Annotated in this window: 94 protein-coding genes, 3 pseudogenes and 1 riboswitch (2 of these 98 running past the window's edge); of the genes and pseudogenes, 19 read left to right on the forward strand and 78 right to left on the reverse strand. The window is 32.8% G+C overall.

The genetic code is table 11. The features are described from left to right. A protein-coding gene (locus tag ACFVR2_RS17680) for an ATP-binding protein (RefSeq protein WP_387364489.1) crosses the window boundary here: on the reverse strand, positions 1-907 show its 5' portion. Its footprint begins 1,031 nt before the window's first position; 907 of the gene's 1,938 nt are visible here — the first part of the coding sequence; the start codon lies at positions 905-907; the stop codon falls past the left edge of the window. 726 nt (positions 908-1,633) lie between these two features. On the opposite strand from ACFVR2_RS17680, the gene ACFVR2_RS17685 reads away from it, so the two are divergent. After that, positions 1,634-1,966, forward strand: coding sequence for a helix-turn-helix domain-containing protein (locus ACFVR2_RS17685; RefSeq protein ID WP_387364492.1), 333 nt, complete (start codon positions 1,634-1,636; stop codon positions 1,964-1,966). A gap of 210 nt (positions 1,967-2,176) precedes the next feature. On the opposite strand, the gene ACFVR2_RS17690 is transcribed toward ACFVR2_RS17685, so the two are convergent. From ACFVR2_RS17690 to ACFVR2_RS17705, 4 genes and pseudogenes are all read right to left on the reverse strand, one after another. Then, entirely contained in the window at positions 2,177-2,659 is a 483-nt protein-coding gene (locus tag ACFVR2_RS17690) for an SMI1/KNR4 family protein (RefSeq protein WP_387364495.1), read from the reverse strand. Between the two features lie 22 nt (positions 2,660-2,681). Then, positions 2,682-3,710 (reverse strand): annotated as a pseudogene (locus tag ACFVR2_RS17695) (IS1595 family transposase). A 189-nt stretch (positions 3,711-3,899) separates the two neighbouring features. After that, a complete protein-coding gene (locus ACFVR2_RS17700; RefSeq protein ID WP_387364498.1) occupies positions 3,900-4,505 on the reverse strand; it encodes a hypothetical protein in 606 nt (201 codons plus the stop codon). A 19-nt stretch (positions 4,506-4,524) separates the two neighbouring features. Then, on the reverse strand, positions 4,525-11,739 hold the full coding sequence (locus ACFVR2_RS17705; RefSeq protein WP_387364501.1) for a DNRLRE domain-containing protein: 7,215 nt from the start codon (positions 11,737-11,739) through the stop codon (positions 4,525-4,527). Between the two features lie 485 nt (positions 11,740-12,224). On the opposite strand from ACFVR2_RS17705, the gene ACFVR2_RS17710 reads away from it, so the two are divergent. Beyond that, positions 12,225-13,424 carry an efflux RND transporter periplasmic adaptor subunit gene (locus ACFVR2_RS17710; RefSeq protein WP_387364504.1) on the forward strand — a complete coding sequence of 400 codons (1,200 nt, stop codon included), beginning with the start codon at positions 12,225-12,227 and terminating at the stop codon, positions 13,422-13,424. A 231-nt stretch (positions 13,425-13,655) separates the two neighbouring features. Here the strand turns inward: ACFVR2_RS17710 and ACFVR2_RS17715 are convergent, their stop codons facing one another. From ACFVR2_RS17715 to ACFVR2_RS17725, 3 genes are all read right to left on the reverse strand, one after another. Further along, on the reverse strand, positions 13,656-14,012 hold the full coding sequence (locus ACFVR2_RS17715; protein WP_387364507.1) for a DUF4181 domain-containing protein: 357 nt from the start codon (positions 14,010-14,012) through the stop codon (positions 13,656-13,658). 76 nt (positions 14,013-14,088) lie between these two features. Further along, complete coding sequence (locus tag ACFVR2_RS17720) at positions 14,089-19,047, reverse strand: RHS repeat domain-containing protein (RefSeq protein WP_387364510.1); 4,959 nt, start codon at positions 19,045-19,047, stop codon at positions 14,089-14,091. 575 nt (positions 19,048-19,622) lie between these two features. Continuing rightward, positions 19,623-19,898: a hypothetical protein gene (locus ACFVR2_RS17725; RefSeq protein ID WP_387364513.1), complete on the reverse strand. Its 276-nt coding sequence runs from the start codon at positions 19,896-19,898 to the stop codon at positions 19,623-19,625. Positions 19,899-20,035: 137 nt separating this feature from the next. Between ACFVR2_RS17725 and ACFVR2_RS17730 the strand changes: the two genes are divergently transcribed. After that, positions 20,036-20,512: a hypothetical protein gene (locus ACFVR2_RS17730; protein ID WP_387364516.1), complete on the forward strand. Its 477-nt coding sequence runs from the start codon at positions 20,036-20,038 to the stop codon at positions 20,510-20,512. Here the strand turns inward: ACFVR2_RS17730 and ACFVR2_RS17735 are convergent. After that, complete coding sequence (locus ACFVR2_RS17735) at positions 20,464-21,003, reverse strand: hypothetical protein (RefSeq protein ID WP_387364519.1); 540 nt, start codon at positions 21,001-21,003, stop codon at positions 20,464-20,466. The two genes, ACFVR2_RS17730 and ACFVR2_RS17735, sit on opposite strands and share 49 nt — an antisense overlap. Before the next feature lie 243 nt (positions 21,004-21,246). Between ACFVR2_RS17735 and ACFVR2_RS17740 the strand changes: the two genes are divergently transcribed. Continuing rightward, positions 21,247-21,999 carry a hypothetical protein gene (locus ACFVR2_RS17740; protein ID WP_387364522.1) on the forward strand — a complete coding sequence of 251 codons (753 nt, stop codon included), beginning with the start codon at positions 21,247-21,249 and terminating at the stop codon, positions 21,997-21,999. A 237-nt stretch (positions 22,000-22,236) separates the two neighbouring features. Here the strand turns inward: ACFVR2_RS17740 and ACFVR2_RS17745 are convergent, their stop codons facing one another. The 5 genes from ACFVR2_RS17745 to ACFVR2_RS17765 all read right to left on the reverse strand — a co-directional run bounded on the left by ACFVR2_RS17745 (position 22,237) and on the right by ACFVR2_RS17765 (position 27,406). Further along, positions 22,237-22,788: a hypothetical protein gene (locus tag ACFVR2_RS17745; RefSeq protein WP_387365068.1), complete on the reverse strand. Its 552-nt coding sequence runs from the start codon at positions 22,786-22,788 to the stop codon at positions 22,237-22,239. Positions 22,789-23,900: 1,112 nt separating this feature from the next. Beyond that, positions 23,901-25,526 carry a recombinase family protein gene (locus tag ACFVR2_RS17750; RefSeq protein ID WP_387364525.1) on the reverse strand — a complete coding sequence of 542 codons (1,626 nt, stop codon included), beginning with the start codon at positions 25,524-25,526 and terminating at the stop codon, positions 23,901-23,903. Beyond that, complete coding sequence (locus tag ACFVR2_RS17755) at positions 25,523-26,962, reverse strand: recombinase family protein (RefSeq protein WP_387364528.1); 1,440 nt, start codon at positions 26,960-26,962, stop codon at positions 25,523-25,525. The genes ACFVR2_RS17750 and ACFVR2_RS17755 overlap by 4 nt, the downstream gene beginning before the upstream one ends. Next, the gene (locus tag ACFVR2_RS17760) at positions 26,937-27,113 is read right to left on the reverse strand and encodes a hypothetical protein (protein WP_387364531.1); all 177 of its coding nucleotides are present in this window, start codon (positions 27,111-27,113) and stop codon (positions 26,937-26,939) included. The genes ACFVR2_RS17755 and ACFVR2_RS17760 overlap by 26 nt, the downstream gene beginning before the upstream one ends. 86 nt (positions 27,114-27,199) lie before the next feature. After that, the gene (locus ACFVR2_RS17765) at positions 27,200-27,406 is read right to left on the reverse strand and encodes a hypothetical protein (protein ID WP_387364534.1); all 207 of its coding nucleotides are present in this window, start codon (positions 27,404-27,406) and stop codon (positions 27,200-27,202) included. A 117-nt stretch (positions 27,407-27,523) separates the two neighbouring features. Between ACFVR2_RS17765 and ACFVR2_RS17770 the strand changes: the two genes are divergently transcribed. After that, the gene (locus tag ACFVR2_RS17770; protein ID WP_387364537.1) at positions 27,524-28,987 is read left to right on the forward strand and encodes a recombinase family protein; all 1,464 of its coding nucleotides are present in this window, start codon (positions 27,524-27,526) and stop codon (positions 28,985-28,987) included. Positions 28,988-29,038: 51 nt separating this feature from the next. Here ACFVR2_RS17770 and ACFVR2_RS17775 read toward each other — a convergent pair whose 3' ends face one another. Both ACFVR2_RS17775 and ACFVR2_RS17780 read right to left on the reverse strand, forming a co-directional pair. Beyond that, positions 29,039-30,034, reverse strand: a complete 996-nt coding sequence (locus tag ACFVR2_RS17775; RefSeq protein ID WP_387364540.1) for a toll/interleukin-1 receptor domain-containing protein — start codon at positions 30,032-30,034, stop codon at positions 29,039-29,041. A 209-nt stretch (positions 30,035-30,243) separates the two neighbouring features. Continuing rightward, positions 30,244-31,041: pseudogene (locus ACFVR2_RS17780) on the reverse strand (SpoVR family protein); the annotation flags it as partial. Positions 31,042-31,716: 675 nt separating this feature from the next. Here ACFVR2_RS17780 and ACFVR2_RS17785 point away from each other — a divergent pair. Continuing rightward, a complete protein-coding gene (locus ACFVR2_RS17785; protein ID WP_387364543.1) occupies positions 31,717-31,974 on the forward strand; it encodes a YhdB family protein in 258 nt (85 codons plus the stop codon). Between the two features lie 42 nt (positions 31,975-32,016). Here ACFVR2_RS17785 and ACFVR2_RS17790 read toward each other — a convergent pair whose 3' ends face one another. After that, positions 32,017-33,741: a phospho-sugar mutase gene (locus ACFVR2_RS17790; RefSeq protein WP_387364546.1), complete on the reverse strand. Its 1,725-nt coding sequence runs from the start codon at positions 33,739-33,741 to the stop codon at positions 32,017-32,019. A 171-nt stretch (positions 33,742-33,912) separates the two neighbouring features. On the opposite strand from ACFVR2_RS17790, the gene ACFVR2_RS17795 reads away from it, so the two are divergent. Beyond that, the gene (locus tag ACFVR2_RS17795; RefSeq protein WP_056471273.1) at positions 33,913-34,125 is read left to right on the forward strand and encodes a DUF1540 domain-containing protein; all 213 of its coding nucleotides are present in this window, start codon (positions 33,913-33,915) and stop codon (positions 34,123-34,125) included. Positions 34,126-34,174: 49 nt separating this feature from the next. On the opposite strand, the gene ACFVR2_RS17800 is transcribed toward ACFVR2_RS17795, so the two are convergent. After that, positions 34,175-35,041, reverse strand: coding sequence for an SDR family oxidoreductase (locus ACFVR2_RS17800; RefSeq protein ID WP_387364549.1), 867 nt, complete (start codon positions 35,039-35,041; stop codon positions 34,175-34,177). A gap of 187 nt (positions 35,042-35,228) precedes the next feature. On the opposite strand from ACFVR2_RS17800, the gene ACFVR2_RS17805 reads away from it, so the two are divergent. Both ACFVR2_RS17805 and ACFVR2_RS17810 read left to right on the forward strand, forming a co-directional pair. Next, a complete protein-coding gene (locus ACFVR2_RS17805; RefSeq protein WP_387364552.1) occupies positions 35,229-36,530 on the forward strand; it encodes an NCS2 family permease in 1,302 nt (433 codons plus the stop codon). A gap of 136 nt (positions 36,531-36,666) precedes the next feature. Next, positions 36,667-36,975 carry a hypothetical protein gene (locus tag ACFVR2_RS17810; RefSeq protein ID WP_387364555.1) on the forward strand — a complete coding sequence of 103 codons (309 nt, stop codon included), beginning with the start codon at positions 36,667-36,669 and terminating at the stop codon, positions 36,973-36,975. A gap of 174 nt (positions 36,976-37,149) precedes the next feature. Here ACFVR2_RS17810 and ACFVR2_RS17815 read toward each other — a convergent pair whose 3' ends face one another. Further along, on the reverse strand, positions 37,150-38,022 hold the full coding sequence (locus ACFVR2_RS17815) for a patatin-like phospholipase family protein (RefSeq protein ID WP_387364558.1): 873 nt from the start codon (positions 38,020-38,022) through the stop codon (positions 37,150-37,152). 573 nt (positions 38,023-38,595) lie between these two features. Then, positions 38,596-40,992, reverse strand: coding sequence for a penicillin acylase family protein (locus tag ACFVR2_RS17820; RefSeq protein ID WP_387364561.1), 2,397 nt, complete (start codon positions 40,990-40,992; stop codon positions 38,596-38,598). Positions 40,993-41,120: 128 nt separating this feature from the next. On the opposite strand from ACFVR2_RS17820, the gene ACFVR2_RS17825 reads away from it, so the two are divergent. Then, complete coding sequence (locus ACFVR2_RS17825; protein WP_387364564.1) at positions 41,121-41,675, forward strand: thioredoxin family protein; 555 nt, start codon at positions 41,121-41,123, stop codon at positions 41,673-41,675. A gap of 65 nt (positions 41,676-41,740) precedes the next feature. Here the strand turns inward: ACFVR2_RS17825 and ACFVR2_RS17830 are convergent, their stop codons facing one another. The 8 genes and pseudogenes from ACFVR2_RS17830 to ACFVR2_RS17865 all read right to left on the reverse strand — a co-directional run bounded on the left by ACFVR2_RS17830 (position 41,741) and on the right by ACFVR2_RS17865 (position 47,820). After that, a complete protein-coding gene (locus ACFVR2_RS17830; RefSeq protein WP_387365071.1) occupies positions 41,741-42,241 on the reverse strand; it encodes a prepilin peptidase in 501 nt (166 codons plus the stop codon). 36 nt (positions 42,242-42,277) lie between these two features. Beyond that, positions 42,278-42,538: pseudogene (locus ACFVR2_RS17835) on the reverse strand (prepilin peptidase); the annotation flags it as partial. Between the two features lie 180 nt (positions 42,539-42,718). Then, on the reverse strand, positions 42,719-43,177 hold the full coding sequence (locus tag ACFVR2_RS17840) for a C40 family peptidase (RefSeq protein WP_387364567.1): 459 nt from the start codon (positions 43,175-43,177) through the stop codon (positions 42,719-42,721). A gap of 317 nt (positions 43,178-43,494) precedes the next feature. Further along, positions 43,495-43,665, reverse strand: a complete 171-nt coding sequence (locus ACFVR2_RS17845; RefSeq protein WP_387364570.1) for a hypothetical protein — start codon at positions 43,663-43,665, stop codon at positions 43,495-43,497. 75 nt (positions 43,666-43,740) lie between these two features. Continuing rightward, entirely contained in the window at positions 43,741-45,417 is a 1,677-nt protein-coding gene (locus ACFVR2_RS17850) for a glycoside hydrolase family 13 protein (RefSeq protein WP_387364573.1), read from the reverse strand. Between the two features lie 259 nt (positions 45,418-45,676). After that, positions 45,677-46,489, reverse strand: a complete 813-nt coding sequence (locus tag ACFVR2_RS17855) for a polymer-forming cytoskeletal protein (RefSeq protein WP_387364576.1) — start codon at positions 46,487-46,489, stop codon at positions 45,677-45,679. 20 nt (positions 46,490-46,509) lie between these two features. Beyond that, positions 46,510-47,127, reverse strand: coding sequence for a DUF4004 family protein (locus ACFVR2_RS17860; protein WP_387364579.1), 618 nt, complete (start codon positions 47,125-47,127; stop codon positions 46,510-46,512). Between the two features lie 357 nt (positions 47,128-47,484). Continuing rightward, positions 47,485-47,820: an MGMT family protein gene (locus ACFVR2_RS17865; RefSeq protein ID WP_387364582.1), complete on the reverse strand. Its 336-nt coding sequence runs from the start codon at positions 47,818-47,820 to the stop codon at positions 47,485-47,487. 155 nt (positions 47,821-47,975) lie between these two features. Between ACFVR2_RS17865 and ACFVR2_RS17870 the strand changes: the two genes are divergently transcribed. Further along, positions 47,976-48,674, forward strand: coding sequence for an FTR1 family protein (locus ACFVR2_RS17870; protein ID WP_387364585.1), 699 nt, complete (start codon positions 47,976-47,978; stop codon positions 48,672-48,674). A 191-nt stretch (positions 48,675-48,865) separates the two neighbouring features. After that, positions 48,866-49,156: a HesB/YadR/YfhF family protein gene (locus tag ACFVR2_RS17875; protein ID WP_387364588.1), complete on the forward strand. Its 291-nt coding sequence runs from the start codon at positions 48,866-48,868 to the stop codon at positions 49,154-49,156. Positions 49,157-49,562: 406 nt separating this feature from the next. Here the strand turns inward: ACFVR2_RS17875 and ACFVR2_RS17880 are convergent, their stop codons facing one another. The 9 genes from ACFVR2_RS17880 to ACFVR2_RS17920 all read right to left on the reverse strand — a co-directional run bounded on the left by ACFVR2_RS17880 (position 49,563) and on the right by ACFVR2_RS17920 (position 59,584). Further along, positions 49,563-52,655: an efflux RND transporter permease subunit gene (locus tag ACFVR2_RS17880; RefSeq protein ID WP_387364592.1), complete on the reverse strand. Its 3,093-nt coding sequence runs from the start codon at positions 52,653-52,655 to the stop codon at positions 49,563-49,565. A 111-nt stretch (positions 52,656-52,766) separates the two neighbouring features. Then, positions 52,767-54,092 (reverse strand): sensor histidine kinase, encoded by a 1,326-nt coding sequence (locus ACFVR2_RS17885; RefSeq protein ID WP_387364595.1) that lies wholly within the window; start codon positions 54,090-54,092, stop codon positions 52,767-52,769. Beyond that, positions 54,089-54,772 carry a response regulator transcription factor gene (locus ACFVR2_RS17890; RefSeq protein ID WP_387364598.1) on the reverse strand — a complete coding sequence of 228 codons (684 nt, stop codon included), beginning with the start codon at positions 54,770-54,772 and terminating at the stop codon, positions 54,089-54,091. Before ACFVR2_RS17890 ends, ACFVR2_RS17885 begins: the two co-directional genes overlap by 4 nt. Before the next feature lie 182 nt (positions 54,773-54,954). Beyond that, positions 54,955-55,134, reverse strand: coding sequence for a hypothetical protein (locus tag ACFVR2_RS17895; RefSeq protein WP_387364601.1), 180 nt, complete (start codon positions 55,132-55,134; stop codon positions 54,955-54,957). An 88-nt stretch (positions 55,135-55,222) separates the two neighbouring features. Then, a riboswitch (cyclic di-AMP (ydaO/yuaA leader) is annotated at positions 55,223-55,361 on the reverse strand. Positions 55,362-55,992: 631 nt separating this feature from the next. Continuing rightward, positions 55,993-56,340 (reverse strand): VOC family protein, encoded by a 348-nt coding sequence (locus ACFVR2_RS17900; RefSeq protein ID WP_387365074.1) that lies wholly within the window; start codon positions 56,338-56,340, stop codon positions 55,993-55,995. A gap of 42 nt (positions 56,341-56,382) precedes the next feature. Next, positions 56,383-56,961 (reverse strand): TMEM175 family protein, encoded by a 579-nt coding sequence (locus tag ACFVR2_RS17905; protein ID WP_387364604.1) that lies wholly within the window; start codon positions 56,959-56,961, stop codon positions 56,383-56,385. Positions 56,962-57,112: 151 nt separating this feature from the next. Beyond that, positions 57,113-57,598, reverse strand: coding sequence for a DinB family protein (locus tag ACFVR2_RS17910; protein ID WP_387364607.1), 486 nt, complete (start codon positions 57,596-57,598; stop codon positions 57,113-57,115). A 384-nt stretch (positions 57,599-57,982) separates the two neighbouring features. After that, positions 57,983-58,252: a hypothetical protein gene (locus tag ACFVR2_RS17915; protein ID WP_387364610.1), complete on the reverse strand. Its 270-nt coding sequence runs from the start codon at positions 58,250-58,252 to the stop codon at positions 57,983-57,985. A 327-nt stretch (positions 58,253-58,579) separates the two neighbouring features. After that, on the reverse strand, positions 58,580-59,584 hold the full coding sequence (locus ACFVR2_RS17920) for a serine hydrolase domain-containing protein (RefSeq protein WP_387364613.1): 1,005 nt from the start codon (positions 59,582-59,584) through the stop codon (positions 58,580-58,582). Positions 59,585-60,043: 459 nt separating this feature from the next. Here ACFVR2_RS17920 and mprF point away from each other — a divergent pair, with 459 nt between their 5' ends. The 3 genes from mprF to ACFVR2_RS17935 all read left to right on the forward strand — a co-directional run bounded on the left by mprF (position 60,044) and on the right by ACFVR2_RS17935 (position 63,670). After that, the gene (mprF, locus tag ACFVR2_RS17925; RefSeq protein ID WP_387364616.1) at positions 60,044-62,566 is read left to right on the forward strand and encodes a bifunctional lysylphosphatidylglycerol flippase/synthetase MprF; all 2,523 of its coding nucleotides are present in this window, start codon (positions 60,044-60,046) and stop codon (positions 62,564-62,566) included. Positions 62,567-62,771: 205 nt separating this feature from the next. Further along, entirely contained in the window at positions 62,772-63,224 is a 453-nt protein-coding gene (locus ACFVR2_RS17930; RefSeq protein WP_387364619.1) for a MarR family winged helix-turn-helix transcriptional regulator, read from the forward strand. A 26-nt stretch (positions 63,225-63,250) separates the two neighbouring features. After that, the gene (locus ACFVR2_RS17935; RefSeq protein WP_387364622.1) at positions 63,251-63,670 is read left to right on the forward strand and encodes an organic hydroperoxide resistance protein; all 420 of its coding nucleotides are present in this window, start codon (positions 63,251-63,253) and stop codon (positions 63,668-63,670) included. Between the two features lie 56 nt (positions 63,671-63,726). On the opposite strand, the gene ACFVR2_RS17940 is transcribed toward ACFVR2_RS17935, so the two are convergent. From ACFVR2_RS17940 to ACFVR2_RS17960, 5 genes are read right to left on the reverse strand one after another with little or no spacing between them, the layout of a single operon-like run. Next, complete coding sequence (locus tag ACFVR2_RS17940; protein WP_387364625.1) at positions 63,727-64,506, reverse strand: ABC transporter permease; 780 nt, start codon at positions 64,504-64,506, stop codon at positions 63,727-63,729. A gap of 12 nt (positions 64,507-64,518) precedes the next feature. Continuing rightward, complete coding sequence (locus tag ACFVR2_RS17945; protein ID WP_387364628.1) at positions 64,519-65,241, reverse strand: phosphate ABC transporter ATP-binding protein; 723 nt, start codon at positions 65,239-65,241, stop codon at positions 64,519-64,521. A 60-nt stretch (positions 65,242-65,301) separates the two neighbouring features. Then, a complete protein-coding gene (locus tag ACFVR2_RS17950; protein ID WP_387364631.1) occupies positions 65,302-66,102 on the reverse strand; it encodes an ABC transporter ATP-binding protein in 801 nt (266 codons plus the stop codon). Between the two features lie 4 nt (positions 66,103-66,106). Then, positions 66,107-67,159 (reverse strand): FecCD family ABC transporter permease, encoded by a 1,053-nt coding sequence (locus ACFVR2_RS17955; RefSeq protein ID WP_387364634.1) that lies wholly within the window; start codon positions 67,157-67,159, stop codon positions 66,107-66,109. Beyond that, positions 67,156-68,157: a FecCD family ABC transporter permease gene (locus tag ACFVR2_RS17960; RefSeq protein ID WP_387364637.1), complete on the reverse strand. Its 1,002-nt coding sequence runs from the start codon at positions 68,155-68,157 to the stop codon at positions 67,156-67,158. Before ACFVR2_RS17960 ends, ACFVR2_RS17955 begins: the two co-directional genes overlap by 4 nt. Before the next feature lie 169 nt (positions 68,158-68,326). Between ACFVR2_RS17960 and ACFVR2_RS17965 the strand changes: the two genes are divergently transcribed. After that, positions 68,327-69,286: an ABC transporter substrate-binding protein gene (locus tag ACFVR2_RS17965; RefSeq protein ID WP_387364640.1), complete on the forward strand. Its 960-nt coding sequence runs from the start codon at positions 68,327-68,329 to the stop codon at positions 69,284-69,286. 106 nt (positions 69,287-69,392) lie between these two features. Here ACFVR2_RS17965 and ACFVR2_RS17970 read toward each other — a convergent pair whose 3' ends face one another. From ACFVR2_RS17970 to ACFVR2_RS18000, 7 genes are all read right to left on the reverse strand, one after another. Further along, entirely contained in the window at positions 69,393-69,932 is a 540-nt protein-coding gene (locus ACFVR2_RS17970; protein ID WP_387364643.1) for a GNAT family N-acetyltransferase, read from the reverse strand. A 235-nt stretch (positions 69,933-70,167) separates the two neighbouring features. Then, positions 70,168-70,869, reverse strand: a complete 702-nt coding sequence (locus ACFVR2_RS17975; protein ID WP_387364646.1) for a response regulator — start codon at positions 70,867-70,869, stop codon at positions 70,168-70,170. Further along, positions 70,835-72,469, reverse strand: coding sequence for an ATP-binding protein (locus ACFVR2_RS17980; protein WP_387364649.1), 1,635 nt, complete (start codon positions 72,467-72,469; stop codon positions 70,835-70,837). Before ACFVR2_RS17980 ends, ACFVR2_RS17975 begins: the two co-directional genes overlap by 35 nt. Before the next feature lie 69 nt (positions 72,470-72,538). Next, complete coding sequence (locus ACFVR2_RS17985; protein WP_387365077.1) at positions 72,539-74,044, reverse strand: tripartite tricarboxylate transporter permease; 1,506 nt, start codon at positions 74,042-74,044, stop codon at positions 72,539-72,541. Positions 74,045-74,090: 46 nt separating this feature from the next. Then, complete coding sequence (locus ACFVR2_RS17990) at positions 74,091-74,543, reverse strand: tripartite tricarboxylate transporter TctB family protein (RefSeq protein ID WP_387364652.1); 453 nt, start codon at positions 74,541-74,543, stop codon at positions 74,091-74,093. A 64-nt stretch (positions 74,544-74,607) separates the two neighbouring features. Next, a complete protein-coding gene (locus ACFVR2_RS17995) occupies positions 74,608-75,627 on the reverse strand; it encodes a Bug family tripartite tricarboxylate transporter substrate binding protein (protein ID WP_387364655.1) in 1,020 nt (339 codons plus the stop codon). Between the two features lie 310 nt (positions 75,628-75,937). Further along, positions 75,938-78,325: an immune inhibitor A domain-containing protein gene (locus ACFVR2_RS18000; protein WP_387364658.1), complete on the reverse strand. Its 2,388-nt coding sequence runs from the start codon at positions 78,323-78,325 to the stop codon at positions 75,938-75,940. Positions 78,326-78,545: 220 nt separating this feature from the next. Between ACFVR2_RS18000 and ACFVR2_RS18005 the strand changes: the two genes are divergently transcribed. Continuing rightward, entirely contained in the window at positions 78,546-79,130 is a 585-nt protein-coding gene (locus tag ACFVR2_RS18005) for a DNA-3-methyladenine glycosylase (protein ID WP_387364661.1), read from the forward strand. Positions 79,131-79,246: 116 nt separating this feature from the next. Here ACFVR2_RS18005 and ACFVR2_RS18010 read toward each other — a convergent pair whose 3' ends face one another. The 17 genes from ACFVR2_RS18010 to ACFVR2_RS18090 form a co-directional block, all read right to left on the reverse strand. Further along, positions 79,247-80,893 carry a glycerol-3-phosphate dehydrogenase/oxidase gene (locus ACFVR2_RS18010; RefSeq protein WP_387364664.1) on the reverse strand — a complete coding sequence of 549 codons (1,647 nt, stop codon included), beginning with the start codon at positions 80,891-80,893 and terminating at the stop codon, positions 79,247-79,249. 139 nt (positions 80,894-81,032) lie between these two features. Next, positions 81,033-82,523 (reverse strand): glycerol kinase GlpK, encoded by a 1,491-nt coding sequence (glpK, locus tag ACFVR2_RS18015; protein ID WP_387364667.1) that lies wholly within the window; start codon positions 82,521-82,523, stop codon positions 81,033-81,035. Between the two features lie 499 nt (positions 82,524-83,022). Further along, positions 83,023-84,258 carry a sensor histidine kinase gene (locus ACFVR2_RS18020; RefSeq protein ID WP_387364670.1) on the reverse strand — a complete coding sequence of 412 codons (1,236 nt, stop codon included), beginning with the start codon at positions 84,256-84,258 and terminating at the stop codon, positions 83,023-83,025. An 8-nt stretch (positions 84,259-84,266) separates the two neighbouring features. Further along, complete coding sequence (locus ACFVR2_RS18025; RefSeq protein WP_387364673.1) at positions 84,267-84,938, reverse strand: response regulator transcription factor; 672 nt, start codon at positions 84,936-84,938, stop codon at positions 84,267-84,269. A gap of 483 nt (positions 84,939-85,421) precedes the next feature. Beyond that, complete coding sequence (locus ACFVR2_RS18030) at positions 85,422-85,703, reverse strand: hypothetical protein (protein WP_387364676.1); 282 nt, start codon at positions 85,701-85,703, stop codon at positions 85,422-85,424. A 185-nt stretch (positions 85,704-85,888) separates the two neighbouring features. Continuing rightward, on the reverse strand, positions 85,889-87,217 hold the full coding sequence (locus ACFVR2_RS18035; protein ID WP_387364679.1) for an LLM class flavin-dependent oxidoreductase: 1,329 nt from the start codon (positions 87,215-87,217) through the stop codon (positions 85,889-85,891). 14 nt (positions 87,218-87,231) lie between these two features. Further along, positions 87,232-87,765, reverse strand: coding sequence for a GNAT family N-acetyltransferase (locus tag ACFVR2_RS18040; protein WP_387364681.1), 534 nt, complete (start codon positions 87,763-87,765; stop codon positions 87,232-87,234). Between the two features lie 15 nt (positions 87,766-87,780). Then, complete coding sequence (locus ACFVR2_RS18045) at positions 87,781-88,254, reverse strand: DinB family protein (RefSeq protein WP_335473320.1); 474 nt, start codon at positions 88,252-88,254, stop codon at positions 87,781-87,783. Further along, complete coding sequence (locus tag ACFVR2_RS18050) at positions 88,251-89,429, reverse strand: amidohydrolase (protein WP_387364684.1); 1,179 nt, start codon at positions 89,427-89,429, stop codon at positions 88,251-88,253. Before ACFVR2_RS18050 ends, ACFVR2_RS18045 begins: the two co-directional genes overlap by 4 nt. A 25-nt stretch (positions 89,430-89,454) precedes the next feature. Beyond that, the gene (locus ACFVR2_RS18055) at positions 89,455-90,465 is read right to left on the reverse strand and encodes an LLM class flavin-dependent oxidoreductase (RefSeq protein WP_387364687.1); all 1,011 of its coding nucleotides are present in this window, start codon (positions 90,463-90,465) and stop codon (positions 89,455-89,457) included. 18 nt (positions 90,466-90,483) lie between these two features. Further along, complete coding sequence (locus tag ACFVR2_RS18060) at positions 90,484-91,236, reverse strand: amino acid ABC transporter ATP-binding protein (protein WP_387364690.1); 753 nt, start codon at positions 91,234-91,236, stop codon at positions 90,484-90,486. Next, positions 91,233-91,943, reverse strand: a complete 711-nt coding sequence (locus tag ACFVR2_RS18065) for an amino acid ABC transporter permease (RefSeq protein WP_387364693.1) — start codon at positions 91,941-91,943, stop codon at positions 91,233-91,235. The genes ACFVR2_RS18060 and ACFVR2_RS18065 overlap by 4 nt, the downstream gene beginning before the upstream one ends. Further along, complete coding sequence (locus ACFVR2_RS18070; RefSeq protein WP_335473315.1) at positions 91,940-92,722, reverse strand: amino acid ABC transporter permease; 783 nt, start codon at positions 92,720-92,722, stop codon at positions 91,940-91,942. Before ACFVR2_RS18070 ends, ACFVR2_RS18065 begins: the two co-directional genes overlap by 4 nt. A gap of 26 nt (positions 92,723-92,748) precedes the next feature. Next, positions 92,749-93,564 (reverse strand): transporter substrate-binding domain-containing protein, encoded by an 816-nt coding sequence (locus ACFVR2_RS18075; protein ID WP_387364696.1) that lies wholly within the window; start codon positions 93,562-93,564, stop codon positions 92,749-92,751. Positions 93,565-93,593: 29 nt separating this feature from the next. Then, complete coding sequence (gene ssuE / locus ACFVR2_RS18080; protein WP_387364699.1) at positions 93,594-94,139, reverse strand: NADPH-dependent FMN reductase; 546 nt, start codon at positions 94,137-94,139, stop codon at positions 93,594-93,596. A gap of 287 nt (positions 94,140-94,426) precedes the next feature. Further along, positions 94,427-95,305, reverse strand: coding sequence for a LysR family transcriptional regulator (locus tag ACFVR2_RS18085; RefSeq protein ID WP_387365080.1), 879 nt, complete (start codon positions 95,303-95,305; stop codon positions 94,427-94,429). Positions 95,306-95,712: 407 nt separating this feature from the next. Further along, on the reverse strand, positions 95,713-96,087 hold the full coding sequence (locus tag ACFVR2_RS18090; RefSeq protein WP_056471423.1) for a hypothetical protein: 375 nt from the start codon (positions 96,085-96,087) through the stop codon (positions 95,713-95,715). A gap of 549 nt (positions 96,088-96,636) precedes the next feature. On the opposite strand from ACFVR2_RS18090, the gene ACFVR2_RS18095 reads away from it, so the two are divergent. Together ACFVR2_RS18095 and ACFVR2_RS18100 are read left to right on the forward strand one after the other, a co-directional pair. Then, the gene (locus tag ACFVR2_RS18095) at positions 96,637-97,887 is read left to right on the forward strand and encodes an MFS transporter (protein WP_387364703.1); all 1,251 of its coding nucleotides are present in this window, start codon (positions 96,637-96,639) and stop codon (positions 97,885-97,887) included. Positions 97,888-98,390: 503 nt separating this feature from the next. Continuing rightward, complete coding sequence (locus tag ACFVR2_RS18100; RefSeq protein WP_387364706.1) at positions 98,391-99,263, forward strand: hypothetical protein; 873 nt, start codon at positions 98,391-98,393, stop codon at positions 99,261-99,263. A 70-nt stretch (positions 99,264-99,333) separates the two neighbouring features. Here ACFVR2_RS18100 and ACFVR2_RS18105 read toward each other — a convergent pair whose 3' ends face one another. The 12 genes from ACFVR2_RS18105 to ACFVR2_RS18160 all read right to left on the reverse strand — a co-directional run. Further along, positions 99,334-100,422 (reverse strand): DNA alkylation repair protein, encoded by a 1,089-nt coding sequence (locus ACFVR2_RS18105; RefSeq protein ID WP_387364709.1) that lies wholly within the window; start codon positions 100,420-100,422, stop codon positions 99,334-99,336. Between the two features lie 31 nt (positions 100,423-100,453). Then, positions 100,454-101,224, reverse strand: coding sequence for a hypothetical protein (locus ACFVR2_RS18110; protein ID WP_387364712.1), 771 nt, complete (start codon positions 101,222-101,224; stop codon positions 100,454-100,456). Beyond that, a complete protein-coding gene (locus ACFVR2_RS18115) occupies positions 101,205-101,702 on the reverse strand; it encodes an ECF transporter S component (protein WP_387364715.1) in 498 nt (165 codons plus the stop codon). Before ACFVR2_RS18115 ends, ACFVR2_RS18110 begins: the two co-directional genes overlap by 20 nt. Positions 101,703-101,716: 14 nt before the next feature. Beyond that, entirely contained in the window at positions 101,717-102,316 is a 600-nt protein-coding gene (locus tag ACFVR2_RS18120) for a histidine phosphatase family protein (RefSeq protein WP_387364718.1), read from the reverse strand. Further along, positions 102,313-103,053: an adenosylcobinamide-GDP ribazoletransferase gene (gene cobS / locus ACFVR2_RS18125; protein ID WP_387364722.1), complete on the reverse strand. Its 741-nt coding sequence runs from the start codon at positions 103,051-103,053 to the stop codon at positions 102,313-102,315. The genes ACFVR2_RS18120 and cobS overlap by 4 nt, the downstream gene beginning before the upstream one ends. A 10-nt stretch (positions 103,054-103,063) precedes the next feature. Beyond that, positions 103,064-103,633 (reverse strand): bifunctional adenosylcobinamide kinase/adenosylcobinamide-phosphate guanylyltransferase, encoded by a 570-nt coding sequence (gene cobU / locus ACFVR2_RS18130; RefSeq protein WP_387364725.1) that lies wholly within the window; start codon positions 103,631-103,633, stop codon positions 103,064-103,066. Between the two features lie 32 nt (positions 103,634-103,665). Then, positions 103,666-104,385, reverse strand: coding sequence for a hypothetical protein (locus tag ACFVR2_RS18135; RefSeq protein WP_387364728.1), 720 nt, complete (start codon positions 104,383-104,385; stop codon positions 103,666-103,668). A 126-nt stretch (positions 104,386-104,511) separates the two neighbouring features. Beyond that, positions 104,512-105,627, reverse strand: coding sequence for a Ger(x)C family spore germination protein (locus ACFVR2_RS18140; protein ID WP_387364731.1), 1,116 nt, complete (start codon positions 105,625-105,627; stop codon positions 104,512-104,514). An 8-nt stretch (positions 105,628-105,635) separates the two neighbouring features. Continuing rightward, a complete protein-coding gene (locus ACFVR2_RS18145; RefSeq protein WP_387364734.1) occupies positions 105,636-107,102 on the reverse strand; it encodes a spore germination protein in 1,467 nt (488 codons plus the stop codon). Then, positions 107,099-108,169, reverse strand: a complete 1,071-nt coding sequence (locus ACFVR2_RS18150) for a GerAB/ArcD/ProY family transporter (RefSeq protein ID WP_387364737.1) — start codon at positions 108,167-108,169, stop codon at positions 107,099-107,101. The genes ACFVR2_RS18145 and ACFVR2_RS18150 overlap by 4 nt, the downstream gene beginning before the upstream one ends. Before the next feature lie 172 nt (positions 108,170-108,341). After that, positions 108,342-112,514, reverse strand: a complete 4,173-nt coding sequence (locus ACFVR2_RS18155) for a S8 family serine peptidase (protein WP_387364740.1) — start codon at positions 112,512-112,514, stop codon at positions 108,342-108,344. 883 nt (positions 112,515-113,397) lie between these two features. Next, on the reverse strand, positions 113,398-115,343 hold the 3' portion of the coding sequence (locus tag ACFVR2_RS18160) for a S8 family serine peptidase (RefSeq protein WP_387364743.1). The gene runs 2,215 nt beyond the window's last position; 1,946 of the gene's 4,161 nt are visible here — the last part of the coding sequence; its start codon lies beyond the right edge, outside the window; the stop codon is at positions 113,398-113,400.

Below are 115,343 nucleotides of genomic sequence, written 5' to 3' on the forward strand. Positions count from 1 at the left end.
TCGCGTCTTCTGGATACTCCCAAATATCTAAGCGGTTTAAACCTTGAATAATCGTCTTTTGCTTCATATTTCTCAAAATAATTCTTTCTACTTCATCAATCATTTCAGGGATATTACCTTCTATTTTTCGATTATCTAAAAACCGTTCACCATTTTGACCAAGTATCCCCATTTCTTTATGAGGGAGAACTAAGAATGTAATATTTAAAGCAGGAAAGAATTGCTGAGGATAAAGTCCAAAAACGAGTAAGCCAGCTATGGTAGGGAACCAATTTTCTTTTACTTTATCGGCAATATTTAATTTTTTTAATTGCTCCTCATAAGATTCTTTCTCTAATAAACGATATAATTTTGGTTTAAATTTTTTTACATTATCCAATAATTTTTTAATTAACTTATGATCTAAGTCATTTAAAGTAGCTTTTAATACTAACTTTTTATCTTCTTGTGCTTGTCCTCTAGAAACCATTAAATTATAAATTTCATAATCGTTCATTAATTCGTCTGAATCTCCAACTCTTATATAAGAACCACGTTTCATTCCTTTAGTTCTAATATAACAAGGCTTAAGGTCTTTTGAACACTCTGGTACAATTGCAGCAATTATTTTCTTCCCATCAAAATCTTCAACTACTATTTCAAGTCGAACTTCTGGTTCCATCTCTTTTGATTGATTCATCAATTGTTTTTGTAAGTCTTCAACATCATAAACTCCTACTAATTCATAGTTTTTATTTTCATCAATACCGAATAGGATAACACCGCCACCATTTTTATTACTAAAAGAAGAAAGAGAATCAAGAACTTTAGGACAGCCACCTGCCGCTGTTTTTAATTCAACGTAGTCAAACTCACTTTTAAACAGCTGGATATCATTGATAAGCTCCTGTAATTCATTGCGATTCATAATAATTCCTCTCTTCCTTTTTTATTGACTATATAATTTACAAATAGATATCTTTTAATATATCATTACTTCACTTGATTAGTCATATGTAGTCATTTTCTTTACTGTCTCTATATTTCTTTATTACTTGTTGATTTCCCTTTAAGTTCATAACATTAAAATTCAAAACAAAATTCGTTCATATTAAAATTTAAGAAAGAAACTTATTTTTGTTTTAACTTCTATATTAATAGGAATAAAAACCAATAATTTACATGACCTTAACGGCGTCCGATTTGCCATATCTATACCCCATACTTTATTTTAAGTTTTCTTGCTCAAAAAATTTGCTGTAATATTTTTCGAAATCCAGTAATAACTCTTAAGAAATTGCCTTCTGAGCTAATTTTTTCACAATTTCATTAAATCCTTTTCTTGAAAAATTATCTATGTAAAGATCATTCGAATCCTCTCAATGATGTTCATATATCAAAATTTTAATTTTTTTAGAATAGTCGGGTTTTAATATTATTATCCGATTTTAACATTGTTATGATACTGTGTTTCGATGTTCTCAGTGTGGTTTGAAAAAGGAATAGTATACATCAACTTTACTTCTTTACTTTCGACAAATAGTCAGCTTTTCCAACAAAGGAACTATTTCATGTATTAGCGAATTGCTAGGTAATAGGACATTTTTGATCTTTCATATCGTTAATTGACGACAAATTTTGGAGGAAAAATCGGATGATGCAGGAGTTAGGAAAAAAAGTTCGAGAACTACGTATTCGTAAAGGGATTGGATTAAATGAATTTGCGAAGGAACTGAGCGTATCACCTGGTTACCTTAGTAATCTAGAAACAGGAAAATCGGATACGGTTAAACTCGTTCTACTCGAAAAGTTGCAGGAAGAGTTACAACTCATTCCAATTGAAACAAATTCTTGTTTTTCAGAACGATTACAACGGATCCAACTGCAATTAGCACAACTTGAAAAAACAAATCAGGCAGCAGCTGAATTTTTAGTGCAGCAAATCGAAACGGGTTTAGATTATTTTTTAACGCAATATGAAATATGACCTTCTAAAATTGAAGGTCATTTTCATATTGTACTTGTTTAAGTGAATTTGATTAAAAAACGATAAAAATAACACAAGTGCTATTCAACTAACGCACTACGTCAGTTGCATAATTTTTGGTTTTTTATAGAAAGGCTCTGTTAATGAATAGTGTTGATTTTATAAATATTTTTAGGAACCCCTTTAAAATCGGAGGTTCCTTAATGATTTTTAATCGTATGCATCGCCTAAAGTTTCAAAATCATCTTGTAGCCAATACCATCTCTGACCCTCTTTCATAATCAGGTGATTTAATAAATCAGTAAATGACATTGCTATAATTGGACATTCACCTACAACTCCGTGACTATCCCAAAAACTATCATAACACCTTCCTAAACGGTCTTTGTTAAGGTCAATGGTTATATAATCACTATTATCAGATGCTACTATGTACCAATTCGATGAAATATCGTCTTCAACTTTTTCACCTATTATGATTGGATTAGCCAATTGAAATCTATCAGGAGAAACAATGGAAATACTGTATTCGGCATCAAGAAATAAATCTATACCACCGCAAATCTCATAGAATTCAAATATATCATTAGGTATTAAATGACCTTCTTCTATCCGAGGGAGACCACACGGAGGGTGAATTTTACAATTAGAAAATTTTGATACCTTATCAACCAATGACTTTATATTATTCACTTTTTTCATCACCTTCCTTTAATCACAAACTAAATTTGGATAACCGCAAACTATCGTAAGTATCAGTCATTTCGAAAACAAATGATGATAATAGGAACTCTTTAATATTGTGTTTTGTGCTTTCATTACTACGACTATCCACAAATAAGAACCAAGAAAGGTAGTTATCGAGGTACTTTGTAGCCACACCCTTAAAACGGTCTATCTATTGCTTCATACGAGAATGGAGACCATTTACATTTTGGATGTGATACAAACCCTTTATAATGTGCTTACCGCCATTTGATTTAATCCGATAATGTTCTAATCCTTTTTCTTTTGCATAGGTTTTATAGGCTCTCCAAGCATCGGTAACGAGTACATTATCACTTGTCAGTTTAGAACCAATCATACTCTCTACCTTGGTTTTAACGACACGCCCCATACAAGCAACTTTGGATATTGTTGCTTTTGTTCGGTCTCTGGCAACCAGAACACAGACTTGTTCGTGGCTAATGCCTCGAAGTTTGGATTTTCCGCCACGTTTACGAGGTTTGCGTTCGATAATCCCACGTTGCCCTTTTTGAGAGTAAAGGAAATAGGTCTCGTCAACTTCAACGATACCTTCAAATTGTTCAAAATCCATTTGTTTAAGAGCGTTCAATAGTTTATGTCTCCAATAAAAAAGCGTAACCCAAGTAACCCCTATGATTTCGGCAGATTTTCGCAGGGAATAGCCTTTAAACATACAATCAACAAACGTAATCCATTCATCGCCCTTTCGAGTACGATAAAGAACAGTATTCGTTGTATCAGTAAATGTCTTACTACAACACTTACAACGATAGCGTTGGCGACCATTATACTTTCCAAACCTTACAACGTGTTCTGAGGAACAATGAGGACATTCAAATCCTTCTTTAAAACGAGTTTCTCTCATTTCATTGATTAAACGACCACCGACAGAGGAAGAAGGCTCAACATAACGTTTTACCCATTGAAAGACTCGTTCTTTTTCTGTGAGAGACAATTTGCCGATATGTTTCAATAGATTGCTGAACGCTTTGCTCAACCTTGCCACCTCCCGAATGTTTGTTCTTATAGTAATTATACTAAGATTTCAGGTAGGTATCAAATATCAACATTTACCTTTAACAGAGCCTATAGAAAATACCAATTAAAAACAAAAAAGACCGCAAGTAATAATTGCGGTCTTTCAGTTTGTTTTTATTTAGAAATTTTAGTTAAGAATAATAAAATACTATTTTAAATGGTTATTACTGAAAAAATAAACCCATGATTCATATTTTTCTTTAAGTATTGCTTCGTTAGTATTTCCAATTTCCACCATTTGCTCTGTCAGATTGCTAATTTGATTAGTCGGGTTTATGACCACCTTAGACGAATTACTAATTAGAACAGGACGATTTACATTTATAGAATTCTTGGGTTTTCTAATTCTTCCCCATTTTATTTCTGAATTATTTCTTATTAATACCTCAGCAGTATAAATTGCAATATCCATAGCAAGAATTTGTGTTCCAACACTTAATTCTTGAGTCTCTATTTCAATTATGTTTCGAAGTTGTTCAGGAATATTCAATTTCTCGATGATGATCTCTTCTTGTGTCTTTTCCTTAATTTCAATTTGATCTAAGAACCAACGCCACAATGGTATCAATGATAAAGGACTAAAGTCAAGAAATTCATTTGAATCATCGGTCGTATGTTTTATTGCTTTTTGTAATAAATCTAGCCGTATAGGTATTTGACTCTCAAACCAATTTAAAAGTGCTTTCGATTCTTTAGCACTTAATTCACTAAAAGATTTTATTTCAAATGGTGGTTCCATGATTGGATATTCCATAAATTATTTACCTCACTTATTATTTAACTATTTTATATTTAATATGATGAAACTCAAGGTACTCAAGCAAATTTTTTGAAGCTCCAACTTTTCCAGTTATTGAACTTCTAAAGAATACCCACTCAGCTCCTTTTATTTCTCCATTATGAATGAGCCAATAATCCTTTTGAATTTGCTTTTTTACAAATTTTGTTAAAGTACAATAACCTACTTTAGATTCGTAAGCAATCTTATGATAATATACATCAACAATTCTAGCTTTTCCTAACTTAGGGTTATCAATTTTAAAATGTTTATGTCCACCTCCGCCGACCATCTTCTGTAGAAACTTTTCTCCTGCAGTCCCACTTTTAAAAGAAAGTTTAGATGCATCATATAACTTACTAGTATGACCAGCTGCTTTTGCGGCGCGTAACGCTTCTTCGGCAGTGTGAGCTCCTTTTAGTGCATGTATTGCAGAAGAACCTATACCAGTAGGATCAACATATGATCCCATATCAAGTAATACCCAACCAGCTCCACCGATGGTAGGATTTGCAATAAATGCGCCCGCATCAGTAATCAAAAATATAGTATCTAAAACATATTCCCCATCTAAATCGATATGATTTACTGGATTATTTCTTGCATATGCGAACATGTTGTGGGTAAGTAATTCACCATTTTTACCAACATTATCATCAGCATTAATAAATCTTCCCCACTCGGAATTATAATAACGACTTTGTAAATAATATAAATTTGTCTCTGTATCGTAGCGATAACCGCGGTAGCGATAAGGATTTAGCTTTCCAACGGTATCCTTTAAGGATCCACTAATAGAGGTACTATTACCCCAACTGTCATATTGATAAGACACAACTTGATTACCACTTTCATCCAGTAATCCAGTTATATCTCCTTGTATGTTAGTTAGGTAATAATACTCCGTACCATTTAGGTTAAGACTTAAAAGATCTCCTTCACTATCATAAGTATAGTGAATTTTGTTTGTACCATCTGATTCAAATACTACCTGGTCTCCGTCTACTATATAACTTGTAGTTATTGTACTATTATCTTGTTTATTCTTTACAATTTTTTTTGTTCGAATTCCATTTTCATTATAAGAATACGTAACGTCATAATTTGCGTTCGAAAAGCTCTTCAGCTCTTTTCCCCAAGTCCATGTTAAAGTGTTGCCATCGTAAGAAGTTGGATTACCTACTAAGTTAGCATCATATTGGACTTGTGATGTGACAGTCGTTGGCGTTCCTCCATTATAGGTAGTCGTATCAATGCTAGTTAACAAATCATGCCAATCTTTATCATCATAATGATACGTGTATGTTTTTGTCGGATTCGTTGGTGATTGTGCTGGATCCGTGTAATCATACACATTTTTTGTTTTATGATTACCGCCTACATCATACGTGTAAACAACTGTTTGTCCTGCTACGTTATTATCTTCACGCAGTAACTCACTTAATTCATTATACGAATACGTAATTGTTTTTCCATTTTCAGTAATCGTTTTGATATTACCCAGTTTATCATACGAGTATGATATTGGACTATTTGTTCCATTTGTATAACTGTCAACTAAATAAGTCGTTTTCCCTGAAGAGAGCCCTTGTTTATACGTATAAGCAGTCGTATATTCATTAGTCGCCAGTTTCATGACTTTTTGTTGTGGACGACCTAATGAATCATAGTTGAAATCTATCTCACTACCAGAAGTTGAACTCCATGTCGACACATCAATATCAGTAGGAGAGTAGGTCATTAAATCGATGTCACCATTTAATTGTAATGTACCTGTCGCCGAACTTCCAACACTAGTTGTTGCGTCTGTAAAATCCTTCCAATCTGTTACTGCAAAAATATCTTCTTTTCCATTAACACCTAGCTTGAATGTAATCGTAGACCCTGATTTCGTCCAATGTAGGGTTGCTAAATTCCATGTATTAGCTGCTACAACAGGAGCAGTTGACTTATACGTTACACTTGTCCCTGCATTATTTTTTACAGTCAATGCTACTTTATTATCCGTTCCAATACTGATATTCGCTATGCCAGCACCTGATTTTTCATTCGCTAAAATGGTGCGATTTGTATTGGTTGTTTTTGTATTAAACCAGACACCTTGTGTTCCAGCAGCACTTGATAGTCCTAAGTTATATTGTAACTTCGTTCCAGTCGATGTTGTGTCTGTATAAGTTGTTGCAAATGGTTTTTCTTCCAGTTGTACTTGATCAAATCGAACTAAATCGCTTCCTTTTGGCGCGCCTCTAAGGAGAATTTTAAACGATTTTGTATTCGCAGGGACCGTAAAGACTTGAGAAATCTTCGTCCATTCATTACTACTAATTGGTTGGTTAATCGAAACGTAACCACCAGGTATATCCGTACCCGTACTGTCATAACAGCGAATTGATAATGTAGGATTTGTACCACCAATTCGTTTAGCCATTGCGCTGAACGTGACCGTTTTAGCAGCTGTAATTGGGCTTGTATATGTGTATGTTTCATAGGCTACTGCATTCGTTGGGTTGGCTTGTTTATTCTTGTCATAAAATTCAAGTGATTGTGAACCGTCTGTTGAATCTTGACTAATTCTTCCTCCCCCTGATAATGCACTCCAATCAGTAATTGTCCATCCTGTTGTACCTGTTTCAAACGATGGATTTGATGGAATTAAATTTGTTGTTCCTTCATAAGCAGATAAAACGGTTCCTCGATCTGGATCTTGACTAAATGTCGCATTATTCGTGATCGGTCTCGTTTCATTTGAGCTTGTTGTACTTCCATTGTTGAAAAATGTTTCAATCCTTGAATCATTGACATACGGTTGATTATAAACAACCGACGTTTGTTTATTGTCTTTGTCATATGAATACGTTGTCGTATAAAGATTGTTTGCCGTTCCAAATTGATTTTTCGTTACATTATCATTTGGATCATAGGTATATTTAAAGTAATTACCAAAACTATCCTTTACTTTCGTTATCCGATCTAAAATATCATAATAATAACGGTACGAAACATTATTGTCATTATCTGTTAATAAAGAAAGATTACCATTATTATCATAATCATAACTAAAATTCGGCGTAACAGATGAATCAGATTTTGGGGATTTATTTAACGATTTATAAGTAACACGATCGGTATTATCATCATATCCGTAATAAATCTTATCACCTTGATTAAATTGGCTGCTTTGTAGCAAATGCGTACTATTGTCATATGAATTTGAAACGATACTCTTACTACCAACTGTCGTTTCCGTGTTATTTCCAAACACATCATATTTAAAACCAAAACTTGTGCCATTTGCCGTAATTTTACTTAAGTCATCATTTTGATACTCATAAGCGTTTAAAATCGTTTGTTGGTCTACCGTTTTTGAAACACTCTGTACAACATCCGTATTGGAATCATAAGTATAACTAGTTTTACTATTATTCGGGTCTGTAAAATCTTTTAGAGTTCCATTTTTCAGATCGTAATTGTAATTTATCGGATTTCCAGAGGCATCAGTAATTTTCGAAACGTAATTCCCATCAGCTGTATACGCTGTACTATTCTCGACCGATAGCGATTGATCCGCACTTTGATTGGAAGTCCCAGTTGTATTACCGTATGAATCATACGTAAAACTCGACATGATATCTTTTGCTGAAACAGTACTTAATAAATTATGTTTCTGATCATAATTATAACTAGATGTATTGCCCTTTGAATCAACGTATTCTGTTAGGTCATTCGAACTCGAATACGAATACGTAGATTTCTCACTCTTCGTATCTTTAGAACTCGTTATATTCCCATTGCTATCGTAACTAAAATTATCCTCAAATGGCTCTAAATACAGTTGAAACCCATCAAAGTAAGCTTTATTTTCATTTTGGTAATAAAGTCCATAGACTTTCACTTCTGTAAAGTCACTGTCTGCAATCGCAACGCCAGAAGTATACTGCCAATCGGAAGAGTCTTCGTTGAAATAGGCAGTAAACCATTGGTAGGTACCATCAGTTCGTTTAATACCAAGATCAATCGCAAAGTACCTTGGGTAAGTAATTGGAACTGAGTCCCCTTTACCCCATCCACCAATCGTTAAAGCATCACCTTTTTTTCCATTCACTTCAATGACTTGATACAGATTTAAATTTTGTGTTGGATCACCCGTAATCCCCATTACATTACTATTTAAATTGGATGGTTCTCCACTTTGAGTTGTGTAATTAAATAAAGATGCACTACCCGTCGTACTCCAATATGACGGGGTTGTCGTCCCATATGTCAAATCTGGGTTTTCGACTAAATTATATCGACTTGGTACTTTTCCATCTTCTAACTGTAACGCATCAAAATAAGCAGTACCCGTCTCATTTACGATCCCTACACGAATGTTAACATTTTTATAGGTTGTATCACTTGGTAAAGTAAAGTTTAGTTCCTTTCGATCCCAATCATTTGTACCTGTCACATATGATGAGGTTACGGTGTGAGAAGTACCTGCTTTATCTTGATAAGTCAAATAAAGTGCAGCGCCACCCTTATTTGTATTTGTCACATTACTAGTTTTGACATAACCAGAATAGGTGTATGTTTTACCTGGTGTCAACGTAACGGTTTGCGTATAATAATGTGCATTGACATTATTTGTTTTTGTTACTTTTAAGGATTGATTACCGATGTAGGCATCATCAGTCGCAAAACTTTGTGAACCAGTTGATCCCGAATCATTTCCCGTGGTCCAATCCGTTGTTTTTTCAGCATTATGATTCAATAAATAATTGATCGTTGTTTTTTGTGGTTTTGAAGCAGCAGATAATTTATTAACATTTGTTCCGCTACTGTATTTATAATATTCTGCATTCCCATCTGGATCTTTTGTACTAACTGTGTTTCCATTGTTATTAAATTGGTAAATTTCTTTTCTTCCTATATTATCAACAAAAGAAGTCGTATTCTTACCATACGTAAATTGTAAAGACTGACCGTTCGTCACAACCTGATTACTATCAATATTAGATTCAGTCGATTTTGATACACGATATGGTGAATTTGGATAATACGTATAATTGATTCGATATCCATCAAAGTTTTTCGCTTCCGTCAAATTATGATTTGCATCGTACGTATAAGAACTCGATTTTCCATCTGGATACGTAATTTTCGTTAAATCAGTTCCTGTATACGTATAAGAAGTAATCCGACCACTTGGATCAATAATTTGCGTTAAATTATTTGTACCTGGATCACGTTTTAAAGTGGTTGCTCTTCCAGCGCCATCCGTCGCACTGACTAAATAAGTTCCTGAATAACCTAACGTAATCGTATTGTTATTATTATCACGTATAAATGTTAAATACCCCGAAGAGTTAAAACTTAATTGGTCTCCGCCTTTGTCTTTAATTTTATATCGTTCCGTCGTACTCGCAGTATCAATTGTCATCGATAAATCTAAACCAGATTCATCATTATAAATGTTGTTATCACTATCGAAATCAAAGTAATGTTTCGTACCATCTTCATCTGTATAATAATACTGATCTAATTTACTATCTAAATCTACTCGTTGACTAAAATTCAGTCTCCAACCATTGCCATACTTATTATCAACTTGTCGATCATTACTGTTAAAAACGTGACTAATTGAAACAGGCATTCTTGATCCATCCATGTCTAAATCATCGTGTGTAAAAACGAGATTACCAGAATAATCATTTACATAGCCTGTCCCAGCACGACCGACATCTTGAGAGTGATACGTCCAATAGTCTTCTAAACCAGAATTATTGACATAATCGAATGTGGCAATAGGACGAAATGCACTATATGTACTCGATACATCTGATGAAAAAAATTCAGTATAATTAGCCGTTTCATCGTCAGCTTTTAACATTAATCCATAGTTTTGTTGATCTGTGTACCATTGTTTTGCAATACTTGTAATATCCCAAACAAATTCATCACCAGCAGTACCTTTAACATTTTGATAATCTTGTATTTTAGTAGAATCAATGGTTGGTTTCGTGTTCCATGTAACTGTATCCGAACTCCAATCCTTTGTTACCTTATGAATGTTCACTTGGCTTCCAGCTGTATTATCGCTATATAATTTTAAATCTAATGTAGCACTTGTAATCACATTCGCAGAAGAAATCGTTGGTAATTTATTAAACTTAATAAATGTTTGATTGATGCCTGAAGTGGATCCCTTCCCAACCTTTAACATGTCACTCACTTGATAATTCGTAGTTGGATAACTTTGAGATACATTGGCATCCGCTATATCTTTTGGATCAACTGAGGTCTCAACTGTTGGATCAATAACAACAGGATATTGACGATTTGGAGATTGTAACCACTCTTTATTTGGAGACAAGATGACTTTGTATGAATCTCCATCATCTTGAAGCTTTAAATTAATATCAGTAGACTCTTCTCCTTTGGCATCATACATATATGGTGCATTAATGACATAGCGTTCGTCAGAAGGATTATCTTGGTTATAAAAAATGACTTTGTTATCTTCTAATTTAGCTTTTAAATTTTTCACATGATAGTCAAACGTAAATTCTGTCGTTTCTGGTACGTCATTTAAGATTAAATTTTCTTTTATCTCTCCTGAGATCAATTTGTATTGTAAATCCGTTTTAGTAAAAACATTCGGATACGTAACAGAAGTTTCAAGTTTTTTTAATGTTCTTGTTTTTTCATTTTCAGTTAAACTATTATATTGCGACAAATCTTGTTTATCTTTTACCACTTGTGTATCTTGAATATTTTCTAGATTCCATGCTAAAACAAAGTTACCACTTTTAATCTTTACTAAATTATTCTTACTTGTCTTCTTTGCAAAATGAACCTTAAATTGATTATCTTTGTTTTCTAATACTTGATCATTTGTGTCCGTATCAACGGTATCTGCAAGTGTATTATCAATATCTTCCCATTTTCCATTCACCTTATAATGGACAGGATATGGATACACATCTGCTTCATATGTATGGTCCTTTAAAATAAAATGTTTGATATTTTCCTCACGCTTACTAGTGTCTTCTCCAACAATCTCTTTTTGTGTATCTGATGAAGAAGCTGCTTTCTTTTCTGGATTATCAGCATTAATCGCATTGGATTGTACACTCTCTTGCATTTCAGCTGAAGGCTTTAATGGCATAACAGAAAGTGTAACCATTAACATTGTTAATATGATAAGAGTTTTCCTTATTAAAATTTTCATATAGATTCCTTTCCCTTAATAAATAGTCTCTCCCTTATTTAAACCGCTTACCCTCCTCAATATGTAGACTTAAAACAACCGATTATTCAGCTTTTTTACAAAACCTTAACAAGCTTACAAAGTATCAATTAATATTACAATAGGATCACATTAATTACATTAATATACCAATTAAAATATGATTAAACAGAATAAAATAACATTAAAATACTTTAACGCCATTATAATTATTATATTAAAATAGTTTTTTAAACGAAATTATGGTCCAAGAAAAATCTTGACTTTTTATTTTTGCTACAATAAAATTTCTAATTTGGAACAATAACTTTTTTTATCATTTACAGTTTTCAATCAAGACAAGTGTTACAAAAAGTTCAAGATATTTATTAAACGGATTAAAAAAAGAATGACAAATACTATCTAAGCAAATTTTGAAAGCTAGAAATTTAATAGTTTGTTTCTTTTTTTCTAGAAAGGAGGCTATGATGAAAAAAACTGAGTTTTTTAATGAGGAAAAAAATAAATCTGATCGTACTCTGGGAAAGAAGAAATTGATTTTAATAAGTGCTCTTATTCTTGTATTAATTTCTGCAACCGTAAGTGTCGTTTATGTTGAAGTTAGAAAAAGTAAATCTAAGACGTTAGAATTTATTAGTCCAACAGTCAAAAGTTTTCATAAAACAAAAACAATTCTTGGACACGTTGTCCCAGGTCATTCTGAAACCATTTATTTAAATCCAGCCAAAGGATCGGTGAAAGAAATTTATATAAAGGCAGGAGAAACCGTTACAAAAGGGCAAAATCTTTTTTCTTATGATGATCCAACAGTTGAGGCAGAAATAGGACAAGTCGAAGTAAATAAAAAACTCGCGGAAACAAGTGTTGCACAGTGGAATGAACAAATTTTGTCAATCGAGCAAAAAGTTCAGGAAGCTACTTCAGCTACAATAACGAATGAAACAACGAATCAAGCTTTACAAGTTGAATTAAATGCAGCAAAGAAAGAGCTAAATGCAGCAGAGTTAAACGTAGAAAAATTTTCACTTGAGGACGAAAAATTATTAGCACAAAAAGAATCATTAACTATTAGGAGTAATACAGATGGCGTAGTAATTGATATTAACCAAGATATCGGGCAGGGTTTTCAAGCACCAAGCAAACAGCCAATCTTAATTATTCAAATTGCTACAAAAGAACCGCTTCAAATTGAAGGTACACTTACTGAACAAGAAAAAGCAAAAATTTCTTTAGGGCAGCATATTACGGTCACATCAAAAGTAGTTCCAAATAAGAAATGGAAAGGAGAAATAACAGGGGTTTCTGATTATCCAACATATAAAACATCTACCAACAAGGACAAATTTATAAAAGAAACTGCACCATATTATACCTTTAAAGCAAGCCTAGATACTCAAGAATGGCTTTATTCTGGCTTTGATACCACGTTGGAAGTTGTAGTTGATTCAAAAGACATGTTATCAGTTCCTGATACAAGTATAATGGAAGCTGGAAAATCGAAATTTGTATATGTACTAAAAAAGGGCAAGATTCATAAACAAAAGGTTGTAACAGGTCAAAAAAAGGGCAAATGGGTTGCAATACTTAAAGGGTTAAAGGAAAAAGATAAAATAGTAGTAAAACCAAACTGGACTGTTCGAGAAGGGACAAAAATTGATTTAAAGTAAAATTTAGGATTGCTATTGTAAAATCAGTAACGATTAGAATTAAGGCTTGCTAATTTTAGCAAGCCTTAATTCTAACTTATTCAATAACAATTCTTATAGATGTATGTTGCCAATATAACTTATAATCAATAACACTGCCCAGTTTAACTTTCATTATTAAGAAAGTTATTTGGAGCATAAAGAAGGAAGAATACTAAGCTTTCAATAAAACCAAATTATTCATTAGGAACTTTAAAAAAGATAGATGCCTAAAAAAATGAATATAAAATAGACTGAACTTCCTAAATAACTCAAAATGTACTCATTTTTTTCATTTTCAAATTTTTGTTCAAATAAACCTTGACATAAAGATATAATCATTCCATGAAAGAATACCCAAATAAATGGATTGTTAAACGGAAATTTATAAATAGAGTTAATCAATATTACAAGCAAAAATAAAATTGACAAATACTTTTCTATTTTTATAAATCTTGCATTTGAGAACTTAACATAATTAAATAATTTCCTTTTATATTTCAGTTTAAAAACCACTCTAATAACAAAATCAATTAAGAAGTAAATTAATAAGATCCAAATAAAAGCCATTTTTACCCTCTCTTTATCAAACCATATGGTCTAATTACTATTTTCGGATACTAACAATTAAAAATTCCCCCTATATTTAAGTTACTGGTCTAGTGCTTACATTAAATGGTCCTGAATAATTACTGTATTTATACCGTACAACAGTTACGTATATTCTATATCTTTTCTCATAGTTATCATAAGCTTTATATGTCCAAAATCTTACATATGTTGTGGTTGCTTTTTCAGATAACCAAAATGCAGCTACAGCTACTGCTTTCCCTACATAAGGTACTACTTTAGGTATTTTGCTAGTTATATAATCACTCAAGAGAGCAATAATTATTCTAACATCAAGATTTGAGTATGTTTTTTTAAATGGTCCATCAATAATTTGGCTACTCCCTCCACCTGTACTAACTGGAGATTTCCCATTCATATCAATAAACATCACTGGATTATTGTTACTGTATGTGTATCCATTTTGAGAAATAGGAACACCTGAATCACCTGGGTGTGGATCAAGCGCTAATAAATTACCATTCTCTTGATTGTAGTATCTAGCTTGTAAATAATAATGTTGTGTCTCATTATCATAGTAATATCCAGCAAATCGAATTGTGTTTTCACCTGCAAGAATACCTGATTCACTTAATATATTGCCATAAGAATCATAAGTATACGAACCTACTATATTCCCACTATTGTCTACAATTGATAACACATCACCTTTATAATTTGTCACGAAATGATATACATTTTCTTGCCAAAGCCCACTTTGAGCTTTTTCTTTAATATACATTCCAAGTGGTTTTCCATCTGAATCCCATTGGTAATAACGAATTTGCTTTATATCACCACCAATTCGAATGATTTCTACAGAAAGATTATTCGATTCATAGTAATATTCATGTGTTTCATTACCAACAGTTTTCTTAGTTCGTAAGTTATTCTCGTCATATTCGTATCGAGCAACTTCAACGCCTTGCAGTGTTGTAACTCTAGTTTGTTGCCCGAGAACGTTGTACTCATATTTGAAGTTTTCATCCTGAGTTAAATTTCCATCTACATCATAAATATACGGTACACCATTTTTTGTAACAATTTGGTTAGCATCGTTGTACGTATATGTATTCGTAATTCCATTAATTGAATCAGACGTACGATTTCCAACCGCATTATAGGTATAACTATTTGAAGTCCCATCTGGCAATGTTTCATTAATTAACTGATTATTTGCATCGTATTGATACACCGTTTCTCCATTTGATGTCGTTTCGCTCGTAATATTACCAGCTGCGTCATATAAATAAGTAAAGTTTAGATTCACAGCCCCTGTGTATTTAATGTTGTCAAGTTCATTTGCAGAATTTAGTGCGGTTGATTTTGAAAATAATTCACCATTCGATGTTGGATTAACATGAATAATCCTCTCATCATCACCTGTACCGTATTGGTAAGTATATGACATCGGCGATTCGATCCCTAACGGCTTAATTGAAGATAATTTCCCATCTGATGTATAGGTATATTCTTGATAAAAATTCCAATATCCACTAAGATAGTCAACTGACTTTTTAGTTACACGATCTTTGTTTAATGAATCATTGTATTCATATCCAAAGTTCAGGTTGTCCCCTTGTGTATTGGATGTGATATTGTTATTACGATCATATCTGAATGTTTTATTGTAAAGAATATTGTCAGATTGGTCTTTTAAGTTAGTCTCTATAACATTATCATTTTCATCATATCTATTAATTTGGGTTAAAGTATTCCCTGAATCATTTTCCGATACAATAGAAGTTACATTTTTATAGTCATCATATGTGAAATTTGATGTAATGCCAGAAAACTTCGTAATCTTGGTTAATTGGCGATCATTATTATAAGCGTATTTCATTGTTCCTTGAATTGGCATAGTAAGCGTTAGAGCTTGATTGTTCACATCGTACGAATAATTTTTCACATGATTAAGTGCATCTTTCGAAGAAAGTAAATTTCCATTGTTGTCATATGTATTGGTTGTTACTTTCCCTTTTGCATCGGTAACACTAAGTAAACTATCATTTAAAGGGTTGTACTCAAAAGAGGTCTTATTTCCATTTCCATCAATAGCATCTGTTAAATTTCCGTACAAATCATTTATCGTTGTCGATACAGAAAAAGGTGTTAGGTTATTTTTATTTTTGAATTTTTTTTGTAAGACTGATAAGCCACTATATTCATACGTTTCCTTTGATAAGTTTGGATGAATGATACTTGTAACTCTACCAATATCATCATATGAATAGCTCGTATTCTGAGATGTTGTTTTTGTATTCCCATTTTCTGTTGTTGTAGTTTCATCCGTTAAAGATGTAATATATCCATTGGGATCATAAATTGTTTTGGTCTTCGATGTATCTCCATTTTTATCCACGTTGTTAACAGTCAAAACAGCATAATCACCCAAGGTGAAAAATCCCCAAGGATCAGCACTTTCCCTGAAAGTGTATTCATAATTTTTCGTATATTCTATTTCTGTTCCGCTCTCTACACCATCTTCAAACGTGATATCTTTCATTTTCTCTTCAGAAAAATAGTAAGGAGATTCATATACTCTTGTTAGAATACTTTGTCCTGTAATATTTCCGATATTATCCTTCGTTGTTGTAGTTTCAGAAATACAATTTAAATCATTGTTATATTGATAATTCGTAATCGCCCCATCTGAACTAATCAAAGTATCAACAGGTTGTCGATAATCCCCCGTATTCAAATAATACGTGTCTGTTTTACCATCAGATGTGACTGTAGTCGTATCATTACTATAATGATACGAAGTACTTTTTCCATCAGGTTCAGTAACTTGAATATTACCATTCTCAAACGTAAACTGCGTCACATTACCATTAGGATCTTTGAAACTTTTTACCGCCCCGTTAGAATAGTATGTATATTCTATTGAGTAAGATATTATTTCGCCTGGTTTACTCTTGTACTCATAACTTACTTTTGTTAATAAATTGTTTACGTACGAATAGTTAACTGTAATATCACCATACGTTACTTTACTCACTGAATTATTTTTATATTCCAAGAGTATTGAAGCGCCAACTTGGGTTCCCAAAGGATTCTTTTCATATATTTTTATTAATTTCGAACTACTGTCATAAGCAAATTGTATTTTATTATGTGCAAGATCTTCATAAGAATCAATATTATACGTATAGTTATATCTCGATCCGATGAAATTCTTTTTCAGCCCTGTCGTATCCACAATTTGAAAATGGACAGTATCGTAATCAGTTGAAACGTTTGATAATTTTAATTTAGATCCATTTAAATTTACATAGTGTTCGTTATCATTTGTATAAAACTCATGAAGTTCACCGTTTTGATCATAATATTTTATGTTTTGCTTGTCCCAGTCTGTTTCAATTCTTTCGTTTCCCGTAATGGACCATCCTCCAAAAGACGAATCTCCATACGAATCTAAACTTGAATTATTAAGTGTTCTTATTAATTGATAACTAATCGAACTTTGAGTAGCCATTTTTAAATCTGGGTATTGAATAACCCCATTTTCCGCTTGAAGATTAATACTTAACGAGCCATTCCCTAGTTTTTGAGTTTTATATTGATAGTGATCCTCGATACCTTGATAATGGGCTTGTTTATAAAAGTCTGCTCCAATTAAGACACGAATAGAATCATAGCTCGTATTCCCCGCCGCATCCGTTACTGTTAAATAGATCGTGTAGAATCCAGATTCCACGTTTGCTCGCCAATCACCCAAAATGCTATCATTTATTTCATTACTTGAATTGCTAATATCAATAAGATCTTTATTTACGCTATTTTCTTGAACATATTGAAGTTGATACGAATCAAAAGTTGCATCTGAAGCAGTTCCTCTTATCTCAACGTGACCTATTTCATTTTGGCTTGCCTTTTTCAATTCGGCTTTTGGCATTGTCTGATCTAACGTAATTGTTTTATACCCCAAATCTTTTACATTTCCTGAACCGTCCGTTAATTTCATATATACTCTTTTTTGACCATCTCCAGCCGTAGTGTGGTAGGAAATAGAGTTAGGGTAGATAGAACCTGTTGAATAATTGATTCCGTCAGATGAAATTGATTGGTAAATCACCCCTCCTGAGTTGTCCGAAGCAGTTGCACGAATCGTTAAGTCTTGCGAATTTGTAAATGGATTACCATTATTAATGGTAAAATCTCCTGTAGGAGGCTGAGTATCAGCGATTGTTGTTGATACAGTAGCATTTGATTCTTCAGACACTTTACTGTCTTGTTTATCGACGCTGTCTTTAATCACTATTTCTTTTTTAACACTAATACTAATTTTTTCATTATTTTTGACCATCTGCCATTTAGTGCTTTCTTTTGCAACTTTTTTTCCAGCGTAAAATGGCAATGTGAATGTTTTTGACTCACCTGTTTTGATATCTTCCTCAGAATCTAATTGAAAATTACTTTTTCCCGTAAAATAATCTGTTTGATCGCTAACTAAGCGATATCCCTTGTCTTTACTCCAAGTTTCAAGCCCGTCGTTTAGTACAGTGATTGAAACAGGCTCTTCACTATCAATTTCCATTGATTCGGGTACAGCGGTTGCAACGAGAGATGCTGAGTGTAAATTCCGAGCAAATGCGCTATCTGTTGCAATCTCTGATGAGACCCCTTGCTTATTGATCCCATAGATTGAAAAGTAATAAGTTAATAGTGAAGGAACGGATTTATAATATTTAAATTCGCTAACGTTTGATACTAAGGTATTTACAATCTCTGCTCCTCCTGGTTTGAGACCAATCTTAATTCGGTAACTCGTATATTCTGAATCTGGCGTCCATGAGACAACTAATTTGTCTGCATTGAAATCATTAGGGTGATCAGAATCGTAACGCTGAATTTTTGCATTTTCAATTTTAGTTGGTGATGCTGCTTTGACGACTCCATTTATTGCTTGAAATGGAATCAAACAAACTATCAGGGCAAAAATGATTGAAACTAATAACCCCTTTTTAATTAATGCTTTCTCAAATAAATACACTGAAACTCCCCTTTTTTCTAATAGATTTTCTTTACAAAATACATAAAACATGAATCCATCTACTTATTTCGAAATAAGTTTTTATATTTTTGTAAAATTATGACATTTAAAATTTTATTGCTAATATTGTATATGGTCAATTGGGGGAATTCGATGATAATAATAAAAAAAGTGGTCAATTTTGAGCTTTATTTTTTATTTTAAAAAGGGGAAGCATTATGTAATTAATATTAATCATTAGTGAAATAGAACTTGGGGGATTTAGTTACTTTTTAAATAAAAATTAAATAGTAGTTAGCTTTTTATTGAATTTTTTCATCAGAATCTAAGAAATATAAAAAAGATGCTAACTCACAAATATAACTAGAGTGTTTCAATGAAAAAAGTTCGAAAAGAGGAAAAAGAATTAAAAAACATTATAAAAAATAAAAAAACCAGCATTATGCTGGGTTCTTTGTTTGAATTCTAATTATTACAGTTGTTAACAGTACGAACCATTTACATTTGTACCTTTTGTTGTATCTCTATCAATTTCAGCGGATCTAGGTAAAATGACCGTGACTTCTACGCGACTTTCACCAACCATTCCTAATCCATTCAAATGGAACACGAATTTGGAAATCATAACAATCAGCCAGTCTAAGATGATTTAATGGAAAAATCTTATATACATATGACAATTCATATGTATTAATCGCTCCAGCCACAGGCGTTAATTGCGTACTCTTTAACAGCGATAATAAGAGTAGTTTTGACGCATTACTCAATGTTTCACTTGGATTGCCGTTTAATGCTTGTGTCTGGATCTCTTCTGTTCCAGCTAATAACGTACTTGCTTTAAAAGAAGTCACTACCAACCCTTCTAATTGAAGGATTTCTAATAGCCTTGGATTTGCTGTGACACCGAGTAGGGTTTTTAAACTGCTGATTTACAAACCGTTTAGTTTCCATTATGATTTTTTTATAACTTTATATAGGGGGATTTGAATTGATAAGAAAAATAGTAAATGCAAATGATTTACCAGTACCTACTTTTGTAACTTCGGATTCAATAAATGCTTGTTCAAAAAGAACAAAAAGAGAAGATTGTTTGCTCATTTCATCCCAACTACAAGATTGTGAATTCTGCTCAAGCTTAAAAAGTGCTTTATTAACCCGAAATTGGTTATTAGAGAATGGGTTTACTGATACTCAATTAGAATCTTTAGTAGACATTGGTTATTTCGAAGAAAATTTCCCGAAAATTCACGCTAAATTCTTACATTATTGTCATCAAAACAACTTCGAAACCCCATTTAAATTAATTGTTAACGCATGGGCATTCGGGTCATATGAAAAAGATAGTGAAAAAGCCAGAGTTGATACAGCAGGTACACCTAAACAAATTATGAACGGTCGACACCGCATTAGAATGGCTCAAATATTAAATTCATCAATTCCAGTTTGGTTTGAACAATCAGTGTAAATAAAAGTATAAAATTGGTTGACAGGGACTAGCGTTCTATCTGAGCTTCTTAGTCCCTTTTCTTCTTTGTGACCGAAAAACAAGTATTTTATCTTTTTCTTTTTCATTATTGAGACTAATTGTTGTACTGTTTCTTGATTAAAAATTGAGAATTTATTAATTAGAAATATATCGATATGTTCATCTAAGGAATCCATGTAATTTAGGAAATCTTCCATTTCATCAGTACAGTTTTCTTTCTCTTTAAAAACAAAACCTGATACATTTATCCCCTTAACCTCCGTAATCTGTTTGTGTACACATGTATATACTCCTTTTCCGACACTTTCTCCATTATCAACCAACATACAAATTGGTGCTTCATAAAATAATTTCATTTCAGTTAATTTTTCATCTGTAAGACAATCCAGTGTAAATATTAATTTAACATTTATAATATATGGATATGTTGACTCCTTAAAGGGAACAGAAAATACTAGGATTGGGAACAATTCAATCGCCTCCTCGTTAAAATTTGATTTCAAAATTTATACTAATCATTAACATCTTTCTGTCAAATAAAAGCCACTTCTATTATTACATACAATCCTATTGAGTACGTTGGATTACACTTCATGTACTCCTTTCTTTGTTTTACTAGAATATTTTTAGTCCTTTGAAGGGAGAGGATGAAATATAGATTGAATAGCATAGGACAATTTTCATAGCTCATACAAATAAATGAGGTGGTGACTATGAATAATGTTCAGATTCTTTATGTAAATAAGAAGAAGATCATTCCCGTTTTTCACGAGCACTTTGAAGAGGCGACAAAAGGAAGATTAAGAAAATTAAAACCATACTTCGATGCGTACGATCTCCTAGTTCCTGTAGAAAAAGATCCCGAAGCAGATTTATACTATGCAACAGGGGCAATACACAAATTAAATTATTTATACAATGATAATGAGAATGTTCTGTGCTTGGTTGAAGAATTTACTAGTACGGATAAGCAGCTATTAAAATATTGTCGTAGACTTTCCATACTCTATCGAACGTCTCCCCAATCTAAAAAAAAATTAATCTCAAAATTAAGTAATCATCCGACAATTAACAAACAAAAATTAATTAATCAAAGTCTAATAACAAGGAAAATGTTAAAAGATTTTCAATATAGTGAGTCGGTACCCCTATCTATTCAAAACGAGAATGAACTAATAAATAATCCGCTTAGTCAGATTAAACTTAATATGATTTATGATTTATCGATTTCAATAGAAGAAAAAAATCACATATTTAAATTAGCTAAAGAACGTAGGATTATTCAATCTGAAATTTTAGCAATTAAACGAATGCTTCTTGAAATTCCAGAATATCACCAATTATCCCTGGACAGTAAATTCAAAGCAATCACATTTATTACATATTCATCTGCAATGGTATTATCTTTTTGGGAGAGTTATATTCGTGATATACTTAACAATGAATTAAATGAAGATGACACTTGAATAATGATTAAATAAAGGGATTGGTTGTTATACCAATCCCTTTATTTATTAGATTCATTTGCAGCTCCGTAAAAAGGATTTTTAACTGATTTTTTATTTAAACGACCATGTAAAAAACATATGGTCCAGTTTTAGATCCTTATATGAGCCAAAAAATTTGATGAACTGAATAGAGCTGCAAACTACAATCGTAATACGTAACAAAATTAAAAACAGAATCTCTCCATAGAAGACCCTTCACTTATCTTCCTCGATAATTTTTCTTAACGATTGTTCACTCAACCCATTTTGACAAAAATCAAATGATTTATGTAATAGTCGTTTGGAGCGATCAACAATCTGACCGAGATGATATCCTGTATGTTCAACCAAATGATACAGATTGTGCATATCAATTTCGTTCGGTAAATTCTCTATTAACTGCTTCATTACTTCGTTTAATTCAGTAAAAGATTCATTGATTTGTTGAATCAATTCTTGAGATGATGCGTCAGATTCTGGAAAATGATCTTCAATTCCTTTCTCAAACCTTTTATGATTCGGATCAGAGAATCGAATCGTATTTCTCTTTACGTGTTCACATATATGAAGAACAATGCCGCCCACTGAATTGACACATGATCCCTCTTTACTCCATAACTGATGTGAATCAAGTTCTTGAACGGCTTGAATTAATTTAGGTAAATAGTGATGGACCATTCGATGTTGTGATATATTGACAAATAAGGTTAAAGGATCTTTATTTTCAATGTTACCTACTATTTCATTTGAAAAATCTTCTAGTGTCATTTGTCCAACAGGTGCATTACTTTTCGCTGTTTTCTTTCCATGAACCACTTGATTTTGTTCTGTTGCTGTAATTTGTTTCTCAGGTACTAGTAAATGGTCGCTTTCTGTTAATTCTCTATCTTGACTGGATAAACTAGCTAAATTTTCTACGCAGTCAATTAATTTATTTAACTGTTCTTCAATTGTATTTAATCGTGACTCTTCTTTCTCAATATTCATTTCATCTTTTTCTTCTTTACGTTTCTCTTTTTTAAATTTTTCTTCAAATTCATCAACATAAGCATCATACACTTCCATGATTCTCACAATACCCTCATTTTGAGAATCGATGAAATCAAATAGATCTTGTTCTTTAATGATATAGCCATACGGCATTTTAGTAGCGAATAGACGGTTTTCTCGAATGAACCTTGTCAATACTTGCTGGCTTCCCGTCACATAGTGTTTTTTCATGAAATAAAGTGCTTCGTGTACATTGTAGTAGCGTTCGCTTTCCATGTACAAACCTCCTAGCAAAATCTGCTTGTACAGTATATGTGGACAACTCCAATTTCATGAGTCATTACTTTTGTAAAATGACTATTGTAACTTTACTTATGTAAAATTTTTTTTGTAAGTTTACTATTGTCATGTTACTCTAGTAAACTTACAAAAGTAACATGACAATAGTAAAATGCACTACCGAGAAAAATGTTGTTAAAAATTATACGACCGAGAAATGTTTTGTAGGTTTTTGAGACCTCATTAACAAATAGTCTCAAATATTGACAAAACCCTTGTAGCCTGTACATTCCAGCTATATCAAGGGTTCATAATCTCGGTGGAAGAGAAGAAAGGGATCCCTTTCTTCTCCTTCACCGAGATTTTATACAAGCCTCAATTTACAACCGAGAAATAAGGGAATCCCCTACCTTCCAACATTCGACTTTGCTATTAAATTACTAATCTCTTTGTTCGTCAATAAAGAGTGGTGTCGAATGTCGCTCAAAAACGATTTTTAAATTTGATTAAATCTGTCCATACCTTAATTGTAGCTGGACTTCATCCCAAAGTGGAAAATTACTGCATTTTGACACAAAAAAAGAGGCAATTCTCGATTTTCGAGAACCACCTCATTTTTTTAAGCCATTTACATCGAATTCTTCTTCTTCCTCTTCCTTTCGCAACGTTAGACTCACTCGGTTTCTCGCAGTCAACCGACACGAAACAACCGCAAATAACAGTAGTTTGCGAATTTCATAATGTAACAGTTTCGTCCAATGCATTTTGTCAATGAACGCTCTAATCTGTTTTTCCAGTTTGTTATGATCGGATACTAGCTTGTTGATTGTCTCCATATCTTTCTGAAGTCTCTTTGTCATCACCCTTCCGTGTTCGATTCGCTCCTCACTTAACCGTTTTGAAATTAAATAAGCAAGCGCCTGTGGACTCGATGACTCATGAAGAAGGATATCTTTTGTTTCAACATTGGTTTGTGAACGGTTTAAAGAAATTAAAAACGCTTCTTCTTCCTCTATTACCTGGCTCAAATTTTGAATACTTTTCCGTTTTTCATGTAGTTCTTGCAGCAAGTTCTCTTTGACGATTTCACCTACATAGGTTGGTGTTAAACAATGATGAAATACTTTTGCCATTACCATGTAATGTAATTCATCTGCCAGGATTTTTTCACGACAAGTCCGATGTTGACAAATGTAATACCGATAACCATAAACCCCACTTTTCCCTTTTTGATTCGTTCGTTGATCTTTTCCAAGCATTTTCTCACCGCAGTGACAAGTAAGTACATGATTGAGGTAAAACGAACTGTTCGTGTGTCGATCATGTTTCTCTCGGCTGGTATATAAATGCCAACAATAGAGCCATTCTTCCATTGATAAAATTGGCTCAGCGATGAATTCGCAAGGATACCAGACCCACTCTTCAATTGGCTTAAACACCACACCTTTTTCCTCACTATAACGGTTGTACACAAGATTCCCCGTATAAATTGGGTTAAGCAAAATGTTTTTGACTTTGTTACTCGTCCAAACTTTCTTCTCTGAGGTTCCCTCCTCACTTTCTAGTTCATTTGCGATACTGGTTAAGGTTTGATGCTGTCGATACCGTTCAAAAATCTGTTTCACATTGACAATTTGTTCGGTAATTGGCTCAAATTCATCCACCATTTCCTCTATTTTCCCTTTTCGTACTTCTTTTATTTTCTTTGTTTGATACCCATATGGTGGTCGCCCACCAATATATGCTTGTTTGTCACGGAGCGTACGAAGGGCTGATTTTGTTCGGTTCGAAATCGTATCTGATTCAAATTTCGTTAAACTATCCTCAATTAAATTCCGAATCAAATCATCGTGCTGATACAACTCATTTCGTGAGGCAATGACTATCGGTACCCCTAATTTTTCGAGTTTATCTCGGAGTTTAAAATGTTCGGATGTTTGACGTGAAATGCGATCGCGGTCTGATACGACGACCGCATCAAACACCCCGTCTTCTAAATCGTTTAATAATCGAGAAAAGTGCTCCCTTTCTTCATAACGTTTTGAATATGCGCTTTTTACATCTTCATAATTCGAATCTGCCCCAAGTACCTGACCATGTTGCGCCAAATATTCGATCACTAGGTCCTTTTGTTGTGAGTCAACCCGTTGTTCGCTTGTCGAGACGCGACCGTAAAAGGCAACTTTATTCGCGGACGCTAGAATCTCTTCTGGTGTACGTTTTTCTGTTTTTTTCACAGTAAGCAGCCCTTTCGCTCATTGTGAATATAGGAAATCGCTTTGATTCCTTTTCTGTACTCCACTCGTTTCACAATCTGTAAAAGATAGTTGATTTCCATTGGTTTCAATCCTTCTTTCTTAACTCGTTCCAGTTCTTTTTCCTTCGTTAGCGACTGTACAAACGATTTAATTGAATAACAGCGCGATTCAATAAAGTCCAATTCACTCATCTTCTCACGATAGGTTTCAACGAATGATTCATTTAGAGCGATCACACCCTTCGTTTTCACATGATACTTCACATTTTCCACGATATTTTGTTCAAGGTTTTTAATTTCAAGTCTTAACGAATTTGCCCTTTTTTCAAATGGTGAGACGATCATTTTTTGGAGTTGATCCCGCACTGTTTCCCATTCTCTCATTCCATTTTCCAGTAACCTATTTCGAACCGTAACGAGTACTTCTTGATCAACTCGTTCAATATGTGGTGAATTTTTACACCCTTTAGTTTTACACTTGTACATTTTCGGGGTAACCGTAAACGGTTCCCTGCACGTTGCACAATGAACTACTCCTGCTAACTTTGCTACAACCACTTCGTCTTCTTCGATCATTTTCTCGACCCCACTTGGTGGTTTCATCAACGCTAACACAGCGTTTACCTCTTCCCAACTGTCCACATTAACAATTCGAAGATGTGATGCAGGTTCATTGAATTCCTGTCCATCAATCGTTTGACTCATAATCCCTTTATGCAATGGTTGGCTTAAGATTTTCCAGACTTGTTTTTCATCTAACTCTTTTAACACTTTATTTTTTTTGACTGACTCAAAAAATGTCTTAAAGTCTGTCTCTTTTTTACAAAGTTCCGTTTTAGCGAAAGCATATAACGCTTTCACAATTTTTACTTTCGATGAATCGATTGCAAGAACTCCTGGTTGGTCTTCGCTTTTCTTGATATAGGCATATGGGTACGAGCCTGCCGCCCATCTTCCTTGACTAGCTGCGGTTTTTTTCGAATTAATGAGCCGTCTGACAATGTTATTTCCTTCATATTCAGCAATCCCAGCCAAAAGTGACTCAATTAAATCGGATACAACACCATCAAAAAGAGGCGGTTCATTATCTGCTGCAAAATGTAATTCAACTTTGCACGAACGAATTTGATGTAAAATATCGAGATACTGTTCGACATTTCTTGCCAATCGGTCTCGTTTAAAAATCAGAATGCGTCCGATTGTTCCATTCTTGCAGTCGTTTAGTAGTCGGTTTAAGTGAAGCCGTTCCTTCATTTCTGTTTTTCGTGCCGAACATTTTCCTTCATTGTATACTTCATCGATGATCCAATCGCGCTGCTTGGCATACTCCAAACAATGCGAGCGTTGCATCTCCAGGGAATTTTTTTGTTTATCGGTATCAAGTGATTGCCTAATGTACACCACCGTTTTTTTCATCTTGTAACTCACGCTCCTCAAACTTTCTATTCAGCTGATGACATAGTATCGACGCAAGCGTTTTTGCCCATTCATTTTCAAATCCGCTCACAAATTGGATTTGTAACGAATCCAATTGGATGCTCTCATTCTCTTTTGGTTTTCTACCCATACTGAACACTCCTTCGTGAATTATATTTATCAGTATGGACAGATGCATAATTTTTATTCACTATGGTAAATACTTTGTTCATGTCACTAAACATTTTTGTTCGATATAATTTGGATGTCATATTGTGGATAAGTTGTGGATAGATAGGATTCGATGACCAATCGTTCAAATTTGGCACGCCACGTGATTAATCGTTCTGACAGTAAAACTCGTTCTTCAGTCGGTAACTCATCCAATGAGGAAAATGAATACTCACCAAGCATAAATGAGGTTTTTTCTTGCTGCTTTTCCATTTCAATCACTCCCTTATTACAAGGTATGTGGGATTGAAAGTAGGACAACCCACTTTTTCATATTGTATTTTTGGCTTTCATATAGTTAGACAAGAAGTAAAAAAGGAGGGGCTTACGATGAACAAAACAGGAAAAGCTGATGATACACGATCGATTGCCATCTACTGTCGTGTCTCCACAGACGAACAAGCACGTGAAGGCTTATCACTTGATGATCAACAAAGTCGATTGTCCTCCTATTGCATAGCCATGGATTGGAAACAAGACGTGACCTATTATATTGATGACGGTTATTCAGCCAAAAATATTGAACGCCCACAATTAACCAAACTACTTGAAGACGTCAAACAACAGAAAATTTCACGAGTCATCGTGACGAAACTGGATCGGATGAGCCGTAAACTCTTGAACTTACTCGAACTCATCGAATTGTTCCAACAGTACGATGTTTCGTTTATTTCAATTAGTGAAAGCTTTGATACACATACCCCTTCTGGACGATTAACGCTTCAAGTGCTTGGAGCTGTTGCCGAGTTTGAACGGGAACGCATTCGTGAACGCGTAATTGATACGATGTTTCATGCTGCCAACCAAGGAAAATGGCTCACTTCTGCACCTTATGGGTATCAACTGGTCGACAAATTGTTAGTCGTAAAAGAACCAGAAGCATCCGTAGTAAAACGTATTTTTAGATTGTACGAAGAAGGAAATGGCTATATTAACATCGCGAAAACATTAAACAATGAGGGGATTCTATCACCTGGAGGCAAAGACTGGTGGAATCGAAGTGTGAAACTCATACTAAGTAACCCCGTTTATAAGGGCACAACAATCTGGAATCGACGGGATCGAACCAATAAGAAAGAGCCACAAAAAGATATGGAAGAGTGGATCATACAAGAAGACACGCATGAAGCCATTATTGAACCTGCTTTATGGGAAGACGTGCAAGTGAAAATGAGTGGGCGAAAAACACCCAACCGTTCAAAGAATAGTCCTTATTTATTAAGTGGTTTATTAAAATGCCCAGAATGCGGATCAGGCATGAGTGTGAGTTCATCTGGTTCCAAGAACAGTCCGTACAAGGCTTACCGTTGTTCTGCGTATAGTAATAAAGGAAGTTGCACGGGCAAACAGTATAAGGTTGAGGTGATGGATGAATTATTTAAAAAAGGGCTAGAGGAATTACTTGAGAAAATTCCATCAATGGATTTCGAAGTGTCAAAAAAAACCGCTACTTCATCAATTAACTCAACATCAAACCAACAAAAAATACATGTCGCACAGAAACGATATGAACGAAAAGTTGAAGCTTATACAGCTGGTTTGATCAGTTTGGAGGATTTAAAAGAAGAAAAAAATCGGTTAGAGATTTTAGAAGAAACTTTAAAAGTAATAGAAGAAGACTATTTGAATTTAGAACAAGTAAAGAAGGAGTTAAAAAATGTTATTAAGTCAGTGATTGTAGCGTTAGAAAGATTACCAACTGAGAGGGTAAAAGAATTATTAGGGGAATTGATTGAAAAAGTAACGCCAAGTGATAACGAGAAAATGAACATAGTACTTAAAGTTCTAAATTAACAAAGCTATTCATGAAGAAATTTTCTTTATGAATAGCTTTGTTAATTCATTTCACTTTAAAACTTGAGAAATGTTATTGTTCCACACTTCTCTTACAATTTCTTCTGGAGTAGATACATCTCTATTCCCGAACATATTCATCGTCATTTTTAAATGCAACTTATTATTCTTATTGATTTCGTGTACGATGATTTCGTTCATTGAATTATCAGTTCTACTCAAATGCCTTCCATATGAAAAATTAATGGTACTTCGTCCGATCGAATCTCCATACCAAATCTTCATTCCGTGGATATGTTCTCCATCAATATACAATTGGAAAGTGCTTTTATATTTCTCAATTTCATCATGATCAAATTCAAAGTTTGGATTCGATGCTTGTACTTTCTTAAACAATCTATTAAACAACTGTATTAATTGATTAAAACTATCCTTCATAAATTTTTCAATGTCACGGTCTGTAATTCGCTTCAAACTTGGTATAGTTATATCAGAAAAATCCCACTCAGTTTGTCTACTTCTCTGTTCATCAACTTGAACAATTCTACTAGGTTTTTTGGGTTCTAATGTTGGTATTTCTCCCACAGGTTCCACGTAATAAAATGGTTTTTGATGTAATCGATAAATCAACTCAGTTAATTTTTCGTCATATTCCCTGTCATTCGAAAAATCAATGGCATGTCTCCCTTTTAAATGGAACGGAAAAACTCTTGAAAACTCACCTTTGTGACGCATAATTAGTACTAATTTTTCTGGATTATCCATTAAGTAAGGTAGAGTTAAAAGTGATTCAAAACCAACTCCCCCTATAAATTGATCAGCTTTTCGTGCATATGATTCTGTTAAGACTATGACAACAAAATCACTATCTCTTACTTTTTCGACCATCATTTGATTTAGGTTTACGGATTTAGTTTGTGTTTCAAAAACATCTACCTCAACGAATAATCCTTTTTTCCTTAATTCGTTTACAAGATATAAAACCCACTCCTGATGTTCTTTCGAGTCCCAACTATAACTTACAAATACACGTTTGTTCGTTTCCAAATTAACTTCCTCCTTATAGGATATTCCATCCTTTCGCATCCAAATTATCTATAATTATTTTAACAGAAATATTATGTTCTTAATAATGAAACAAACACAAAAAAACAGAAAAATCTTTTCCTGTTTTAACACACATTCATCATATTAAAGTAATGATAATAATATAGTAATATTATATGAGGCATTAAAAATCCTTAGGAAACACACCCCCAGCCTTCATTCATAATTTTCGTTTCAAGTTGTGGCCAGAAATAAAGCATTTCTTCTCGTAACATAGTCAGGATGTCACGTTGCCATTCTTCTAGTTCTCTTGAGTATTCTTCAATAAATAATAGGATATCTTTTTCGGGTTGTGGTGGGAATTGTTTGCGTTTAATTGGGATAAGGTTCGAATCACTTTTCTTCTCTTTACTATTGTCCATATTCCATAAATCATCGTATGGTGTAACTCTTTTTTTCTCTTTCATTGGGAAATCACTTTCTAAATCATAAGCCAGTTTTGGTCGCATTAATGATGGATCGATATGCTCTTGAATTGAGAGTACTGCATCTAGGAAATTTTCTACTTCTTGCTTTCCGTATATATGTTCATAGTGTTTAATTCGTTCAGCAGTAGCTGCCATACTTTCAACCATGTCTCTCTTCGTGTTTGAGAAACGAATATTATTTTTAAAGAAGTCACAATGAGCTAAAACGTGTGCAACAATTAATTTATTTTGAACGAGAGAGTTTGTATCTAATAAAAACGCATAACATGGGTCAGAGTTGATTACCAATTCATAAATTTTGCTTAACCCTAAATCGTAATGAAGCTTCATTTTATAAAACTGTTTTCCAAAGCTCCAGTGGGAGAATCTTGTAGGCATACCGTAAGCGCCAAATGTATAAATGATATCTGCAGGACAGATTTCATAGCGCATTGGGTAAAAGTCTAGCCCAAATCCTCTCGCAATTTCGGTAATTTCATCAATAGCATATTCCAACGCTCTATATTCACTCGCCTTCATCACACTCTCCTCCTGTCTCTTCTTATATTATTCTATGAACCGAAAATTGAATTAATGTAAAAATAGTCATATCTCTACTATATTCATATGCCTAATTCGAAATTTTTTGAAAAAATCACAAACACAAAAAAACGTATGAAAAAAATTCATACGGTAGTTAATTTTATTTGTACAATGCGGTTGATATAACTTCTTTTTTTGAATACTTTTATTTTTGAATAAGAACAGTACAAAATGCAGTTGGAGTACATAGTTTCTCCAGTATTATTTATTGATTTTAATCTTATTATTCCTGTACCTTATAAAAGTATACTTAATTTAAATTCCGAAATCGCATCTAAATTTTGGGCATCGCATCAAATTCTGAGAATCGCAATTAAATTTCAGAATCGCAATTAAACTCCTATGCAAGTGCAAAAATATCTGCAATCATTATATTTTTTTGCCGAATTCATCCTATTTTGAATTCCATTTAACTAAGCCGAAGCCATTTCTTTTAATTTGATCAAAACCAATTAGGTATTTCTCACTTTACTTCCTTTTTTCCCTATCGTTCCTGCACTTAACCATCCTTTTTTTACCTAACCTCTACCGTAACCTTTTGTTAAATTCTCTCATGGCTAATTAATTTTTTTCACCATAAACTATGTGTACCCTCTAAAAAGGAGGTTCACAATGCAAGTACAATCCGATTATGATTTAGCATTGTATTACACTTATTGTTGTCAATGGGATAAGCTCCTCGTGTTAATGGTAAATACGAAAGACGACCTTTTTTCAAAGCGTATCGAACATTTTCTACATGCCTTTAAATACGAGAGGGATTTAGCGATCATTGATGAAAAATTAAAAGGGATGTTCCAACATATAGAGCATGCTACTAGGGAAGAAAGCGCCGGGGAACAATCTTTTATCTCATCATTAGAGCTTTAACTAAAATAAATGAAAAGAGCGACTAAATAGTCGCTCTTTTTTTTAGACTAATACTTCAATTTTTCCCATAAATGCTTGTTGTAAACTATCCAATTTTTGGATGCTATCTTCACGAGATTGTCCAACAATTCCAAAGTAGAACTTGATTTTTGGTTCAGTTCCAGATGGACGTAGGCATACCCATGAACCGTCTTCAAGTTGATACTTTAATACATTTGATTTAGGTAGAAGTATTTGTTCTTTTTCCCCTGATTCTAAAGTCGTTTTCTCTTGAAGTTTATAATCTTCAACTGTAACAACTTTTAGACCATTTATATCAACAGGAGGGTTTTGACGGTAATTTGTTAAAATCGATTGAATTTTTTCTGTACCTTCAATCCCTTTTAATGTTAATGATTTTAATCCTTCTAAGTAATAGCCATATTGCTCATATAAGCTATTTAGGCCTTCATATAAAGTCATGCCTTTTGTTTTATAATAAGTAGCAATTTCTGCAGCAAGTACTGTTGCTTGAATTGCGTCTTTATCACGAACAAATGGTTTAACTAAATAGCCATAGCTTTCTTCATAACCGAATAAAAATGAATATTCGTTCGTTTGCTCATATTCCTTAATTTTTTCACCGATAAACTTAAATCCAGTTAATGTATCGATTGTTTTAACACCGAATTTTGATGCGATTACTTGACCAAATTCAGATGTAACGATTGTTTTAAGTAATAGTGCATTTGAAGGTACGTCTTGTTGGGTTAATAAATAATGAAGCATTAATGCTCCTGTTTGGTTTCCAGTTAAGACTACGTATTCGCCGTTTTCATTTTTTGTAGCGATTCCTAAACGGTCAGCATCAGGGTCAGTTGCAATTAATACATCGGCATCAATCTCTTTACCGTAACGAATTGCATATTCAAACGCAGCGTGTTCTTCAGGGTTCGGTGATTTTACAGTTGTGAAATTCGGATCTGCTATTGCTTGTTCTTTAACAATTGTTACATTTTCAAAGCCAACTGCTTTTAATGACATCGTTGCAGGCACTAATGCTGTGCCGTGTAGTGGTGTAAAAACAATTTTTAAATCCTTACCATGTTCATGAACTAAATCGTTGTTAACAACCACAGTTTTTAGTTGCTCTACATATAATTTGTCCATTTCTTCATCTAATCTATGTATTAAGCCTTTTTCAACGGATTCTTGCTCAGAAGATACTTCAATTTCCAACTCATTTTCAAATGAATTAACATATTCAATTACTTGATCAGCAGCAGCTGGAGGTAATTGAGCACCATCATCACCATAAACTTTAAATCCATTATATTCAGGTGGGTTATGGCTAGCCGTAATGACAATTCCACCGATGCAGTTTAACTCACGTACTGCAAATGATAATTCTGGTGTAGGACGTAATTCATTAAATACATATGCTTTAATACCGTGCGTTGCAAGTGTTTTTGCTGCTTCCATTGCAAACTCAGGACTTTTATGACGTGAATCGAAAGCAATTGCAACTCCACGATTTTTTGCTTCTTCTCCAAAGCTTTCAATATATTTTGCAAAACCAGCAGATGCTTTACGAATAGTATAAATGTTCATACGATTCGTTCCAGGTCCAATTTCTCCGCGCATTCCACCAGTTCCAAATTCTAAATTTTGATAGAAGCTTTCCTTAAGTATAAGGTGATTATTCTCAAGATTAATTAATTGTTCTTTTAGTTCTTGATCTAAAGTCGGTGATTTAATCCATTTTTCATAAGTTGTTTCCCAATTCATTTTGTTCTCCTCCTATACTTAATCAGAATTCAGATTCGATAAAAGTCTTACGAACTCCTTCTATATTACAAAAGTTTACAATATTCTCACTAAAATTTCTATAATGCACTATTTTAAATCTGAATGAGATTGCAAAGTATGTAGAAAATAAAACAAAAGGAGGGCGAGTTCATGCCAGAAATTAGATGTAGTGTTGCAAATTGTAATTTTTGGGGGCAAGGAAACTTTTGCCAAGCAGACTCAATTCTTGTTCAAACTGAAGCATATGAATACTCAAATGACTTTGATTTAACGATTCAAAATGCAGTCTTAGACGGTGAAATAACTACTTCTGCTGTCCATAGTGGTGAAACTTGCTGTCACACGTTTCGACCTAAATATTAATGAAATGGTGCCATTTACATTTTATCGTATATGGCACCATTTTATTAGTTTATCCGTTTACGATTACTCCACCATTAACATGAATCATTTGTCCTGTAATGAAGGAAGCTTCATTGCTGGCTAAATAAAGATATGCTGGTGCAAGCTCTACAGGCTGTCCAGCTCGTTTCATTGGAGTTGTGCTACCAAACTTCGCTACTTCTTGTTCGTCAAAACTTGCTGGAATCAATGGTGTCCAAATTGGCCCGGGAGCTACACCATTAACACGAATTCCCTTCTGAGCAAGATTTGTAGAAAGTGAGCGAGTAAATGTTACAATCGCCCCTTTTGTCGCTGAGTAATCCAATAATTGATCATGTCCTTTATATGCAGTTATTGACGCAGTATTAATAATCGAATCACCTTGCTTCATATGTGGAAGGCAAGCTTTTGATAAAAAGAACATTGAAAATATATTCGTTTCAAATGTTCTTTTTAATTGCTCCTCCGTAATGTCTTCCAAATTCTTTTGAGGATATTGAACAGCAGCATTGTTCACTAAAATGTTAATTTTCCCGAAGGTTTGAATTGCATTTTGAACGATTTGTTTACAAACTTCCTCAGTTCGAATGTCACATCTCATTATTTCACAATTTCCACCTAAATCATTTATGTATTTCTTTGTGTCTTGCGCATCAACATCTTCATCTAAATATGGAATATAGACTGATGCCCCTTCTTTTGCATAAAGTATAGCAACTGCTCTTCCAATCCCACTATCTCCTCCAGTAATAATGGCTACTTTTCCCTTTAATTTACCACTTGGTGTGTAACTAGGATCATCCGATATCGGTATTGGTGTCATTTCCTTTTCAATACCTGGTTGCTTATTTTGATGTTGTGGAATAAATTTAGTCGGAAACTGTTTTTGAGTCATTTACTACATCCTCCTTTTATATAATTCAGATTTAGCATACCCAAATCGTACTTTTAGGAATACTAAACATAATTGAATTTGTTAAAAGCTGTAAAATTCTCAAAAAGTATTGCACTTTCGCTAGAAAACGAATAATATTAATAACTGTTGAGTATATCATTCGTATTTTTTAACAAGGAGAACTATTATGTTTAAATTAAAAGAGGCTAACACCACCGTTAAAACAGAAATTATAGCCGGCTTCACCACTTTTTTAACTATGGCTTATATAATTATTGTAAATCCTATTATATTATCCGATGCTGGTGTTCCATTTAACCAAGCATTTACTGCAACAATCATTGCAACTTTAGTCGGAACACTATTTATGGCAATGTTCGGAAACTACCCAATCGCGATTGCTCCCGGAATGGGAATGAATGCATATTTTGCTTATTCGGTTGTTTCAAAAGCACATGGTATTTCATATCAATTAGCTTTCTCAGCTGTATTTATTACAGGTATTTTATTCGTTATTCTATCTTTAACAAAATTTAGAACGCATTTAATAGAAGCAATTCCAAATACATTAAAACATGCAATTAGTGTTGGAATTGGATTATTTATCGCATTTATAGGTTTACGTCTTTCAGGTATAATCGTTGCTAATAAAGATAATCTGGTAGGATTAGGCGATCTTCATTCTACTGGTGTAGTCCTTACTATAGTCGGAATTGCAATTACAGTGATCTTATTTGCCTTAAATGTAAATGGAGCTTTATTCTTCGGAATGGTTTCAACAGCAATCATCGCAGGATTAGCTGGAAAACTACACATTAAAGGAAGTATTTTCTCTTTACCTAAACTACCTGAGCATATCATTATTGCTAATCCAGTAACAGCAGCTTCAGATGTCATTCATTATGGACTTTATTCAGTTGTCTTTTCATTCTTATTAGTTACAATTTTTGATACGACAGGTACATTCTTAGGAGTAGCTTCACAAGCTGGTTTATTAAATAAGAAAGATGAAAAACGTACTGGTCGTGCGATGCTTTCTGATTCATTAGGTACAACAATTGGAGCTATGTTTGGTACTTCACCTACAACAGCTTATATCGAATCTACAGCAGGTGTTGCAGCTGGAGGTAGAACAGGTTTAACAGCACTTGTCGTTGCATTACTATTTGTTTTTGCAGCATTCTTTAGCCCACTTGTTAATTCAATTTCTGGTGTAGCAGCAATTACATCACCATCATTAATCGTAGTAGGTTGCTTAATGATGGGTAGCGTTCGACATATTGAGTGGGATAACTTTGAAGAAGCATTCCCTGCATTTCTAGTTATTATCACAATGCCACTTACATCAAGTATTGCTACAGGTATTGCGCTTGGATTTATTACCTATCCATTATTAAAAGTCGTTAAAGGGAAAGCAAAAGATGTTAAACCAGTTATTTATATTTTTGGAATTTTATTCTTAATCCAAATGGTTTTCTTCCCACATTAATATTGAATAATAAAAAGCACATTGTCCTTAAAAAGATTAATGTGCTTTTTTATTTTTTATTTAGGTACTAGCCTTTCCTTGATGGGACATCTTTGCATACATTGTTCATGTAGATAATTCAAGGAGGTGTTCTACGATGTGGAACAACCAAGATCAAGTCAACATGAACTCAAGTAGATGTAGACGTAATGACTGTGATTGTGACGATTGCAGAAGAAGAGACCGTGATTGTGATGATTGCAGAAGAGACCGTGATTGTGACGATTGCAGAAGAGATCGTTGTGATCACGACTGTCATTGCAGATGCAGAAGTTGTTGCTTTAGAAGAAGTCGCTGTGGCTGTATGAATCCGTGTCTAGGTGTCGATATGGTAATGTTTGAAATGATGATGAAAAACATGATGAACAATAATAACAACAAAAATAATAATAATGATAAGGATTAATTTATTTTCTCCCTCCCTCATAAAAAGCAACTTGAATTTAACATGTTGATCAGACTGTTGACAAACACTCGCTTTCTTAGTTGTTTCGCTTTTAAAACATGCTTCGTACTTTGAAAGACGAGCGTTTTCATTCAGTCTAAATAGTTTAATTTTCAACATATTAAAACGACCTGATTAACAGGTCGTTTTTTCGTATGATATGAATTCTAAAATTTGTTCACGAAGCCGCTTAGCATCCTCATAACCTTCTTTATAAAGCCCTAATAAACGCCCTTTATTTCGTTCGATTCGTCCAACCTTTAACTTTTGTACAGGACGAATGACTAATATATTTCCAGCTTTTTCTTGCTCCTCAATATATTCTAATTGCTTATTATAAACTTCAGATCTATTTAGTACGGCCTGAACAAGTCCTGGATAATCTTTATACTTTTTTTGCAAATACCAAGTTCCTTTAGAAGGTTTCTTACGATAACCAGCATTTCTAGTTAAAACAACAATATTTTTACGATTGCCATCCGCCTCAGATTTACCGATCGGAATCGGATCTGCAATGCCACCATCCATCAAGAAATGATCATTAAACTTAATGATTGGAGCCATTAACGGTAAAGAACTTGATGCCCGAATTATATTTAACATATCTGTTTTTTCTACAATTTGATCTTTATCAAAATAGGCAGGTTCTCCTGTAACACAATCAGTCGTACCAACTACAAATTTTTGCTCAGCATTATAAAAAGAATCAAAATCAAATGGATCTAACTCATTAGGAATAATATCAAATAATAAGTCCATGCCAAAAAGCTGCTTATTACGAATTAAATTTTTAAAAGAAATATAATCTGGATGCTGTAAAAATTCCGTATTTACTCGTTTATTACGACCATGTTGTTTCGATAGATAAGAAGTTCCCATACAAGCACCCGCAGAAACACCTATCACATAAGGAACTTCTATATTTTGTTCTAGAAAATAATCAAGAACACCGGCAGTATAAATCCCTCTCATTCCTCCACCTTCGAGAACTAAGCCCATTCCATTCATTTTCACAGCCCCCCTTTTTTTCAATTAGTTTAGGACAATCTATTTAAATATTTTATTATATGACATGAGGAAAGGGAAGAAATTAGAGTTGTGCAATTAATAACTGAGGATCGCAATTAAATCCTGGGTGTCGCGATTAATATCCGGGAATCACAATTAAAAACCGAGAATCACAATTAAAAATCAGGAATCGCAATTAAAAACCGGAATCGCAATTAAAAACCGGGAATCGCAATTAAAAATCAGGAATCGCAATTAAAAATCAGGAATCGCAATTAAAAATCAGGAATCGCAATTAAAAATCAGGAATCGCAATTAAAAACTGGGAATCGCAATTAAAAACCGAGAATCGCAATTAAAAACCGAGAATCGCAATTATAATAATCAAATTCGCCGCTCCTCCAACTATTTTTGCTTAATCTACAATAAAATTAATTCTTTTCCACCCATTCCTATTCAATTTTACAAATCACTGAATTGTTCCATTAAAAAATGAATTTATAAATCACTACATTTTTAATTCTCAAACAAAGAAAACAGACCTCATAAAGGTCTGTCCTCTATACTGGCTTCCTACTTCTTCTTTGCTTTTCCCGGTACGAAGATTTCTTTAACACCTTCAACACTTTTCAAAGAAGTAGTATGATATGTTCCATTTGCCCAATCTTCCATTTGGTCACTATACCATTTACTTCCTAGGTTACCGGATTGTCCTGGTCCAACTACGTTTACTGATTTACTTAAATCTGCAAAGTCTACAACAGTTCGCCATGCTGCACCATGGTCTACGATTCCTTGGTCATCATATCCTGCTGCTTTAACGGTAGTTGCGCTGCCTCCTACTGGGATTGGATCTCTCGCATTAAAGAAATAGCTTAAGATTTTAATGCTGGATAATGGGTGTTCGAAAGCAACTTTATGGTGATTACCCCAATTCCACTTAGCTGCATTTTCACCGTCAGTTTTGCTAATATTTTTAATTGTTGATTTGAAGGTTTTTAATAAAAGTTTATCAATTCCGCCTTGTTCATCAACCCAGATCACTTTTTTCCCATTTAAGCTGTCACGTAGTAATTGGTCGACTACGACTTTACGGTCTCCAAATAAATCCATCATATCGTTTGAGATTTGTTGATCGAACAATGCTTTATTTATTTCAGTCATCCACATTTGGAATATGAGAGGAGAAGCTTCATCTTTATCATCTATAAAATTCCATTTTTCAAGTTCCTTTAAAGCTGATTTTTCAACAGATGATAATTGATTTTTATTTTGTTTTATTGACTTAATAAACTTCGGTGCATGTTCCTTCGCCTGTAAGTTCATTTCGTCCATTTGTAGCTTTTGCATATCTTTAACAGTCAATTTGTTATTCTTTTTTAATACTTCCTGAATGCGCAATTGACGATAAGGTTGTGCCCACGAGTTTGAAATATGGTATGGATAAGTATCATCAACTACTTTATTATTTGCAGATGAAATAAATCCTACCTTTGGATTAACAATTGTTGGTAGTTTATCGTATGGAATATATCCTTTCCAACCGTAATCACTAGTCCATCCTGGTACTGGCATTAGCCCATCACCTTTTTTACGGATTGGAATTTTTCCATTCGCTCGGTAGGCAATTGTTCCATCATTTGATGCAAATACGAAATTTTGGGCAGGAGCTTCAAATAAAGCTAATCCTTCTTTAAACGAATTCCAATCCTTTGCAACGTCAAATTTTAAAACCGCTTCTAGCTCCGTTGTTGGTTGTAGCGCTGTCCATTGCAAAGAGAATACAGTATCTTTTCCAGCGTCGCTTGCAAATTCCGAAATCACTGGACCATGTCTCGTAATCATTACAGGTAACACCTTATTCTTTTTACCTTTAATTTTGATCGTTTCATTTATAACCTGTGCCTTTTCCCATTGACCATCATATAAAAACTCGTTTGGCTTATTAGGATTTCGTTTTTCAATATATAAATCTTGTACATCCGGTCCTACATTTGTTACTCCCCAGGCAATATGTTCATTATGACCAACGATGATTCCCGGCACCCCAGCAAAAATTACACCACTTACATTCATATCACCAGATTTTAATTGAGTTTCATACCAAATTGCCGGTGTCGCTAATCCTAAATGAGGATCATCTGCTAATAACGGTTTACCGGACTTGGTTTTAGATCCACTAACAACCCAATCATTACTTCCATTCCAAACAGGTGGAATAATTGCACTTGCAAAGCTCTTATCTACGTCTATTTTTGAAGTATTACTTGGAATAATATACGGATCTATATCATTATTAGCAGGAAATAGCTCCAAAGCCTTATCCTTTGGAAATTTATTCATAGCATAATAACGAAATGCTTGTTCATTCCAATGACCGCCTAAATCAAATGCCATATATTTACCAATTACTAGTGAGTCAATTGCCGTCCATTTAGTTGGTCTATATTTTAAAATTTTAAATTCAACTGGTAGTTTATTTTCCTTTATTGCGTATTTTATGTATGCATTTACTCCTTCTGCATACCAATTTAAAACATTTTGTCCATTTTTATCGTATTTGCTGTAAGAAGCTTCAGCAGCTCTTCTTAAACCAAGCGTTCGAAAATATGAGTCACGCTTCACTGTAGCATCACCAATTATTTCACTTAATTGTCCGGACGCTTGTCTCCTGCTTAGATCCATTTGAAATAATCGATCTTGTGCAGTTACAAAACCTTGCGCAACATACAAATCATGCAAACTCTTAGCACTAATATGAGGTACTCCTTTATCATCTCTAACTACCTCTACTTTATGGTTTAACGTACTGATCGTTAAATTTCCTTTAATGCTTGGTAATGATTTTTTTGTTAAGTACAGGCCGGTTCCCGCAACGATTAAGACGATAACGATTAAGATAGTTGATGTAGCTTTAATCCACTTCGGAAAGCGCTTCCGACTTTTTGACATCTCAATAGGCGTACTCATTTTTCTCCCTCCTGCTTAAACTGCATATAAAGCATATACTGTATATTAATTCTGCAAGTCTTATTGCATTCCTTCTTATGAAGAATGGGGTATAATACTATTTATTAACATTAAAGGAGTGTATGGAAATGTCATTAAATTCTTGGTTCGAAAAGGGCATGACTTTTCAAGAATATGTAGAAGCAATGAATGTAAATAAAGAAGAACTTCTAAAAATCTATAATGAAGTTACAATTCCTGAAGATACACAAGCAAAACTTGAACAATTAAAGAATCGTCATTGGAAGGTTGTTACTTTGACTGCAGATTGGTGTGGAGATGCATTACTTAATGTACCAGTTATTCAAAAAATGATGGAAATAGCTAATATAGATACTAGATTCCTAATTCGAGATGAAAACCTAGAATTAATGGATCAATATTTAACAAATGGTAAATCTCGTTCTATTCCAATTTTTGTTTTTATGGATGAAAAAGGGAATGAAGTAAATGTATGGGGTCCACGTTCTGCGGAAATTGAAGAAATTGTAAGTGGGATGAAAAAAGAGCTTCCAGATAAAGATGATCCAAATTTCCAAGAAAAACAAACTGCTGTTTTTAAAGCGATTCGAACAAACTTCGTTGAAGACAAAAAATACTGGAATTCAGTTATTAATAGTGTAGAAGAAAAATTATTCTCATAAGAAAAAGTACGGGTTGTTTAGTTGAAAGAATTTTTCAATTAAATAGCCTTTTATTTATCGGCTTATCAAAAAATTATATGGTAAAATTCTAATAGATTTTCACTATAAAAATAACTTACTACTCCACCCATTGCGATGAATGGACCAAAAGGAATCGGATTTCGTTGCTTTAATTTTCCCGATAATATTACGACTAATCCGTAAATACTGCCTAAAAAACATGCAAGTATAAATGCAATAAGAGTTAGTTTCCAGCCTAAAATTATACCTAGCACACTAAATAACTTTATGTCTCCTCCTCCCATACCACCTTTACTCATCAGATTAATTAGAAGCAAAACCACGAATGCTCCTAACGCTCCTACTATACTACTCCACCAAGGATTCAATGGAATTAAGATTCGTTCAAAACTAAAAATAAATAAAAAGATTAATAGAATACGATTAGGGATAATCATATATTTCATATCCGAAACAACAATAATGATTAATAAAGATATTATCGAAAGAGCGATCATTAAATCTTTATGAAAACCAGTTTCATAGATGGATAATACAAATAACATACCTGTTAGTATTTCAATTAATAAATATAATTTGGAAATGCGAATCCCGCAACTTCGACATTTCCCTCTTTGGAGTAAAAAAGAAAATACCGGTATTAATTCTAGAGAACTCAGTTTATGTCCACAATTTGAACACGAGGAACCTGGTGAAATAATCGATTTCCTAATTGGAACTCTTAACCCAACAACATTAAAAAAAGAACCAAATACTAGACCTAAAACAAATAAAGTAAAGTAGACTATTGCAATGTTTATCAGCTCCTTTAAATTCATGCAACTAGTTTTGTTAAAGGTCATTATATCATTGGAACATAATCTACATATTTATTAAAAAAGAAAACTTTATGAAAAGATAAAGAAAACTCGGAGATTGGCGGAGACAGAGGCGTAGTTGCACTTATACTTTATTCCTAAAATAAGTGCAAAAAAAAGCAATCTACCATTCTTAAGAAAAGTAAATTGCATTTATTATTATGTTTATTTAATTACACTACCTGAGCCAGCGAATTTCGGTTTCCAATATGAATTAGAAAGACTTACTACAGCTACTCCCTTACTTGAAGTTGCTGAAATAAAATTATTATTTCCCATGAAAATTCCTACATGGCTAATACCTTTTTTGTATGTATTTTTGAAGAAAACTAAATCTCCAGGAACAGGCTTTTTAACAATTGAGCTGAGAGTATACATTGACGAAGCAGTTCGAGGTAATGAAGTACCTACTTTTTTGTATACATACCCTACGTAACCTGAACAGTCAAAACCTTTAGTACTTGTACCACCAAAACGATATGGCACTCCAGTATATTGTTTAGCGATTTTAGTTACCTGATTTTTCTTTGAGTATGGGTTATATGTAGATGCTGCTTGTGATTTAGTCGTAAAAAATACCATGCTCAGTAAGCATACGAAAGCTATAAGGACTTGCTTTTTCATCTCTTTCTCCCCCTTCATTGATAATGTAAGTCTAACAAAATACAATTTTGAAAGCCATTACAGGAGTGTTACAAATTGTCGAAGTGTTTGTAATACTATAAAACCTTGTAGGTTTTTGCCAAAAATGTGCAGCAAAAAATGACTATCATTCGACAACCATTTTTAGAGTATTATAGAATTCGAACACTAATTTACCTTAATTGATAAGGTTGTGAGCCCCGTTAAATAGAGGTGTTCTTACTTGATTTAATGGTGAAATCTAGCGTTAAAAAGTTCGGATCATTCTTTGACAATTAAATGAGAAGATTTTTTTGTTTTTACTGAATTATGTTTAGTTCTGTTTGTTTCAAAGTCTCATATAATGTTATTTCTTTAATTATTTGATTATATTTTTCTAATACCCCATGTTTCGTAATCCTATTTACAGTTCTCATAGTTTTAATTGCAGTTTCAGTATTTTTATTTGCACTTCCACAGATTTCCCCCATGGAAAGCGAGCATCCTGTACAAAAGAAAACAGACTATCATTCGACAGTCTGTTGAGTAAGTGCCATACAATAATATTAAATTAAGTGATAAACTCTAGCTTCAAAAGGTTTAAATTCCATGTTTTCAACTAATTTGTCATCTGTTAATTCAACGTTGGTTAAACTTAATTGTGCATTCTTTTTCGTAAATTCTTTCGGTAAAGTAAATTTTTGTTTCTCTGAAGATAAATTAGTAATCACTAAGAATGTTTCTTTTTCACCTTTTCGAGTGTATGCATAAACAGGTTCATTTTTAACGTCTAGATATTCATACGGTGCATAAACTAGTGCCTTATTTTCTTTACGTAACGTAATCATCTTTTTATAGAATGATAAAATAGAGTCAGCATCTTTTTCTTGGATTTCAACATTTATTTCATTAAAGTTATCATTCGTTTTAAGCCAAGGTTTATCTGTTGTAAATCCAGCATTCTTTGTACTGTTCCATTGCATAGGTGTGCGAGAATTATCACGGCCAGTTTTCCACAAAATATCTAGAACATCTTGTTCAGTCGAACCATTTTCAATCATTGAATTATACATATTTTTTGCACTTACATCATTATAATCGTTGATTGATGTGTAATGAACATTTGTCATTCCAATTTCTTGCCCTTGGTAAATAAATGGCGTTCCTTGCATAAAGAAATACATTACTCCAATAGCTTTTGCTGATATTTTCCAAAATGCTTCAGCATCGTTACCTAATGTACTGACTGCTCTAGGTATATCATGGTTCTCTATAAATAATGCATTCCATCCATATCCTTCTAAACCAGTTTGCCATTTAGTAAGTACTTCTTTTAAATCGGCGATTGAAGTTTCAGATTCATCGGTTTTCTTCCAAAGATCTAAACTTTCAAATTGGAAAATCATATTGAACTTACCTTCTTTTTCTCCAACCCACAGGTGTGCATCTTTCGTTGTTACACCATTTGCTTCTCCGACTGTCATGATGTCATATTTATCAAATGTTTCACGTTTTAGCTCATCCAAATATTTGTGAATTCCCTCTTGATTCATGTGCATTTCAAAGCTTGCCACATATTTCTCTTTCTTTGGATTTGGCATATCTGGAAAACCTGGACGTTTTCTTATATGACTGATTGCGTCCACTCGGAAACCATCAATTCCTTTATCTAACCACCAATTAATCATTTCATATACTTTTTGTCTTACTTCTTTGTTCTCCCAATTTAAATCAGGCTGCTTTTTTGAGAATAAGTGTAAGAAATATTCATCTGTTACTTCATCATATTCCCATGCAGATCCACCGAAAATACTTTCCCAGTTATTTGGCTCATGGCCTGATTTTTTTCCTTCTCTCCAAATATAGTAGTCTCTAAAAGGATTATCTTTAGATTTTTTAGATTCTAAAAACCAAGGATGCTCATCACTTGTATGATTGACTACTAAATCTAAAATTAACTTCATTCCTCTTTCGTGTACATTCTCTAATAGCTCATCAAAATCAGCCATTGTACCAAACTCATCCATAATGTCCTGATAGTCTGAGATATCGTAACCATTATCATCATTTGGTGATTTGTAAAATGGACAAATCCAAATAACATCTATACCAAGTTCCTTTAAATAATCTAATTTTGAAATTACACCTCTTAAGTCACCAATTCCATCACCATTTGAATCCATAAAGCTACGTGGATAAATTTGGTAAGCAACCGCTTCCTTCCACCAACTTTGATTTGTCATAATCTCTCCTCCAAATACATAAAAGCGTTTTCATTATTAACTATATTTGTAGCCTTCAATAATAAATAAGTACAGTTTAATTGCAACCGTTTGCACATTATTATCTTAACATTCAACTAACTATAGTTCAATAACTGAAATAAAGAGCTAGCTTGCACTTTATTAAAACTTTCAATTCAAACTTCCTTATGCTGCCTTATTTATAACCGTTTTCATAAAAAAGCAAAAAAAAAGCGACTCAGGTTATCCCTTAAGCCACTTATTGTTCTAATTTCTTTACATCCTTTACCTTTGCAGAAGGATGAATCTGAACATCTTCTGTATATTCCACAAGGTCGATTACACATTTTGGTCCAATTGTTACAGCATCGCCACGTACTACACTCGCTGTCGTATAATCAATCTTTACAGCACTTCCCTCAATTACATCTGATTTGAAGTTCATTCGATTGTTAAATAGTTTAGTAAAAACACGTGAAAATATATTATTGTCATCGAATCGACTAATTTCAATCGTTTCTCCACCAATTTCAGGTATATAGCTAAATCCATGATGAGGTATATAACCAAATCCTCCATGGGTAATTTTTACGTTTTCTGCATTTAATAAACCATTCATTGACAAGTGACCTTTAGCTGTAAATACTTCACATTCAGATCCTTTTTCTGTAGAAAGCGATCCTTTTACTGTAATTACTTCAGCCTTCACTATTCCTGTCGTTTTCATTGAGCCTGAAATATTAATACTTTGAACATTTAAGTCGCCCTTTGTTTTAAAGCTACCGCTAACATTCACATCTCCACCAGAAACTTTTCCATCAATCGAAGCCGATCCACTCACACTTATTTTTTTTGCATCAACATCACTTAGACATTTAGCGCTCCCACTGCAATTAAAATATTCAGTTTCGACTTTTCCATTGAATTTTGCTGAGCCACTTACTTTCACTTCATGACAAAAAATATCACCAAGTATACGTCCGCTTCCACTAATTCTAACGTCATCATATTTGCCAGTACCAATTGTTCCTGAACCGTTAATAATCGCATTCTGCTTTGATTGCACGCTCACTATAATCTCTCCTCCATAATTTATTTAACCGATTTATTTAAATAGTTCGAGAGAGTAACATTGATTAAGATTGAATCCTTTTGATCGACAAACGTTTCATGTTGATTTCCAATAATCCATGTACCCATACCAAATTTTCGAATATAAATGACAGTTGCTTCATCCAAGTTAATTTGGTTTTTATGCGTTTCAACCAAATTTAGAAATTGCTTTATTTCATCTATTGTTACACTTCCTTTTGAAAGCCACTCGTTTACAAAAAGTAATGAACATAATTGCACCGTACCTAAATGCTCTAATTTAGTATTTGGAAAAAGTGATTGATATATTTGTACGACTTGTTTAGGGATTTGCTCCAAAGATAAAGTAGCATTCCCGCTATCGGAAACGATTTCTTCATTGGTTGAAAACACTCTAGCAATATCATCTAATGATTGATCATCCTTCAACTCTTTTATTTTTTCAATCCGATCCAAAATTTTCTGTTTTGGAAAAAACGTTTCCTGTCCAGTAAAGCTTGATTTTTTCATAAACCATTCTTCAGGAATGATATTTTTCCTTTTCCATCTATAAAGCTGTCCGTACGATATGCCTGTAAGTTGTAGTAAATCTTTTTTGGAAATTAATTCTTCACTCATATGACATTCCTCCTGACACGAGTATAACAAAACAATGTTTTATTGTAAAGGTTTCAAACGTAACACTTTCGACCTAACATTTGTACAATTTTACAACAATATTGTTCGTAACAATGTTTTAATCATAATCATTTTCAGATAAAGATAAAGAAAGCTCGTCGATTGACGAGCACTTTAGGCGAAGACAGAGACGTAATTGCACTTATACTTTATTCATAGAATTGGCTACTACGTCGAGTATTCACTATCGTTGCCAATTTATAATTTCTTAAAGTGAAAAAAAAATACCCAAAATCCATTAATAAATGAATTTTGAGTACCAATCTCATTCTAAATCTATATAGCTTGAAAACGCTCCTATATTAAATCCACATCTTCTTTCTCAAGAACTAAACTTACTTGATATTCCTTCAATTTAATGGTTCTCTCGCTCGCAAATTTGACCCCTTCGTTTTGGAGGAAACGCTTTTGCTTTATAAATCCTTCTTCATCTTGGATTCCTATTTCACCTTTAGCATTTATAACTCTATGCCATGGCAATTGGTATTTTTGCCCCATCGAGTGTAAAATTCTTACAATCTGTCTAGCTCCTCTTGGACTTCCTGCCAATTTTGCAACTTGACCGTATGTCATTACTTTTCCTGGTGGTATATTTTTAATAATTTCTATCGCTTTACTTGTAAAAGATTCCATTTTTTCCCCTTCTAAAATTCACATTTTAGGCCATTTTATATTAATTTTACCACATAACTTATTATGCCTATTTATTATTAAAATAGTGTCCATTTCTACTAATAAAGAATAGTCTAGTTAGTAGATTTAAATATAATCGGGAGGATGATAATGAGTTGAATGCTAATTTTTTAATAGCTTTACGAGAGGGCCTTGAAGTTTCTTTAGTAATCGGGTACTTACTCATTACTTTAATTCAGAGTAAAAAAGAGCATTTAATTAAGTCAGTAATTTACGGTACAATACTCGGAGTAGTTGTTAGTATTTTTGCTGGATTTTTCTTATTTACAACATTCGGTCAACTAGATGGAAATGTTGAACATACGATCGAAGGTGTAATCCAATTAATTGCAGCATTGCTAATCTTCTATTTTATCTACTGGTTAAGTGGACAAAGTAGCATTAATATTTCAGATAAACTAAAATCAGAAGTTAAAATTATGGATAGTAATATTTCATTATTTTTAATGGCAAGTGTATTTGTGATCAGAGAAGGCTTAGAGCTAGTTCTGTTTGTTTTATCAAATGCACATACAATCGCCTTTGTTGGTATGATTTCAATTTTGCTAGGAATTATTGCAGCTGTCTTAATCGCATATTTATTTATCAAAACTACAATTAATTTAAATATTAAAGTGATTTTTACTTTGCTGGGTATTTTATTAATTTTCTTTGGCGGTAAAGTATTCACCGAAGGTCTTTTCTCCTTTATTGATGCTACCCCATTAGTTGAACAAATCGTCTATTACGGGTTTGTCGTCATTTCTCTATTTATTTTATTTAAAAACAACATACTATCATTTTTCAAAAAATAAGATAGATTAGTCTAAAGCGCCTGTCCTAAAATACTTTAATAAGAGAAGAAAACCTGTAAGCTAATGTGGGTTTTCTTCTTTATACTAATTAAAATTTCTACCACCACTTTTTACACTTTACATCACTTTTCTGTATAGTTTTTCACATTCATACTATAATATTTTTATAAGATACAGAAAGGTCGGTTACAATGAAAATTACAATTTCCGAAGATGCATTAAAATGGTTTAAAGATGAGATGAATGTAAAAGAAGGAGATACAATTCGTTTTTTCGCGCGATACGGTGGAAATAGTACAATACATAAAGGCTATTCTTTAGGTGTTACTAAAGAACAACCTGTGGACATCGGAGAATCTATTACGATTGATAACGTTGTCTATTTTATAAATGAAACGGATTTATGGTATTTTAAGGATTATAATTTAAACGTAATTGTAAATGAAAATAATGAATTACATTTTGATTATGAACCTAAATAATCAAAAGAGCTTAGGTAGCGTTTGTGCCTAAGCTCTTTTTTGTTTTTGGATTTGTTGAAATAGAATGCTGATTTCCTTAATCGAGTAACTGGCAGATTAGTGAAATAAGGAATGGTAGAATGTATGAAAAAATCTTAAAGAACTTTTCAATAAAGAAATTACAAAAGCAAGTTACTATTTCATCTTTTTTTGTATTGGAGCAATAGGCGACATCGTATTATTAATAAATGGTACTTTTTATGATAAACTCTGATCCCCTTCAAAAAGGGTTATCTAGGTTAAGTTAGTAACGTATTTCCTAAAGGTTGTCTAATTAGACAGCTTCTTTTTTAGTTTTTCTTTTAACAGAGTTTTGATTTAAATACAAAAGAGTGCCCCACTATTTATGTGAGGCACTCTTCATCAATTATTCTTCAATCTTTTTCTTTTTGCTTACTAATTTATAAATAACTGGAATGATGATTAGTGTTAAGAATGTTGAAGTTGTTAAACCACCAATTACAGTTACTGCTAATCCTTTCGAAATTAAGCCAGATGTTGAATTTGAAAGGGCCATTGGTACTAATGCAAGAATTGTCGCTAATGCTGTCATTAGGATTGGACGTAATCTTGTCTTTGAAGCCTCGATTAATGCGTCAGTTACTTCTAATCCATTTCTACGGTTATGTTCAACACGGTCTAATAATACAACCGCATTCGTTACAACAATACCGATCAACATTAATAGTCCGATCATTGCACTCATTGATAGGGTTTGCTTGCCAATAAATAACGCTAAGAAAGCTCCCACTGGTACAAAGATTAATGAAGTTAAAATAACAAACGGTGTTCTTAAGCCACCAAATGTCATACTCATGATTAAGAATACTAATCCAACAGCAACTACCATTGCTATTCCTAAACTGCTGAATCCATCTGTAATCATATCTAAGCCGCCGCCAATTTTCATATCAACGCTTTTTGGTAAATCAATTTTATTTAAGTGATTTGTTACATCTTTTGTAATTGTTGCAGTGTCTTTACCTTTTACTTCTGCACTTACTGATGCATACATTTTTCCATCATCATGGTTGATTGACACTGGTGCATCCTTTTGAGAAATTGTTACATAGTCTTTAATTTCTTTCGGACCTGTTACAGTCATAAATTTAATTTTTTCAATATCTTCTTTTGAAGTTGCTTTATTTTTATAACCAACAGTAAGCTTATTTGTTTCTCCGTTTAAATCGTAATCACCGATTTCAACGTCGTTAATTTTTTCATTAATAGCTCCCATAACTTGGAACATTGAGATATTTTCATCGCGTGCTTTATCGTTTAATGTAATTTCTAATTTAGGTTGTACATCTTTTAAATTATTAGAAACATTTTTCAGACGATCATCACTATTTAATTCTTTTTCAATTTTTGATGCTGCATCTTTTAAATCATTAAAGTTTGCAGAATATAAATTCACATCAATATTGTTCCCTGTTGGAGGACCATTTTGAGATAGTTCTTTTGCTATGATCGTTGTACCTTTTACTTTCGCATCAACAATTGATGGAACTTCTTTATTGATTTTTGAAAGCTCTTTATTCATGTTCTTTCCATCTTTTAGATTGATTTGGAAGATCGCTTTATTTTTGCCACCATCCATATTCATCATAAAATCACGTTTACCACCAACAGTAGCTTGTACACTGTCAATTAGGTCTGAATCTGCAAAGTATTTTTCTAATTCTTTTGCAACTACATTTGATTGGTCCACAGTACTATTTGATGGAAGAGTTGCTGTAACTTGAAGTGTTTTATTTACACTACCAGGTAAGAATGAGAATCCTAATAAAGGAATCATCGATAATGAACCAGCTAATAAAACGATTGATAATAAGATAACAATCCATTTACGTTTTAATGCAGAGCGCAATAATTTTTCGTAGTTTCTCATAAAACGAGTATCATTACTATGCCCTTTTAATGGTTTTGATAAGAATTTTGCTCCTAATGTTGGAATTAATATAATCGCAACGATTAAAGAAGTTAAAATTGAAACTACTACTGAAATTGCAAATGGTCTAAAGAATTCTCCAATAATACCACTTACAAATGCTAAAGGTAAAAATACTACTACTGTTGCAAATGTAGAGGATGCAATGGCACCGATTACTTCTTTTGTTGCATATAATGCCATTTCTTTTTTCTTATATTGGTTACCTTTTTGTTGTTTCCATCTGAAAATATTTTCAATTACAACGATACTATCATCAACAATACGTCCTATTGCAACAACTAGACCACCTAAAGTCATAATGTTCAATGTATATCCCAATGAATTTAATACTGATATTGTTGTAAAAATTGAAATTGGTAAAGATAAAATTGAAATTAATGTAGCTCGAATATTTCTTAAGAATAACAGAATTACTACTACTGTAAATAAAGCACCTAGTAGACCTTCTTTAATTAAAGAACTAACGGATTTTTCAATTTCTTTCCCGTTATCCATAATGACATGAGTTTCTACATTGTTATCCTTTTTAAATGATTTAATTTCTTTTTTAACAGCTGTTGCTACATCCGCTGTATTTGAATCTTGTGTTTGAGAAACCGATAAAATATAACTTTCTTTTCCGTTATATCTAGAAATTTGATCTTGAACCGATACTACTTTTACGTCCGCAACATCAGCAACAGTAACATTTTTTGGCGTAACTGTTTGAGCTTGTCCTGCCCCACTACCTAGTTGTGCACCCTGAGTCATGCTACCCATTTGTGCAGCTGCGCTAGATAAAACTGTTTTTTTGATTTGATCGACTGAGTTTAACGTACCTTTCATTCGAACAGAAACTGTTTTTCCATTATTCTCAACAGATCCTAATGGCACTGCGTAATCTAGACCTTGAATTGCCGTTTTAATAGTGTCTAAAGAAATCCCTTTTTCTTCAGCTTTTTTATTATCTACAACGATTTGAATTTCTTCATCTTTTGTTCCTTGAAGACTTACATCACTAACACCAGTGATTTTTTTAATTTGAGGAAGTAAATCTTTTTCAATTGATTGTTGTAAATCTTTTACTTGTCCGTTATTTGCAATTGCAACTTGATAAATAGGAGCAGAATCCATCGCAATTCGCTGAACTGTCGCTTCTGCTTTATCAGGTAATTTTGTTTTATTGATTACATTATCAACGTCTTTTTCAATTTTATCCATATCCGTTCCAAAAGGATAAATTAAAAAGATTGAAGCCATATTTTCACTTGAAGTACTTGTTAACTGATCATAGTTTTCAAGCTTCATTAAACCCGATTCGATTGGTTTAGTGACCTCAGTTTCTATATCCTCAGATGATGCACCAGGGTATACTACCTGTATGGCAACAGCTGGAAATGAAACATCAGGAAATGTTTCAATTTGTATTTTTTGGGCAGAATATATTCCCCCTATTAAAACAAGAACACTTAATATAATAACTGAGATCGTGTTCTTCAAACTTAATTTCGTTAAGCCTGCAAACATAATGTATCTATTTCCCCTTTCGATTGGTTACAATTCTAATACGTGATTAGTTTATCAAATCTATATGAACAGAATATGAACAATTAAGAACATAATTTGATCTTTTTTATTTTACAAGATTTTCGGAAGGATAATCGTAAAGCTAGTTCCTTTTCCAACAACACTTTCAACCTCTATTTTCCCATGATGTATTTCCATTATTTTTTGTACAATCGAAAGACCAAGCCCGGTTCCTTTTTTATTTCTAGAATGGTCTGCTTGATAAAAGCGTTCAAATATCCGCTCAATATCTTCCTTACTTATTCCTAACCCACTATCGCTAATGAGGACGTGAATATAATGATCCAAATCCAAAATATCTACTTTAATGTACCCAGCTATACTTGAGAACTTAATCGCATTTTGAAGTAAATTAATCCAAACTTGTTCAAGTAGTAAACGATCTGCCACTATTTCTGTTTGTGGCAAATTTAAAACTAATTGAAGCTTTTTACTTTCCCAATGTGGCTCTAATGCCAAGATAATTTTTCGAATTTGTTCATCTAATTTGTAGGTCGTAGGCTGGAATGGATGTTGCTCAGAGTCCAATGAAGCTAACTTTAATAATCTTTCACTCATCATAGAAAGACGTTCACTCTCTGTCTCAATAATGGATAAATAATGTTCCTTTTTCTCTTCAGTTAATTGCTTACTTCTTAAAACCTTTGCAAATCCCTTAATAGATGTTAACGGCGATTGAATTTCATGAGAAACATTTGAAACAAATTCACTTCTCATCTCTTCTAACTTGTTTAATTTATTCGTCATCAGATTAAAGTTTGAAGCAAGTAATCCAATTTCATCTTTCCGTTTAATTGTTACTTGAACGTCATAGTTACCTTTAGCCAGTTCTTTTGTGGCACTAATTAGCTCTTTTACAGGCTTTACTAATAACTTAGCAACAAATAAAAATGTCACTGATCCAATGAGTAATGTTGTCAGTAAACTAAAAAATAAAACTCTCCGCATTTTAAAGAACCCACGATCAATATTGGGTTGAATAAATAAAGCATATTGATGCCCATCTTTTTCAAAAGGTAGGCCGATGAGATATCCTTTTGTTTGAACATCACTTTTGTTTAGTACGTTTATTACCTGGTCTTTTTTTATATTCTTCTTTTTTAGTGCTGTATTTTTCAAAACGATTTTACCCGACTCATCATACAGTGATAAATAAAAATTTTTACTAAGAATCTGTAGAGTCGCATCTACTCCATTTTGATTATCTTGCTTAGAGTATATGGAAATAAAATTTTCTCCAACATCTATTAAATCACTTTGAACTTCTGTTTCAACATGTTTTATAAAATATTTTGAAGCGATAAAAAAAGTGATCACTAAACTCAACACAATAACAGAAATAAAGATTACAACTAATCTTGTATACATGCTTTTCATGTGTGATTTTCCTCTAATTTATAGCCTAAACCTCTTATTGTAACGATTTCGACTGTAGCCTTTAACTCTCTTAGACGCTCTCGTACTCTCTTTATATGCACATCAACTGTGCGTTCATCTCCTTCATAATCAAGTCCCCATATTTGCTCAATCAAATCATTCCTCGTAAAAATTCTTCCAGCCTGACTAGCAAGCTTCATCAATAATTCGAATTCCTTTAATGGTAACGTAATCGATTGATCATTCGCCGAAATTTCATATTTAACTTGGTTTATCGTTAAATTACCTACAAAAATATTTTTATCAGATAGTAATTGAAATCTTCTTAATAGAGCTTTTACACGGGCTACAATTTCCAAAGGATCAAAAGGCTTTACAACATAATCATCTACCCCTAGATCAAAACCTTTTAATTTATCCTGAGATTCACCTTTTGCTGTGACCATTAAAATCGGAATATCATAATACTTTTTAACCTCTTTTGTCAGCTCATATCCATCTACTTCAGGCATCATCACATCAACTACTACTATTTGAATATTATTTTCTTCGAGTATCATTAATGCTTCCTGACCATCTTCAGCCTCAAGAACCGTATAGCCTTCACCACTTAAAAAAATAGAGATTAACTCTCGAATATTTGCATCATCATCGACAACTAATACTTTTACATGATTCAATAAATCCACCTACTTACATTTCCAAATAATTATGTACATATTATATAAATTCATTATGAACTAAATATGAATTAAGAAACCAAAACTAAATAAATAAAAAAGAGAATGGCTTAGTTGACCACTCTCTTAAGGAACTATTAAATGTTTTTTCGACCTATTTTAATTTCGTGATCTTCGGCAAATCAATCTATTCTAACGACTTTACCTGATTTTCTCTCTCTAACGATTCTCTTCCTATTCCCTGACTTTCTACATCTATATTTTCCATTTTCATCATCTACTACAGTATCCTTACGAGTCATAAATACTGCTATTAACATAGTTAAAATAAGAATCCCGCCAAATATATACATTTCTAGCACTACATAACCCCCACTTACTTTATAAAAATTGAATGCAAAAAAGACACTAGGAAAATCTCCAGTGCCTTAATAAGACATCATTTTGGAAACCTTCTCCCTACACGCCTACGAGGTTAGCTGTCGGATTCGGGCCTAAAAAGTAGCCCTACCTAAAAAGGATTCACCCCAAAGTACAATTGCACAAAAATTGGTTCCCCCGCTTCAAAATTGAAATGTCCCTAATAATAGAAGAAACACTCAACTAAAACTCAGCGATCTATGGTCATTTAATTTTATGTATATTACTTAAATTACAATTCAACTACTAAATTGTAAACCATTTTACTACTTAAAGAAACTAATATGTCTTTTGATTAAAAATGCTGGGCTAATAAATGACCATTTTGATATGTATAAAAATCTTTTCCAAGTTGATTTTTGGAATGCAAGTTGAGCAAAATTACTTACTCATAATAGGTTCATGAGTTGATTCTCTGTTTTGAAATCCTAATTCAAAATCGGCGCATGTAATCGTTGATTAAGTTCCTTTAAAATAAGTAATAACCCCCGTTATTAACATACAAGTGACATATAACAATAAGATGGTTCCAACAATTCTTCCTGTGCTTTTATTCTTTTTCTTTGCAAATTTGTTAATTATGAAGACAATAATAACTATTACTATAATAAGAGTTATTAGTGGTAAAAAAATAAATAAGTCTGACATAGAATATTCTCCTTTGTGTAATCTCTATACATTGAGTTACTAAAAACTAATATTCTAGAGAGAATCTTTTTATTCCTTGTTAATCTAAATCACCCGTTCGTACAAAAAGAAGAAAGGATCGCCGCAGCAATCCTTTCTTAAATAAGTATCCGTTATTTCTCCCAAAGTTCAACCAATCTACCTTCAGGATCTTTAATCCAAGCAAACTTACCATATTCACTAATCTCTTTTTCCTTTGCAAGAGGTACACCTACTTGTTCAAGATGCTTAATCGTCTCGTCTAGATTATAAACTTGAAAATTTAACATCACTTGCTGTTCTGTTGGGAAATATCTGTCTTCTTCAGTAAAGAAAGAAAAAATCGTTTCATTTTCAGAATCGGGTTTAATAATAGTCCCATTCCAATTTTCTATTTCAACATTCAGCACTTTACTGTACCATTTTTTTAATGTATCTAGATTTTTAGTCCTCCAAAATATTCCCCCGAAACCTTTTATCATCATAATCAGCTCCCTCACTTTTTATATTAAAAAACACTTTTTTTACTTAGTTTGCATAACTTTCTCTATTCGACGATCCGGTAATAACCACATAATTGCAACGATTACATATATTATTTGAGCGAACCATGGCCAGATCAAAGACGTACAAACTGCAGATAAATAACAAACCACAGAAACTTTTCCTTTCCAATCGTTACCTACAGCCTGTTTCAACTTTGAATTCTTTCCCTCTTTTTTGATAATTATACCTTGTAATATGAAGTAAGCTATTGCGGCCATTAAGAGTATTACACCATAAAGCATTGTAGGATAAGGCTTATAATGGTTTTCTCCCATCCAACCAGAAGCAAAAGGAATTAATGATAACCAGAAAAGCAAATGAAGATTAGCCCACATTATTGATCCTGTCACCTTTTGTAAAGTGTGTATCATATGATGATGGTTGTTCCAGTAAATACCTACATAAATGAAACTAAGCAAATAACTAAGAAAGGTTGGGAAAAGTTGTAATAAGTCTTTTATATTCGGACTGTGAGGAATCTTAATTTCAAGGACCATAATTGTAATAATGATAGCAAGTACACCGTCACTAAAAGCTTCTAACCGATTTTTATTCATTATTCACTCCCTATTATTTGTCTTTTTTTTTATTTATTTTTCTATCTATTTAAACTCCTTATTTCTTCGTAAAATAAAAAAAACTTAATTTTAATAAATTATCAGATCGGTTAGTTTAAAGAATGTATTCTAAAGACACATCTAAGGCCTGTCACTTAACAAGCCTTTCTTCTAACTCACTTTTTTGGCGCAAGTGATGACGAAAATGCATATAAACCAAATCATACCATTCCCTTGCATTTAACCAGCCGAACCCTCCATGCTGGACTTTATAATTTCGGTTTATATTATCGACTTTTGATTCCCATTGACTCAACCTAAGTATTACTTGATCAATTCTGCTGATGAGCTCGTCCTTGCTTACTGAATTGTTAGGTGGATCATTTAGTTCATCCGGTAATTTAATTTTAATTGGTGGAAATCCCCTGATTTTATATAAATGCTCACCAAATTCTGTTTTCCCAAGGGGTTGTTCATCATTTAATGTAGCACATGTTTCCATGCTATCTAGGTATTCATGCGCACAGATAATTAAATGATCATACATTTGACCAATAGACCAAACCGACTCTTCAGATTTATATCTTAACTGTTCCAAAGAGTAATTTTGAAGCTCGTTTTTGAATGTATGAATCAATTCAATTTCGCTCAGGTTAGATTCCTCCTTTGTATCCACTCAAGTCTAAAATTTTACATTTTTTGCATATGTAACTAATCATTCAATATTCGTTTACAAATACCTTCTTCAAAATATCTACCATTTAACTCAATTAAAAAATCGACTTTGCAGTCGATTTTTTGTAGAACTAATTATATTTTAGATACGTACTATAATAAAATCCTAATTACTTAAACTTTATTTAAAAGCTAGATGATATAAAGAGCAACTTTATCCAATATTATTCCAATTCGAAAAAGCAGAATATCAATTCCAATCAAACACAAAAAAGGAATCTACTAAATTAATGATTCCTCAAAAATTCGCTTTAGCAATGGAAATATTCAAACAACTTTTTAAATTTTAATATGGAGTAGGTAAAGTCGTTCCCGGTGGTCTCCACCAAGATTCAACAGTTTTCCACGCAGTATTATAATCGTAACCTTTCCCCATCAAATATCCGATAGCAACTGCTTCTGTTAATGCATGTTGATAGCCAAGGTGTTGAGCTTCTTTTAATCCATGGCTAACAGCTGGGTTTATTAATGTTAAAATTTGTTGTGGATTTACAGCTTGCTGTGGATTTCTAAAATAATCATTATGATTATAAGGTACATAGTTGTAGAAGTTCATATTAACTTTCCTCCCTTTTAAATAACGTATTATGCAATTTTGGGCTTTCAAATCTTTATAATATATGTAGATTTGGGAGTTTGCGGAATAGGCTATAAGCATGGCTTTAAAAATTTTTAGGTGAAAATCACAAACTAATGCACTGTGTTGTTTAAACTGTTAACATTCACTTATGATTCAAAAATACTCATTCTTATTTCTTCATATCTGTAAAATGTGGACTTGCTGTTAAATTAAAGCATGCGTTAGCCAACCATGAATCCTCAGATTAACCACAGTGAATGGAAGTTTATGTCGCACTTCCATAGTAGCTGAATTAGAATGTTACTATTCCCTAAATGCATCTGCCACTATATTACTGAATTCTCTTAAATAATAGAGATAATTATCTCCACCATAGTTATATCTTTTGTTATACATTTTAGCTACAACAACATTATATTTAGGTATTACTAGAATAGTTGGGCCTGTTATTCCTAATATTTGATAAGATTCCTGTGGTACTCTATCACCAATCTCACTCTTTTTTCTCGGAATATCTTGAACATACCAAAACAAACCTTGTGGTAAATCTTTATTTTTATTTTTAGAATTTTGAACTTGAGTTGCTAATTCAATAACTTCCTTCGGGACGATCTGTTTTCCATTTATATTTCCTTTATTCAAATGCAGATTACCCCAGTATGCAAATTCTCTTGTTGAGACATGAAGGTTAGACTCGGAACCATCACTTGAATATCCTAATTTAAATGCTGCTTCTTTGTCAGGATTATCAATTACTTTAACTAAACTATCATTTTCTTTTGTATCCCAACTAGTATCTTTTAATCCGAATGGTGTAAAGACCCTTTCTTTTAATAGTTCTGGAAAGCTTTTGTTATACAGTTTTTTTATGAGATTTGTCATCATTGATATGTTAATCCCTCTATATGCCCACCCTTGTCCTTGTTCAAATTCTCTAAAAAGGGATCCATTATCTGTCTCATTCAAACCATGTGAATGTGTAACTAAATGTCTTATTGTTGTTTTTCCAAGTATTTTTTCATCTAGTTCATCAAAATATTCGATTGCATAATCATCAAGGCTTTTAATTTTACCTTCATTTAGTGCAAACGCAACTGCTAATCCTAAATAACTTTTTCTTGCAGAAGCAACATTAAACTTAGATGTTCGTGTTACGGGTATAGAAATATCAGAATTACTATGAAAACCATTATAATTTTCTAACACGATATTATTATCTTTCATGATGATTAAAGCTGAAGCAGAACTTCGATTTCGAACATTTATTTTATCTACCCAGTTTACTATTTCTTTGAACTTATCACTCATATACTTTATCCACCTATACTTCTATTAAATCTATTAATTCAACATTTAAATAGGATTTCCTTGTTCAACTATTCTGCCATTATGTTGAACAACAAAAGGCAAATATAAAAAAATCATTTTAATAATCTGACTATTATTAGAGAAGTTGTTTGGAACAAAAGATGCCACACTCCTATGGAAAATGGGGAATCCTGAGCCCATGTAGGCGCGACGAGGGGTCTTAGGTAACGTTACTCAGATAGCACTTGTAGTGGAAATCTAAGTTCTATTTTCAACGATATTAAATCGTAAAATTGTCCTAAAAATTAAAATCTAATTAACTTTCTATCTCCAAAATAATAAGTTATTAAATTTTCTAAGACGTAATAATATTCTTCTTGTTAAATAGTGGAATAATATGGAATACTAAAGCTAATAACTATTATTTTATTTGTTGAATAATAACTTCAGGAGTGTCTTATGAATAAGTTTCGGATTAGTAAAGTAGGTTTATTTAAACTATTTTTCATTTCAATATTGCTCGTTACATTTATATTTGTAGGAAAAAACGTACTTTTAAACTTCGACTTTAAAATGTTCTTTAACTATATGGAGTCTCTTACATTAATACAGTACATTTTGATTTTTGCATTAGGTATTATAGCCGTATCTCCAATGTTTTTATATGACTTCGTACTTGTAAGACTATTAAAATTAGATTTCAGTTTTCGAAAAATATTAATGGTAGCTTGGCTTGCGAATACTTCCTCAAACCTAATTGGTCTTGGTGGGGTTGCAGGTACCACCATTCGAACACTATTTTATCGAAAAGATCGCACCGGACCAGAAATTATTAAAGCAGTGAGTAGTGTAACGATATTCTTACTTTCTGGATTATCGCTATTGAGCTTAGTTTTATTTACTGGAATATTTGATTTATCATTTTTAAATGAATATAAGTATTTATATATTGCTATTATCATTGCAATTTGTTATTTCCCGGTTATGTTTTTAGTCGTTTATTTAAAACGTAATTTTTTCTCGGAGAATTTTTCCGCAAAATATATGCTTTCACTGGTTGTCATTTCTTTATGTGAATGGTCTTTTATTTTATTATTCATTTACTTCATTTGTTTATTTTTACATATCGACATTTCAATCATAGAGGTGTTACCTGTTTTTCTAGTAGCCTCTGTTGCAGCACTTTTAAGTATGATTCCAGGTGGACTTGGATCTTTTGATTTTATTTTCCTACTAGGTTTTACATACTTTGGAATTGAAAAGGAAACGACACTTCTTGTTTTATTGATTTATCGTTTCAGTTATTTCTTTTTCCCGTTTGCTTGCGGTATTATTTTAGCTCTTAAATTATTATGGAATAAAATAAATAAATCATTTAATAATATTCCAAATCAAATTTCTACTTATTTGGGGCATAAATTTTTAACGATTTTAATATTTTTATCTGGGGTTATATTATTAGTTTCTGCTGCTGTTCCAAGTATGCTTTTAAGAATCAGTCTGTTAAATTTAATTTTACCTACGACAATTATTAATATTTCACATTTAATTTCAGTCACAGCAGGCTTTACATTGTTAGGACTCTCTCGTGGAATTGATTATAAAGATAAAAGGGCATGGTATATTACACTATTCATGCTAATTGTTGGAGCAGTTACAACGTATTCAAAAGGATTAGATTATGAAGAAGCTCTTTTTGTATTAGCAGTTGCTTTTATATTATTTATTTCAAAGAAACAATTTTATAGAGAAAGTTTCGTTTTAACTTGGGGTAAGCTGATTGTTGATAATTTTATTTTATTCTTCTTTTTGGGTAGTTATTTACTTATTGCTTATATCAATCTACCTCAAACAAACGTCAAAATACCTGCTAAATACTTACCTTATATACTTGTTAATTCGCGGGACATCGTTATTAGTGCAGTTCTTGGTTTTGCAGCTGCTTTACTATTTTTTTATATCGCATTTTTTAAAGTTAAAAGAAAACAATTCGAATTTATAAATACGAAAGCTGAAGAAGAAAAAATAAGAGATCATTTTAATCAGTATGGTGGTACAGAACTTTCACATTTGGTTTTTTTACATGATAAATATTTATTCTGGGCTCAAGATGAGACAGTATTATTTATTTTTCAGCCATATGCGGACAAATTAGTTATTTTAGGTGACCCGGTCGGTGAAAAATCCCGTTTATATCCTGCTATTGAAGAATTATTAAACTATGCCGATCAATTTGGATATACACTCGTCTTCTATCAAGTAAACTCAAATTCACTATCCTATTTACATGAAAACGGATTTGATTTCTTTAAACTTGGTGAAGAAGGATTTACTGATATCTCAACATTCACATTATCAGGAAAACGTAATAAAGGAATTCGTGCACTATACAATAAATTTGAACGCGAAGAATATAGTTTTGAAATGATAGAACCACCTTATTCAAATGAATTCTTTACGGAATTAAAAGAGCTATCACAAGAGTGGCTGAAAGGACGAAAAGAAAAAGGGTTTTCACTTGGCTATTTTGATGAGGATTACATCAAACTTGCGCCTGTAGCTATTATTAAAAATAATGAAAATAAAATGATTGCTTTTGCATCCATTATGCCAAACTATAATGATCATACGATTTCAATTGATTTAATGCGTCATAAAGTTGACGCTCCAAAAGGAATTATGGACTTTATGTTTGTTAACTTAATTGAATGGTTTAGGTCTAGAAATTTTCATTATTTTAATGTCGGTATGACACCATTAGCAAACGTAGGTCTATCTAAGTATTCATTTACAAGTGAGAAAGTTGCAGCGCAAATTTATCAATATGGACAATTTTTATATCACTTTCAAGGTTTAAGAAGTTTTAAAGAAAAATATGTTAATTCTTGGACGCCTAAGTTTTTGGCATATCATAAAAAAACATCCTTACCAATCACAATGCTACAAATAACATCATTAATTTCTAGGTCTAGAAAAAATTAAATTTACAGCCAGTTAGTGTATTGAACATTGACTGGCTTTTTTATTGTGAATAAGTAGATTTCCACTTCAAACCTGCTCAATTAATAATCAAAATAAAAAAATTGGTAAAAAATAATAGTTACTATCGCTTGCAAAATTATTTACCATCAATTATGATTGTGTCATATTAAATTGTGCACAACTAATATATAAGGATGTTGATCGAATGAATAAAGAAAATCAGCTTTTGCTCGAAAATCAGGTATGTTTTTCAATTTATGCTTGTTCGAGAGAAATTACTAAACTATATCGTCCTTTATTGGATGAGATCGGTATAACTTATCCGCAATATCTTGCATTGCTTTCACTTTGGGAAAAAGACCAACAAACTGTGAAAGAACTTGGGGAGACACTTTTTTTAGACTCAGGAACTCTTACACCCATGCTAAAACGGATGGAAGCTGCAGGACTAATTTTCCGTAAACGTGATTCAAGTGATGAGAGAAAAGTATTTATTACACTAACTGATGAAGGTACTAAATTAAAAGAAAAAGCTTTCTGTATACCTGAGAAATTTCTACTGGAAAGTAATACTACTAAAGAGGAACTTTTAACAATATTAAATCAAACAAAAGCTTTATTAAAGAAAGTTCAATCTGCAAATGAAGATAAAAAATAAATAATTTTTATTAAGGAGAAATCGTAATGGAAAAATTATATACTGCTACAGCAACTGCAACAGGTGGACGTGACGGAAGAGTTATGTCATCAGATGATTTTATTAATTTGGCACTTAAATCACCAGTGGAATTAGGTGGGCCTGGAGGAGCAACAAATCCTGAACAACTATTTGCAGCTGGTTATTCAGCTTGCTTTGACAGTGCATTAAACTTAGTAGCTCGTAGGAAAAATATTAAGTTAGAATCTACATCAGTAACAGCAAACGTAACAATTGGTAAAGACCCTGCTGATGGAGGATTCAAATTAGCTGCTCAACTTGATGTAAAAGTACAAGGAGTTCCAACTGAAGTAGCTGTTGAACTAGTAAAAGCAGCCCACGGCGTTTGCCCATATTCAAAAGCAACTAGAGGAAACATGGACGTACAATTAAGAGTAATCGGATAATATTTAATATAAAGGGAGAAGGAAAAGTTTTTACTTACCCCCTTCTCCCGCTATAATTATCCTTGTTCTATTATCGTTTCATATTTCAGTGAATCGTCTTTTGTGAAGAATTTTCTATAGGATAGAAGTGTTGAGGAGAATACACTAATTGCAATTGCACCAATTAAAATGCATTCTATTAGCAACTGATATTTAATCGCATATAAGGGACTTATGCCAGCAAAGATCATTCCTGTCATCGAGCCTGGTAAAGTAACAATCCCTACAGTTTTAGCTCGATCAATTGATGGAATTAAAGCAGCTTTAATTGAATTTTTTATGACATTATTTGAAGCTTGTTTAGTTGTTGCACCTAAACATAATGCAGCTTCAATTTGGTTTTTACTTGCCTGAATTTCAGCTCTAAGTCTTGTTAATGCTAAACTATTCGCATTCATTGATGTGCTAATTATCATACTTGATATTGGAATAACATATTGAGCTTTTAAAGCAATTTTGTTTGCTACCAATACGACTCCTAAAGAAATCATGACGCCTAGTAAAATACTAATAAATGAAATAAAAAATGCGCCTTCAATTTGGTGCGACCTTTTACTAGAAGTATAGGCACCAAATAAAATCATACAAAATAAAATAATGATTACAACTAATAAATGTTTAATTTGCAGTATGTACTCAAGTACATAGCCCATAATCATTAGTTGAATGACTGTCCTAACTGAAGAAATGCCAATGTCTTTTTCAACGCCGAGCTTTTGATAATAAGACAATCCAATAGCAATTATAATCAATAGGAATGTCAGCGATACACCTGTTATTTGCAAATTACCTTCCATTTCCCCACCTCTTTAAGCAATTGTAGAAAGGAAATTCTTCCCTAATTCAGTGCTAGGATTATTAAAAAATTCATTAACAGGACTCACTTCTACTAATTTCCCATCGATAAGTAACCCTACTCGATCAGCAATTTGTTGAACTAGATCCATATTATGTGTAACAAGAATAATTGTTAGATTTTCTTCTCTTTTTAAAGTTACAAGAAGCTCCTGAATATGTAGAGTCGATTGTGGATCTAATGCTGAAGTAATTTCATCACATAATAAAATAGTTGGTTTCATGGCTATTGCTCTTGCGATCGATACTCTTTGCTGTTGACCAATCGAAAGCGTTAATGCATTTCGATCAAGTAATTTCGTCTCTAATCCTACTTTTTCTAATAAAGATTTCGCTACTGTTTTGGAATCTGCCTTATCATAGCTACCGTTTAATTTGAGTCCAAACAAAATATTATCCTCTATGCTCCCTTCAAATAATGAAGGAGTTTGCAGGATCATTACTGTACTTTTTCTTAAATTCTGAGGAGTCATTTTATATATTGATTGTCCATTTAAATGAATTTCACCTTTGCTAATCGACTGTAATCGATTTAATGTCCGAAGCAATGTCGATTTCCCTGCCCCTGAAGTGCCAATTAAGCAAAAAATTTCACCCTTATTAGTTTGAAAAGTTATGTTTTTAAGAATCGAACTACCAAGAATATCTACACTTATATTGTTAATTGATAACGTCATTCTATCTCACCTCTTTCTAAATGAAAGGTGCCCTATACAAGGACACCTTTTTAAAGTTGATTATATTATTTTTCTTCCTCGCCCATGAGGTATGCAAAGTGGCGTTCCGAATAATGGATCCTTCACAATATCGCAGTTCATACAGAAAACGTCACAGATTAAGTTCCGATTAATGATTTTTTCTGGGCCTCCTTCTGCGTAAACTTCACCATTTGAAATCGCAACAACGTTGTGTGCATATCGACATGCTAGGTTAATATCATGTAGTACCATAACAATTGTACGCTGTTCTTTTTCATTTAATTCGTATAGTAAGTCTAAAATCTCGATTTGATGTGTTAAATCCAAATAGGTTGTTGGTTCATCTAATAGAATTGTATCTGTGTCCTGAGCCAATGTCATCGCAATCCAAGCACGTTGACGTTGTCCACCAGATAATGAATCGACTAATTGATCCTTTAAATCATACATATTTGTCATTTTTAAGGCATGATTTACTTTTTCTTCATCTTCTTTTGACCATTGTTTTAACCAAGTTTGATATGGATATCTTCCTTGTTTTACTAATTGAAAAACTGTTAAACCTTCAGGTGCAACAGGACTTTGAGGTAGGATTGAAAGATTACGTGCAATTTCCTTTGTAGGTCGCTTACTTATTTCTTTTCCATCAAGTAAGATGGTTCCACTTTTTGGTTGAAGTAATCTTGCAAGTGAACGAAGTAATGTTGATTTTCCGCACCCATTAGCTCCAATTAGCACTGTGATTTTTCCTTTTGGGACTTGAAAATTTAATTCGTTTATAATTGTTCGATCATCATACGATAACGTTAATTTTTCTGTTTCGATTGCGCTCGTTGACATCTTATCACCTTTTTCCAGTCTTAAATAATAAATAGATAAAATATGGTGCACCAATTACGGCAGTAAATACACCAGCAGGTATTTGAATTGGACTAAATACCGTTCTTCCAATTGTATCAGCCACTAATACCATGATGGCACCGATTATTCCAGATAAGGGAATCAATGCACCGTAAGAAGCACCAACTATTTTCCGAGCAATATGAGGTGCAATTAGTCCAACAAATGCGATTGCTCCTGCAAATGCAACTGCACCAGCTACTAATGCAGTACTTATAAATAACAAGATTAGTCGATTTTTTTCTACTTGAACACCTAAGCTTGTTGAAACTTCATCTCCAAGTTGTTGCGTATTGATATGTCTAATAAACGATAAAGCTAACACGATAAAAATTAGAGTCCAGACTGTAATGATTTTAACCTGTTCCCAGTTCGCTCCATAGACGCTCCCTGTTAACCACATATTCGCTTCAGTTGCTCTAAAAATAGGTCCAATAATCATAAAGAATGAAGTTGTGCTCTGAGCTAATGCTGAAAACCCTACCCCTACTAAAACTAATCTTAAAGGCCTTAATTCCCCATCCTTATAAGCTAAAGCATAGACAAATACTAAACTGATGATGGCACCGATAAATGCCGCTAATGGTAGCCATTTTATACTTACTGTTAATTGATTTGTACGATCATTACTAAAAATGGCTAAAAATAATACAACGGCAGCTCCTGCCCCGCCCGTTATCCCAAGAATATCTGGAGATGCTAGTGGGTTTCTAACTAACCCTTGAAGAATCGCTCCAGCAATCGCTAAAGAAAGCCCTGCAAAAACTGCAATGATGATTCGAGGCATACGAAATGCTTGAATAAATAATTCATCTATTTTTTCACCATCACCAAAAATAACAGATAATACTTTTGGAATTGAAATGTAACGGTCACCTAGCGTTAAGCTCACTATAAATGAACTGATCAGTAAAAGAAGTGCAATTATTAAAACGGAAAATGATCGTTTATTAAATAGTAGTGAAAAGTACTTGTTTCTTAATTTGATCATGTTCATTTTACTGTACCGCCTTTTCTTGCTAAGTAAATAAAAAATGGTGCACCAATAACTGCGGTCATAATACCAACTGGCGTTTCTTCTGGCATTAATATGTAACGCGATCCTACATCAGCTAATAGAAGTAAAATGGCTCCGAAAATACCACAAAATGGAATCATCCAGCGATAATCATTTTTAACGAATATTCTAACTATTTGAGGGACAATTATTCCAACTAATCCTATTGGCCCTGCTATACTTACAGCACCACCTGCTAGAATGATGACTAATACGACTAATGTCGTCTTTAATAAAGCAGTATTTTGACCTAGAGCTCTAGATACATCTTCTCCCAGCATGAACGTGTTAATCTTTCCACCAAGTGCAAGTGAGATCACCCAAGCTATTACGATATATGGTAATACCATATGTAAAGAATCGAGTGAACGACCTTGAACTGAACCTGCTAGCCAAAATAGAACTTGCTCTAATGCTACTTCATTTGTTACTAGTAGGCCTTGGGTAATTGAACTAAACATAGCTGCAATTGAAACACCCGCTAGTGTAATTTTTAATGGTGTCGCTCCGTCTCTCCCTATTGAACTTAACCCAAATACAAATACCGCTGATAATGTAGCTCCTATAAATGAAAGCCATATAGTCGCATTAGGTGATTGTAAATGGAAAAATGTAATACTAAGTACAATCATCATTGAGCTACCTGCGTTAATTCCTAGAACGCTAGGTGATGCTAAAGGATTTTTCGTTAAAACTTGCATAAATAAACCGGCGATTGCTAAGCTTGCTCCTACTATTGAAGCAATGATCGCTCTTGGAACCCGAACATTTTGAATAATTAACTGTTCATTAGATCCATCAAATTGTGTAAATGAATGGATTAAACTTGTAAAACTAGTATCCGTATATCCTAGTAAAATACTAGAAAAAAAACAAATTACTAATAATAAAATACAAGCTACTAATACGATAACTCTTGATCTTGGATGAATTAGCATTTTATATCTCCTACTATTCTATTCTCTTCTATTAGTCTAAATGATATGAATTATCAAGTCAATGAGAATGATTTTCATTTTCTTATTGACTTCTAATCAAATCTTAATCTATAATACTACTTGTCGAGAGAAGTGATAATCATTATCAACTAAAAAGGGAGACCATTCTATGAACAAACTAAAATTTTCTTCACTAATTGCTCTATTCATTGCAGCAATTATGGTATTAGGTGCTTGTGGTACAAAAAAATCAGATGAAGCTTCTAGTAGTGAAAGTAAAAAAGCAAATACAATTACGATTGAGCATGCAATGGGTACGACAAAAGTTCCTGTTAATCCAAAAAGAGTTGTTATTTTAACAAACGAAGGAACTGAAGCTTTACTAGCATTAGGTGTGAAACCGGTTGGTGCTGTTAAATCATGGACAGGAAACCCTTGGTACGATCATATTTCTAAAGAGATGGATGGCGTAGAAGTTGTAGGTGTGGAAAGTGAAGTTAACCTTGAGAAAATCGCTGGCTTAAAACCAGATTTAATCATCGGTAATAAAATGCGTCAAGAAAAAGTATATGAGCAATTAAGTGCAATTGCACCAACAGTTTTCGCTGAAACATTACGTGGAGATTGGCAAGAAAACTTCAAATTTTATGCAAAAGTTTTAAACAAAGAAGAACAAGGCAATAAAGTATTAGCTGATTATACAAAACGTGTTGAAGATCTAAAAGCTGAATTAGGCGATAAAGTAAATCAAAAAATTTCAATGGTCCGTTTCATGGGTGCTGATGTACGAATCTATCACCAAGATACATTCTCTGGTGTAATACTTAAACAATTAGGGTTCCAACGTCCAGAAGAACAAAATGCTCCTGATTTTGCAGAAAGAGGCGTAACAAAAGAACGTATTCCAGCGATGGATGGAGATTATCTATTCTACTTTACATTTGATGACGGTAAAGAATCTGGATCTAAGCTTGAAAAAGAATTTACAGAAGATCCTTTATTCAAAAAGTTAAATGCCTCTAAAAATGGACATGTGATTAAAGTAAATGATGTAACTTGGAACACTGCGGGTGGAATCAAGGCTGCTTACTTAATGTTAGATGACATTGAAAAGACTTTTACTAAATAATAGAATTTAAAAAGGTTTACCTTTATTGTCAGATTGAATGACAATTTAGGTAAACTTTTTTTGTTAAAGTCGGGATCTGGCTAATTTTTATACCTGCAATACTTGCTTATCCCGCTTTGCCTGCATCCTTGGAATTTCCTGCAATTAGCGTAAGCATCATATGCTCTTGGTCCCAATATTCATTGTTAAATTTTAAACTATTAGGTGTTTTAGCAAATGTTTTGAATCCTAGTTTTTCGTAGAGTTTTTTTGCTGTTTCGTTTCCTTCTATGATATTTAATGTAAGTTGTTCAAGTCCTAAGCTTTTTGCTAAATGGATTGCTTCTTCGATTAGAAGATAGCCTGCCCCCATTTTACGAGCTCTGGTAGATACATAGACAGACTCTATCTTTCCTTTGTGCTCTGCTTTAACCTTTTCAAATGTTTTTAAAGTTGCTACTCCAATTAATTCACCTTTGTCAGTAAATGCACCAATTGTATAATTTTTATCCTTATCTAAGATTTCTGCTTTGTATTCAATAGGGTCATCTTGATCAAGTATTTCATCCATAGTGGTACTAAAAACTTCAGGATTCTCTTTTAAACCTTCTAAACGAATATTAAGATAGATTTCTGCATCTTCTTTAGTTAATAAACGTATTTTCATACTTATCCCTCCGTAGTCTTGCAAAGTATATTTTATAAAACAAATGTAAGGTTTTCAACGCTTTCAAAAACCAGACTCTAGTAAACTCACATTGTCATAAACTTGTAAAAAACATAAAAAAACGCTTGTACACCAAGCGCTAAGACGATTCTTTTATCATGATTTTTCACAATTCCTGTTACAGAAATGTTAGGTTTGTCATAGACATTAAGTAAACTTTACTAATTCACACAATCTAATTTTTTATTAAATAAACTCTTTCTGGCCTTCCGATTGTTCCGTACGCTAAATCGGCTAATACTTTTCCTTCAGATACTAGATATTCTAAATATCGTCGGGCAGTTGTGCGACTAACGCCAATTTCTAGCCCTATATTCTCAGCAGTCATCCCATTATGAACTTCTTTTATCGCAAATAACACTTTATCTAAAGTAAGTTTATCAATTCCTTTAGGGTATATACTTTGCTCTCCAATTATCGAATTATTTTTTCCGATTAAACCATCTATTTCTTCCTGAGTTAGATAAGCACTTTTTGATTGTAGGCTTTGCACTTTATTTGAATAATTTACATAACGAATTAGAGACTTTTTAAAACGATCAAAAATGACTGGCTTAATAATAAAATCAAATACACCATAATGTAAGGCCTTATTAACAGAATCGATTTCTTTGGATGCTGTAATCATAATAACATCTGCCAAAATTGAATGTTTCTTCATCCATTGTAAAAAATCTAAGCCATTCATATCCGGAAAATAAACATCTAGTAATACTAGCTGCGGTTTTAGAATCTCAATTAAATCAACTGCTTCTTGGTAATTTGTCGCAATACCAATTACACTAAACCCTTCAATTCTTTCAATAAATCGTTGATGAATTTCTGCAATTCTACTATCATCTTCAACTATTAACACTTCTATTAAATTCTTTTTCATCGTATCTGTTACTCTCCTTTTGGCGTTTCGGAATGGCAACAATAAAAGTAGTTCCCCCATGTTCATTTGAATGAAAAGTAATTTGTCCGTTTAATTTATGGAGTAATCTTTGAACTAAGTGAAGTCCGATCCCTGAGTTTTTAGATTTCTCCTTAGAAGTAATACCATATTCAAAAATCTCATCGATTAATTCTTCAGGAATTCCGTTTGCATTGTCCTCAATTTCAATCACTAAATCTTCACCTAAATCAGTAAGAAATAGTGAAACAAGCTTTTCTGATTTATTCGTTTCTAATACTGCATCGAATGCGTTATTTAATAGATTTCCGATTATGGTTATTAGGTCTTCCCGATTTATTTCTTTTGGAACATCTGCAAAACTACTATTATAGTCAATGTTAAAGTCTACTTTTAACTCATTAGCTAAACTTATTTTGCCTAATAGAAGTCCTGCAACAACAGGGTCTGAAATTTCTTCCATAATAAACTGGATTATATTTTGGGTTATATTTGATTCCTTTGAAATTAATTCAATCGCTTCCTGATAAGATTCAAGCTGTATTAAGCCCAAAATTGTATGTAACTTATTCGAATATTCATGTGCCTGTGCTCTAAGGCCTTCCGAATATGCTTTTATTTGCGATAGTTCATTTAGCAATTTATTCAATTCTGATTTTTCCCTAAAGGTTGTTACTGCCCCAACAACTTTAGAATTCACTCCAACAATCGGTATACAATTAATAATCATTACTTTTTCATTGATTAAAAACTCTAAATCATAAATTGGCTTACCAGTTTCAACTACTTTCTTCAGATGCGAATTATGCAATATGTCTTCTATTTTTAATCCTCTAAGCTTTATATTATTAGGAATAGAAAGTACTTTATGAGCATTTTCATTTACTACCGTAATCTCTCCGTATTCATCAATCGCAATAATCCCTTCATGAATGGATTCTAAAATTGCGTGTTTTTCTTTGTACATCCTTCCAATTTCTTTCGGCTCCAATCCGAAGATCGATTTTTTAATATTAAATGAAATTAAAAAAGCTACTCCTATTCCAAGTAATAATATGACAATACTATTTTTTATTAGTTTTTTACTAAACGCTTTTGCCTCATGATCGATATCCTTTATTAAGTAGCCTACAGAAACAACTCCAATTACATTGCCATTATCATCAAAAATAGGAGCTTTTCCCCTTAAAGAAGGACCGAGTGTACCAGTTGATTCTGATACGATTTCCTGTCCCTTAAATACTTTATCATTATCTCCTCCAACCATTTTCTGACCAATTAGCAATGGGTTTGGATGGGAATAACGTACTTCATTTATATTTCCTACAACGATAAATTCCGCTCCAACTTTCTTTCGGATCTTTTCAACGATTGGCTGAATGATTCCCGATGGATTTTTACCTGAAAATGATTCACGAACTTCTGGCATATTTGCCACTGTTTGAGAAATAGCTAAAGCCTTTAGTCCCTTTTCATGTTTAAGGTTTTTTAGAAACATTTCTTGAGATACTATTTCAAAAACACTACTAATAACTAGAATGAGTACAGAAATAAAGATGATCAACTTATAATGTAAACGCATAAAATTTCTCCTTATATTTTTATAATAATCAAAAAACTCCTTTTATTAAAGGAGTTTTGTTAGAATATTTTAAGCTTCTACATTAATAACTACTTCTTTACCTCTCAATTTAATAATAATTGGAATGAGGATCCAAAGAACACCAATTATTAAAAATACTAATGAAATAGGATGAGTAAAGAAAATACTATAATCACCATTTGATACAGTCAAAGCTCTTCTTAAATTATTCTCTATCATTGGACCTAAAACGATTCCTAATACTAATGGTGCGATTGGAAAATCATTTTTTGAAAGGAAATATCCGAAAATACCACATGCTATTAAAAGAAGTAAATCATTAACAGATACTTGAACGGCATAAACACCAAATATTGAAATGGCTACAATTAGTGGCAATAAGTATTTCTTCGGCGTTTGAATAATCTTTGCAAATATTTTTACTAAAGGCATGTTTAAGATAATAAGCATTACGTTACCAATAAACATACTCGCAATTAATCCCCATGCCACATCAGGATGTTCATCGAATAATAGTGGCCCCGGTTGTATGTTATACATCATTAAAGCACCCATTAAGATTGCAGTTGTTCCTGAACTTGGAATCCCTAAAGTTAATAAAGGAATCATCGCTCCTCCAGATGCGGCATTGTTTGCTGACTCAGGAGATGCAACTCCAGCAATTGTACCAGTTCCAAACTTTTCTGGCGTTTTACTAACCTTCTTTTCTAAAATATAAGCAAAAAATGAAGCTAAAATAGCACCCGCTCCCGGTAATAAACCGACGAAAAATCCTAATATAGATCCCCTAGCGATCGGTGCTACACTTTCTTTTAATTCTTCTTTAGATGGTAATAAATTATTAATCTTTGCCATCTCGCCATCTTCAATTTCATTTTCAATAATAGTTTTAAATACTTCCCCTAGAGCAAATAATCCTACCGCTATTGTTAAAAATTCTAACCCTTGATAAAGCCATGGAATGTCATATGTAAAACGAGAAACTCCTGATACCGAATCAATTCCAATTGTAGCTAGTAGTAGTCCGAAAATCGTCATAATTAATGCTTTTGTTACCGACTTTCCTGCTAGTCCACTTACTGCACACAAACCAAGAAGCATTAGTGAAAAGTATTCAGCTGGACCGAACTTAATAGCTAATGCCGATAATGGTTTTGCTAATACAATCAGTGCAATAAGAGTAAAAATCCCTGCCACAAATGAACCAATTGCTGCGATTGACAAAGCACTTCCCGCTCTACCTTTTTTAGCCATTTGATAGCCATCTAAAGTCGTCACTACCGAAGAAGATTCACCTGGAGTATTTAATAAAATTGATGTAGTAGAACCACCATACATAGCACCATAATATACGCCAGCTAATAAAATAATTGCACTCCCCGCTGCTTGCTCAGGTCCTAAAAAACCAGTAACCGAAGCAGTAACAGGTATTAATAAAGCGACCCCACTCATTGGCCCAATACCAGGTAATACCCCTACAGCTGTACCAATTAATACTCCGGCAAAAGCAAACAATAAGTTGTACCATGTAAATGCAGTTTCAAATCCCTGCATTAAATATTGAAAAGTACTCAAGTTAATAACTCTCCCTTCTTTTTTCTTAAAACCAAATTGACCAAACTGGTAGCGTACCTTTTAAAACATCGACAAAAATAAAATAAATAATGAGAGAGTAACCTAATGAAATCGAAAGTGACTTTATCCAGTTTCCACGCTCCATTGTTTGAATTGCAACAATCAGGAATAAAAACGAACTAATAATAAAACCGATTTTCTCAAGTAAAAGTGCATAAAGAATAGCTGAAGCTAGGATGATAAAAAATTGCTTATAATTATATTGAACTGTTTCTTTTTCTTTTCCCTTATAAGAAAATGTTTCATAAAATAACCTACAGCTTAATAGGGACAGCGCACAGCCAAGTATAAATGGAAAAACGTTCGGGCCAACTACACTTCCATAAGCAGTGGCAGCTATATTTCGACTTTCGATAATAAAAGTTATACCTGTAATAAGAAATATGATAGCTGCTAATCGATCAAACTTTTTATTCATGTATCTCACCTCTTTATGTTCAGTAATGGAAAAGAAGGAGTGTTTTTCCCCTTCTTTATTTCAACTATTTATTCATTCCTAATGCTTTTAATAAATCTTGAACTTGTGTTTCTTGTTCTGATAAGAACGAATTAAATTCTTTACCATCTTTATATTCCGGCTGCCAGCCTTGCTTTTCTACTTCTTCTTTCCATACGTCTGTCTCAACTAATTTTGAAATTGTTTTTTCCCAATATGAGTATGCATCCTTAGACATTTTCTCTGGTCCAAAAACCCCACGCCAAATGATAAACTCGGCATCTATTCCTTGCTCTTTAGCTGTTGGAAACTTAGACAATACATCTCCTTGTAAACGTTCAGGTGATGTTACCGCTAAAACTTTAACTTTACCTGATTTAACAAACTCAAGCGTACTAGAGACATCAGTCGAAATGACATCCGCGTTATTCCCTAATAATGCTGTTATTGCCTCTGAACCACCATCATAGGAAACATACTTAATTTTCGTAGGATCAATACCAAATTTATAAGCCGGTAAAATTCCGATTAAATGATCCATAGAACCAGGTGCAGATCCCCCAGCTAAAGTAATATTCTTTGGATTCCTTTTAATATCTTCTAAGAGTGATTTTAAATCTTTATACTTAGAATCAGCTTTTACAACGATTGCTCCATAATCCTTTGTTAGCTGAGCTAAAGGTGTACTATTTTTATAGCCATACGGGCTATTTCCCTCTTTTTTCAAATTGTTAATAATAATTGGTGGTGAGTTTACGAATAATTTTTCATTATTGGCCTTATCTTGTGTAGCATATTCAGCCATGAATACTGTACCGCCACCGCCTGGCTTATTTTCTACCGTCATAGGTTCTTTAACAAGTTTTGTTTCACTTAATACTTTAGTGAACGATCTTGCCGTTAAATCCCATCCGCCACCTGCTCCAGATGGTGCTACAACCGAAATTGCCTTATTAGGATAAGATGAGCTATTGCCTCCCGTCGATACACTACTACTTTTACAAGCCGCAAGACTTACCGCGATTAAAGAAGTCATTACGAACAAACTAGTCTTTTTAAATTTCACCTATAGTTCCTCCCTTTTTGGAAACGCTTTCTAATACAAGTATTATAATTTAATAATTCTGAAAAAAGTTTTTATGAACGTTAAAGACGTAAAGTCCATTAAAACCATTTTGTTCATAAAAACCACGATAAAATAACTCGCTGATTGGCGAGCCTTTAGGCAAGTTTATGAGTAACTATAATTGCTAAAATATGAAATTTACTTACTCATGACAGGTTCATGAGTAAATAAGATTACAACTCATTTTTCAGGCAGTCTAAAACAAAAAAAATACGAGCCTGATAGTATATCAGACTCGTATTCTTTAAACTTATTTATGAATCCAAACAGCACCAGCTGAATTATCTTTTGCTTCCCCAATAACTTGGAATTTTAATCCGTAGTTAGGTACTTTTCTTCCTGCATCTGGAATTAAAGTATTTTGGTAACTATGCGAATCATCAAACTCTGTTACACCAGGTAGTCCAGCATAATCAAAGATCCCACGAGATGGTGAGTTAAAGTAGAATTCAGGAGATTTGTCGTAACTGAAAGCTGCGTCAGCTACTTGGTAACGAGTACTTTGTGATACTGATGGTTTACCATTTAATGTACCAACCATAGCTTCTGGGTGAGCATCTACAACACCTAAGAAACCTTCACCTGGGTGAACACCTGTCCAGTTATCTGTGTAGCTATCATCACCATACCAAACTACTAAACCAGTATTATACTTAACTCCGCGAGCATACTCTAATGCTTTATCAGAGCCAGCGTAGTTTCTCCACTCTAGGTAGTAGTAGTGATTTTTAAATTCAGTTCCATTAGATACAGTTGCTTTGTCTAATGTAAATGCTGGAGTTCCTTCAGCACCATCAGTAAATTTAACTGTACCGTCAACAGTTAATTTTGCTTCGTCGAAAGCAAATCCTGCAGGAGATAGTCCACCATCAGTAACATATTCAAATTGAACTTTTACATTTTTGCCTTTGTATGCAGATAAGTCATAAACTTTATCTACCCAAAGCCCTTTAGATGTATCAAGCCCACCTGCAATATTTTTAGTACCAATCGTATCAATTGTTGCAAGTTTAGCGCCAGTTGTTGCATCTAATACATTTACATACAGATAGTCATAATTGTATTCAACTTCATAGTTTGCTTTGACAGCGAAGCTTGCATTTGTAGCTGCTGTTAAATTAAATACTGGTGAAGTCATCGTAGTACGGAGGTTATCACCTTTTGTACTATAGTAATACTTAGCACCAAATTGAGGTTGAATTTTACTTTTTACTTCTTTCTTTGGTAAGTTAACTTTTACTACACCTGGATTATTAGATTTAGTAACACTTTGGTCAATAAAAGTAGCAATACCTTTTTCGTCAATATCCTTATAATCTACTTCTGTCATATTAGCCCAGTTTCCACCAATTGTTTTTTGGAAATACTCTTTATTTTGCGGTGAAAAACTTGTAGGCGTCGTTCCTGCGATTGCTCCGTTCCAACTACCACCACTCATAACTGACCAAGAAGCAATTGGCTCACCATTACCTGAATACTGAGTATCGTACTCATCTGGTAATCCTAAATCATGACCAAATTCGTGGGCGAATACACCAACTGCTCCATCTTCTGGCTCAATTGTGTAATCATATGCAGCCATCAATCCGCCCCAATATGGAACCTTTGATTGTGTTCCTGGGAAAGAAGTTACTCCATTCAGTGTCCAACGGTGTGACCAGATTGCTTTATCCCCTAACTTACCTCCGCCAGCTTCTTGTCCAGTTCCAGCGTGAAGTACCATTAAATGGTCTACTAATCCATCAGGCTCATTAATGTTGCCATCACCATCAAGATCATAAATATCTAAATTATCAAAATCAGCTAAGTTTATGCCTGAATCAATTGCAGCACGTAATGATTCTTTAACTAAATCACGAGGACCTTTTGGGTTTAAATTATCATGTCCACCAGAAGGACTATCATCACCATATTCAGCTGCTTTTCCACTAACCGTTAACCAGTCTGTAACTGTACCTTTTACAGTATAGCTTCCACCAGATTGTTCTTCATAAAATTGTTTAAATGTTTTTACTTTTGAACCATCATTTAGAGTAAATTCTTTATCTCCGAAAAGCATGTCTTCGTAATGTTTTTTACTAAAATCATCAGTGTACATATACCCATCTTGTTTATCAATATTGTTATGTTTGAAATCAGCAAATTCAGTTAAGATTACTAATACTTTATCTTCACGTACTCCACCGTTATAGCCAGCTTGTTTTGCAGAATCAACTTTTACTACACCAGTTGGTTTGCCTTTTTTATAGTTTTCGTGGCCTTTATTTAATTGTGATAAAAGTTGAGCTTTACGTTTTTCTAATGTTGCTCTTTGTTTATCAGCAATTTCCGACTGAGACTGTGCTTGAACTTTCTCTTTATATTCACCTTGTTTTTCTTTTATGTATGCTTGTACTTTTTCTTTAGCGACTTCAGCGCTATCAGATTCTTTGATCTCGCCTCTGTCTCTTAAAGCTTTTTCTAATCTTTCTTCATCCACTACGTTTAAATCTAAATAAGGACTTTCTACTAATTGCTTACTTTCACTTTCAGTAGGAATTGCTGCTTTTGAAGTAACTCCAGTTGAAAAAATGGACATACTTAATGCTGTAGCTAGTGAGACACTCGATAATACCTTCCAGTAAGATGGTCTTGCCATAAATCTACACCCCTTTTCAGAATCTTCTAACAATAAGTCAATAGTACAAGCTTGAAGGGGATTGTACAATGAGCAATTATGAATAATTTCTAATAATTACCTTAATATATTTAATCTAATTTTAATATATTTATAATAATAGGAATAGGTAAATAGCCTTATTAACATGACAAATTAATACATTTTCTCTATTTATAAAACAATTTCCGAGGAGTTATTTATGAATTCGACATTAAAACAAGATTTCTTTTTAAAACCATCTATACAAGTAGCAAAGGACCTTTTAGGTCATATATTAGTTCATAATACTGATGAAATGGAACTTTCCGGAATAATTGTAGAGACCGAAGCATATATGGGGCCAGAAGATCGCGCTGCACATAGTTTTCAAAATCGACGTACGAAACGAACGGAAATCATGTTTCATGAGGAAGGTTACATCTACACTTATCAAATGCATACCCATACTTTAATTAATATTGTTTGTGAGAAAATTGGCCTACCACAGGCAGTATTAATTAGAGCACTAGAACCTGTGAACGGGATTGAAAAAATGATCGAATTTAGAAAAAATCAGCCGATTTCTAATTTAACGAATGGGCCAGGTAAGCTTACAAAGGCATTGAATATTACGATGGAGTCTTATGGAAAACCGATTTGGCTGCCACCCGTTTACATCAAGGAAGGAATTAAACCAGAACATATTAGTAGTGGTCCTAGGATTGGGATTGAAAACACTGGTGAAGCACGGGACTATCCATGGAGGTTTTGGATTACGGATAATAAATTCATATCTAAAAAATAAGAATACCCAGACTGTTGATCAACGTTCGCTCTTGGTCAGTCTGGGTTTCCTTATTTATGCTATTTTTACTTAAGAATCGTAAGGCGGCCTTACTGCTCTTATTACTTGTTTTAAAATCATTCATTATAAACAGTAACAGCGACTTTTATTTGCTCTTCCAATTCCAAACGGTATTCTACGATTTGGTATTTGCTCCAACTTAATCTATTCGCCATATAACGAATCACTTCGTCTTTATACTCATTAACTAGATCAATATGAAAATATAAAAATCCAGTTCTCCTAATAAAAAAATCGACTGGTTTAACAATCATTTCGTTTTGAATGCCATATTCCAGTTGTAAAAATAATGATAGTGGTAGATTAGTATCATTTTTCAAATCACTAAATGATATATTCATTAAATGCTCTATATTCGATCCATATACTCTACTTAATCTTTTATACTCCGCTTCACTTAATCCAATTGCGATACCAACAGAAGAAAATCGTTTTTTAAAATAATTAAATCCTTTTGATCCCCCAACATCTCCACCCGAAATTGGTAAATTTTTAGTCAGACATTCTCTAAATCTATTGTCATTATCTTTTAAAATAAGGTCTACAATTGTCTCCGCCATTTTACGATAACCTGTTAACTTTCCTCCGGCTATTGAAATTAGCCCAGAAGATGATTCCCAAATTTCATCTTTTCTTGAAATTTCAGAAGGATCTTTACCTTCTTCAAAAATTAAAGGACGAATGCCAGCCCAGCTCGATTCAACGTCAGTATCTTCTAGTTTTATTGTTGGAAACATATACTTAACGCAATTTAAAATATATTCCCTATCTTCATTACTTACTTTTGGATTAGCGGTATCCCGATCAAAAAATGTATCCGTTGTACCAACATAAGTCTTTCCATCTCTCGGAATTGCAAAGACCATCCGACCGTCTATCGTATCAAAATAAACAGACTGATTTAATGGAAACTTTTTATGATCAATAACTAAATGAACCCCTTTAGTTAGTCTAAGATTTTTATCACTTTCTAATCGTTCCATTTCCCTAAGCTGATCAACCCACGGTCCGGTTGCATTAACAATCCTCTTGGCGCGAATTGTAAAAGGTACTTTCGCGATTATATCGATTGCTTTTGCGCCTACTATTCTATTATTTTCATAGATGAAATCAGTCACTTCTACATAATTGATTGCCTGTGCTCCATGTTCAACTGCTTTTTTTATGACTTCGATTGTAAGGCGCGCATCATCCGTTCGATATTCAACATAATATCCTCCTGCTTTAAGTCCCTCCTTTTTAACTAGAGGCTCCTTTTCAATTGTTTCTTTTCGATTTAAAATCTTCCTTCGTTCATCTTTTTTCACACCGGCTAAGTAATCATATAATCTAAGGCCAAGAGAAGTAGTAAACTTACCAAAAGTTCCACCTTTATAAATAGGCAGTAACATCCATTCAGGTGTAGTTACATGTGGTCCATTTTCATAAACAATTGCTCGCTCTTTACCAACCTCTGCTACCATTTTAAATTCATACTGTTTTAAGTATCTCAAACCACCATGAACTAATTTAGTAGAACGACTGGATGTACCTGATGCAAAATCCTGCATCTCAACTAGGGCAGTACTCATCCCTCTAGTAGTAGCATCAAGTGCAATACCACAACCTGTTATTCCTCCACCAATTACTAATAAATCGAACTCTTTTTCAGCTAATGCTTTCTTAATCTTTTTTCTATTTAAACCCGAAAATTGTTCTTTCATTGTAAAACCTCACTTCAACAAATTTTCTAGTTGTTTTAAAAAGCTGCCATAAAAGAAAGCAATCTAAAATTAAAAAAGGACCGCTACAATAACAGATGCACGTAGAAAGGTCCTAGAATTTTGAAATTAAGTGTGTAACTTATTTAAATGCTAAAGCTGCATTAACTGCTTTTTTCCAGCCTGAATATAATTCATTACTTAATTCAGTTGTCATTTGCTGCTCAAAGCATTGATCCATTTGCCATTGCCCAGCTATTTCTTCTTGGTTTTTCCAAAATCCAACTGCTAAGCCAGCCAAGTAAGCCGCACCTAAAGCTGTTGTTTCATTTATAACAGGTCGCTCGACAGGTACATTCAAAATATCACTTTGAAATTGCATTAAGAAATTATTCCTTACTGCTCCCCCGTCTACTCGTAACGTTTTTAAAGAAATAGTTGAATCCGCCTCCATAGCAGTAAGCACATCTTTTGATTGATATGCAAGAGCTTCTAATGTAGCACGGATAAAATGTTCTTTAGATGTACCTCTCGTTAAACCAAATACTGCGCCACGGACTTCACTATCCCAGTAAGGTGTACCTAATCCTACAAAAGCAGGTACAACATAAACTCCCTCAGATGAAGTTACCCTAGTTGCATATTTCTCACTATCTGCAGCATTTTTAATCATTCTTAAACCATCACGTAACCACTGTATAGCAGAACCCGCTACAAATATACTCCCTTCAAGAGCATATTCAACTTTTCCGTCTATTCCCCATGCAATTGTAGTCAATAAACCATGATTTGACTTAACAGCATGATTTCCTGTATTCATAAGCATGAAGCAACCAGTTCCATACGTGTTTTTAGCCATTCCCTTTTCAAAGCAAGCCTGACCAAATAAAGCTGCTTGCTGGTCACCAGCTATGCCAGCAATCGGAATCTCACTACCAAAAAAATGATAACTTACAGTATTAGCATATACTTCTGAAGAAGGACGGACACTTGGAAGCATACACTCTGGAACATCTAACATTTTCAATAAATCTTTATCCCATTTTAATTCATGAATATTATACATCATCGTTCTAGAAGCATTTGAATAATCCGTAACATGTGCCCTACCACCAGAAAGCTTCCACACTAGCCAAGTATCAATCGTTCCAAATAATAAATCTCCTGCCTCAGCCTTTTCTCTAGCACCATCAATCTGATCAAGAATCCATTTTACTTTCGTACCCGAAAAATAGGCATCAATTAATAATCCTGTTTTTTCGCGAACTATTGAATCATAACCGTTCTTTTTCAGTTCCTCACAAATTTCAGCTGTTTGTCTTGATTGCCAAACGATTGCATGATAGATTGGAGCCCCTGTATGTTTATCCCAAACGACAGTCGTTTCACGTTGGTTAGTAATCCCAATTCCACTAATTTGATCATGACGAATATTTGATTCCGCAAGGCACGTTGCAATGACCGCAAGTACCGAACCCCAAATCTCATTTGCATTATGCTCTACCCAACCTGGCTTTGGAAAATATTGAGTAAACTCTTTTTGAGCTGTATGTACAATCTTACCTTTTTTATCAAACAAAATTGCTCTTGAGCTAGTCGTCCCTTGGTCAAGTGATAAAATATATTTTTCCATTTCAAATGACCTCCTTACTATCATTTTATGTAGGTGTAATTTAAAAATGCGACTTAGTATCTATTTAAAGATGAGTGTTGATTTCCACTCTTTAATGTCAGAAAAACAGGAACTAAATCAAAGAATTAATATCTATGAAAGAATAACGTTGCTTTTTGTAAACACCATTTGTTAAAACATCGTTTACTCATATAAGACACAACTAATTATATAAAAAACTCCAGAATATTACATTTAATCTTTTAAATACATATTCTATTCAATAATCAATGATTCCTTTCATACCAAAAGTACTTTATCGGAAATCCTTTAATTATTCTTCCATAAAAAAAATCTACTTAGTTCAGTAGATTTTCTCACTTCATATAAAATTCTTCATTAAATTCTTTCGGCTTTTTTAATATATTGTTATTTCTTAGGAAATAATGTCGGAAATATACTTTATTTTCTTGGGGAAATCACCAAATTACTTTCTTAATTAACTACGATGACTTGGAATTTAGCTGTTTTTTGAAGAGGACATAATTGGTAATGATACTTCAAAACTTGTACCTTCTCCTTTTATACTTTGAACTTTAATTTTCCCGCCGTGTTCTTCAACAATCCATTTTGCAATTGATAATCCAAGTCCAATTCCATTTTTGGATGTACGTGAGACATCTTCCTGGAAAAAACGGTCAAATATTCGGGGAAGGCTTTCTTCTTTTATACCCACTCCACTATCGATCACCTTTATAAGAAAATTATTTTTCACTTGTTCACAACTAATTTGAATCGTATCATTTTCGTTTGTAAATTTCATTGCATTATCGATTAAAATCACAAGTAATTGATGAATTCTTTCTTGATCACCAAAATAAAAATACGTATCTTTAATAGACAAAAATATTTCTTTACTTTGAAATGAAATGATTTCAGTGAAGTGTGAAACAACTTCTTCCAACAATTCATTTAATGAGAATATTTTTTTATTTAATTGTATTTGTCCTGAATCTGATCTAGCCAAGGTTAATAAGCTTGCTACTAGTTTGGAAAGGCGCCTATTCTCTTTTAACATAATTGAAAAGTCTTGTGCCTTTTCTTCGATTGTTGCGCCTGGCTCTCTAAGCAATAATTCCAAACGTGATTGAATTACGGTTAAAGGCGTTCGAATTTCATGAGAAGCATCTGATACGAACTCTTGTTGTTTTTGCCACGCGTTTGTAATTGGTACGAGTGCACGTCCAGCCAAAATATAACCTGCTACAACTGATAATGCACTTCCCAAAACCCAACCAACAATTAGTATGATTAATAATGTATCAACTAAATCCTTTTCCGAGTCGATATTACGTAATATTTGTAGTGTAATTTTCCCTCGATTTGTCTCACCTTGAATTGAGATCGTTCGATAATTCATATCACCGATTTTATCATTATATATTTCGTTTATTTTTGTAGGATATTTAAGTTCATCTTGTAAAATAATTGCATTCATACCTGGCATGGGATTTACTAATTTTTTATTTTCATCCCACATGATCATCAACACACGAGGATCTCGATTATTAATCGGAAAACGAGTCGGATTATCACTATTTTGTATACGATTAATATTCCATAAAAGTGATTGATCAACTTCTTTATATAATCGATTATTTGTATATGAATAGATAATTAAAGAAAGGATACCAATTATCAAGATAAATACTACTGAATTTATAATCGTTAATCGAATTTTTGTTTTCTTAAACATCTCTTCACCTAGTCATCTTTCATAATATATCCGATTCCTCTGACAGTCTTTATCATACTACCATAATTAAATGGCTCTAGCTTTTTTCGGAGTTGATGTACATATACTTCAACGATCGCAACAGTGGTATCAGAATCAAATCCCCAAATTCTATCAAAAATTTGTTCTTTCATTAAAATCTTACCTTGGTTTTGAATGAAGTATTCTAGTAGTTCATATTGTTTGATTGTTAAATGAATCGTTTCATTATTGATTTCAACAGGATGCTCTTTTCCTTTTAAAATGATTCCTTGATATTTCAATGAACTATCAATTGTTAATTTCCCACTTCTTCTAAGTAATGCATATATTCTTGCTAGTAACTCAGGACCTTGAAATGGTTTTACTAAATAATCGTCTGCACCTAAGTTTAATCCTTCAACACGATCTTCTAATGAATCTTTTGCAGTTAGAAATAGTACTGGAGTATGTATCCCTTCTTTTCTCAAGTCCTTAACAATCTCAAAACCATTTTTCTCAGGCAGCATTACATCTAATACAATCACATCATATATATTTTGCATAGCTAGGAAAAAGCCTTCTTCACCTTCTAATGCTTTATCTACTTTAAAATCGCTCGATAATAATTCTACGATTGAATTTAATACTTCTATATGATCTTCAACAACTAATATTCTCACTTTTATTGCCTCCATAGACTAAAAAAGAAGCGTTCCTTTTAATGCAACGCTCCTTTTCTTTTATTCAAAACTTAATGCTGAATTGGTTTCATATATAAAGCTTTATAAGAAAGGAATACCCGAAAATACCGTCTACTAAAAGAGAAATGCGATCGTTATACTAAACTATATTTTACAGTAATTCTCTCTAGACTTACTCCTATCATACCACCAAAACGCTTTATAAGATTATTCAATTAAAGGTCGTAATAAAATATCTGTATAATTAACAATTGTTTATTTTAATAATTTCAAAAACTGAACTGATAAAGTACTTTAATTTGCTTTAGCAAATTTAATGATTTTCTCGTTTTCTACTCTAGGGTATATAGAACCAATAGCAATTTTGTTTTTCACGCAATCAAAAATAGTTTAGGTGCCTTCATAAAGTCTTTCCAAAATAGCAAAAATTTTTCACCATGTTTTTTGATCAAGATCCTCTTCTTAATTGCTGCTACCTGATGGTGGTTGTTGATTAAAACCGCCGCCTCCGTTTTGTGGAAAACCGCCAAATCCACCTTTTCCATTTTGGAAATTTCTCATCATATTGGTACGGTTATTATTTTTATAGCTTAAATAGCCTACACCTACCAAAGTAAAATTTCCAATTACTAAATTTACGATTAATAAAATTGAGATGACTTTAGGAGAAAAACCACCTGTAGTACGATTTTTCAAATTCGACTTTTGGTTTTTTTCTACTAAGCTTGATTCTAAATTGTCCATCTTATTTCTCTCTCCTTTTATTTGAATAATTAAATTATGTAATAGAATCCTTAATTTTTACTTAAAAACTTAAATCACTACTTTTTTGTTAAAAATCCTATTAGCTTGCTATTAAATGACTACTATAAAGAAAAAAAACCATCTTTGTTTAGATGGTTTTTGAGATTTTCAATTAATTTTTGATATTAATTTTTAACTAGATTAGAAATATAACGATTTTCAGGGACTTGCAAACCTAAATTTCCTCTCAAAGTAGAAGATTCATATTCTGTACGATAGATTCCTCTTTCTTGTAATATTGGAATGACCTGTTCCGTAAAATCCTTTAACGCACTTGGAATTGCGGAGTAAATCATTAGACCGTCAGCTGCCTCTTGTTCATACCATTCTTGAATTAGATTGGCAATTTTTTCAGGTGTCCCAATAAAAGCACTTCTAGGAGTAGCTGCCTGTAAAGCTACTTGTCTAAGAGTTAACCCTTTTTCTTTCGCTTCTTTTTTAATCTTATCCGTATTACTTCTAAAACTATTTTTCCCTAAATCGCCAAGATCCGGGAATGGTTCATCTAACGGATATTGAGAAAAGTCATGATGCTCAAAGTAACGACCTAAGTAATCCAATGCATTTTCAATACTTGTTAAATTAACAAGATCTAAATATTTTTGCTCTGCTTCCTCTTCGGTTTGACCAACTATTGGAGCAATGCCAGGGAATATAACAATATCATCTTTTGATCTGCCGTATGCTACTGCACGATCCTTTACATCTTTATAAAATTGCTTAGCTTCTTCTATATTATCATGACCAGTAAACACTGCGTCAGCTGCTTTTGCAGCTAATTCCTTACCACTTTCTGAAGATCCAGCTTGAAATACAACTGGTTGGCCTTGCTTAGAGCGTCCTATATTAAGAGGGCCTTCTACTTGAAAATATTTGCCTTCATAATTTAATCTGTGTAGTTTTTTCGAATCAAAAAACACACCTGATTCTTTATCTCGGATAAATGCGTCATCTTCCCAAGAATCCCATAGACCTCTTGTTACTTCTAAGTGTTCTTCTGCAATTTTATATCGATCACCATGTGTAGGATGTAAGTTTCTACTATAGTTTTTAGCAGAACCTTCGAGTGGTGAAGTAACTAGATTCCATCCTGCACGGCCATTACTAATATGATCAATTGACATAAATTGTCTTGCTACAGTAAATGGTTCACTATAGGTAGTTGATAGAGTGCCGACTAAGCCAATATTCTTTGTAACAGCTGCTAGTGCAGATAATATTGTAATTGGTTCAAAACGATTTAAAAAATGCGGAATTGATTTTTCTGTAATATATAAACCATCTGCAATAAAAACTAAATCAAATTTTCCATTTTCAGCAATATTCACTTGCTCTTGATAGTAGGAAAGATTTACACTTGCATCTGTTTGAACTTCCGGATGTCGCCAGCCAGACATGCTGCCTCCTACCCCATGTACTAGTGCTCCTAGCTTTAGTTTTTTTCGTTTAGTCATTCTATTTCCCTCCATTAATTTGTTAATATTGCTGTATTGTTAATATTCAGTTCGTAGCTTTTAACAAGAATATTTCCATTCATAAATTCATATTGTTTAGCCCGTTTAAAGCCTAATTTCTCATATAATCTAATAGCAGATTGCATCATATCGGATGTGTGAAGAACGATTCGATCCGATCCCCATTCTAATGAAAGATTGCAGCTTGCTCTAATTAGTTCTGTCGCAATTCCTAATCCTCTTGCTTTAGGAGAAACGCCAATCAACCGGATAATAGGATAATCAATTTCTAGATCAGTTAAACCATATGCCTTTTCAGCAGAATCATAGATAAAACAAGCTCCTAGTAGAACATTATCTGCAATCGCAACAAGTTTTGTCTTTGTTTTACTCTTTTCAGTTGCATCAATAATGCTATTTTTATAGTTTTCCCACTGTTCTTTAGAAAGAATAGCAGCATATTGTTCATATGCTTCTATTAACACTTTTTTAATTTTATCTAATTCATCCGGCTTAGACTCTCTAATAATTAAGCGGTTTGAAGACATAATTTACCTCCTCATTTAAACTAAACTGTACTCATACAAAATACGTTGTATTTGTTTCAAATGAAGATGAACATGTGAGATAAAAGACTTAATAATTTCTTCAACTGTAACAATTACATTTTGAGCATTTGTTCCACTTTTCTTCCAATCATCACTTGTTAATCGTTTAAGTAATTGATTATTATAATGTAAATTAATACGATATGTTTCTAGGACATCAGAAACATCTCCATCATTTGCATATTGCCCTTTAATCCATTCATCTTGATTAAAAGCAGGTAATTGAACACTTGATCCTGCTAATACTTCCCTTAGTCTGAAGTTCACTACAAACTGATGATCTAATAAATGTGTTAATACTTCTGCAATACTCCATGATTTATCATTTTTCTTCCAATGCAGTTTCTCTTTTGTTAAGTTGAATGTTTTTTGATGTAATAATTCATAAAGTTGACTATAGTTACTTAATTCAATTGATAGAGTACTCATTTGTTTCCTCCTATATTAACTACTTTTTTAGAAAGTTCATCCAGAATCGTGATCGAAAAATCTGTAAAAAATCTAACGCTTAACAAAATTGCACTCTCATCAAGGTCAAACTGAGGGTGATGCCACTCGTGTTTTCCTGAAGTACCAAAAAATACGAATAAACCTGGAATTTCTTCTAAATAGTAGGAAAAATCTTCACTAGCAGCTGAAACTTTTGGCTCAATTACATTTAAACCTTGTTTGATTGCAATATCCCGTGCAAGTCGGGCTAGCTTTTCATCATTTGTGACAGTAGGTGGACCCGCATTCCAAATAGTATGAACATCCGTGTTAAATGCACCTCCAATGGACTTACAAATTTCATCTAATCGGTCTTGGATGGTCTGCCTTACTTTCTTATTAAAAGTGCGAACCGTGCCACTAAAAACCGCTTTGTCTGCAATCACATTCGATGCTCTTCCACTATGAAATTTCGTTACGCTTACTACTGCACTTTCAAGCGGGCTAATATTACGACTGACAATCGATTGAAGTGAAGTAATGATATGTGATGCCGATAGAATAGAATCCAAGCCTGCTTCTGGCACTGCGGCATGACTTGATTTCCCATTTATTTCAACAGTAAATCCATCAGCAGATGCCATTAAGGGACCTTTCTTTATTCCTATGGTTCCAGTTGGTAAATCAGGTTTATTGTGCATGCCAATAATCACTTTTGTATCCTTTAATACATTTGTTTTAATAATTTCTAATGCACCTTTTCCAATTTCTTCTGCAGGTTGAAAAATGATCTGAACTTTCCCAGATAGCTCTTTTTCAATTTTTTTCAATAAAATTGCTGTACCTAGAATTGCTACTGTATGAAAATCATGTCCACAGGCGTGCATTTTATTAGGAATTCTTGATGAATAAGATAATCCAGTTTCCTCTTGAATTGGGAGTGCATCGATGTCTGCTCTAATTGCAATTGTAGGTCCGTTATTTTCATTACCGATTTCTGCAACAAGTCCCGTTTGTAAAGGCAATGGAAGGATTCGAATATTATACTCTGTTAAAAGTTGCACAAGTGTAGCTGTTGTTTCATATTCTTCAAATGCTAACTCTGGATTTGCATGCAAACTCCTTCTTATTTGGACTAGTTTTTCAATTAGTGCTTCTGGTATATCAATTTGCATGGTCTTCAACTCCTAACCTTTTGTCTCACACGGTTATTTCTGTAAAAGCCGCTTTAATTAATTGCAGCGAACGAACTCTTCGTTCAAAATCTGGAATCAATGATGTAAAAATAAATTCATCAATCCCGAATTCTCTTTGATAGTCAAAAATTCTTTTTTGAAAAGTTTCTTTTGTTCCATTAAGAACATCTGCATCTCGAACTTCCGTAGTATAGGTTTGACCGGCTTGCTTAGCATAAACTTCAGCTTGCTCTAGTGTTCCAACATTTACAATTTGACCATTTCCTAACGTAACTCTTACAGTTTGAAATTGATTTGAAAGCTTTAGAGCTTCTTCTTCCGTTTCAGTAACAATCGTAGACAATGCTAAAATGAACTTTGGTTTCCGACCATTTTGATGATTAAATGAACTATGATAAACTTTGATCGCTTCCTTTGCTGCGATTGGATCATTATTTATGAATAATGCAAAAGCATAAGGGTATCCTTTTTCAGCCGCAAATTTTGCACTTGATGCACTCGTTCCTAATAAAAATAGCGGAACTCTAATCTGTGGTAATGGAGAAGCTTGTAAAGAATCAAAGGAGCTTACTTCTGAAGCTTCTTGATATAAAAAATTTTCTAGTTCATCGATTTTCTCCTCAAGAGATTGCGGTTCTTTCAAGTTTTTTTGTAGCTCTTGGCTTGATTTTGGAAATCCTCCCGGTGCTCTACCTATGCCAAGCTCTACCCTATTAGGTGATAAATTTGCTAATACGTTAAAGTTCTCTGCTACTTTATACGGACTATAGTGCTGTAACATAACTCCACCTGAACCGACAGAAATTCGCTCAGTTTTAGCAAGAATATGTGATACAAGTACTTCAGGTGATGATCCAGCAATCCCTTGTGAGTTGTGGTGTTCTGATACCCAAAATCGATTGAATCCTAATCTTTCTGCTTCCTTTGCTAGATTAATAGTATTTAAAAGTACTTCGTTTGCAGTCTGACCTGGAAAAATAACACTTTGATCTAAGAAACCATATTTAAGTCCCATATTCTTTCCTCCATTTTTTTAAATATAGTACATATCTTCCTCTGAAAATCGTTTTAAAAACTGAATTGTTCTTTCTTCTTTAGGAGATTGAAATATTTCTTTTGGATTTCCTTCCTCTACAATTATGCCGCCGTCCATAAACACAACATGATTGGCTACATCCCTTGCAAATGCCATTTCATGTGTAACGATAATCATAGTAATTCCTTCTTTTGCTATTTTGCGTATAATCGCTAATACTTCACCTACTAATTCAGGGTCTAATGCAGAGGTTGGTTCGTCGAATAAAATGACCTCTGGATTTAATGCAAGAGCACGAGCAATTCCTACTCTTTGTTGCTGTCCACCTGATAACTGTACAGGGTAAGAATCTAACTTGTTTCCTAAGCCTACTTTCTCAAGCAATTCAGCGCTTTTTTTGTAGGCTGCTTCTTTTGACCATTTTTTAGCTACTATTAATCCTTCCATTACATTTTCAACAACTGTTTTATTTTTAAATAAATTAAACTGCTGAAATACCATAGCTGTTTTCTGGCGTAAAGAAAGAATTTCGTTTTTGGAAGCTTGACTAAAATCTACTTTAAAATCGTCTATTGCAATTTCCCCTTTACTTGGTTTTTCTAAAAAATTTATGCAACGAAGTAAAGTCGTTTTTCCTGATCCACTTGGTCCAAGAATTGCAACGACCTCCCCCTTCTTAACAGTTAAATCGATACCTTTTAACACATGATTTTTTCCAAAGGACTTTGTTACATTCGTTAAAGTAATCATTTCACTCCACCTCGACTAAAGACGCTAAATCTCTTTTCTAATAAACCCGTCATTCTCTCAATCAAAAAAGTGATTCCCCAAAAAATTAATGCAGCTGCAATATAGGCCTCAAAAAACTTCCAATTTGTAGAAGCTACAATCTGTGCCTTTGCGTTTATATCCACAACAGAAACAATAAATGCCAAAGTTGATCCATGTAACATGCCAATAAATGTATTTGATAAATTTGGTAAACTCACAGCGAAGGCTTGTGGAAATACGATTCGTCTAAGTGCTTGCGTTGTTGTCATACCAACTGAATAAGCAGATTCGATTTGCCCTCGATCGATACTTGTAATTCCAGCTCTAACCACCTCAGATAAATAGGCACCTGCTGTAATAGAAAAAGAGATAATTGCAAAAGCCATCATAGGTATTGATGATGAGTTAAATCCAAAATGATAATGTTTAGCAAATGAATCTAGTAACATTGAGACTGAATAATAAATAATTAACAAATGCGTTATCATTGGCGTTCCTCGAATAATCGTAACGTAACCAGATGCAACTTGACTCAAAATTGGGACTTTATAAATCCGAACAATTGCAGTAAAAGTTCCTATAAAAAATCCAATAAAGACTGACAAACCAGTAATGAAAAGTGTAGTTGGAATGGCTGGTAGAATTTGTACAAATGCTTGCCAAATAAATGAGAAATCTAGTTTCATAATCTCGTACTCTCCTTCACAACAACGACATCACGATTCACTTTTCCGAATGGATTGCGGATCTTAAGAGATTTTACTTGCTTTTCAACACTAGAACTTTCATATCTTCCAAACCGCTTTTCTAATAAGTTAAATCCTTTTTCAAGAAAGACACTTAAAATAAAATACACGATAGCAAGAGCAAGATAGGATTCAATGAAATGGCGATTTAGTAATCCTAATGTCTGTGACTGACCAGTTAGCTCCATCACCCCTAAAGTAAACGCTAATGATGTATCTTTTAGCGTTCCTATTAATAAATTCCCTAATATTGGTATCCATATAGTAAAAGCTTGTGGTGCGATGATTCTCTTAAAGGCTTGGTAACTATCCATTCCAACTGAATATGCTGCTTCAATTTGTCCTCGATCTACGGCACTAACTGATGCACGAATCCCTTCTGAAATAAAGGCTGCACTGTGTAAGCCATATGTTAAAATAACAAAATACAAAACATCGATTCTACTAACGTCTACTTTTATTAGTTTCAATATCTCAGGTACACCATAATAAATTAAAAATAATTGAATTAATATTGGAGTTCCTCTAAAAAACGAAACATATACCTGCGAGATTCTTTGAAAAATTGGTACTTTATACAATCTTGGTAGAGCTATAAGTAAACCAATGCCCAACCCCACTAAAATAGAGCTCCCAACAATGATTAACGAAATCTTTATAAAAGGTAGTAATTTAAGAAAATACTCAATTATTAATACAGCTTTAAATTCAGCACCCAATCCTTCTCACCCTTTGGTTTTTAGCTTTAATTATTTGTAAAATCTGCACCTAACCATTGTTTACTTAACTTAGCAAGTGTTCCATCAGCTTTTATTTTTACTATTGCTTCGTCAATTGCATCTACTAATTGTTGATCTTTTGCATCATTTTTTCTAAATGCAAATAATACATCAGCCTCAGTTAAAGCTGGACCAACTGTCTTTAATTCACCTTTTGGATCAATCAAAGATAAAGTAAAATCTGCAGCAACTGTAGCATCTACTCGCCCTGACGTGATTTGTTGTACAGTGTCATTCGCTCCACCATTTTGATAAACAATTTTAATTGCGTTATTATGTGCTTTATTATAGTTTTCAAGTATCTGTGCTTCTGCACTTGTAGCCGATGTTAATACCTTTTTGCCTTTTAAATCATCGATTGATTGAATTGAATTATTCCCTTTTGCAACAACGATTTTATTTTTCCAATGTGCATAAGCTTCTTTATTAAATAAATATTTCTCTTCTCGTTCTGGATTTTTTTCAATTTCATGAGCAACAAAATCTATTTTCTTAGTATCTAGACTTAATAATAAGCTCGAAAATTCATATGTTTTTAAATCAAACTTGTATTCTGGCAATCTTTTATCAATTTCTTTTACAAGTTCAACATCAAAACCAGTTAGATTTCCATCTTTATCGATAAAGCACACATTTGGAAATTGTGTACCAGTACCTACAACAATTCTTTGAACTTTTGAACTAGTAGCTGTTGCTGCCTCTTTATCTTTATTTTTTAAAGCAAATGTAATGATTAAAACTACGACTGCCAAGGATACAAGTGTAATCACAAACTTTTTCATTCTCAATTCCTCATTTCTGAATAATTTTTTTAGGGTCTTACTGCTAGCCAAATTAACTCTTCTGATAATTCTTCAGTTGCTTTATTTAATCTCTCTGTTAATTCATTAGATAATGAAAAATGATTTTGATAATCTCTTATTACCCAATCATCAATTGCATAAACACCAGTAACAAAATGATTTCCTCCAAGAACAGAGAGAACTGGTTTTAATGCATAATCTAAACTGAGTAAATGGGCAATTGTTCCACCGATGAAGATAGGAAGGACAACTTTATTTTTCAAGCCATTCTGAGGAATTAAGTCTAAAAATATTTTTAATAAACCTGAATAGGAGGCCTTATAGACTGGTCCTGCAATAACAACCCCGATCGATTTCTCAATTTTATTAAGGGCTTCTTTAATTTCTTCATTATTAAAATCGCTCTTAATTAAAGCTTCCGTTGGCAAATCCCCAATATTTACTTGGCATACTTTAATACCTTCATTAGTCCACTTTTCTTTTACAAATTGGAGTATGCCATTCAACCTCGAGTTTGGTGATGAACTAGCAGAAATAATGACGATATCCTTCAAAACTTTCCCTCCTCACGTTTTACAAAACCAATATTTCTTATCGGTTAACTTGGAATTAATTGTTATAAACTTTATCACTGACAGAAAATTTAGTCAACTGATTTTTCAATAGAACTTTTCTATCGTTCGATTAAATATTTGAATTAACTAATAAGACGAATTCTAAGTTTATGATTGTACTTATACAGCATATCTGCTATCCATTTTTCTCAATAAGTCTCATGAATTTTCTCTAGTACTATTTAAATTGCAAAAAACTTTAACTTTCCTAATAAAAAAAGAGTTGGTTATTTCACCAACTCTTTGCTTAAATCAACTATTTCATTCAGTAAATCTGTATATTCTCCACGATTACAGAAAATATTTGTTTGTAGATAAATTCCTTTTGTTTCTTCAATATGTATTGGATATAGCAATCCTTCACTAACTTCTCTTTTCACACTAATACTAGGTAAGAATGCAATTCCAAATCGTTCTAAAATAAGCTTTTTAGCCATCTCGGAACTATCAGTATGAATTCTTATGTTTGGAGGAGCTTCTAGATTTTCAAATAATCGATGTATTCTAAGCCAATCCAATGAGCCGCACTCAAAGAAAATAAGATTCTCTTGAGCAAGATCTTGAATTGTAATTGATTCTCTTGAAATAAACGGATGACCTTGATATACATAAAGTGTTATTGGATCCTCAAATAATTTAATTGACTTTAAACTAGGATGACTTATTTTCCGAACAAACCCTATATCAATTTCATTATTTAACACTTTATTTAGTAATTCATCGCTCTTTCCTGTAATGACTTTATAATGTATCTCTTTATTACTTAGAGATAACTTTGGCAAAATTTCTGATATTACATAATTTGAAACTGATACTGTGCAGCCAATTTTCAATTCATTATTGTGTGATTTTTTTTGATTTACATGCATTTTCCCTTTTTCGTATATATGAACTAATTGTTGAGCATACGGTAAGAATCGCTTTCCTTCTTCTGTGATATTAATTTGCTTACCAGTACGGTGAAAAAGTTGACAATTTAATTCCCTTTCCAACGATTGAATTCTAGCTGTAACTGTTGGTTGTGTCAAAAAAAGTGATTCCGCAGCTTTGTTAAAGCTACCATAGTGTATTACATGTATAAACGCTTCTATATTTTCAATATTAATTTCTTTCACATCCTTAAATAACAGTTTAGTTATATACAATAAATATTCATTTTTATTCAATTTGGGATTCTATTCCTACTACTCATTTTTTAAAATATTATCATTTTGAAAGTCTATTAGAAAATTTTTTTATATTTTAATCTTTACATATTCATTGAAGCTTCATAAAATCCTTTTTTATATACTACATTCTGATATTTTAAGTTGATTATTCATTTTTCTAAAATAAAAGTTTATTGTACAAAATTATATATAACTATTCAAGATGATTAAAAGAAAACCCAAGTTCTTATATAGAACTCAGGCTATTAGTCGATAAATTAGTTTTTTAAAATAATAAACGTATAAACATAATAAGTACAAAAATAGTGGAACTCTAATTCATTAATTATTATTAAATAAAAAGGTTACGATAACTTAACTTTTCGAACTACTTGTATCTTGACGTGTTTAGGTATATCACCTTTAATCGTCACTTCTCCATTCGATAGAGCAATTTTTGCTCCCCATCCATTTTTAAATTTTTTAATTTTTACTCGCAGTAATCTTATTTCTACCTGACCTAATCCAGATTTGTTTTTTACTTCTAATTCTGGTGTTTTTGCATTACCAATATTATGTAGAAGTAGTTTTACTCTAATTAGTGGTTCTTCATCGCTTTTCACGATTACATATGCGTTTCCTTGTTCATCCTCTTTAAATTGATCGTAGGTTACTGAAAAGCCTTTTGTACTTAAGTAAATTTCTCCATCATCATTTACTTTGTAAACTGGTGAAAACATATGTCTCTTCTCCTTGCCGTATATTGTTCATATGTAAATAAAGAAAACTTGTCGATTGGCCAGCCTTTAAAGCGAAGTCAGAAACGTAGGTGCACTTATACTTTATTCCTAGAATTGGCTACTACGTCGACTACTCATCATCGCTGCCAACTTATACTTTCTTAAAGTGCAATAAAAAATTGACGATGAAATAAATAAATTATTTTTACGTCAATTCTAATATTAGTATGGCTTAACTATTAAAAAATGTTCTTTCCAATATTTAATATGTTTAAAATATGATTCTTATTACATCAGACAGATTATTCTATTTTATTAAAAATTATTATAAAATGCAATTTTTAAATTCTGAAATGAATAACTAATTTTTGGAAATCCCTACTCTTAATAAAGCCATTATTTTACATTAAAACTTGGTTCTAAAACATAGAATTTAATGAATAAATATGCTATTGTTCTAATGAATTATTTAAAAATTTAAAATCAAATATTCTATTTTGAATTTTGTTTAAAATTAGGAAATTAATAAAAAGGAAGAAGGAACGTCAGTTGATTTACAGTAAACAAGATGTGCTACACAATGAATCCCAGAGCATTAAAAATGGAGCTGCATCTACAATCGCAATCAGTTTATCAAATAACTATTTTATATTGTTTGCTATTGCAATTTTAGGTGCTACCAATTATCAAGTTGGTTTAATTTCTTCCTTACCTTCAATTGTCGGAATGGCCGCAATGCTCCCAGCTGCTTTTATGGTTAATAAGTTAGAAGAAAAAAGAAAATTCACTGCTTACTCCATTTTCTTTACGCGTTTCTTTCTATTAATAATGGTTTTTCTTCCATTTATTAAATCAGAGCATATCGCATGGTTTTTTGTTATTTTAATTGCATTAATGAATTTTCCAGGTACATTTCTAAATTTAGGCTGGCAAGCATTCATTGGTGATTTAATTCCAGCAGACCGTCGAAACACATTTTTTGGCAATCGAAACAGAATACTAACCTTTACAGGAATGATTGTAACGCTTGTAGCAGGAATATGTATGAAATCCATTAGCTCAAAAAGTGCCCTTCCATATCAAATACTTTTTTTATTTGCATTTATTTTTGGAATGATCGAGTTTTTTTATATATTGAAACATAAAGAGGAAAAGCAAAAAATTGAGATTTCTAATCACTATTCTCCTTTTTCGAAACACATTTTTCAGTATAAACCCTATATCACATTTTTAGTTTGTGCACTATTTTTTAATTTCGCGTGGCAAATGGCATGGTCTTTATTTTCGATTTATCAAATAAGAATTGCTCATGCAACTGCTTTTTGGATTAGTTTATTTACTGTAAGCAACCAACTTTCACAAATCGTTAGCTTTCGTTGGTGGGCAAAAATGGCGAATCGTTATAGTAATACTCAATTATTAATTTGGATTTCGATTGGAATGGCCTCTGCACCTATTTTAAATATTTTATCAACAAATTATGTATACTTATTTATCGTAAACTTTACATCAGGATTTTTTGTATCTGGTACAGTTTTAATATTATTTAATAGCTTACTAGAGGCTACTGAAGAAGAACATCGTACTTCCTATATTGCTAATTATAATTTCTTACTTTCAATTGTTGCCTTCATCGCTCCACAATTTGGTGTTTTTTTACTTGAATCATTCAGTATGAATATTGCGATGATTATTTCAACGATATTCAGAGGATTGGCGGGAGTATTATTTGGAGTGATGGCCTATAAAATGTCGCATTCAAATCAATTAGATTATAAGCAAAATAAGATCTCTCTCTAAATAAATGTAAAGGAGTTCAAAACTACTTTAATCGTTTTCACATTATAATGCCCTTGATATGTAACAGCTCTCATATTGTGCCTCCTACTGTAGGTCATTTTCATATCGTTACCTTAAGGACTATAAATATGTAATTACTAATAAATAACGTATGAATAATCAAATTTAATTAGTGTCTTTAAAGGGCTCGTTTTTTGTTTCTCTTTTTTACTGAAGATTGTATTAAATGCTCAAAAAGTGAAGTCCCATTTTTTAGTGTTATTTTGAGGTTTTTATTGTTTTAGTCAATTTGCCAGGCAGTCTAAAGCATTGATTTTACTCAATGCTCTTTTTATAGGCAACAGACTGACTATAAAATCATACTTTAATTAATGTGATATTAATTTAATTGCCCCTATTAAATGTTACTGTTGTTTTTAAGTAAAATTAACTATTCTTGAACATTCAAATCCAAATTAATTTGATACTATTAATATTAGTACGATTTAGGAAAGGATACTGATATGACTATAGATTATCGTTTTTATGAGAGTCCAACAGATCTTGAATTGCAGTATGATTTTTGGAATAAGATGACCGAATCTCTACCATATGCTTGGAAACCAACTTTATCTCCAAAATTATTTGAACACCAATCTGAATTTAATGAAAAATCTAGATGCTTTGCTTTTGAAGGAGATCAGCTTGTTGGTTATATGAGTTTCTCTGGTAAAGGTGAATTTGTTTCATTAGGTTATCCATGGGTATTGCCAGAATATGAGGATACTGTGCGAGATGAATTATTTGAAAGAGTTTATCAATTTGCTATTAGTGAGGAATATGGTGGAAAATTACTTGCACAGCGATTTAGAGGGCAGTGGGCAAAACAAATAGACTATTTCTTATCGAAAGGCTTCAACATTACTAGTCGTTCTCAAATAGTTGGTGCGCATTATCCACTACTTATCAAAACACTCCAAAGTATTCCTGGATTTTCGTATGAAATAAAGGATCAATTTCAATTTAATGTTTGGAAAGATTTAAAAATGAAGCAACAAATTCTTACAAACGAACAAATTGTCATGATGAATGAGTACTATGGATCAATTGAATTCGACTATGCAGTTGAATGTAAGCTAGAAAATCAAGTCATTGCCTATTTTGGTATGACAATACGACCAGATACTGGGTATTCAGAAATATTAGCTGTTGCTTATACTGAAGCAGCTATACCTTATTTTTATGATATAATGGCGATCATCCATAATGAAAACATCAATCGAAAAGTTACAGCAGTTACAATTACTAAGTCACAAATTCCTAAAAGTGTTTTACAAGAAAAACTTGGCTTCACTCCATTAACAGAAGATGTGATGATGCACAAGAGACAGGGATAAGTGGAAGAAAAGATCGGAAAGCTGGATTTAAAAAATTTAAAGAGATTCCAAAAGAATTGGAATCTCTTTTTTATTTTACCGTAAAGTCATAAGTTCCACTTTCCACTCCATTGATTAGTATTGTGATGCTATGTTGACCTGGATAGTGTTTTCTTGTTGATAAGTTTTTGAATGAATGTGTTTTGTTGTATGATAATGTTTTGTCATTTTCAATTGTCTTTTCGGATATTTTAAAGATTTTTCTTGTACGGTTACCTTTTGACTTTACGTAATCAATTGCAAATTCGATTCTAAGTTTTGTGGTAGTCGGTTCGTTACTATGAATCGCAAATGAAAAGTTTAAGTCTCCTCCAATTTCAATTTTGTCTGATTGTAATTGGAATTTGTCTATAAGGATTGCTTTTGTCGTTTGGAATCCAAAAATCGTTAAAGCTTCTATATTACCTTTTTTTAATAGCGTTCTACATGCGTGCTTTATAATCCAATTGGTATGTGGATTTTTACCATACCATTCTTTCGCAATCTTTAATACTAGAGTTGGGTGATCTTTTGAAATATCGTTTAAATTATTCGCTACACTTTTGCGAACATATAATGACTCGTCTTCTTTTAAATTTTCTAGAATAGGAAGAATTGGAGCTGGGTCTTTTTTTAGACTTTTTAGAACCATCCCCCATGGTAACTTTGGACGGCATCCTTCACTTGCTAGTCTTCTTACATGTTCATTTGGATGAGTAGACCATTTAAGCATCTGCGTCATCATTCGTTCTTGATCTTGTACTATGAACGGTCTAACAGCAAATTCTGCTGTTGAGTGCTGTGTGAATATTTCTATGGCTTCTATTGATTTTTCCCAATGATCTAAGCCGTACACTTCAACAAAATCGGGAAAAATAATACTACTTAATTGGCCCTTTGGAAATTTCTCTAATATACTACTTAGAATCTCTATTGATTTTTCAAACTTTTTGGGAAGTGTCTCTCCCAAACAAATCGTAATATGTCTCATTCTTTCCTTTAATGTTTTTTCTTCCCAGCTTTCATTGAATACTTTATCCATAAAAGTTTCACGATTAAAATCTGTATAAACGGTATTGATTTCGTTTGCGATTTTTGAAATTAAATTGTGGTTATATACATTTTTCAAAGCATCTGCCATTTTTAATCTCCAATCATTTTATTTCAAACTATTAAACAATCTCACCTAATAAAGTGATTGGCTGTGAGATTTGCCTTTTTAATTCTTCAATAGCACCCTGTTTAATAATTGCTAGTGCGCATGTCGCTGGACCGGCTGATTTATGTAACTGGATGATAGGTTGATTTAAGCGTTTTATCTCTTTATTATGTGTTTCCATCAACTGATTCAATTCATATTGAACGCCTTTTGAACCGATTGGTAATAGATCTGAGACATCTTCGCAATTTGTTAATTGCTTTAATGAATTAAAATTAATGATTTCGTTTTTATTTTCATTTAAATCCTCTAATACTTCATTTCCTACTTTTGGATAACCAATTAATATTACAACATCACCTGAAATGACTTTTTTTCTATTAAACGGATTATAAATTTCTCCCATTAAAGTAATTCCTAAACCTGTTTGTCTTGTTGGGATATTTTCTTCTGTACTACCAGTAATATTTATTTCTAAGTCGTCATCATAAAAGTTAGCTTCATTATATTCTTTTATCGCTTTTTCAATCCCGTTTATTATTCGCTTCCCTCTACCGTTCATTTCTACACATAAAGTGTTAATTAATACAGTAGGCTTAGAGCGAAATGCCAATGTTTCAACTAAGCATAATTTCGCCGTTAAATAACCTACAATTTCTTCATCAACTTTTATGAAATCAAGCTCACTCATCCCAATTCCACCGCAGCTATCACAAGCAATTGTAAAATAACGATTCTTATCTATATGCATTAAAGTTAAATCCCTATATTTTGAAATTTGCACGTTTCATCACCTTTTGAAGTATAAATGCTAAAACAATATTGGCCGCTGAAGCTAAAGTCAATGGCACAACCATTAAGATAAAAAAACTACTAACAGTCTTTACTGTAAATGAGTGATTCAAATAAGCAATTAATAGACCACTTAATAAAGTTGCCACTGGACCATTTAAAATAATCGCCACTACCATTGCAATGTATTGATTCATTTTTTTAAATAATACGCCAAAAATCCAAACAATCACAAGCATTTGAATTGCAATAAATAGGTGCACTGGTACTGTAAATGGAAAACCCGAAGTAATTGCTGTCAGAAGATGACCTAGTGCCCCTACAATCCCGCCTGCAATCGGTGAAATCAACATAGCAGCCAGAAAAGCCGGCAATGAATCAAATGCGATAGAATAGACTATTTTTATATTAGACAGTACTGCACTTAATGCGATAAATAATGAAAGTAAAACAATTCTTTTTGTGTTCAAGTTTATCCATCCTCTTAATTTAGTTGAATGATATTTTTCAAAAATCCAAAACCATCATTATGCTCAATTTCAATAATACATCCATTACTCGTATAAAATTTCCAGAAATGACTTAAATCTAAATGAAGTAAATTTAAGAGTAATAGCTTCATAATTCCCCCATGTGATACTACTATTACATCTTCGTTTTTCGATCTAATGTCATGACAAAATGCATTTACTCTTTCTGCACACTGTTTTAAGCTTTCCCCATTTGGAATTTGAAAATGAATCAAATCTTCATTCCACTTTTCTACAACTTCAGGAACTTCATTTAAAAGATCAGTATATGATTTCCCTTCAAATAGCCCAAAATTTGTTTCCTGTAACCTACGATCAACTATTTTTGATTCTCCTATTAATTCTTCAATCGCATCACTTAATAAAGTGCATCTACGAAGTGGACTAGAAAACAAAATATAGTGTGAAGTAGGCTCAATCATTTTTGTTAACCGGGTAATCACACCACCTATTTGACTTAAGCCTTTTTCTGTTAAATCAAAATCAGTCATTCCTGCATAAACCTTTTGTCTATTGCCAATGCTTTCTGTATGTCTAATTAAAAATATTCTCATACTAATCTCTCACCCATCACAGCAAAAATTAAAAAGCATAATTGGGAAACTTCAATAGTAAATCCAATTACATCCCCTGTAATTCCATCTAGTTTTTGATTGATTCTTTTCGTAATATAAGTAATAAAAATAAACGTGACACATACCGCAAGAACAATTGCTATTTCATTCATTAAAATACTGCTTACACAAATGAGTAACACATATATAATTAGAACAAACAATGAATTAGATTTTTTAGCTTCAATTATAAATTGACTTCCAAATCCTTCATTTCTAGCATAAGTACTTATTCTGCATGTAAATAAGGCAAAGCACCTTCCAATAATCGGAAATAAAAAAATAACAAATGTTGTACTCTTTGATAAAAATAACCAATCTCCTAAAAATAAAATAATTAAGGAAATTACTCCAAATGCACCAATGCGACTATCCTTCATAATTTCTAGTATTCTTTCTTTTGAACGATGACTAAAAATGCCATCTGACGTGTCAGCTACTCCATCAAAATGTAATCCACCCGTTAAGAATAAATAGACTAGTAGAATAAGAAATGCATTCGTTTCTTTGTCCAAAATAAATGAAATTCCACTATGTAAACTAACAAGTATTAAACCATATAACACACCTACTAATGGAACCAATCTAATTCCTTTTCCTAGTTCGGCTTCAATAAAATCGTAATTTTTAACCGGGATGGTTGAAAAGAAACTGAGGATCATTTTAAATCGATTCATATCGTTACTCCTACTTTATTCTTAATGGAATACCAGCTGTGACGAGTATAACTTCTTCTGCTCTTGAAGCAATTTTTTGATTTATACGTCCAGCAATATCTCTAAAAATCCTTCCTAGTCGATAAGATGGAACTAGCCCATATCCTACCTCATTCGAAACAATTATCAATGTTTTACCATGCTGATCACAAACGTCTATCAACTCGTTCACTTCATTTTCTATATCTACTTCAAGTTTATTTATTTGTTCATTATTCATCGTCTCAAAATCAACATCAGTATAAAAATCAAACATTAAATTTGTAATCATAACTGTTATACAATCTAAAATGACAAACTTGGATTGTATAAATTCTTCTTTCATTTTTAATTGATTAAATTGTTTATATCGCTCAACAGTATGCCAATCAATCGGACGATCATCTTGATGTCTTTTAATTCTTTCATTCATATCTCCGTCAAATGGTATGGCAGTAGCAATATAGACTACATCATTTGAATTTGTTTGTAACTCTTTTATTCTTTTTTCTGCGTAAGAACTCTTTCCACTACGAGCTCCACCAATTACAAGAATCAACATCTTCACCCCTTCCCCAAAAAATAGGGATTATTTTAACCTAACTCTCCGATTACAAATAAACCTACTAACAATACAATCAATAATAAAACTGACCCAAATATTTTCTTCAAACTAGGTCTTGGTCCGTCCTTTAATACTCTTATACCAAGTGGTACTAAGGCAATACAAAGAGCCAATGTAGCTACAATTGAAAATGGGGTTGTACCTTTTAAGACACCAAGTGGCAGCGAACTCATAAGTCCTAACATTATAGAGCGAATTAACCCTAGTACTCTAGCTCGATATGAACCGATGGCTAAAATAATCCAACCAAACATAATTAATGGGGATAGGCTATGGAATATATGAAACGCTCCATAAGATTGCGCCATTACTTTTGTTGCTGAATCAACACCTTGAATTCGTACAAGTTGAAAAGCTAGATGATCAACTCCTGCATGAAAAGTACGAGCAAAAAGACCAAATATCGCAAAACTCCCTCCCCATAATGCCCAATTTGGTTTCTTTGCACTGATTAATTTACAAAGTGAAATAACTGCTGGCCACAATAAGACGTTCCCAGCAACAAAGAAACTATAAGATAAAAATAGTAAAGTTGGATGCGCCTTATATGCTTCAAGCTGATCTGGGAAGAAGAAATAAAATCTACTTCTTAAAATGACACCTGTAAGCATACAAATTGGACCTAATATTAATGAGATTCCACTTAACCAACGGCCTGGAAACCAATTATCTTTTACTCCCTCAGTCATAGCCTTTCTCCTTTTATTTAGTTCATTTCTATCATAATTCATTTTTAATAAAAATGAGCATAAAAAAGAAGGTCTTTTCCTAAAAACTAACCTTCTTTTTACGCTATTTCTCTTTTCTAACCCTTTTCATCTTTTATAAGATTTACTACCTAAAATGTGAACATGAACTTTAATATCCTTAATTAATTTAGCATCGACTTCATTCAGCGTTTTTACATCCCATTCTTTTCGATTAAATCGATAAGGCTTTTCTGAAATATTGAGAAGATCTGCATGAAGTTCTTCTCCTTTTTTTACTGTCTTTAAAATTTCACTTTTCATTTTACTACTGATTTTAGAAGCCATTTTCTTTCTACTATAATGGTTCTCATTTTGTAGGATGGCTACGTCTGTTTTTACTTTAATAATATACTTAGGCTTCTTACCTCCTTTTATGACTTTAACTGAACCTTTTGAGTTCCTTACAACTAAATTTAATTTATCTTTTTCGAGTGTCAGTGGCAAACTGTAATTTTCTTGATCCATAAAATCTAGTGATTTTAATTCCTTTAAATTCACATGCCCATTAAACTTTTTCTGCGATATTGCGTAGGCACCATTAATGTAGGCTACCTTGTCTAATTCTTTTTCTTCAAATTTCTTATCTTCAATCCCTAATGAAGGAATCAATAAAGTTCCAACTGGTTGAGTGTATCTTGAAATATATTGATGAAATTGCAGGCTTAAGAAAATTAATCCTCCTCTACTTTTATCATCAGGATTCGTTACTACCGTATATAAAAATGGCAAATTAAAGAAGCTTTGACTCATTAAGATATCTTTAATATCCTGATCAGTACCATAAATCCACATTGTGTATCTTAATTGTGGTTTTCCGTTAATAAAGGAATTAACTTCCTTCAATTTTTTATCCATAACCGATTTACTTAAAATGACACTATTCACATGGCCATAATACAATGGTATAGGTGAATGTGATTCCAATTTAGTAAATGCTGACTGTATACTTTTACCTGTTGCTTGACCAATTAATGGAGGAGCAGGTACTTGTAATGCCCCAGTTTCTTGCTTTGCAATATTCGAAAAATTGAGTGCTTGTATCGTGACAACAAACTGATTATCCTTAAAGTCAATGCCAAAACTTGTAACTAATGTTTGATCTATAATTGTGCGTGTTCCCCAGCAGCCTGTTAAAATGAGCAATTGAAAAATCAACAATAGAATGATAAGTAATTTTTTCATCTTATTTCTCACTCCTTCTGACGGTCTTCATCAACTGGATTGAGTGATTGATTTCTCTTAATTTTAAACTTTTGAGGCAACTTGATTATTACATTTAAAAAATCAGATTTACTTGGAACAGATAGGATTGAAATATACGGTTGACCAAAACTTTCTAACGAAACAATCATCGTTGCAACTAGAAAAAATCCGGTATAAAAACCAATTAACCCTAGACTAGCCGATAAAAATAATATAAAAAAACGGAGGATTACAATGTTTCCTGAGATATTTTGGTTAATTAATGTATAGCCTGAAATAACAGTTAAAGCTACTACTACAAGCATTGAAGGTGAAGTTAGTCCCGCGCGAATTGCGGCATCACCAATAAATAGTCCTCCTAATACGGCTACAGTTTGACCTACTGCTTTCGGTAAACGAATCCCTGCTTCTTTAAATAATTCAAAAAAACCTAACATTAAACAGGCTTCTAACGGAGCTGAAAATGGCAAACCGTTTCTTGACATACCAATCGTCGCAAGGAATGGATATGGTATTTGATCGATATGATAAGTAACCATTGCAATATAAAATCCTGGAAGGAATATCGTTGTGATGAATGCCATGATTCTAAGATACCTAACTATATTGACATAATAAAAACTTGCATGTATATCCTCAGGAGAATATACGAGTTGATTTAAGTTTGTCGGTCCTATTAAACAAGAAGGATTCCCATCAACAATTACTGCAAACCTACCTTGATTTATTGATTGTGCGACGAAATCTGGTCTACCAATATTATCTAAAAGCGGAAAGATCGAGAAAGCTTGGTCATATAATGCTTCCTCAATTTCATAGCTACTTACAATCACATCTTTTTTAATATTGCCTAAGCGTTGTTTAACATCTGAAAGAATTGCAGGATTAATAATATCTTCCATATAAACTAATAAAACTTTCGTTCGACTACGTTCACCGATTGTATATTCGACACTCTTTAATGTTGAAGTCTTAAGTCTTTGTCGTATTAATGCCATATTAACTGCAATACTTTCTACAAATCCGTCTCTTGGACCGCGAACTGAATTTTCTAAATTTGATTCTTCTGGATTTCGTTGGGGAGGATTTGCAACGGGAATAAAGAAAACATCATTTAAATATGAACTAAATATGACTAAATCTCCTGAAAATAAGTTTTCTTCAACTTCCTTTTTAATTGTAGATACATCTTTTAACCTTTTAGCTTCGACTATATTTCTTAATAACTCAAAATCAAATTTTTCTTCTTTATGGACTATGTTAAATATGTCATTAATAATTTGATTGCTAAATTGACCATCTATTAAATTTGGGCAAAACATGATGATGACAAAATGTGAGTCTTCTCCTTCTTTATACGATTTCGTTCTAAAATCAATATCCGAAGAATGATTAAAAGACTCCATAAATTCTAATAGATTAAGGTTTTCTAAAGTTGTTGATTCTTTTGTCATGCTGAATCACCTTTTAATTTTGAAATAACTAAAAATAGTAACATCGTACATAATAAAAAAATTAAATTGATTGGAAAGTAGTAGGATTGTAAAAAGCTAAAAAATGATGATGCGTTCCATGGAATCACTACCGCTACTATTAAAAAAAGTGATAATAGTTGTAAACTCCATTTTTTCCGTCCACTGTAGTTGATAATGTAATTTGCAATGTACAGATTTAAAGTAATCCGAATAAAAGCTCCAGACAACCACTGATAAATTGATAAAAAATCCAATCTTGTAATATTCTCACCTAAGGTTAAAAGCTTCCATTGTTCATAAACTGGATTTCTCATTTTTTCTGCTTCAACAGGTCCAAATTCCATAATTGCTCCAGTTAATGGTCCTAAAATTAGCATTAATAATATAAAACTTACAATCATTAGCCATTTTACTTTTACTTGATCTTTCAGAAAGGAGATTAAAAATAAAATAAAAATGATTTCAAAAAATCCTGAACAAGTATAAATAAAACCGTGAAAAAAATCTTGGTATCCTCTTTCGAATATAGGAAATAGTTGTCCGTAATCCTTGTTCTTTTCATTCCCAATACCTACTATGAAACCAAACAAAGCAACAGGTGGTAAAATTAAAAATGCCACTGTACCAATTGTACGAATCCCTTTAACTGCTGCATAAAAACAAATCAGTGCAATTAAAACCACTACGACTATATCCGGAATATCTTGTGTATAGTTTATATTTGCCCAAATAACTGTAATACGAAAGGTAACGAAAGCTGATAATAAAAAGTAAGCTACAAAAATGGCTGATAATATGTATGCTAATGGTTTATACAATACTTTAAACATTACAGACAAAATATCTTCATTATTAAACTTCTTATACAAATAAAAAACTAATCCAGTCCAAACTAGAAAAGGGAGAATACTGGCAATAACCGTAACCCATGAATCTCGATGAGTTGATGTCAAAACAGTAGGTACGATAAACACATGCAACATAAACCCAGTAGACATGATAAGCAAGATATAAATATGAGTTGAATAAATAAACTTTTTATTCATAAAAAGTCTCCCTACAAATCCTTTATTCCTTTAAGTTAACCTGAAGTGAAATTCTTTATGTATAAATTTACCATTGTATTTAAAATGCAGGATATAGGGGGAGAAAAAAGAACGATAAAAGTAAAATTAAAAAGCCTTCTCCCAAAAAATAATCGGGAGAAGGCTGCTTTTATTATTTGTTTAGTCCTAAATCTGTTAAGATACTATCTAATGTAGCACCTTTATATGATTGTTTAGCTTTAGGAGGATTTGGAACTGTTGAATTTTGTAATCCAAAATTCTTAACTACATAATCCATATCTTTTGCATCAACTACTTTATCAAAGTTGAAGTCAGCAGATGTTTTGTTTGTGCCCCAGTATGTTTGTACAGCTAAGGCATCTAGTACGTCGATTACATTGTCTTTATTTGCATCACCAGCAGGTGCAACATCTAACAAGTAGCGTAATTGCTTACCAATTAAATCACCGCGGATATTATCAAATAAAGTATCCATTGTTTGATTCATTGTGAAGTGACCTGGTACATCTACAGATAATGTATAAGGCTTATTGTCTACTTTTACGCCATCGAATGCGTAATCACCTTGTTTTGAAGTAATTGGTGCTTGTAAAACAGTTTTGCCATCATAAGATGTTAATGTAATTTTTGCACCTAATTTACTTTGATCGATCGCATAGTTTGTTTCACCTGTTAGAGGGTTTTTTGCTCCTTCTACTTGAAGTGTACCTGTAAGCTTTGAAACTGATGGTTTTACATTGTATCCTTCAATATAAGTGTAAACATTTTTCGTTTCTACATTTGATGTATCAATAGTAGATGTACCGTTACCTGAGAAGTTAATTGCTGATCCTGTTGTAAATGATTTATCGGTTGTTTTAATATCGAAATTAAATAATTGAGTATCCTCTGGTAACTTAGCTGAACCTGAGTAAGTAAAAGTAAAGTCATATTGCGTAATATAGTCCCAAGTAGTCGGTGATGTTTTTACTGTAACTTGGGCGTCGCCATATTTTTTAACTTCATCATTCACTTGGATATTATCAATGATTCCTTGATTATTATTCAATTGAAGTGTTAGTTTAGTTGTTTTTAAGTTACTAATATTATTTGCTTTTACAGAGTAGTTTACAGTATCTCCAGGTACGATATTTTGCTTATTCGCTTTTAAGTAATAATAAGGTGTTGTATTTTTTACAAAAGCAATTCTAATTTGAGCAGTTGGATTTAATGCTGCATCCATTCCATAGAATGTTAAAGGTAATACTGAATATTTGCTATCAACTAGAATTTGATCATTATAATCCCCGTTTTTATCTACGTTAATAGGTAATGATGGGAAGAAAGAATTATAAGTATAAACAATTGTGTTATCTGATTGGTCAGTTTTAATACCGTATTTTTTCGCTTCGTCAATTTCTGGATCATTTACGTTAATGTTGAAGTCGTATAACATTTGTCCATTTTTATCTAGTTGATTATCACTATATTCGATAACCTTTTGATCTAACTTGTCAAAGCTTGAAGTCATATTTGGAATACCATATTCCATCATAAAGTCTCTAGCTTCAGCAAATGTTTTCCCACTTTCACTCACACCAACTAGTCTTAATTTGTAGTGACCTGGTTTAATTAATTCATATTTACTGCTAATCGGGTTTTTCGCATCTCCAGTGAATGGGAAGTAATATGCACCAACCAGTCGTCCGATATTGTAAACGACATCTTCTTTCATTACTGAAGTATTAAATGAACCAATAATACCTAAGTCTTGACCAGTTGTTGGGTCCTGAACGATCACATCTAATGATTTCATATGTGTTTTTAGAGAAACACTTCCATCAATAAATGGGTACGCATAAGTTGGATTCGTAATCTTATTTGAATAAAGTGGGTTGATTAAATTAAATGATTGGATACCTTCTTCAACTACACGAACACCAAACGGAATTTGATATTGTTCAGTTGGATCGGCAGTATTCGTGAATGTAACATAGCCTTCATATGTTCCTTTTTCAGCAGTTTTAGGAATGTTTAAATTAAACTTAATTGATTTTGAACTAATACCGTTTAACTTAACTGATGTAGGTCCTGAAAGTGTAACATTATTTGAAGCTGCATCCTTAGATCCTCTTAATCCTGTTTGATATTTCACGTCAACACTAAATGTTTTTGCCTTTTCACTACGATTCTTTAAAGTAACACTGCGAGAATCTGCAATATCATTATTATCAAATCCAAATGAACCAAAACTCATCCCACCGGTTAACTCATTAATTAATTTTTCTTTTCCGTTTACGATCGTTGGTGTTTTATCAACCACTTCTAATTCTACATTTGAATGAATTGCTTCATATGCATCTACACGTCCACTACCTACTTCAAATACGCTATAAGCTTTTGATAATGGATCAGCTGTATTCATTAGGATTGATTTAATATCTTCTGGTTGTAAATCTTTATTTGATTGTAGTAATAATACGGATACACCTGCTACATATGGTGTTGCCATTGACGTTCCAGACATACGTTCATATGCATACTTATAATCTTCAGGCTTTGATCCATCGCCTGTTTTATTATTTACATAAAACGGTACACTTGAAAGAATTGAAACACCTGGAGCAGTAACTTCTGGCTTGATATCGTAGTTTACACGTGATGGTCCTCTTGAACTAAAAGTCGCTAATTCATCTGAAGCAGTTTGTAGCTTAGAATAGTCACCAAAAGTAACTTCATTTCTACCTGCTTTAACTGCTGCTGTTATTTTTAATCCCTCTTCATATGAAACTGAGAATGAAGGAATTGCATCTACCGACTCACCTAAGAATGCTTGGATCGTTCCTTCACTTTGGTTATCAATGTTATTAGCCATTAATACACCTACAGCGCCAGCTGCTTTTGCATTTTTAATTTTATCAATTAATGCAATTGTTCCACGTTGAATGTAAGCAATCTTACCTTTTAAGTCTTTTCCTGTAAAATCAGATGGATTTGCTAAACCTACATCAACTAGTTGATAGGTTTTACCTTTTAATGTTGGTATATCATCAGAATAGTTTTGAGCTAATTGTCTAAAGTTGTATTTATTTCCATCCTGTGTTCCGTTAAATTGATAAAGATCAATTGCAACTGATGAAGCTCCGACAGTTAATGCTAATGCAGCCGCTCCCGGTGAACCTAATGTGTCCATTTGATCTCCGTCATTTCCTGCAGCTACGACAGTCGTTACGCCACTTAATACAGCATTGTTAACCGCGATCGAAGTTGCATAAAGTGGATCATTTAACGATGCACCTAATGACATATTAATAACATCCATACCATCTTTAACTGCTTTATCAAGTCCAGCAATGATTGCTTCACTTGTTCCAACTCCACCAGGACCAAGTACACGGTAAGAATAGATATCAGATTCTGGTGCTGCACCAACTTGTCTGTATTCACTATCTGATGCACCACGTCCACCAATGATACCTGCTACGTGAGTGCCATGCTCAGTATAATAGTCAGCTCCATTTGCAGAACCTGGTTTACCAGCTTTAACCCAATCAGCGTATGTAGTCTCCATTGGATCATTATCATTATCTACAAAATCATATCCACCTTTGAAAGCGCCTTTTAAATCTGGATGGTTATAATCGATACCTGTATCAAGAATACCAACTTTAATCCCTTTACCCGTATAGCCTTCAGCATGTAGCTTATCCAAACCATCATATGGCGTATAGTTTGCTACTTTAGACTCGTCTGCTTTTAACTCGCTATTCTTATCTGATTCTTTTGGAGGGTCAATAGAGAACTTCTCATTACTCCATACAGTTTTAACTGTTTTTGATTTTAATAGATTCTTAATTTGGTTTGCTGGTAGACTCATTGAAACACCGTTAAAGGCAGTTTTATATGAATGCTTAATTTTAAAATCTACCTTTTTATTATTTTCATCTTTAAGAACTTGTCCCACTTCTGCACTAAAAGTAGTATGATCTTGATCAACTAGTTTCCCCGCCTGTGCCTCAGTTAATGATTTGCCATCTACTTGCGCCTCAATTTGAGCCACTTTCGCCGGTTTATTTGCAAACTCAACAATGACTGAAGTTTGTTTTGTAGTCGTTTGGTCAATGTCTGATGAGATTTGAAGCCCTGTCGCTTCATTCGTTATAATTTGTTTTAAAGCAGCTCGTTGCTGGGAAGTTAAATTTGCAAGTATTGTTTCTGTCTTCGTATTCCCTGCTGCCTTTGAAACATTTGTTACATGAGCAATCGGTGCAACAACAACACTAGATGATAGAGCTAATACGGTAAAGCCTGATACAAACTTACTTTTCTTTACTCTTTTCCCCATTCTTCTTCCTCCTGGCTTTATTTATCTAAAGTAAAATTCAATGAAGATCTATGATTTATAAAATAGTAAGCTATTTTTTATCTTCATATTTAACTCTTTACATCAAATTTACTTTCTACATTTATTATCAATTTATTCCAATTTTCGGTCAATTGGGTTATCCCTCGCCTAATTTACCAAAGTTTTAAATTTTCCCTCTCTACATTCGACAGAATTCTTCAAAATTCTCCCGTGAAAAACAATCGAAATAACCCAATTTTTATATCATTTCAACAGAAAGTGTCAGCTATTTGAAAACGCTTACTAATTTTAATTAAACTTTAATAGTTCTAAATCCCCCCCGAAATGATAGCTTTTTTACGAATTGAACACGATAAAACTATTTTAGAATATTTTAATTCATCATTTATTAAGTCTGTTTTTCATTTAAAACGATCAAAAATTAACTCATTTTTTGATGAAAAGTAACTACAGAGTGAAGGGGGAGTGCGCTTTAAAAGGTAATGAGCAAATAAGAACGTAAAGTTTTTTGGGCAGTCTGAGAGGGCTTTATGACTACTCAGATTGTGCTTTTCGATTGTTTCATTGGACTTTACTTTTTTTTTGGTCATTTTCAATTTAACATTTTACTGATCCAAGATTTTTCACTCAATTTATTTAAAATTAATGGCTTTATTTGCAGATTTGATTTTTTTAATTGCAGTTTTGACTATTTTATTTGCAGTTTTCGTATATTTATTTGCACGCTCCCCTATTTAATTGTAGATTTCGCTTTTTTAATTGCAGTTTTGACTATTTTATTTGCACTTCACTACCGCACGTAAATACACACAACCTTAAAAGGGAAGCCAAATTAACTGGCTTCCCTAATCTAACTCTTTTATTATTTGTCTAAACCTAAATCTTTTAAAATACTATCTAAAGTTGCACCTTTATAAGTAGTTTTTGGTTTTGGTGCTTTATCAACTGTAGGATTTTGTAATCCAAAGTTTCGAACAACAAAGTCCATATCCTTTTTATCTACTACTTTATCAAAGTTAAAGTCTGCTGTAGCTTTATTTGTACCCCAATACGTTTGTACAGCTAATGCATCTAACACATCAATTACATCATCTTTGTTAACATCTCCAGCTGCAGCTGTTAATAAACCTAAATTATATCTCTTTCCTAGGGTTTCTCCACGTACTTCATCTGATAAAAGCACCTGTCTGTTCATTGTAAAATGCCCTGGTACATCAACTTGATAAGTATAAGGTTTTGTATCTGCTTTCAGCCCTTCTGCACTATATTGTCCGCTCTTAATGATTGATGGTTGAACAGTTGTTTTTCCATCATAAGATGTTACGGTTACTTTTGCGCCAATTGCACTTTGATCAAGCGCATAATTTGTGTTACCTGTTGCAGGATCTGTTGTTCCTTCTAAGCGTAATGCACCATCTATTTTTGAATAAGTGTTCTTAATTTTATAAGATTCCATGTACGCATACACATCATTTGTCACAACATTTGATTGATCAAAGGTAGATGCCGTCATTGAATACCAGTCATTTGGAACTGATCTTGTATATTTCTCTGCTGTTTTCATATCGAAATTAAATAATTGTAAGTCTTCCGGTAAAGCTTTTGTTCCATTATAAGTAAATGTAAATGTATAAAGCTGACTTAATCCAGAAGGTACTGAAGTTACTGAAACTTGTGCATCACCATATTGTTTTACTGCATCATTTACAACGACATTTTGAATTGTTGCAAGATTTGGATCAACTTTTAAATTGATTTTTGTTGTTTTTAAGTTTTTCACGTTATTTGAGCGAACACTGTAATTTACCGTATCGCCTGTTGTAACTGTTTGTTTATTTGCTTTTAAATAGTAGTAAGGGAAATTTTGATCTACGAATACTAGTCTTAACATATTTGTTGCATTTCCAGTAAAGTTTCTTGCTGCATCCATACCATAGAATGAAACTTGTAATGGTGTAGAACGCTTTTTCACTAAAATTTGGTCAGTATAGTTACCGTTCTTATCTGTTTTAATTGGATTAGCTGGGAACGGGCTATCGTGAAACGATACAACTGCATTATTTGACTGATTTACTGGGAAACCTAAGCGACTTGCTTCAGCAGTTTCTGGATCATTTAGGTTAATGTTAAAGTCGTATAAGAATTGTCCATTTGAGTCAAATTGGCTATCTTTGTATTCAATTACTTTTTGATCTAATGTGTCGAAGCTAGAAGTCATAGTAGGTGCTGCAACATCGTAAATAAAATCAGCAGTCTTTACGAATGTTTTACCTTTTTCATTCGTACCAACTAGTTTTAATTTATAGTTTCCTGCTTTTGCTACTACTGGATCATAGCTAATTGGATTTTTTGCATCACCAGTAAATGGATAGTAAATTGAACTAAATCCTCTTCCAATAAAGTAATCTTGATTTTCATTCATTGTGATTGGTGTAAATGAACCAACTAAACCTATATCCTCACCTGTTTTAGCATCTTGTAGTAATACATCTAATGTTTTCATATGTGATTTCAATGAAAGGTCAAACGATAAAAATGGGAATGCATTAGCAGGCCAGCTTGTATCATTACCATACATCGGGTTATCGATTTTTAAATAATCTATGCCTTCATCAACTACACGACCACCAAATGGAATTTGATATGTTTCTGATGGATCCGCTGTATTCGTAAATGTAATAAAACCTTCGTAAGTTCCTTTTTCAGCTGTTTTTGGAATATTTAAGTCAAACTTAACATTCTTTTGGCTAATTCCATTTAATTTTACAGAAGTAGGACCAGTAAGTGTTACATTATTCCTAGCTGCAT

The sequence above is a fragment of the Gottfriedia sp. NPDC057991 genome, from assembly GCF_042886615.1.
Classification (GTDB): domain Bacteria; phylum Bacillota; class Bacilli; order Bacillales; family Bacillaceae_G; genus Gottfriedia.

Bases quoted from the DNA above. Each gene is read 5' to 3' on its own strand.
- ACFVR2_RS17685 (WP_387364492.1), top strand. From the start codon at position 1,634: ATGATGCAGGAGTTAGGAAAAAAAGTTCGAGAACTACGTATTCGTAAA.
- ACFVR2_RS17700 (WP_387364498.1), bottom strand. From the start codon at position 4,505: ATGGAATATCCAATCATGGAACCACCATTTGAAATAAAATCTTTTAGT.
- ACFVR2_RS17705 (WP_387364501.1), bottom strand. From the start codon at position 11,739: ATGAAAATTTTAATAAGGAAAACTCTTATCATATTAACAATGTTAATG.
- ACFVR2_RS17710 (WP_387364504.1), top strand. From the start codon at position 12,225: ATGAAAAAAACTGAGTTTTTTAATGAGGAAAAAAATAAATCTGATCGT.
- ACFVR2_RS17715 (WP_387364507.1), bottom strand. From the start codon at position 14,012: ATGGCTTTTATTTGGATCTTATTAATTTACTTCTTAATTGATTTTGTT.
- ACFVR2_RS17740 (WP_387364522.1), top strand. From the start codon at position 21,247: ATGAATAATGTTCAGATTCTTTATGTAAATAAGAAGAAGATCATTCCC.
- ACFVR2_RS17745 (WP_387365068.1), bottom strand. From the start codon at position 22,788: ATGACACTAGAAGATTTTTCAAATGAAATAGTAGGTAACATTGAAAAT.
- ACFVR2_RS17755 (WP_387364528.1), bottom strand. From the start codon at position 26,962: ATGAAAAAAACGGTGGTGTACATTAGGCAATCACTTGATACCGATAAA.
- ACFVR2_RS17760 (WP_387364531.1), bottom strand. From the start codon at position 27,113: ATGGGTAGAAAACCAAAAGAGAATGAGAGCATCCAATTGGATTCGTTA.
- ACFVR2_RS17765 (WP_387364534.1), bottom strand. From the start codon at position 27,406: ATGGAAAAGCAGCAAGAAAAAACCTCATTTATGCTTGGTGAGTATTCA.
- ACFVR2_RS17770 (WP_387364537.1), top strand. From the start codon at position 27,524: ATGAACAAAACAGGAAAAGCTGATGATACACGATCGATTGCCATCTAC.
- ACFVR2_RS17785 (WP_387364543.1), top strand. From the start codon at position 31,717: ATGCAAGTACAATCCGATTATGATTTAGCATTGTATTACACTTATTGT.
- ACFVR2_RS17790 (WP_387364546.1), bottom strand. From the start codon at position 33,741: ATGAATTGGGAAACAACTTATGAAAAATGGATTAAATCACCGACTTTA.
- ACFVR2_RS17795 (WP_056471273.1), top strand. From the start codon at position 33,913: ATGCCAGAAATTAGATGTAGTGTTGCAAATTGTAATTTTTGGGGGCAA.
- ACFVR2_RS17800 (WP_387364549.1), bottom strand. From the start codon at position 35,041: ATGACTCAAAAACAGTTTCCGACTAAATTTATTCCACAACATCAAAAT.
- ACFVR2_RS17805 (WP_387364552.1), top strand. From the start codon at position 35,229: ATGTTTAAATTAAAAGAGGCTAACACCACCGTTAAAACAGAAATTATA.
- ACFVR2_RS17810 (WP_387364555.1), top strand. From the start codon at position 36,667: ATGTGGAACAACCAAGATCAAGTCAACATGAACTCAAGTAGATGTAGA.
- ACFVR2_RS17815 (WP_387364558.1), bottom strand. From the start codon at position 38,022: ATGAATGGAATGGGCTTAGTTCTCGAAGGTGGAGGAATGAGAGGGATT.
- ACFVR2_RS17820 (WP_387364561.1), bottom strand. From the start codon at position 40,992: ATGAGTACGCCTATTGAGATGTCAAAAAGTCGGAAGCGCTTTCCGAAG.
- ACFVR2_RS17825 (WP_387364564.1), top strand. From the start codon at position 41,121: ATGTCATTAAATTCTTGGTTCGAAAAGGGCATGACTTTTCAAGAATAT.
- ACFVR2_RS17830 (WP_387365071.1), bottom strand. From the start codon at position 42,241: ATGTTATTTGTATTATCCATCTATGAAACTGGTTTTCATAAAGATTTA.
- ACFVR2_RS17840 (WP_387364567.1), bottom strand. From the start codon at position 43,177: ATGAAAAAGCAAGTCCTTATAGCTTTCGTATGCTTACTGAGCATGGTA.
- ACFVR2_RS17845 (WP_387364570.1), bottom strand. From the start codon at position 43,665: ATGGGGGAAATCTGTGGAAGTGCAAATAAAAATACTGAAACTGCAATT.
- ACFVR2_RS17850 (WP_387364573.1), bottom strand. From the start codon at position 45,417: ATGACAAATCAAAGTTGGTGGAAGGAAGCGGTTGCTTACCAAATTTAT.
- ACFVR2_RS17860 (WP_387364579.1), bottom strand. From the start codon at position 47,127: ATGAGTGAAGAATTAATTTCCAAAAAAGATTTACTACAACTTACAGGC.
- ACFVR2_RS17865 (WP_387364582.1), bottom strand. From the start codon at position 47,820: ATGGAATCTTTTACAAGTAAAGCGATAGAAATTATTAAAAATATACCA.
- ACFVR2_RS17875 (WP_387364588.1), top strand. From the start codon at position 48,866: ATGAAAATTACAATTTCCGAAGATGCATTAAAATGGTTTAAAGATGAG.
- ACFVR2_RS17880 (WP_387364592.1), bottom strand. From the start codon at position 52,655: ATGTTTGCAGGCTTAACGAAATTAAGTTTGAAGAACACGATCTCAGTT.
- ACFVR2_RS17885 (WP_387364595.1), bottom strand. From the start codon at position 54,092: ATGAAAAGCATGTATACAAGATTAGTTGTAATCTTTATTTCTGTTATT.
- ACFVR2_RS17900 (WP_387365074.1), bottom strand. From the start codon at position 56,340: ATGATAAAAGGTTTCGGGGGAATATTTTGGAGGACTAAAAATCTAGAT.
- ACFVR2_RS17905 (WP_387364604.1), bottom strand. From the start codon at position 56,961: ATGAATAAAAATCGGTTAGAAGCTTTTAGTGACGGTGTACTTGCTATC.
- ACFVR2_RS17915 (WP_387364610.1), bottom strand. From the start codon at position 58,252: ATGAACTTCTACAACTATGTACCTTATAATCATAATGATTATTTTAGA.
- ACFVR2_RS17920 (WP_387364613.1), bottom strand. From the start codon at position 59,584: ATGAGTGATAAGTTCAAAGAAATAGTAAACTGGGTAGATAAAATAAAT.
- mprF (WP_387364616.1), top strand. From the start codon at position 60,044: ATGAATAAGTTTCGGATTAGTAAAGTAGGTTTATTTAAACTATTTTTC.
- ACFVR2_RS17930 (WP_387364619.1), top strand. From the start codon at position 62,772: ATGAATAAAGAAAATCAGCTTTTGCTCGAAAATCAGGTATGTTTTTCA.
- ACFVR2_RS17935 (WP_387364622.1), top strand. From the start codon at position 63,251: ATGGAAAAATTATATACTGCTACAGCAACTGCAACAGGTGGACGTGAC.
- ACFVR2_RS17940 (WP_387364625.1), bottom strand. From the start codon at position 64,506: ATGGAAGGTAATTTGCAAATAACAGGTGTATCGCTGACATTCCTATTG.
- ACFVR2_RS17945 (WP_387364628.1), bottom strand. From the start codon at position 65,241: ATGACGTTATCAATTAACAATATAAGTGTAGATATTCTTGGTAGTTCG.
- ACFVR2_RS17950 (WP_387364631.1), bottom strand. From the start codon at position 66,102: ATGTCAACGAGCGCAATCGAAACAGAAAAATTAACGTTATCGTATGAT.
- ACFVR2_RS17955 (WP_387364634.1), bottom strand. From the start codon at position 67,159: ATGAACATGATCAAATTAAGAAACAAGTACTTTTCACTACTATTTAAT.
- ACFVR2_RS17960 (WP_387364637.1), bottom strand. From the start codon at position 68,157: ATGCTAATTCATCCAAGATCAAGAGTTATCGTATTAGTAGCTTGTATT.
- ACFVR2_RS17965 (WP_387364640.1), top strand. From the start codon at position 68,327: ATGAACAAACTAAAATTTTCTTCACTAATTGCTCTATTCATTGCAGCA.
- ACFVR2_RS17970 (WP_387364643.1), bottom strand. From the start codon at position 69,932: ATGAAAATACGTTTATTAACTAAAGAAGATGCAGAAATCTATCTTAAT.
- ACFVR2_RS17975 (WP_387364646.1), bottom strand. From the start codon at position 70,869: ATGAAAAAGAATTTAATAGAAGTGTTAATAGTTGAAGATGATAGTAGA.
- ACFVR2_RS17980 (WP_387364649.1), bottom strand. From the start codon at position 72,469: ATGCGTTTACATTATAAGTTGATCATCTTTATTTCTGTACTCATTCTA.
- ACFVR2_RS17985 (WP_387365077.1), bottom strand. From the start codon at position 74,044: ATGCAGGGATTTGAAACTGCATTTACATGGTACAACTTATTGTTTGCT.
- ACFVR2_RS17990 (WP_387364652.1), bottom strand. From the start codon at position 74,543: ATGAATAAAAAGTTTGATCGATTAGCAGCTATCATATTTCTTATTACA.
- ACFVR2_RS18000 (WP_387364658.1), bottom strand. From the start codon at position 78,325: ATGGCAAGACCATCTTACTGGAAGGTATTATCGAGTGTCTCACTAGCT.
- ACFVR2_RS18005 (WP_387364661.1), top strand. From the start codon at position 78,546: ATGAATTCGACATTAAAACAAGATTTCTTTTTAAAACCATCTATACAA.
- ACFVR2_RS18010 (WP_387364664.1), bottom strand. From the start codon at position 80,893: ATGAAAGAACAATTTTCGGGTTTAAATAGAAAAAAGATTAAGAAAGCA.
- glpK (WP_387364667.1), bottom strand. From the start codon at position 82,523: ATGGAAAAATATATTTTATCACTTGACCAAGGGACGACTAGCTCAAGA.
- ACFVR2_RS18020 (WP_387364670.1), bottom strand. From the start codon at position 84,258: ATGTTTAAGAAAACAAAAATTCGATTAACGATTATAAATTCAGTAGTA.
- ACFVR2_RS18030 (WP_387364676.1), bottom strand. From the start codon at position 85,703: ATGGACAATTTAGAATCAAGCTTAGTAGAAAAAAACCAAAAGTCGAAT.
- ACFVR2_RS18035 (WP_387364679.1), bottom strand. From the start codon at position 87,217: ATGACTAAACGAAAAAAACTAAAGCTAGGAGCACTAGTACATGGGGTA.
- ACFVR2_RS18040 (WP_387364681.1), bottom strand. From the start codon at position 87,765: ATGTCTTCAAACCGCTTAATTATTAGAGAGTCTAAGCCGGATGAATTA.
- ACFVR2_RS18045 (WP_335473320.1), bottom strand. From the start codon at position 88,254: ATGAGTACTCTATCAATTGAATTAAGTAACTATAGTCAACTTTATGAA.
- ACFVR2_RS18050 (WP_387364684.1), bottom strand. From the start codon at position 89,429: ATGCAAATTGATATACCAGAAGCACTAATTGAAAAACTAGTCCAAATA.
- ACFVR2_RS18055 (WP_387364687.1), bottom strand. From the start codon at position 90,465: ATGGGACTTAAATATGGTTTCTTAGATCAAAGTGTTATTTTTCCAGGT.
- ACFVR2_RS18060 (WP_387364690.1), bottom strand. From the start codon at position 91,236: ATGATTACTTTAACGAATGTAACAAAGTCCTTTGGAAAAAATCATGTG.
- ACFVR2_RS18065 (WP_387364693.1), bottom strand. From the start codon at position 91,943: ATGAAACTAGATTTCTCATTTATTTGGCAAGCATTTGTACAAATTCTA.
- ACFVR2_RS18075 (WP_387364696.1), bottom strand. From the start codon at position 93,564: ATGAAAAAGTTTGTGATTACACTTGTATCCTTGGCAGTCGTAGTTTTA.
- ACFVR2_RS18090 (WP_056471423.1), bottom strand. From the start codon at position 96,087: ATGTTTTCACCAGTTTACAAAGTAAATGATGATGGAGAAATTTACTTA.
- ACFVR2_RS18100 (WP_387364706.1), top strand. From the start codon at position 98,391: ATGACTATAGATTATCGTTTTTATGAGAGTCCAACAGATCTTGAATTG.
- ACFVR2_RS18105 (WP_387364709.1), bottom strand. From the start codon at position 100,422: ATGGCAGATGCTTTGAAAAATGTATATAACCACAATTTAATTTCAAAA.
- ACFVR2_RS18120 (WP_387364718.1), bottom strand. From the start codon at position 102,316: ATGAGAATATTTTTAATTAGACATACAGAAAGCATTGGCAATAGACAA.
- cobS (WP_387364722.1), bottom strand. From the start codon at position 103,053: ATGAATCGATTTAAAATGATCCTCAGTTTCTTTTCAACCATCCCGGTT.
- cobU (WP_387364725.1), bottom strand. From the start codon at position 103,633: ATGTTGATTCTTGTAATTGGTGGAGCTCGTAGTGGAAAGAGTTCTTAC.
- ACFVR2_RS18135 (WP_387364728.1), bottom strand. From the start codon at position 104,385: ATGACTGAGGGAGTAAAAGATAATTGGTTTCCAGGCCGTTGGTTAAGT.
- ACFVR2_RS18140 (WP_387364731.1), bottom strand. From the start codon at position 105,627: ATGAAAAAATTACTTATCATTCTATTGTTGATTTTTCAATTGCTCATT.
- ACFVR2_RS18145 (WP_387364734.1), bottom strand. From the start codon at position 107,102: ATGACAAAAGAATCAACAACTTTAGAAAACCTTAATCTATTAGAATTT.
- ACFVR2_RS18150 (WP_387364737.1), bottom strand. From the start codon at position 108,169: ATGAATAAAAAGTTTATTTATTCAACTCATATTTATATCTTGCTTATC.
- ACFVR2_RS18155 (WP_387364740.1), bottom strand. From the start codon at position 112,514: ATGGGGAAAAGAGTAAAGAAAAGTAAGTTTGTATCAGGCTTTACCGTA.